This window comes from Litorivicinus lipolyticus, from assembly GCF_009650135.1.
Classification (GTDB): domain Bacteria; phylum Pseudomonadota; class Gammaproteobacteria; order Pseudomonadales; family Litorivicinaceae; genus Litorivicinus; species Litorivicinus lipolyticus.
Window position 1 is genome coordinate 2,231,087 of sequence record NZ_CP045871.1, and the last position, 111,414, is coordinate 2,342,500.

The 111,414-nt window shown below is 59.9% G+C and carries 109 protein-coding genes, 1 tRNA gene, 2 rRNA genes, 1 pseudogene and 1 riboswitch (2 of these 114 only partly in view); of the genes and pseudogenes, 50 read left to right on the forward strand and 63 right to left on the reverse strand.

From position 1 onward, the window contains the following. From xdhC to GH975_RS11440, 7 genes are all read right to left on the reverse strand, one after another. Window positions 1–155, reverse strand: partial view of a xanthine dehydrogenase accessory protein XdhC gene (xdhC, locus tag GH975_RS11410; protein ID WP_153714640.1) — the 5' end (the start) only. The gene continues 640 nt to the left of window position 1, outside the view; only the first 155 of its 795 coding nucleotides appear in the window; it begins with the start codon at window positions 153–155; the stop codon falls past the left edge of the window. Continuing rightward, a complete protein-coding gene (xdhB, locus tag GH975_RS11415) occupies window positions 152–2,410 on the reverse strand; it encodes a xanthine dehydrogenase molybdopterin binding subunit (protein WP_153714641.1) in 2,259 nt (752 codons plus the stop codon). The genes xdhC and xdhB overlap by 4 nt, the downstream gene beginning before the upstream one ends. Then, entirely contained in the window at window positions 2,407–3,819 is a 1,413-nt protein-coding gene (xdhA, locus tag GH975_RS11420) for a xanthine dehydrogenase small subunit (protein ID WP_170272639.1), read from the reverse strand. Before xdhA ends, xdhB begins: the two co-directional genes overlap by 4 nt. A 118-nt stretch (window positions 3,820–3,937) precedes the next feature. After that, the gene (locus GH975_RS11425; protein ID WP_153714643.1) at window positions 3,938–5,002 is read right to left on the reverse strand and encodes a BMP family ABC transporter substrate-binding protein; all 1,065 of its coding nucleotides are present in this window, start codon (window positions 5,000–5,002) and stop codon (window positions 3,938–3,940) included. An 18-nt stretch (window positions 5,003–5,020) separates the two neighbouring features. After that, window positions 5,021–5,950, reverse strand: a complete 930-nt coding sequence (locus tag GH975_RS11430) for an ABC transporter permease (protein ID WP_153714644.1) — start codon at window positions 5,948–5,950, stop codon at window positions 5,021–5,023. After that, the gene (locus GH975_RS11435) at window positions 5,947–7,008 is read right to left on the reverse strand and encodes an ABC transporter permease (protein ID WP_153714645.1); all 1,062 of its coding nucleotides are present in this window, start codon (window positions 7,006–7,008) and stop codon (window positions 5,947–5,949) included. Before GH975_RS11435 ends, GH975_RS11430 begins: the two co-directional genes overlap by 4 nt. Next, on the reverse strand, window positions 7,005–8,522 hold the full coding sequence (locus GH975_RS11440; RefSeq protein ID WP_211365815.1) for an ABC transporter ATP-binding protein: 1,518 nt from the start codon (window positions 8,520–8,522) through the stop codon (window positions 7,005–7,007). Before GH975_RS11440 ends, GH975_RS11435 begins: the two co-directional genes overlap by 4 nt. A 121-nt stretch (window positions 8,523–8,643) precedes the next feature. On the opposite strand from GH975_RS11440, the gene GH975_RS11445 reads away from it, so the two are divergent. From GH975_RS11445 to GH975_RS11455, 3 genes are read left to right on the forward strand one after another with little or no spacing between them, the layout of a single operon-like run. Continuing rightward, window positions 8,644–9,996: an 8-oxoguanine deaminase gene (locus GH975_RS11445; protein ID WP_153714646.1), complete on the forward strand. Its 1,353-nt coding sequence runs from the start codon at window positions 8,644–8,646 to the stop codon at window positions 9,994–9,996. Window positions 9,997–9,999: 3 nt separating this feature from the next. Next, window positions 10,000–10,809, forward strand: a complete 810-nt coding sequence (locus tag GH975_RS11450; protein ID WP_153714647.1) for a DUF1338 domain-containing protein — start codon at window positions 10,000–10,002, stop codon at window positions 10,807–10,809. Beyond that, window positions 10,806–11,216 (forward strand): TIGR01244 family sulfur transferase, encoded by a 411-nt coding sequence (locus GH975_RS11455; protein WP_153714648.1) that lies wholly within the window; start codon window positions 10,806–10,808, stop codon window positions 11,214–11,216. Before GH975_RS11450 ends, GH975_RS11455 begins: the two co-directional genes overlap by 4 nt. Here the strand turns inward: GH975_RS11455 and GH975_RS11460 are convergent. Then, complete coding sequence (locus tag GH975_RS11460) at window positions 11,213–11,623, reverse strand: DUF6691 family protein (RefSeq protein WP_153714649.1); 411 nt, start codon at window positions 11,621–11,623, stop codon at window positions 11,213–11,215. The genes GH975_RS11455 and GH975_RS11460 overlap by 4 nt on opposite strands. Then, window positions 11,620–12,048 (reverse strand): YeeE/YedE family protein, encoded by a 429-nt coding sequence (locus GH975_RS11465; protein ID WP_153714650.1) that lies wholly within the window; start codon window positions 12,046–12,048, stop codon window positions 11,620–11,622. The genes GH975_RS11460 and GH975_RS11465 overlap by 4 nt, the downstream gene beginning before the upstream one ends. 78 nt (window positions 12,049–12,126) lie before the next feature. Here GH975_RS11465 and GH975_RS11470 point away from each other — a divergent pair, with 78 nt between their 5' ends. From GH975_RS11470 to speB, 10 genes are all read left to right on the forward strand, one after another. Beyond that, entirely contained in the window at window positions 12,127–12,984 is an 858-nt protein-coding gene (locus GH975_RS11470) for an MBL fold metallo-hydrolase (protein ID WP_153714651.1), read from the forward strand. Continuing rightward, window positions 12,981–14,645, forward strand: coding sequence for a SulP family inorganic anion transporter (locus tag GH975_RS11475; protein ID WP_153714652.1), 1,665 nt, complete (start codon window positions 12,981–12,983; stop codon window positions 14,643–14,645). Before GH975_RS11470 ends, GH975_RS11475 begins: the two co-directional genes overlap by 4 nt. 47 nt (window positions 14,646–14,692) lie before the next feature. Then, window positions 14,693–16,000, forward strand: a complete 1,308-nt coding sequence (locus tag GH975_RS11480; protein ID WP_153714653.1) for an aminotransferase class I/II-fold pyridoxal phosphate-dependent enzyme — start codon at window positions 14,693–14,695, stop codon at window positions 15,998–16,000. Further along, window positions 15,997–16,761, forward strand: a complete 765-nt coding sequence (locus tag GH975_RS11485) for an ABC transporter ATP-binding protein (protein ID WP_153714654.1) — start codon at window positions 15,997–15,999, stop codon at window positions 16,759–16,761. The genes GH975_RS11480 and GH975_RS11485 overlap by 4 nt, the downstream gene beginning before the upstream one ends. A 30-nt stretch (window positions 16,762–16,791) precedes the next feature. Then, window positions 16,792–17,514, forward strand: a complete 723-nt coding sequence (locus tag GH975_RS11490; RefSeq protein WP_153714655.1) for a transporter substrate-binding domain-containing protein — start codon at window positions 16,792–16,794, stop codon at window positions 17,512–17,514. Between the two features lie 90 nt (window positions 17,515–17,604). Beyond that, the gene (locus GH975_RS11495; protein WP_211365816.1) at window positions 17,605–18,429 is read left to right on the forward strand and encodes an ABC transporter permease; all 825 of its coding nucleotides are present in this window, start codon (window positions 17,605–17,607) and stop codon (window positions 18,427–18,429) included. After that, entirely contained in the window at window positions 18,426–19,262 is an 837-nt protein-coding gene (locus tag GH975_RS11500) for an ABC transporter permease (protein WP_153714657.1), read from the forward strand. The genes GH975_RS11495 and GH975_RS11500 overlap by 4 nt, the downstream gene beginning before the upstream one ends. Before the next feature lie 16 nt (window positions 19,263–19,278). After that, window positions 19,279–19,764, forward strand: a complete 486-nt coding sequence (locus GH975_RS11505) for a YajQ family cyclic di-GMP-binding protein (RefSeq protein ID WP_153714658.1) — start codon at window positions 19,279–19,281, stop codon at window positions 19,762–19,764. Further along, window positions 19,764–20,585: a phytanoyl-CoA dioxygenase family protein gene (locus GH975_RS11510; protein WP_153714659.1), complete on the forward strand. Its 822-nt coding sequence runs from the start codon at window positions 19,764–19,766 to the stop codon at window positions 20,583–20,585. The genes GH975_RS11505 and GH975_RS11510 overlap by 1 nt, the downstream gene beginning before the upstream one ends. 13 nt (window positions 20,586–20,598) lie before the next feature. Then, on the forward strand, window positions 20,599–21,555 hold the full coding sequence (speB, locus tag GH975_RS11515) for an agmatinase (protein WP_153714660.1): 957 nt from the start codon (window positions 20,599–20,601) through the stop codon (window positions 21,553–21,555). On the opposite strand, the gene nspC is transcribed toward speB, so the two are convergent. From nspC to speA, 3 genes are read right to left on the reverse strand one after another with little or no spacing between them, the layout of a single operon-like run. Further along, window positions 21,552–22,706: a carboxynorspermidine decarboxylase gene (gene nspC, locus GH975_RS11520; RefSeq protein ID WP_153714661.1), complete on the reverse strand. Its 1,155-nt coding sequence runs from the start codon at window positions 22,704–22,706 to the stop codon at window positions 21,552–21,554. The two genes, speB and nspC, sit on opposite strands and share 4 nt — an antisense overlap. Continuing rightward, the gene (locus GH975_RS11525) at window positions 22,703–23,899 is read right to left on the reverse strand and encodes a saccharopine dehydrogenase family protein (protein ID WP_153714662.1); all 1,197 of its coding nucleotides are present in this window, start codon (window positions 23,897–23,899) and stop codon (window positions 22,703–22,705) included. Before GH975_RS11525 ends, nspC begins: the two co-directional genes overlap by 4 nt. A gap of 9 nt (window positions 23,900–23,908) precedes the next feature. Next, window positions 23,909–25,783: a biosynthetic arginine decarboxylase gene (speA, locus tag GH975_RS11530; protein ID WP_246164725.1), complete on the reverse strand. Its 1,875-nt coding sequence runs from the start codon at window positions 25,781–25,783 to the stop codon at window positions 23,909–23,911. Window positions 25,784–25,899: 116 nt separating this feature from the next. Here speA and GH975_RS11535 point away from each other — a divergent pair, with 116 nt between their 5' ends. Further along, on the forward strand, window positions 25,900–26,505 hold the full coding sequence (locus tag GH975_RS11535; protein WP_246164726.1) for an HD domain-containing protein: 606 nt from the start codon (window positions 25,900–25,902) through the stop codon (window positions 26,503–26,505). Next, the gene (locus tag GH975_RS11540; RefSeq protein WP_153714664.1) at window positions 26,505–27,254 is read left to right on the forward strand and encodes a sulfite exporter TauE/SafE family protein; all 750 of its coding nucleotides are present in this window, start codon (window positions 26,505–26,507) and stop codon (window positions 27,252–27,254) included. The genes GH975_RS11535 and GH975_RS11540 overlap by 1 nt, the downstream gene beginning before the upstream one ends. Here GH975_RS11540 and GH975_RS11545 read toward each other — a convergent pair. From GH975_RS11545 to GH975_RS11595, 11 genes and pseudogenes are all read right to left on the reverse strand, one after another. Then, window positions 27,251–27,730 carry a hypothetical protein gene (locus tag GH975_RS11545; protein WP_153714665.1) on the reverse strand — a complete coding sequence of 160 codons (480 nt, stop codon included), beginning with the start codon at window positions 27,728–27,730 and terminating at the stop codon, window positions 27,251–27,253. The two genes, GH975_RS11540 and GH975_RS11545, sit on opposite strands and share 4 nt — an antisense overlap. 7 nt (window positions 27,731–27,737) lie before the next feature. Continuing rightward, complete coding sequence (locus tag GH975_RS11550; RefSeq protein ID WP_153714666.1) at window positions 27,738–28,367, reverse strand: thymidine kinase; 630 nt, start codon at window positions 28,365–28,367, stop codon at window positions 27,738–27,740. 14 nt (window positions 28,368–28,381) lie between these two features. After that, complete coding sequence (locus GH975_RS11555) at window positions 28,382–29,422, reverse strand: ABC transporter ATP-binding protein (RefSeq protein WP_153714667.1); 1,041 nt, start codon at window positions 29,420–29,422, stop codon at window positions 28,382–28,384. Beyond that, a complete protein-coding gene (locus GH975_RS11560; RefSeq protein ID WP_246164727.1) occupies window positions 29,422–30,966 on the reverse strand; it encodes an ABC transporter permease in 1,545 nt (514 codons plus the stop codon). Before GH975_RS11560 ends, GH975_RS11555 begins: the two co-directional genes overlap by 1 nt. Before the next feature lie 56 nt (window positions 30,967–31,022). After that, window positions 31,023–32,030, reverse strand: a complete 1,008-nt coding sequence (locus GH975_RS11565; protein WP_153714668.1) for an extracellular solute-binding protein — start codon at window positions 32,028–32,030, stop codon at window positions 31,023–31,025. Window positions 32,031–32,181: 151 nt separating this feature from the next. Next, the gene (gene hflC, locus GH975_RS11570) at window positions 32,182–33,060 is read right to left on the reverse strand and encodes a protease modulator HflC (RefSeq protein ID WP_153714669.1); all 879 of its coding nucleotides are present in this window, start codon (window positions 33,058–33,060) and stop codon (window positions 32,182–32,184) included. Beyond that, window positions 33,060–34,259, reverse strand: a complete 1,200-nt coding sequence (gene hflK / locus GH975_RS11575; protein WP_153714670.1) for an FtsH protease activity modulator HflK — start codon at window positions 34,257–34,259, stop codon at window positions 33,060–33,062. The genes hflC and hflK overlap by 1 nt, the downstream gene beginning before the upstream one ends. Window positions 34,260–34,333: 74 nt before the next feature. After that, window positions 34,334–35,620, reverse strand: coding sequence for a ribosome rescue GTPase HflX (gene hflX, locus GH975_RS11580; protein WP_153714671.1), 1,287 nt, complete (start codon window positions 35,618–35,620; stop codon window positions 34,334–34,336). After that, window positions 35,621–36,646, reverse strand: a complete 1,026-nt coding sequence (gene rfbB, locus GH975_RS11585; protein ID WP_322788852.1) for a dTDP-glucose 4,6-dehydratase — start codon at window positions 36,644–36,646, stop codon at window positions 35,621–35,623. It lies immediately after the preceding gene. 83 nt (window positions 36,647–36,729) lie between these two features. Further along, window positions 36,730–36,972, reverse strand: a pseudogene (hfq, locus tag GH975_RS11590) (RNA chaperone Hfq); the annotation flags it as partial. 81 nt (window positions 36,973–37,053) lie between these two features. Then, window positions 37,054–38,268, reverse strand: a complete 1,215-nt coding sequence (locus tag GH975_RS11595; protein ID WP_170272640.1) for a multidrug effflux MFS transporter — start codon at window positions 38,266–38,268, stop codon at window positions 37,054–37,056. A gap of 29 nt (window positions 38,269–38,297) precedes the next feature. On the opposite strand from GH975_RS11595, the gene GH975_RS11600 reads away from it, so the two are divergent. The 4 genes from GH975_RS11600 (at window position 38,298) to GH975_RS11615 (ending at window position 44,243) form a co-directional block, all read left to right on the forward strand. Further along, a complete protein-coding gene (locus GH975_RS11600) occupies window positions 38,298–40,115 on the forward strand; it encodes an ABC transporter ATP-binding protein (protein WP_153714675.1) in 1,818 nt (605 codons plus the stop codon). A 37-nt stretch (window positions 40,116–40,152) separates the two neighbouring features. Beyond that, a riboswitch (glycine riboswitch) is annotated at window positions 40,153–40,244 on the forward strand. 133 nt (window positions 40,245–40,377) lie between these two features. Further along, window positions 40,378–41,571 (forward strand): D-amino acid dehydrogenase, encoded by a 1,194-nt coding sequence (locus GH975_RS11605; protein WP_153714676.1) that lies wholly within the window; start codon window positions 40,378–40,380, stop codon window positions 41,569–41,571. Window positions 41,572–41,662: 91 nt separating this feature from the next. Beyond that, window positions 41,663–42,652, forward strand: coding sequence for a BMP family lipoprotein (locus tag GH975_RS11610; RefSeq protein WP_153714677.1), 990 nt, complete (start codon window positions 41,663–41,665; stop codon window positions 42,650–42,652). A gap of 70 nt (window positions 42,653–42,722) precedes the next feature. Beyond that, window positions 42,723–44,243 carry an ABC transporter ATP-binding protein gene (locus GH975_RS11615; RefSeq protein WP_153714678.1) on the forward strand — a complete coding sequence of 507 codons (1,521 nt, stop codon included), beginning with the start codon at window positions 42,723–42,725 and terminating at the stop codon, window positions 44,241–44,243. Here GH975_RS11615 and cdd read toward each other — a convergent pair. The 5 genes from cdd to GH975_RS11640 are packed head-to-tail and all read right to left on the reverse strand — an operon-like array spanning window position 44,205 to window position 48,359. Beyond that, window positions 44,205–44,594, reverse strand: a complete 390-nt coding sequence (cdd, locus tag GH975_RS11620; RefSeq protein WP_153714679.1) for a cytidine deaminase — start codon at window positions 44,592–44,594, stop codon at window positions 44,205–44,207. The genes GH975_RS11615 and cdd overlap by 39 nt on opposite strands. 2 nt (window positions 44,595–44,596) lie before the next feature. Further along, window positions 44,597–45,565, reverse strand: coding sequence for an ABC transporter permease (locus GH975_RS11625; RefSeq protein ID WP_153714680.1), 969 nt, complete (start codon window positions 45,563–45,565; stop codon window positions 44,597–44,599). Continuing rightward, the gene (locus GH975_RS11630) at window positions 45,565–46,671 is read right to left on the reverse strand and encodes an ABC transporter permease (RefSeq protein ID WP_153714681.1); all 1,107 of its coding nucleotides are present in this window, start codon (window positions 46,669–46,671) and stop codon (window positions 45,565–45,567) included. The genes GH975_RS11625 and GH975_RS11630 overlap by 1 nt, the downstream gene beginning before the upstream one ends. Before the next feature lie 38 nt (window positions 46,672–46,709). Beyond that, window positions 46,710–48,005 (reverse strand): DNA recombination protein RmuC, encoded by a 1,296-nt coding sequence (gene rmuC / locus GH975_RS11635; protein WP_153714682.1) that lies wholly within the window; start codon window positions 48,003–48,005, stop codon window positions 46,710–46,712. A 57-nt stretch (window positions 48,006–48,062) separates the two neighbouring features. Continuing rightward, on the reverse strand, window positions 48,063–48,359 hold the full coding sequence (locus GH975_RS11640; protein ID WP_153714683.1) for a Dabb family protein: 297 nt from the start codon (window positions 48,357–48,359) through the stop codon (window positions 48,063–48,065). 169 nt (window positions 48,360–48,528) lie between these two features. On the opposite strand from GH975_RS11640, the gene GH975_RS11645 reads away from it, so the two are divergent. Then, window positions 48,529–48,966, forward strand: coding sequence for a hypothetical protein (locus tag GH975_RS11645; RefSeq protein ID WP_153714684.1), 438 nt, complete (start codon window positions 48,529–48,531; stop codon window positions 48,964–48,966). Here the strand turns inward: GH975_RS11645 and GH975_RS11650 are convergent. After that, window positions 48,963–50,612, reverse strand: coding sequence for a glutamine--tRNA ligase/YqeY domain fusion protein (locus tag GH975_RS11650; protein WP_153714685.1), 1,650 nt, complete (start codon window positions 50,610–50,612; stop codon window positions 48,963–48,965). The two genes, GH975_RS11645 and GH975_RS11650, sit on opposite strands and share 4 nt — an antisense overlap. A gap of 40 nt (window positions 50,613–50,652) precedes the next feature. On the opposite strand from GH975_RS11650, the gene GH975_RS11655 reads away from it, so the two are divergent. Continuing rightward, entirely contained in the window at window positions 50,653–51,330 is a 678-nt protein-coding gene (locus GH975_RS11655; RefSeq protein ID WP_153714686.1) for an aspartate/glutamate racemase family protein, read from the forward strand. Window positions 51,331–51,342: 12 nt separating this feature from the next. Then, window positions 51,343–51,645 carry a c-type cytochrome gene (locus GH975_RS11660; protein WP_153714687.1) on the forward strand — a complete coding sequence of 101 codons (303 nt, stop codon included), beginning with the start codon at window positions 51,343–51,345 and terminating at the stop codon, window positions 51,643–51,645. 3 nt (window positions 51,646–51,648) lie between these two features. Here the strand turns inward: GH975_RS11660 and GH975_RS11665 are convergent, their stop codons facing one another. After that, window positions 51,649–51,963: an antibiotic biosynthesis monooxygenase family protein gene (locus GH975_RS11665; RefSeq protein WP_153714688.1), complete on the reverse strand. Its 315-nt coding sequence runs from the start codon at window positions 51,961–51,963 to the stop codon at window positions 51,649–51,651. A 109-nt stretch (window positions 51,964–52,072) separates the two neighbouring features. Between GH975_RS11665 and GH975_RS11670 the strand changes: the two genes are divergently transcribed. From GH975_RS11670 to GH975_RS11710, 9 genes are all read left to right on the forward strand, one after another. Beyond that, complete coding sequence (locus tag GH975_RS11670; protein WP_153714689.1) at window positions 52,073–52,489, forward strand: SufE family protein; 417 nt, start codon at window positions 52,073–52,075, stop codon at window positions 52,487–52,489. 221 nt (window positions 52,490–52,710) lie between these two features. Beyond that, window positions 52,711–53,154: an SUF system Fe-S cluster assembly regulator gene (locus GH975_RS11675; protein WP_153714690.1), complete on the forward strand. Its 444-nt coding sequence runs from the start codon at window positions 52,711–52,713 to the stop codon at window positions 53,152–53,154. Further along, a complete protein-coding gene (gene sufB, locus GH975_RS11680; RefSeq protein WP_211365817.1) occupies window positions 53,141–54,589 on the forward strand; it encodes a Fe-S cluster assembly protein SufB in 1,449 nt (482 codons plus the stop codon). Before GH975_RS11675 ends, sufB begins: the two co-directional genes overlap by 14 nt. Window positions 54,590–54,598: 9 nt before the next feature. Then, entirely contained in the window at window positions 54,599–55,345 is a 747-nt protein-coding gene (sufC, locus tag GH975_RS11685) for a Fe-S cluster assembly ATPase SufC (protein WP_153714692.1), read from the forward strand. Beyond that, window positions 55,342–56,541, forward strand: a complete 1,200-nt coding sequence (sufD, locus tag GH975_RS11690; protein ID WP_153714693.1) for a Fe-S cluster assembly protein SufD — start codon at window positions 55,342–55,344, stop codon at window positions 56,539–56,541. The genes sufC and sufD overlap by 4 nt, the downstream gene beginning before the upstream one ends. Then, complete coding sequence (locus GH975_RS11695; protein ID WP_153714694.1) at window positions 56,538–57,755, forward strand: aminotransferase class V-fold PLP-dependent enzyme; 1,218 nt, start codon at window positions 56,538–56,540, stop codon at window positions 57,753–57,755. The genes sufD and GH975_RS11695 overlap by 4 nt, the downstream gene beginning before the upstream one ends. Continuing rightward, window positions 57,752–58,318 carry an iron-sulfur cluster assembly protein gene (locus GH975_RS11700; RefSeq protein WP_246164728.1) on the forward strand — a complete coding sequence of 189 codons (567 nt, stop codon included), beginning with the start codon at window positions 57,752–57,754 and terminating at the stop codon, window positions 58,316–58,318. The genes GH975_RS11695 and GH975_RS11700 overlap by 4 nt, the downstream gene beginning before the upstream one ends. Before the next feature lie 10 nt (window positions 58,319–58,328). Further along, complete coding sequence (locus GH975_RS11705; RefSeq protein ID WP_153714695.1) at window positions 58,329–58,637, forward strand: non-heme iron oxygenase ferredoxin subunit; 309 nt, start codon at window positions 58,329–58,331, stop codon at window positions 58,635–58,637. A 91-nt stretch (window positions 58,638–58,728) separates the two neighbouring features. Further along, the gene (locus GH975_RS11710; RefSeq protein WP_170272641.1) at window positions 58,729–59,559 is read left to right on the forward strand and encodes an NUDIX hydrolase; all 831 of its coding nucleotides are present in this window, start codon (window positions 58,729–58,731) and stop codon (window positions 59,557–59,559) included. Here the strand turns inward: GH975_RS11710 and GH975_RS11715 are convergent. Further along, on the reverse strand, window positions 59,533–59,835 hold the full coding sequence (locus GH975_RS11715) for a DUF6482 family protein (protein ID WP_153714697.1): 303 nt from the start codon (window positions 59,833–59,835) through the stop codon (window positions 59,533–59,535). The two genes, GH975_RS11710 and GH975_RS11715, sit on opposite strands and share 27 nt — an antisense overlap. Further along, window positions 59,836–60,783, reverse strand: coding sequence for a MerR family transcriptional regulator (locus tag GH975_RS11720; RefSeq protein WP_170272642.1), 948 nt, complete (start codon window positions 60,781–60,783; stop codon window positions 59,836–59,838). A 109-nt stretch (window positions 60,784–60,892) separates the two neighbouring features. On the opposite strand from GH975_RS11720, the gene GH975_RS11725 reads away from it, so the two are divergent. Further along, window positions 60,893–61,351, forward strand: coding sequence for a type IV pilin protein (locus GH975_RS11725; protein ID WP_153714854.1), 459 nt, complete (start codon window positions 60,893–60,895; stop codon window positions 61,349–61,351). On the opposite strand, the gene GH975_RS11730 is transcribed toward GH975_RS11725, so the two are convergent. Genes GH975_RS11730 through GH975_RS11750 form a run of 5 tightly spaced genes read right to left on the reverse strand, consistent with a single transcriptional unit; the run spans window position 61,348 to window position 69,509 of the window. Then, window positions 61,348–66,897 carry a pilus assembly protein gene (locus GH975_RS11730; RefSeq protein WP_153714699.1) on the reverse strand — a complete coding sequence of 1,850 codons (5,550 nt, stop codon included), beginning with the start codon at window positions 66,895–66,897 and terminating at the stop codon, window positions 61,348–61,350. The two genes, GH975_RS11725 and GH975_RS11730, sit on opposite strands and share 4 nt — an antisense overlap. Then, a complete protein-coding gene (locus GH975_RS11735) occupies window positions 66,897–67,361 on the reverse strand; it encodes a pilus assembly PilX N-terminal domain-containing protein (protein WP_153714700.1) in 465 nt (154 codons plus the stop codon). Before GH975_RS11735 ends, GH975_RS11730 begins: the two co-directional genes overlap by 1 nt. Then, window positions 67,358–68,389 (reverse strand): PilW family protein, encoded by a 1,032-nt coding sequence (locus tag GH975_RS12200; protein WP_153714701.1) that lies wholly within the window; start codon window positions 68,387–68,389, stop codon window positions 67,358–67,360. The genes GH975_RS11735 and GH975_RS12200 overlap by 4 nt, the downstream gene beginning before the upstream one ends. Continuing rightward, entirely contained in the window at window positions 68,386–68,988 is a 603-nt protein-coding gene (gene pilV, locus GH975_RS11745; protein ID WP_153714702.1) for a type IV pilus modification protein PilV, read from the reverse strand. Before pilV ends, GH975_RS12200 begins: the two co-directional genes overlap by 4 nt. After that, window positions 68,982–69,509: a GspH/FimT family pseudopilin gene (locus GH975_RS11750; RefSeq protein WP_153714703.1), complete on the reverse strand. Its 528-nt coding sequence runs from the start codon at window positions 69,507–69,509 to the stop codon at window positions 68,982–68,984. Before GH975_RS11750 ends, pilV begins: the two co-directional genes overlap by 7 nt. A gap of 116 nt (window positions 69,510–69,625) precedes the next feature. On the opposite strand from GH975_RS11750, the gene GH975_RS11755 reads away from it, so the two are divergent. The 3 genes from GH975_RS11755 to GH975_RS11765 all read left to right on the forward strand — a co-directional run bounded on the left by GH975_RS11755 (window position 69,626) and on the right by GH975_RS11765 (window position 70,822). Then, window positions 69,626–70,081: a J domain-containing protein gene (locus GH975_RS11755; protein WP_153714704.1), complete on the forward strand. Its 456-nt coding sequence runs from the start codon at window positions 69,626–69,628 to the stop codon at window positions 70,079–70,081. Between the two features lie 87 nt (window positions 70,082–70,168). Further along, entirely contained in the window at window positions 70,169–70,486 is a 318-nt protein-coding gene (locus GH975_RS11760; protein WP_153714705.1) for a c-type cytochrome, read from the forward strand. Between the two features lie 9 nt (window positions 70,487–70,495). Then, entirely contained in the window at window positions 70,496–70,822 is a 327-nt protein-coding gene (locus GH975_RS11765; RefSeq protein WP_153714706.1) for a c-type cytochrome, read from the forward strand. Here the strand turns inward: GH975_RS11765 and GH975_RS11770 are convergent. The 13 genes from GH975_RS11770 to typA form a co-directional block, all read right to left on the reverse strand. Beyond that, window positions 70,812–71,675 (reverse strand): DMT family transporter, encoded by an 864-nt coding sequence (locus GH975_RS11770; RefSeq protein WP_153714707.1) that lies wholly within the window; start codon window positions 71,673–71,675, stop codon window positions 70,812–70,814. The genes GH975_RS11765 and GH975_RS11770 overlap by 11 nt on opposite strands. Further along, window positions 71,672–73,234, reverse strand: coding sequence for a cation:proton antiporter domain-containing protein (locus GH975_RS11775; RefSeq protein ID WP_153714708.1), 1,563 nt, complete (start codon window positions 73,232–73,234; stop codon window positions 71,672–71,674). The genes GH975_RS11770 and GH975_RS11775 overlap by 4 nt, the downstream gene beginning before the upstream one ends. After that, complete coding sequence (epmB, locus tag GH975_RS11780; protein ID WP_153714709.1) at window positions 73,231–74,196, reverse strand: EF-P beta-lysylation protein EpmB; 966 nt, start codon at window positions 74,194–74,196, stop codon at window positions 73,231–73,233. The genes GH975_RS11775 and epmB overlap by 4 nt, the downstream gene beginning before the upstream one ends. Continuing rightward, entirely contained in the window at window positions 74,193–74,897 is a 705-nt protein-coding gene (locus GH975_RS11785) for an MOSC domain-containing protein (protein ID WP_153714710.1), read from the reverse strand. The genes epmB and GH975_RS11785 overlap by 4 nt, the downstream gene beginning before the upstream one ends. Continuing rightward, complete coding sequence (locus tag GH975_RS11790) at window positions 74,894–75,496, reverse strand: riboflavin synthase subunit alpha (RefSeq protein WP_153714711.1); 603 nt, start codon at window positions 75,494–75,496, stop codon at window positions 74,894–74,896. The genes GH975_RS11785 and GH975_RS11790 overlap by 4 nt, the downstream gene beginning before the upstream one ends. 25 nt (window positions 75,497–75,521) lie before the next feature. Next, window positions 75,522–76,130 carry a 2-hydroxychromene-2-carboxylate isomerase gene (locus GH975_RS11795; protein WP_153714712.1) on the reverse strand — a complete coding sequence of 203 codons (609 nt, stop codon included), beginning with the start codon at window positions 76,128–76,130 and terminating at the stop codon, window positions 75,522–75,524. Continuing rightward, window positions 76,117–76,524: a hypothetical protein gene (locus GH975_RS11800; protein WP_153714713.1), complete on the reverse strand. Its 408-nt coding sequence runs from the start codon at window positions 76,522–76,524 to the stop codon at window positions 76,117–76,119. Before GH975_RS11800 ends, GH975_RS11795 begins: the two co-directional genes overlap by 14 nt. A gap of 63 nt (window positions 76,525–76,587) precedes the next feature. After that, window positions 76,588–77,670 (reverse strand): FAD-dependent monooxygenase, encoded by a 1,083-nt coding sequence (locus GH975_RS11805; RefSeq protein ID WP_153714714.1) that lies wholly within the window; start codon window positions 77,668–77,670, stop codon window positions 76,588–76,590. Continuing rightward, complete coding sequence (locus GH975_RS11810; protein WP_153714715.1) at window positions 77,667–78,695, reverse strand: Rossmann-fold NAD(P)-binding domain-containing protein; 1,029 nt, start codon at window positions 78,693–78,695, stop codon at window positions 77,667–77,669. Before GH975_RS11810 ends, GH975_RS11805 begins: the two co-directional genes overlap by 4 nt. Continuing rightward, window positions 78,686–80,005 carry an aminopeptidase P N-terminal domain-containing protein gene (locus GH975_RS11815; protein ID WP_153714716.1) on the reverse strand — a complete coding sequence of 440 codons (1,320 nt, stop codon included), beginning with the start codon at window positions 80,003–80,005 and terminating at the stop codon, window positions 78,686–78,688. Before GH975_RS11815 ends, GH975_RS11810 begins: the two co-directional genes overlap by 10 nt. Window positions 80,006–80,013: 8 nt before the next feature. Continuing rightward, window positions 80,014–80,451: a D-aminoacyl-tRNA deacylase gene (gene dtd / locus GH975_RS11820; protein WP_153714717.1), complete on the reverse strand. Its 438-nt coding sequence runs from the start codon at window positions 80,449–80,451 to the stop codon at window positions 80,014–80,016. Further along, on the reverse strand, window positions 80,448–81,389 hold the full coding sequence (gene pip, locus GH975_RS11825) for a prolyl aminopeptidase (protein WP_153714718.1): 942 nt from the start codon (window positions 81,387–81,389) through the stop codon (window positions 80,448–80,450). The genes dtd and pip overlap by 4 nt, the downstream gene beginning before the upstream one ends. A gap of 1 nt (window position 81,390) precedes the next feature. After that, window positions 81,391–83,205, reverse strand: a complete 1,815-nt coding sequence (gene typA, locus GH975_RS11830; protein WP_153714719.1) for a translational GTPase TypA — start codon at window positions 83,203–83,205, stop codon at window positions 81,391–81,393. 285 nt (window positions 83,206–83,490) lie between these two features. Between typA and glnA the strand changes: the two genes are divergently transcribed. The 5 genes from glnA to GH975_RS11855 all read left to right on the forward strand — a co-directional run bounded on the left by glnA (window position 83,491) and on the right by GH975_RS11855 (window position 88,546). Beyond that, window positions 83,491–84,897, forward strand: a complete 1,407-nt coding sequence (gene glnA / locus GH975_RS11835; protein ID WP_153714720.1) for a glutamate--ammonia ligase — start codon at window positions 83,491–83,493, stop codon at window positions 84,895–84,897. Window positions 84,898–84,991: 94 nt separating this feature from the next. Beyond that, window positions 84,992–86,062 carry a nitrogen regulation protein NR(II) gene (gene glnL / locus GH975_RS11840; RefSeq protein WP_246164729.1) on the forward strand — a complete coding sequence of 357 codons (1,071 nt, stop codon included), beginning with the start codon at window positions 84,992–84,994 and terminating at the stop codon, window positions 86,060–86,062. After that, window positions 86,059–87,459, forward strand: coding sequence for a nitrogen regulation protein NR(I) (gene ntrC / locus GH975_RS11845; protein WP_153714722.1), 1,401 nt, complete (start codon window positions 86,059–86,061; stop codon window positions 87,457–87,459). The genes glnL and ntrC overlap by 4 nt, the downstream gene beginning before the upstream one ends. After that, window positions 87,456–87,917 carry a tRNA (cytidine(34)-2'-O)-methyltransferase gene (locus tag GH975_RS11850; RefSeq protein ID WP_153714723.1) on the forward strand — a complete coding sequence of 154 codons (462 nt, stop codon included), beginning with the start codon at window positions 87,456–87,458 and terminating at the stop codon, window positions 87,915–87,917. Before ntrC ends, GH975_RS11850 begins: the two co-directional genes overlap by 4 nt. After that, complete coding sequence (locus GH975_RS11855; RefSeq protein WP_153714724.1) at window positions 87,908–88,546, forward strand: hypothetical protein; 639 nt, start codon at window positions 87,908–87,910, stop codon at window positions 88,544–88,546. Before GH975_RS11850 ends, GH975_RS11855 begins: the two co-directional genes overlap by 10 nt. On the opposite strand, the gene secB is transcribed toward GH975_RS11855, so the two are convergent. Genes secB through GH975_RS11870 form a run of 3 tightly spaced genes read right to left on the reverse strand, consistent with a single transcriptional unit; the run spans window position 88,543 to window position 89,675 of the window. Continuing rightward, window positions 88,543–88,989, reverse strand: a complete 447-nt coding sequence (gene secB / locus GH975_RS11860) for a protein-export chaperone SecB (RefSeq protein WP_153714725.1) — start codon at window positions 88,987–88,989, stop codon at window positions 88,543–88,545. The two genes, GH975_RS11855 and secB, sit on opposite strands and share 4 nt — an antisense overlap. Next, complete coding sequence (gene grxC / locus GH975_RS11865) at window positions 88,989–89,252, reverse strand: glutaredoxin 3 (RefSeq protein ID WP_153714726.1); 264 nt, start codon at window positions 89,250–89,252, stop codon at window positions 88,989–88,991. Before grxC ends, secB begins: the two co-directional genes overlap by 1 nt. 9 nt (window positions 89,253–89,261) lie before the next feature. Further along, a complete protein-coding gene (locus GH975_RS11870) occupies window positions 89,262–89,675 on the reverse strand; it encodes a rhodanese-like domain-containing protein (RefSeq protein WP_153714727.1) in 414 nt (137 codons plus the stop codon). Between the two features lie 107 nt (window positions 89,676–89,782). Here GH975_RS11870 and gpmI point away from each other — a divergent pair, with 107 nt between their 5' ends. From gpmI to GH975_RS11890, 4 genes are read left to right on the forward strand one after another with little or no spacing between them, the layout of a single operon-like run. Then, complete coding sequence (gene gpmI / locus GH975_RS11875; RefSeq protein WP_153714728.1) at window positions 89,783–91,288, forward strand: 2,3-bisphosphoglycerate-independent phosphoglycerate mutase; 1,506 nt, start codon at window positions 89,783–89,785, stop codon at window positions 91,286–91,288. Further along, window positions 91,288–92,379, forward strand: coding sequence for a murein hydrolase activator EnvC family protein (locus GH975_RS11880; protein WP_153714729.1), 1,092 nt, complete (start codon window positions 91,288–91,290; stop codon window positions 92,377–92,379). Before gpmI ends, GH975_RS11880 begins: the two co-directional genes overlap by 1 nt. A 58-nt stretch (window positions 92,380–92,437) precedes the next feature. Further along, entirely contained in the window at window positions 92,438–93,655 is a 1,218-nt protein-coding gene (locus tag GH975_RS11885; RefSeq protein ID WP_153714730.1) for a S41 family peptidase, read from the forward strand. Then, window positions 93,652–94,374 (forward strand): divergent polysaccharide deacetylase family protein, encoded by a 723-nt coding sequence (locus GH975_RS11890; RefSeq protein WP_153714731.1) that lies wholly within the window; start codon window positions 93,652–93,654, stop codon window positions 94,372–94,374. The genes GH975_RS11885 and GH975_RS11890 overlap by 4 nt, the downstream gene beginning before the upstream one ends. Here the strand turns inward: GH975_RS11890 and hisF are convergent. From hisF to hisB, 4 genes are read right to left on the reverse strand one after another with little or no spacing between them, the layout of a single operon-like run. Further along, window positions 94,364–95,122 (reverse strand): imidazole glycerol phosphate synthase subunit HisF, encoded by a 759-nt coding sequence (gene hisF, locus GH975_RS11895; RefSeq protein WP_153714732.1) that lies wholly within the window; start codon window positions 95,120–95,122, stop codon window positions 94,364–94,366. The two genes, GH975_RS11890 and hisF, sit on opposite strands and share 11 nt — an antisense overlap. Further along, window positions 95,119–95,850: a 1-(5-phosphoribosyl)-5-[(5-phosphoribosylamino)methylideneamino]imidazole-4-carboxamide isomerase gene (gene hisA / locus GH975_RS11900; protein ID WP_153714733.1), complete on the reverse strand. Its 732-nt coding sequence runs from the start codon at window positions 95,848–95,850 to the stop codon at window positions 95,119–95,121. Before hisA ends, hisF begins: the two co-directional genes overlap by 4 nt. Further along, window positions 95,851–96,474, reverse strand: a complete 624-nt coding sequence (gene hisH / locus GH975_RS11905) for an imidazole glycerol phosphate synthase subunit HisH (protein ID WP_153714734.1) — start codon at window positions 96,472–96,474, stop codon at window positions 95,851–95,853. It abuts the gene before it with no gap. Further along, the gene (hisB, locus tag GH975_RS11910) at window positions 96,471–97,061 is read right to left on the reverse strand and encodes an imidazoleglycerol-phosphate dehydratase HisB (RefSeq protein WP_153714735.1); all 591 of its coding nucleotides are present in this window, start codon (window positions 97,059–97,061) and stop codon (window positions 96,471–96,473) included. The genes hisH and hisB overlap by 4 nt, the downstream gene beginning before the upstream one ends. 115 nt (window positions 97,062–97,176) lie before the next feature. Between hisB and GH975_RS11915 the strand changes: the two genes are divergently transcribed. From GH975_RS11915 to GH975_RS11925, 3 genes are read left to right on the forward strand one after another with little or no spacing between them, the layout of a single operon-like run. Then, window positions 97,177–99,135: an AsmA family protein gene (locus tag GH975_RS11915; RefSeq protein ID WP_153714736.1), complete on the forward strand. Its 1,959-nt coding sequence runs from the start codon at window positions 97,177–97,179 to the stop codon at window positions 99,133–99,135. Between the two features lie 27 nt (window positions 99,136–99,162). Further along, on the forward strand, window positions 99,163–100,200 hold the full coding sequence (gene mutY / locus GH975_RS11920) for an A/G-specific adenine glycosylase (RefSeq protein WP_153714737.1): 1,038 nt from the start codon (window positions 99,163–99,165) through the stop codon (window positions 100,198–100,200). Further along, window positions 100,197–100,472 (forward strand): oxidative damage protection protein, encoded by a 276-nt coding sequence (locus GH975_RS11925; protein WP_153714738.1) that lies wholly within the window; start codon window positions 100,197–100,199, stop codon window positions 100,470–100,472. The genes mutY and GH975_RS11925 overlap by 4 nt, the downstream gene beginning before the upstream one ends. Here GH975_RS11925 and GH975_RS11930 read toward each other — a convergent pair. Further along, window positions 100,430–101,269: a LysR family transcriptional regulator gene (locus GH975_RS11930; protein ID WP_153714739.1), complete on the reverse strand. Its 840-nt coding sequence runs from the start codon at window positions 101,267–101,269 to the stop codon at window positions 100,430–100,432. The two genes, GH975_RS11925 and GH975_RS11930, sit on opposite strands and share 43 nt — an antisense overlap. Window positions 101,270–101,359: 90 nt before the next feature. Here GH975_RS11930 and GH975_RS11935 point away from each other — a divergent pair, with 90 nt between their 5' ends. Beyond that, window positions 101,360–104,236 carry an FAD-binding and (Fe-S)-binding domain-containing protein gene (locus tag GH975_RS11935; protein WP_153714740.1) on the forward strand — a complete coding sequence of 959 codons (2,877 nt, stop codon included), beginning with the start codon at window positions 101,360–101,362 and terminating at the stop codon, window positions 104,234–104,236. A 35-nt stretch (window positions 104,237–104,271) separates the two neighbouring features. After that, window positions 104,272–104,347: transfer RNA gene (locus tag GH975_RS11940), tRNA-Phe, on the forward strand. Window positions 104,348–104,393: 46 nt separating this feature from the next. Here the strand turns inward: GH975_RS11940 and GH975_RS11945 are convergent. Beyond that, window positions 104,394–105,569 (reverse strand): Wzz/FepE/Etk N-terminal domain-containing protein, encoded by a 1,176-nt coding sequence (locus GH975_RS11945; RefSeq protein WP_153714741.1) that lies wholly within the window; start codon window positions 105,567–105,569, stop codon window positions 104,394–104,396. Between the two features lie 88 nt (window positions 105,570–105,657). After that, window positions 105,658–108,588 (reverse strand): L-glutamate gamma-semialdehyde dehydrogenase, encoded by a 2,931-nt coding sequence (locus GH975_RS11950; RefSeq protein WP_153714742.1) that lies wholly within the window; start codon window positions 108,586–108,588, stop codon window positions 105,658–105,660. Window positions 108,589–108,688: 100 nt separating this feature from the next. On the opposite strand from GH975_RS11950, the gene GH975_RS11955 reads away from it, so the two are divergent. Beyond that, complete coding sequence (locus tag GH975_RS11955) at window positions 108,689–109,237, forward strand: Lrp/AsnC ligand binding domain-containing protein (RefSeq protein WP_456085604.1); 549 nt, start codon at window positions 108,689–108,691, stop codon at window positions 109,235–109,237. Here the strand turns inward: GH975_RS11955 and GH975_RS11960 are convergent. The 3 genes from GH975_RS11960 to GH975_RS11970 form a co-directional block, all read right to left on the reverse strand. Beyond that, window positions 109,234–109,554 (reverse strand): nucleotidyltransferase domain-containing protein, encoded by a 321-nt coding sequence (locus GH975_RS11960; RefSeq protein WP_170272644.1) that lies wholly within the window; start codon window positions 109,552–109,554, stop codon window positions 109,234–109,236. The genes GH975_RS11955 and GH975_RS11960 overlap by 4 nt on opposite strands. Before the next feature lie 141 nt (window positions 109,555–109,695). Then, window positions 109,696–109,811 (reverse strand): 5S ribosomal RNA (gene rrf / locus GH975_RS11965). Between the two features lie 108 nt (window positions 109,812–109,919). Next, a 23S ribosomal RNA gene (locus tag GH975_RS11970) occupies window positions 109,920–111,414 on the reverse strand (it continues 1,386 nt past the right edge of the window).

A 111,414-nucleotide genomic window follows, 5' to 3' on the forward strand; every position in this document is an offset into this window, starting at 1 on the left:
ATGGCGCCACCGCCAATGGTGCCCAGTACGCGGTCGGGGTAAACCAGCATCCAGGCACCAAGGTCGCGCGGACGCGAGCCCATGGCCTCGACGATCACAGCCAAGACCGCGCCATCCGCGCCTGACTCGGCGCGCGCGCCATCCCAGTCCGTCATCGCAGCCAACAGTTCAACAGCCGCTCCGGGGTCGCCGGTGCATCCAAGCCCGGGTAGTCTCGGCCACTGCCTTCGAGCGCATGACTGAGCGCCAACCAGGCCGAGATGCCCAGCATCAAGGGCGGTTCGCCGACCGCTTTGGAGCGCTTAATGGTCAGTTCACGGTTACAGCCGGGGCCGTAAATAGACGCGTTCATCCGTAGCGGACGGTCCGATGCACAGGGCACCTTGTAGGTCGAGGGCGCGTGCGTCGCCAACCGCCCAGACTCGGTCCATACCAACTCCTCGCAGGTCAGCCAGCCGGCGCCCTGGACGTAACCCCCTTCGATCTGGCCCAAATCGATGGCCGGGTTGAGCGAACGCCCAACATCGTGCAACAGATCCGCACGCACCAACCGCGACTCCCCGGTTAGGGTATCGACCCAGGCCTCGGTCACCGCAGCGCCGTACGCAAAATAATAAAACGGGCGGCCATCGGCCTTGTCTCGGTCCCAATGGATATCCGGCGTCGCGTAAAAGCCGGTGGCCGACAAGCTGATCCGGCCCAGGTAGGCGGCCTGGACCCAGTCAGCAAATCCGCGTTCGCCCGCCGGTGTGCAGATACGATCGCCCGCCCACTCGACCTGGTCGGCCTGGCAGCCGTCAGTGGCCGCAATAAAATCCGTCAACCGCCGGCGCAGCGTGTGGCAGGCATTAGCCACCGCCATGCCATTCATGTCAGCCCCGGACGACGCCGCCGTAGCCGAGGTATTGGGCACCTTGTCGGTTTGGGTTCGGGTGAGCCGGATACGGGTCGGATCGATCGCCAGCGCGTCGGCCGCGATCTGGCGAATTTTGGTGTACAGGCCCTGGCCCATTTCGATGCCGCCATGGTTGACCTGAATCGAACCGTCACTGTAGATGTGAACCAGCGCACCGGCCTGATTCAGGTGCGTGGTGGTGAACGAAATGCCAAATTTCACCGGCGTCAACGCGATGCCTCGCCGAATCATCGGCCCGGTTTCGTTGTGCCGGTTAATCGCAGCCCGGCGCTGGACGTAGTCCGAGTCCGTCGCCAGTTGCTGCATCAGCGCCTGGATAACGCCATCGTTAACGTTCATACCGTAATGCGTGCGTTGACCCGGGGTCGGCCCATCACGATAGGCGTTGCACAGTCGGACGGCCAACGGGTCGAGCTGCAAATGGTGCGCGACCTGGTCGATTACACGTTCCATCCCGACCATTCCTTGCGGCCCGCCAAAACCGCGAAACGCAGTCGCACTGACGGTATGAGTGCGGTAACGCAGGCTATCCACACACAGATTTTCAATGTGATAAGCGTTGTCGGCATGGAACATGGCACGATCGGCAATCGCGCTGGACAAGTCCATGCTGTTGCCACAGCGCACGTGATGCGTCATCGCCAGGCCCAAAATGCGGCCCCGGTCGTCAAAGCCGACGCGGTAGTCGATCCGGAAATCGTGACGCTTGCCGGTCATGCGCATGTCGTCGTCACGGTCCATCACGTACTTGACCGGCACCCCCAAGCGCTGAGCCGCCAATGCGGCCACCGCGGCCGGGTAGTTGCCCTGGGTTTCCTTGCCACCGAAACCGCCGCCCAATCGGCGCACAGCCACATCAATCAAGTGATCCGCGACGCCCAATACCCGGGCCACCACGTGCTGAACTTCAGTTGGGTGTTGGGTCGACGAGACCACCTCAATCGCGCCCTGCTCGCCGGGCAACGCCAATGCCGCCTGACCTTCTAGGTAAAAGTGGTCCTGCCCGCCCAGCTCGAACGATCCGTCCAGCGCGTGCGCGGCCTGGGCAATCGCCGACTCGGCATCGCCGGCGCTCATCCGATACGGTGCCTGGATCAGCTGATTCGCCGTAATCGCATCGGCCAAGCTAATGACCGCCGGGCGCGGCTGATAGTCGACCACGGCCGAGCGCGCGGCCTCCAGCGCCACCAACCGGGAAGTAGCCACGACCGCGGCAATTTGTTGCCCTTCGTAGATCACCTCGCCGTCGGCAAACAGGGGGTCATCACCGGCGATCGGACTGACATCATTTTTACCCGGGATATCCGCCGCCGTCAGTACCGCCACCACCCCGGGACAGGCGCGCAGCGCCTCCACATCGATCGCATCGATGCCGGCGTGGGCATGGCGACTTAGGACCGGTGCACAGTGCAGGGTGTTGGCCGGCACTGCAATGTCATCCAAGTAGGTCGCGGTGCCGGCGACGTGCAATTCGCCACTGTCGTGATGACTCATATCCCACCCTCCAAGTCAGCCACACTCAGCTCGGCCAAGTTCAGCGGCTGCAGGCCCTGCAGCGCCAGCAACGCCCGTTGCACTAAGCCCTGCCCGGCGTGCAACCGATAAGCCGCTGAGGCTCGCATGTCCGACAGCGGCGTGACGTCGTCGGCCAAGCAGCCCACCACAGAGGCCGCCTGCGCCGGCTTCAGGCCCGTCAGCGCTGCCTCCAAGGCCGGCGAGCGCACCGGCGTGCCGGCCATGCCGCCCCAGGCGACAATGGGATCAACGATCCGCTCATCGACCAGCGCACAGCTAAAGCCGAGACTGACCGCGGAAATGTCCTGATCGAAGCGTTTGGACAGTTTGTACGATCGAAAGAACCGGTCCCCGCGCGGTATCCGAATCCGCGTCAGCAGCTCATCCGCGGCCAAGTCCTGGCGCCCATATTCAATAAAGAAGTCGTCCAGCGCCAGCCAGCGATCACCACCGGCCCGTTCAAGCCTGATGTCAGCGCCCAGCGCCATCAGCGCAGGCGGGCTGTCACCAATCGGTGAGCCGTTGGCGATATTGCCGCCCAGGGTGCCGACCGCGCGCACCTGGGTCGAGCCGATACGGCGAATCATTTCTTGCAAGCTAGGCCAGTCCCCGAGGTGCTCCAGCGCATTGGCGTAGGTCACCATGGCGCCCAATTCGATCGCCTGGTCCGTGACCGTCACCCGCTGCAATTCAGCGACCCGATCAAGCTGGATCATCTGTTCGAAATGCTGGTGGCGTTTGGTCACCCAAAGCCCGACATCGGTATTGCCAGCCACGATTTGGGCCGCCGGGTAGTCGCGGCGCAATTCCAACGCCGCCTTCAAGTCGCCCGGCTGGAAGCGCTCGGCCGGCGCATCCAGCGTGGCCAGGGCGTCGCTGACACTGGCTTTTAAGCGGGCTTCCCAGTCCGCAGGCGGCAACACACCCAGCCCATCGGCGACGTCCAGCAAGCCGCCGTAACCGGTACATCGGCAGAGGTTGCCGGCCAACAAATCCATCGACTGCTGGCGCGATTGTGGCGGCTTTGCGTGCGCGCCGTACCACAGGGACATTACGAACCCGGGGGTGCAAAAACCGCACTGACTGGCGTGCGCATCGACCAGCGCTTGCTGCAGCGGGTGCAACCGCACGCCGTCGGCCACGCCTTCGACAGTGAACAGGGCTTTGCCGTTCAACGCCGAGGCAAACTGGATACAGGTATTGACCGGTTTAAATTCGACGGCGTCGCCACGGTGTTCGGCGATGACACAGGTGCAGGCGCCACAGTCGCCCTCGGCGCAGCCCTCTTTGGTGCCACTCAGGCCTTGGGCGCGCAGCCATTGCAGGGTGGTCATTTGCGGGTCGCTCAGCACGAGCTCGGTGGGGACTTGGTTGACGAGTGTTTTCATTGGAGTTGTCATGCTCCCAGACTATGGAATAGCAGGGCCTGGGCCAAGCTCAAATTTTACTAAAAACAGTCAAAAAAAAGCCCCGCACAAGGCGGGGCTTTTGCAATCGTCTAGCGGATTACTGGGGTAAAACGCCGTCGATGCCTTCGACATAGAAGCCCATGCCAAGCAAAGTGCCGTCGTCGGCTACTTCGCCGTCAGCCAACCAAGCACTACCGTCTTGCTTGTTGATCGGGCCGGTGAAGGGGTGCAGGGTGCCGTTTGCGATGTTGTCGCGAACTTCCAGTGCACGCGCCTGCAATTCAGCCGGTACAGCCGCGCCGAACGGTGCCAAGGCAACCATCCCGGTGTTGAAACCACCCCAGGTGTCGGTGCTAGACCATGAACCGTCCAACGCCTTACCGACTTGCTGAACGTAGTAGGGCGCCCAGTCATCGATGATGCCGCTAAGTTGTGCATTAGGACCGAAGTTAGCCATGTTGCTGGCCTGGCCGAAGGCAAAGATGCCCTGCTGTTCAGCAATCTGCATGGGTGCACCCGAATCGGTGTGCTGCATCAATACGTCCGCGCCTTGGTCGATCAGCGCTTTGGCCGCATCGCCTTCTTTGCCCGGATCGAACCAGCTGTTAACCCAAACGATCTTCATTTTGACGTTGGGGTTAACTTTTTTGGCCGCCAAGTAGGCTGCGTTGATACCACGCACGACTTCAGGAATCGGGAAAGAGGCGATATAGCCAATGGTGTCGGTCTTGGTCATTTCGCCGGCGATAGTGCCGATAACCGCACGGCCTTCATAAAAACGTGAGCCGTAAGTGGCGACGTTTTCAGCGCGCTTAAAGCCCGTGGCGTGCTCGAACTTGACGTTCGGGAAGCGTTTGGCGACTTTTACGGTCGGGTTCATGTAGCCAAAGCTGGTAGTGAATACCATGTCGTGGGACTGGGCCAACTGCGTGATCACACGCTCGGCATCAGGGCCCTCGGACACACTCTCAACAAAGGTGGTTTCCACTTTATCGCCATATTCGGCTTCAACCGCCAAACGACCGACGTTGTGCTCGTACGTCCAGCCACCATCAGACACCGGTCCAACATAAACAAAACCGATCTTTAACGGATCTGCGGCCAAAGCCGACACGCTCATTAGCGCAGCCGCACCCGCGGCCATCCATTTAGTTAATTGCATGCTTGCTTCCTCGTTTGATTAACGGGTGACCTTAAAGATCTTCCCAAGTGAGCGCGGTGCGCCCTGTTGTGCCCCTATGGCGCGTGCCGAAATAACCGTCAGCACCACAATTGTTGCCAGGTACGGCAACATAGACAAAATCTGTGATGGGATTGCAATCCCAAAACCCTGAACGTGCAGCTGGATAATCGTAATACCACCGAATAAATAAGCACCCAATAATACGCGACCTGGGCGCCAGGATGCGAACACCACCAACGCCAATGCGATCCAGCCACGCCCCGCGGTCATATTTTCAATGAACAGCGGCGTCTGGACCACCGACAAATAGGCCCCGCCCAACCCCGCCATGGCGCCACCAAACAGCACCGCGCCCATACGAATCGCCACCACGTTGTAACCGATCGCATGGGCCGCATCGTGATCATCACCGACCGCCCGCACAATTAACCCGGCGCGCGTGCGCTTAAAAAACCAGATCAGGGCAATGGCCAGTGCAAGCGACACATACACCAGCGCGTCATGCGAAAACAGCAGCGGCCCGACAATTGGCAAGTCGCTGAGTACGGGAATGTGTACCTTCGGAAAGGCGCCGGCCGACAGGCCGACGTATTGACTGCCGATCAAGGCCGATAGCCCCAACCCAAACAGGGTCAGCGCAAGCCCAGTGGCGACCGCGTTGGCATACAAAAACAACGTCATAATGCCAAACAGCAGCGCCATGCCCAAGCCTGCCAGGGCCGCAAACGCAAACGCCATGATCGGCGGGAAGCCGGCAATTATGCAGCCAAACCCAACCACGGCGCCCATGATCATCATGCCCTCGACACCCAGATTCAAGACCCCGGCGCGTTCGCTGACCAGTTCACCCAGGGCCGCAAATACGAGCGGCGTTGAGGCGATAATAATGGACTGAAAAGCCGAGATTAAAAAACCGAACTCACTCATGCGCGCGGCCTCCAACGGATCCGGTAGTCGCTGATGACCGCGGTCGACAGCAGGAAAAACAACAACATGCCTTGGAACACGCCGGTCACCGCATTGGGCAGCCCCAGCTCGATTTGAGCGGTTTCACCGCCCATGTACGAGAGCGCCATTAGCAACCCCGCAGGGACCACACCGAGCGGATTCAAACGTCCCAAAAAGGCCACGATAATCGCCGTAAAACCGTAACCAGGGCTGATTACCGGGACCAACTGACCGACACTGCCCGAGACCTCCATCATGCCCGCCAGCCCAGCCAGCGCACCGCCCAGTACAAAGCTCAACCAGACCAAGCGTTTCGAGGAAAAGCCGGCAAAGCGCGCGGCATTAGGCGCCACACCTTGGACTCGCAACTGGAAACCGAGCATATGCCGGGACAACAAAAAGGTCGTGATCGGGGCAATAATCAAGGCCATGATGAAGCCTAAGTGCGCCCGACCCTGCTCAAACAACACCGGCATCAGCGCGGCATCATGAAACAGCCGACTTTCAGGGAAGTTGTAGCCATCGGGGTCTTTCAGTGGCCCGTGAACCATCAAACTCAGGAACAATCCGGCGACGTAGGTCAGCATCAAGCTGGATAGAATTTCATTGGTGTTAAAACGCGTTTTCAACAGCGCCGGTATCGCGCCCCACAGTGCGCCGCCGACGATACCCGCCAGCATCATCGCCGGGATCACCCAGACCGATTCGACGTCGTAAAGGGCAAGCGCCATGGCACCGCCAAAGACGCCCCCCATCACCAGCTGGCCTTCGGCGCCAATGTTCCAAACTCCGGCGCGAAAGCCAAGGCTCAGGCCAATGCCGATCAAAATCAGCGGGGTCGCTTTGAGGAGCAGCTCCGACACGCCATAAACCGAGGTCAGCGGCTGCACAAAAAACACCCGCAAGGCTTCGATCGGCGATTCGCCGAGGACCCAAAACATGATGCCGCCGCCGATCAGTGTCAGCGCGATGGCAATAAAGGGCGACGCCCAGTCCAGCCAAGCGCGCCGCGTTTCCCAGGGTTCTAAAACGATCATACGGCGGCCGCTCCTAGCATCATTTCACCGAGCTTTTGAGCGCTGGCATCGGCCGCGTCAATGGTGTCGGACATTTGGCCCAAATAGAGCGCGCCAATTCGAGTCGATATTTCCAACAGCTCATCCAAGTCTTGGCTAATCACAATCACCGCGGTGCCGCGCGCGGCCATGTCCACCAGCGCCTGGCGGATCATCGCGGCGGCGTGCGCATCGACGCCCCAGGTCGGCTGGCACACAACATAGACCTCGGGGGTCTGAAGTACCTCGCGGCCGACCACGAACTTTTGCAGGTTGCCGCCGGACAGCGACGCGGCATAGGTCTCGGCGCTTGGCGTTTTAACGCCAAAGGTCTGTATAACCTGCTGGGCAAAGTCGGCGGCCGCAGCTGGGTTAATCAGCTGCGACGGCGCCAGGTGCTGACGTTCGCGGGCTGACAACAGGGTGTTTTCGGTCAGGCTGAAACTGGGCACCGCGGCATGTCCAAGGCGTTCTTCGGGTGTTCCGCATAGGCCACGCTGGCGGCGCACCGAGGGGCCGTCGGTGGTGACATCCACCCCGTCCAGCTCGATCCGCCCAGAGCCCAGCGTCCGCTCGCCCAACAGCGCTTGAATCATGGCGTCCTGGCCGTTCCCGGCGACCCCGGCCACACCCAAAATTTCACCGCCTCGGGCCTCAAACGACAATCCTCGCAGGCCAACACCGAATGGGCTTTCGCTGGCCAATTCCAAGCCGTCGGCGCGCAACCGAACCGGACCCGCGTCGGCGCTTTGGGCACGCTGTGCCGGCACCAAGCGCTCGCCTAACATCAGCTCGGCCATACTGGCGGCGCTTTCTTGGGCCGGCTGGCAATGCGCAACCACGCGACCACCGCGCAATATGGTGGCGTGATCACACAGCGTTTTAACTTCGTCGAGTTTGTGGCTGATGTAGAGCACGGAGCAGCCTTCGCTGCGCAGGCGATTGAGGGTTTCAAACAGCCGTTCGACTTCTTGGGGGGTCAACACCGAGGTCGGCTCGTCCATGATCAGCAAGCTGGGCGATTGCAGCAACGCGCGTACAATTTCAACGCGCTGGCGCTCGCCGACGCTTAAGTCGCCAACGGCCCGGCGCGGGTCCAGCGGCAGCCCATAGTCGTGACTAATTTGCGCGACCCGGTCATTCAAATCACCGCGCGCCAATTCAGGCGGCACACCCAGCGCGACGTTTTCAGCAACGGTTAGGGCCTCGAACAGCGAGAAGTGTTGAAACACCATGCCAACACCGGCGTCACGCGCCTGGGCAGGTTTGGAGGGGGCAAAGGGCGCGCCGTTGAATTGCATGACACCCGCATCGGGGCGCATCACGCCGTATATCATTTTGACCAAGGTCGATTTGCCGGCGCCATTTTCGCCCAGCAACGCATGTATTTCACCGGGTGCGACCGTAAAGTCGACGGCGTCGTTGGCCAGCACGCCCGGGAAGCGCTTGCTGATGCCACTCAGGGTCAATCGAGAGTCTGCGGGAAGTTGGCCCAAAGTCGCTGTCCTTGCCTACCGATTAAAGCTGAATGCTACCGAAAGCGGCACCCTGATTCACCCAAATTCTAACAATCCCGATGGTAAACTGCCGTTTACTCAAACAAAACCCGAGCACGACATGAGCCCAACCCTGCGCATCGACAATCTGCACACCCTGGTCACCATGAACGACGACGGCGATGAATTGCATGACGTCAGTCTGTACCTGCGCGGTGCACAGATCGCAGCCATCGGACCGCGCGCAGGCATGCCCGATGCCGATCGCGTCATCGACGGGCGCGGCAAAATCGCCATCCCGGGACTGGTCAACACCCACCACCACCTTTATCAGAACCTGACCCGAGCGGTACCCGGCGCGCAGGATGCGCTGCTGTTTGATTGGCTAAAAACCCTATACCCGATTTGGGGTCGCATGCGCAGCGAGCACATTTGGGTCTCGACCCAAATTGGCCTGGGCGAGCTGGCCCTGTCCGGCTGCACCACCAGCTCGGACCACCTGTACATCTACCCCAACGACTGTCACCTGGGCGACAGCATCGAAGCGGCGTTGGCACTGGGGGTGCGTTTTCATCCGACCCGCGGCGCCATGAGCATTGGCGAGTCGGACGGTGGGTTGCCACCGGATGCGCTGGTCGAAAATGAGGACGATATTTTACGCGACTGCCAGGACATGGTGGCCCGATATCACGACCCTTCGGCGCTGTCGATGACCCGGGTCGGCTTGGCACCCTGCTCGCCGTTTTCGGTGTCGCGGGAACTCATGCGCGATGCCGCACTGCTGGCGCGCGAGTTGGGCGTCGGGCTGCACACCCACTTGGCCGAAAACAACGAAGACATCGATTATTCACTGGAAAAATTTGGCGTTCGGCCCGGCACCTATGCCGAAGAACTCGGCTGGATCGGCGCCGACGTCTGGCACGCCCACTGCGTCAAATTGGACGGCGGCGAAATCGACCTGTTTGCCCGCACCGGCACCGGCGTCGCCCACTGTCCGTGCTCGAACATGCGTCTGGGCAGTGGCATCGCCCCGGTCCGCGCCATGCGTGATGCCGGTGTCAAGGTCGGCTTGGGGGTTGACGGCAGCGCTTCAAATGACGCCGCGGACCTGTTTAACGAGGCGCGCCAGGCGATGCTGTTGCAGCGCGTTAACTTGGGGGCCGATGCCATGAGCGCGCGCGAAGCCTTGCGCATTGCCACCCGCGGTGGCGCCGAGGTGCTTAACCGCCCGCAACTGGGGCAACTGCAAGTCGGTTTCGCGGCTGATTTTGGGCTGTATGACATTGACCAAGTGGCCGGCGCCGGCGATTGGGATCCCGTCGCCGCCTTGGTGCTGTGTGGGCCGATGCGTCCGCAGCACCTGTATATCAACGGTCAGCCCATAGTCGAGGACTATTGCCTGACCCGGGTTGACTGGGACACACTTAAAACTCGGCACAGCGCACTGTGTCGCGAACTGGCACAGGGAACCTAGCGAATGACTTGCGATCAATTTTTCCAATCGTTGTGGGCCCAATTCGTGCCCGTCACGCCCCAGGCAGAGCACATCCACGCCCTATTGAGTGCGCGCGGCGATCACATTCACAATGACCACGTGGCGTTTCGGACCTTTGCCAACAGCCCCGTCGACATGGCCCATTTAGTGCCGATGCTCAAACGCTTGGGCTATCGACACCATGAAGACTACGATTTCAGCTCCAAGCATTTATCGGCGTCCAGCTTTTTGCATGCCGAGGACCCTGGCGCGCCAAAAATTTTCCTTAGCGAGCTGCACGACGACCGCTTAAGCGCGCAAAATCACGCCCGCGTGCGCGCACTGGTCGCGCAAATTCCCAGCGATTTCGTCGCCGGCCCCGAGGCATTTTTCGGCGCGCTGCCATGGTCACCGCCGACTTTCACGGACTACCAAGCGCTTGCCGATGAAAGCGAATACGCCGGCTGGTTGGCGGCGTGGGGATTGCGCGCCAACCACTTCACGGTCGACGTCAATCGCCTAAGCTCACTGAGTTCGATACAGGCGGTCAACGCGTTTTTAATCGACCAAGGATTTAGCCTGAACCTGTCCGGCGGCGCCATTAAAGGCACCCCGGCGGATTTGCTCGAGCAATCATCGACCATTGCCGATAGCGCCACCGTCAGTTTCGCCGACGGCGCACACACAGTGCCCAGCTGTTTTTACGAATTCGCATTGCGCCACGCGGACGCCAGCGGCAATCTATACCCAGGGTTTGTGGCGGCTAACGCCAACAAGATTTTCGAAAGCACCGACAGACGGAACCTAAAATGATTATTCGCACACTGACCCACGACTTTAGCGTGGCCGACCAAATCACCCAGGACGACTTGCCAACGCTGATCAGCAGCGGCTTCAAGTCGGTTATTTGCAATCGACCCGACGCCGAAGGCGAAGCCCACCTGGGTCAAATCGAGGTTGAGGCTGCGTTAACCGAGGCCGGCATCGAGTTTCGCTACCTGCCGGTTAACGGCGCCGCCATTACCGAGCTGGATGTCGCCGAACAGGCGGCACTGGTGAATGAGCTGCCCAAGCCGCTATTGGCCTACTGCCGGACCGGCACCCGGTGCACCAAGTTATGGGCATTGGACCCGGCGCGCACCGACTCGGCCGACCAACGCATCGCCAGCGCTGCCGCCGCTGGCATCAACATCGAAGATCTGCGCGGGCGACTCGGCTAAGCCGCTCCGACCCGGTCGTGTGCCCACATGGCCGCCAACATCGCGGCCACGAACAAGCCCGCGTCGGCGGGCTGCAACAACAAACTGGCCAAGGCCGGACCCGGGCAAAAACCGCCCAACCCCCAGCCGGCGCCAAACAGCGCGCTGCCAACCAGCAATGGCCGATCAATCGCACCCTGCATGAATTCGGTCCAGGGCTGGCCGAGCAAGGTGTTGCCACGGCGCGCCAACCACCAATGCCCAACAAAAGCCACCGGGATGCCGGCACCCATCACAAAAATCAAGCTTGGGTCCCACTCACCCGCCACATCCAAAAAGTTCTGGACCTTAGCTGGATTGGTCATGCCAGCGACGACTAAACCCGCTCCAAACAGGGCCCCCATGATCAAACCAATAAAACCGGTCATAGCGACACCCCCATTAAATGTTTGACCACAAAGACCGTCACCACTCCGCTGCCAACAAAGGTCAGGGTGGCGACAATTGATCGAATTGAAAAACGCGAGATCCCGCAAATACCGTGACCGCTGGTACAGCCCGACCCCATGCGCGTGCCCCAGCCCACCATTAAGCCGGCCACCACAATCGCCCAACTCGGGGCCGCATCAAAGCCATGATCAACCCAACCACTGGCCATAATCAGTAGCGGCGCTGCGATTAAGCCGATCAAGAACATCAAGCCCCAGCGACCGAACCCAAAGTCGCCGCCCAGCGCGCGTCCAACAATGCCACTGACGCCGGTGACTTTGCCCAAGCCAACAAACCCGAGCGCAGCCGACAACCCGATAATCGCGCCCCCTAGCGCAGACAGTCCTGGTGTAAATTCCGTCATAGTACGATTTCTCTTTTGCCAAGAATAAATATTGGTTATAAGCTTATAACAAATTGAAATATGCAGGGAAGTATTATCATGTCGAACCCATCAGTACGCGGCTATTTTGACCCAGCAACCTGGACCGTGACTTACCTAGTCAAGGACCCCGACAGCCACCACTGCGCGATTATCGACAGTGTTCAAGACTACGACCCCGCCAGCGGCCGAACCAACTTCGAGCACGCCGATGCATTGATCGAGCGGGTGCGAAGCGAAGGCCTGAGCGTCGATTGGATTTTAGAAACCCACGTCCACGCCGATCATTTAAGTGCCGCCCCCCACCTGAAAGCCGCGCTCGGCGGCCAGGTCGCCATCGGCGCCAACATCGACAAGGTACAGAGTATTTTCGGCCCCCTGTTTAATGCCGGCCCTGAATTTGCCACCGATGGCCGCCAGTTCGACAAACTGTTGAACGAAGGTGACCAAATCGCGATTGGCGGGCTGACCCTAACCGCCATGCACACACCGGGCCACACCCCCGCGTGCATGAGCTACCTGATCGGCGATGCGGTATTTGTCGGCGACACCTTGTTTATGCCTGATTTTGGTACCGCTCGCTGCGATTTTCCCGGCGGTGATGCCAATACTCTGTGGACCAGCGTTGAAAAACTGATGGCCTTGCCGGCGTCGACCCGCGTCTTCACCGGCCACGACTATGCACCCGGTGGCCGCGAGGTGGCGTTCGAGAGCACCGTTGGCGAACAAAAATCCAGCAACATTCATTTGCAACAAGACCAAGCCGCCTTCGTGGCCATGCGCGAAGCCCGCGACGCGAGCCTGGCCATGCCGACCCTGATCCTGCCGTCGGTGCAAACCAACATGCGCGCCGGTGAACTGCCGCCCGCTGAAGACAATGGCGTGCGTTACATGAAGATCCCGTTGAACGCCGTATGATGTGGTGGTCCAGCTATACCCGCGACAAAGCCCGCGACGATGGACTGGCCGCGGTCATCGTGACCGTGATGCTGATTCCGCAGTCGTTGGCCTACGCGTTGCTGGCCGGACTGCCCCCACAGATCGGACTGTATGCGTCGATCTTTCCGTTGATCGGGTATGCTTTGCTGGGGTCCAGCATGACCTTGGCAGTCGGGCCGGTAGCCGTGGTCTCGCTGATGACCGCAGCCGCGGTTGGGCAGGTCGCCCAGGTCGGCACCCCGGAGTACATCGGCGCCGCGGTTTTACTGGCACTGATGAGCGGTTTATTCCTGCTGGCCCTGGGCCTGGTGCGCGCGGGATTTATCGCCAATTTACTGTCGCACCCGGTCATCAGTGGCTTTATCAGCGCCTCGGCGGTGTTGATCGCGATCAGCCAGCTTAAACACCTGTTTGGAATCGAAGCCAGCGGCCACTCCCTGCTCGAACTCGGGGCTGATTTAATTGCCAATTTAGGCAACACCAATGCCACCAGTTTGCTGATTGGCCTCGGCTGCGTGGCCTTCCTGTTTTGGTCGCGTTCGAAACTTGCAGCGCTGCTGGTGGGGTGGGGCGTCGGCGAAGGCAATGCCGCCCTGGTCACGAAAATGGCCCCCATGTTGGCGGTCATCGCCACGACGCTGGCGGCCTGGGCCTTTAACCTGGGCATCAAGGTGGTCGGCGTGGTCCCGGCTGGACTGCCGTTGCCATCCATCCCGGACATCGATTTGGGCCTGGCCCGAGACCTGATTGGACCGGCGATTCTGATCAGCCTGGTCGGGTTCGTCGAATCGGTCTCGGTCGGGCATACCCTGGCCGCCAAGCGCCGCGAAAAAATCAACCCGACGCGCGAATTGATGGGCCTTGGATTGGCCAACATGGCCAGCGGCGTCGGCGGTGGTTTCCCGGTGACCGGTGGCTTCAGCCGCAGCGTGGTCAACTTTGATGCCGGCGCACGCACCCCCATGGCTGGCGTTATCACCGCGCTGCTGATTGCCCTGACTGCATTGTTTTTGACCCCGCTGTTTACTTTCTTGCCCAAAGCCGTGCTGGGGGCCACCGTGATCGTTGCGGTGCTGTCGCTGGTCGACATCGGCGCCATGGTGCATGTCTTTAAGTATTCACGCGCCGACTTTGTGGCGCTGGCGCTGACCGTCATCGCCGTTCTGACGGTCGGTGTCGAGGCCGGTATTTTGGTCGGCATTGGCTGCTCAATCCTGGTGTTGCTGGCCAAGGTGTCAAAGCCACACATCGCCGAAGTCGGCCAAATTGAGGGCACCGAGCACTACCGCAATGTCTCGCGCCACCCGGTGATCTGTGGAGCCGAAACCGCGGCCATTCGGTTCGACGAGCGGCTGCATTTTCTAAACGCCCACCGGCTCGAAGAAACCGTCGCCGATCTACTCAGCCGGCCCGGGTTAAAGCACCTGATCCTGAATTGCTCGGCGATCAATGACGTCGACGCATCCGGCTTGGACGTATTGGAGGCGATCAATGCCCGCCTTAAAGACGCCGACATCAGTTTCAACCTGTCCGAAGTTAAAGGCCCAGTGATGGATAAGCTGACCAAGTCGCACCTGATCGAAGAGCTGCATGGCCGGGTGTTTTTGAGCCATCACGACGCGAGTTCGAGCCTCGCCTAGGCCTCGGGGGCATGGTAAATTGCGCGCCTAACTGAAAAGAGCGCCGCATGACCCTAATTTCCGAGCAACAGATCGCCGACACCAAAGCCCGCTATGGGATTGAACAATTGGAGCGCGCCTCCATTCGCCAGTTGGTGATGATGGTCAGCGACCTTGAAGCCTTGAGCGGCGTCGATTTTGTGCGCATGGAGCTGGGCGTCCCAGGCTTGTCGCCGGCGCCGCAAGCCCGCGCCGCCGAGCACGCCGTGATTGATTCGCCGCTACTGGCGCAATATCCGGCATTAAATGGCAACCCAAGCCTGCGCCAAGCGCTGTCACAGTTTTTCAAATCGTTCATGAATGTAGACGTGCCGGCGGACAACTGCATCCCGACCGCCGGCGCCATGCAGGCCAGCTTGGCCGCGTTTTGGTTGGTCGCCAATTTGCACCCCACGCGCACTAAAATCCTGTTCTTGGACCCTGGATTTCCGACCCAAATTCAGCAGGTTCAGAGCCTGGGCATCGCCTATGAGCGAGTCGATGTGTTCGCCCAGCGCCCACGCCGAGTCGCCGATCAGATCCGCCCCTATTTGGAAAACGGCGACATCGCCGGGATCGTGTATTCAAACCCCTCGAACCCGGTCTGGAATTGCTTGGCACCGGAGGAACTTGAGGAAATCGCCGCCCTGTGCGACGCCCACGAGACCATCGCACTGGAAGACCTGGCCTACTTTGGCATGGACTTTCGGGTCGACTACAGCCACCCCAACCAGCCGCCCTACCCGCCCAGCATGGGCCACTACACCCACCGCTGCATTCAAATGTTTTCCGGCTCCAAGCTATTTAACTACGCCGGCCAGCGAACCGGCGCCGTGATCATACCCGAGACGCTGATGGCCATCGAAAGCGAGCAACTAAAGGCCCGCTTCGGCTACGCCTCGCTTCGCAATGCTCTGTTGTTTGGTGTTATCCAGCCGACCACCGCCGGGCTATGCCAGTCGGCCCAAGCCGGCTTTGAAGGCGCGCTGCGCGCTATGCTGGATGGCAAGTGGAATCCGCTGATTGAAGCGCGCGCCTACGAACAGCGCGCGGTTAAATTGAAGGCCGCCCTGAGCGCACACGGATTTGAGCTTTTGTATGACGCCGACGGTGACACCCCGATTGCCGACGGTTTCTATTTTGCCTTTGGCCACCCGGCCTACCCGGACGCGGGACTGGCACAGGCGCTGATTGAATTTGGTGTCAGTGCGACGCCATTGACCGACGCCGGCGCCCACCACAAACACGGTTTACGCGCCTGCGTTGGACTGATGACGGACGACGACTTACACCGCATCGTCGGTCGCCTGGCTGCCTTCCAAGAGGCCCATGCATGAGCGATCCGATCCTGTCCCTAAAAGGCATCCATAAAAGCTACGGCGACCTGGAGGTGCTCAAAGGCATCGACATCACCGCCCACAAAGGTGATGTGATCGCGCTGATCGGGTCATCTGGGTCGGGCAAGTCGACATTAATTCGCTGTGCAAATTTGCTCGAAGTACCCCAGCAAGGCGACATTATTTTCAAAGGCGATGCGTTACGCTGGACCGAAAAACGCGGCCAACGCGTGCCGGCCGATGACGAACAGGTTCGCAATCTGCGAACCCACCTGAGCATGGTTTTTCAACAGTTCAACCTGTGGTCTCACATGACCATCTTGGACAACGTTATCGAGGCCCCGGTGACGGTGTTGGGACAGGCGCGAAATGACGCAGCGTCAAAAGGCCGTGCACTGCTGAAAAAAGTCGGTATCGGTGACAAGTGCGACCAATACCCGGCACAACTGTCCGGCGGCCAACAGCAGCGCGCGGCGATTGCCCGCGGCCTGGCCATGTCGCCCACTGCGATGCTGTTTGATGAACCCACCAGCGCACTGGATCCGGAGCTTGAAGCCGAAGTGGTCAAAGTCATCAAAGATTTGGCGCGCGACGGCACCACCATGATTATTGTGACGCACGACATGAAACTTGCGCGCGACGTAGCAAATCACTTAATTTTCCTGCATCAGGGCCAAATCGAAGAACAAGGTGTTCCGAGCGACGTACTCGATCATCCTAAATCGGAGCGCTTGCAGCAGTTTTTGAGCGCAACCCTGTAAATCTGATCATCAACCATAGGTAGAACACGAATGAAAAAAGCGTTAATTGGCGCACTGGCCGCTGGCCTGTTCGCAGTACCGGCCTTGGCCGACACCGTTCGCATGGGCACCGAAGGCGCCTACCCTCCGTACAACTTTATTAATGACGACGGCGAAGTCGACGGCTACGAGCGTGAAGTGGGCGATCTGTTGTGTGAAATCGCAAAACTGGACTGCACCTGGGTCAAGAACGACTGGGACAGCATCATCCCGAACTTGGTTGGCGGTAACTACGACACCATCATCGCCGGCATGAGCATCACCGCCGAGCGCGACGAAGTGATCGACTTCACCCAGGCGTACCTGCCGCCGGACCCGAGCTTTTACGTGGCCATGGCCGGCGCCGACGCTAATGTCATCAACGGCATTGTTGCGGCACAGACCAATACTATCCAAGCCGGCGAAGTGGCTAAATCAGGCGCAACCCTGGTTGAGTTTGCATCACCGGACGAAACGGTTGCTGCGGTTATGAACGGCGAAGCCGACGCCGTATTGGCCGATGGCGCATTCTTGCAGGAAGCGGTTGACGCTTCTAACGGCGAACTCGTGATTGTTGAGAAAGTTCTGTTGGGCGGCGGCATCGGCATTGGCGTACGCGAATCAGACGGCGAATTGAAAGCCCAATTCAACGCGGCAATCGACACCATTAAGGCGGACGGTCGTTTGAACACCCTCATCGTCAAGTGGTTCAGCGAAGAGCAAGCGGTCTACTAAGGCCGAAAACGTCAGAAGGCCCCCGCGTGGGGCCTTTTTTCGTTGATCCCTATGTGTACAGATCCTAGCGCCCTAGACGGGCTAGCCTGGTTGACTTGCTACTTAACGAACGGCAAGCACCTACTCTTTTACCAAAGCTTCGGCACGGTGTTGCTGTTGCTGTCCCTGGCCGCGCCACTGGCGCTTGGGCTGGGTTTTTTGGGCGCCCTGGCCAAACGCTCTGCGATGATTGGCGTACGCCAACTGGGCCAGGTGTATGTCGCCATGGTGCGCGGCATTCCCGACATTGTGTTCTTTTTGTTCGTGCCGCTGATGATTGACCAAGGCCTCGAAATCGTGCGCCACCTGACGCTGTGTCCCGAGGTCACCGCACCGATCTTTCAGGGCAATGATTTCGTCGTTTGCGAGGCCGCCAAAATTCCACTGTCGTCGGCCTCGCCATGGGTTCATAGCCTGTATGGATTCATCCTTGCGCTGACGGCGTTCGCGATTGTCTTTGGGGCCTTTGCGGCCAACACCTTGGATGGCGCACTGAGCTCAGTACCCCAGGCCCAACTGGAAACCGCACGCGCCTATGGCATGCGTCCGTCACAGGTGTTTTGGCGTATCCAACTGCCACAGATGTGGAGCTATGCCCTGCCAGGGCTGGCCAACCTCTGGCAAATCCTAATCAAAGCGACGCCGCTGCTGTTTTTGCTGGGTATCGAGGACATTGTGTATTGGGCGCGCGAACTGGGCGGCATGAAAGGCAACCGTTTTGACTACCCGCACCCGGATTGGCGGCTGTGGTACTTCTCGGCACTGCTGGTGTTTTATTTGGGCATGACCTGGGGCAGCGAAAAAATCTTTGCCCGCATCCAGGCCCGCCTGGCCGTCGGCCAAGCCACCCTAGCGGGTAAAGGTGCCGGCGTATGATGTGTTCACAAACGCTGGCCGACTACGGGCTGCGATCCTTGGGCTTTGGCGAACGCTTACTGCCGCGCGCGGACATTACGTTGTGCGACCAGGTCGTGCTGATCGGCAGCGGTATGCTCTGGAACGTCTATTTTGCGGTTTTTGCGTTGCTGCTGGGCTTTGGCTTTGCGACCGCGCTTGCGCTGGGTAAGGCCTCGGACAACCCATGGCTGCGTAAGCCGGCGTCCGGGTTCGTGTTCTTTTTCCGCGGCACGCCGCTGTTCATTCAGTTCTTTTTTGTCTACGAACTGTTCGTCTTGATCCCCAAAGTCGGGTTCGAGTTCAGCCTCGGCGGGCTGGAATTGAGTGTTGAAACGCGTTGGCTGACCCGGGCCTGGTTGGGGGCACTGATCGTGCTGTTTTTGAACACCTCGGCCTACACCGCCGAGATCTTTTACGGCGCGCTGCGCAGCGTACCAGCCGGCGATATCGAGGCGGCGAAAGCCTACGGCATGAATCCGCGCCAGCGTTTCCGGCGCGTGATTTGGCCGAGCATGCTGCGCCTGGCATGGCCGTCCTATACCAACGAAGCGATCTTTTTGTTCCACGCCACCACGCTGATTTTTTTCAGCGCGTTCCCGGCCTGGCGCCAGCAAGGCGATGCGCTGTATTACGCCAACTATTTTGCCGAGGCGACCTACAATCCGTTCGTGCCCTACCCGATCGCAGCGGCCTGGTTTGTGGTCTTTACGTTATTAATTATCACCGTTTTTGGCGCCGCCCAACGTCGCCTAAACCGTCATTTGCCGGACAACGCGCCGAAATTTAAACTGCGCCTTCGGCTGATTCGCTAACTTCCAAGGAGCGCCCATGCCCACCTTTGACATCGTGTCGGAAATCGACACCCACGAGCTGCAAAACGCAGTCGACCAGGCCAACAAAGAAGTCACCACACGCTTTGATTTTAAAGGCACGCAATCGAGCTTCGATTTGAAGGACGGTAACGTCTTGCTGGCCACTGAATCCGAGTTCCAGCTGGACCAGATGTACGACATGCTGACCGGCAAGATGACCAAACGCGGCATCGACATTCGCTGTTTAAATCGCGAAGACCCTGAGCTGCACCTGAAAAGTGCACGCCAGACCATCACGGTCAAACAGGGTCTGGAATCCGCCGACGCCAAAAAAATCGTCAAGCTGATTAAAGATGAAAAACTCAAAGTCCAAGCCAGCATCCAAGGCGACACCGTGCGCGTGAACGGCAAGAAACGCGACGACTTGCAGACCGCGATCGCGCTGCTCAAAGAAAAAGACCCGGTCAGCTTGCCACTGCAATACCAGAACTTCCGCGACTGATGCTGCCGTCCCCGGGGTTCCGCCACCTGCCGGCGGTATTGACTGATCACCAGCGTGCGGGGCTACAGGCCAGCATCAATCGCATGATCGAAGGCTTTGATTTGGCCGCCTCGACCGCGGTGTTCTCGACCGCGGCGGATGCGCAAACGCGTGACCGCTACTTTTTGGACAGCGCGCGCGGCGTGTCACCCTTTCTAGAGGCCGGCTGTGTCGACGCCAGTGGCGCGCTGACGCGCCCCAAGGCCGAGTGCATCAACAAAATCGGCCACGCCCTGCACGATCATGACGAGGCGTTTGCAGCCTTGGGTCGCCACCCCGCCGTGGTCGCCGCGCTGCGTCAGGTCGCGGACGAACCCTGGGCGCTGATGCAGTCGATGGTCATCATGAAACCACCGGGCATTGGCGGCGAAGTGCGTTGGCACCAGGACGGCACTTTTTTGAGCGACCAACCCGAATCGGTCATCGGCTTCTGGTTCGCCCTCGAAGACGCAACCCCCGACAACGCCTGTTTGCAGTTCAAAGTTGACGGTCACCTGGACCCGCTGAGTGAGCGCTACCGAGTCGAGCACGCCGACGGCAGCAATCGCTTTGAAGCGCTGGCGCCCTTAGCGTGGCCGGACGCCGACGGCAGTGAAACCCGGTACGCGCCGTGCAAGGCTGGCGACGCACTGATGTTTGGCGGGCGCATTGCGCATGCCAGCTCGACCAACCAGTCGAGCCGATCACGCCGTGCTATCACCTTGCACTTTCGCCGAGCGGCCACCGACTGGTGCCGCGACAACTGGTTACAGCGCGCCGCGCTGCCTGACTTCTTAGTCTAATCACGAGAAACCCATGGATAACGATTTCGCGATCACCGCTAGCAGCCTGTACGGCACCCGCAGCGAAGAAATGTTTCAGGGCATCACCAGCTTCATCCGGCGCACCTATACCCGTGATCTGACCGGCGTCGACGTCGCCGTCATGGGCGTGCCGTTCGACACCGCGACCACCAACCGCCCCGGCGCCCGCTTCGGCCCGCGCGCGATCCGCGAAGCCAGCGCTCAGCTGTGTTGGGCGCGTCCCTATGGCTGGGGCTTTGATCCGTTTAAAACCTTGGCCGTGGTCGATTACGGCGATTGCCCGTTTGACCTGGTCAAGCCGGCCGAGGTGCCCGCTGAAATCGAGGCCCATGCCCGCACCGTCGTTGAGTCTGGGACCACCTTGCTGACCTTGGGAGGCGATCACTTTGTCAGCTACCCGGTCCTCAAGGCCCACCACGGCGTGCACGGCCCGGTCGCACTGGTTCACTTTGATGCCCATTCCGACACCTGGCCGTCCGAGCCGGGCGACATCGAGCACGGCACCATGTTCTATCACGCCGCGCGCGACGGCATCGTGGTGCCGGAGCACTCGATCCAGCTTGGCATTCGCACCCACAACAGCGACCGCCGCGGTTTCGAATGGGTCGAGGGGCCGGATTTACAGCTGCGCAGCGCCGACAGCATCGCCGATCAAATTCGAGCCCGAGTCGGCGATTTACCGGTCTACATGACCTTTGACGTCGATTGCTTGGATCCAGCCTATGCGCCCGGCACCGGCACGCCCGTGATTGGCGGGCCGTCAACCGCACAGGTGCTGGCGATTTTGCGCGCGCTGAAAGGCATCAATGTGATTGGCATGGACGTGGTCGAGGTATCGCCGGCTTACGATCATGCCGAAGTGACGGCGCTGGCGGCCGCCACGATTGCCCAGCAGATGCTGTGTTTGCTGGCCTGGTACCGCGGCGCCCGCCCGGACGGCGAGGGCTAGCCGCCTAAGCGACGGGCAAAGTCGGCGTAGCCAAATTCGGCGATGGTCGTCAGCGAGTCATCGCGCGAGTCCCACAGCACCAGCGACGGCAATTCGATGCCGTTGAAGGTGTTGGTTTTAACCAGGGTGTAATGCGCCATGTCGTCAAACATCAAGCGCCGGCCCAGCGCCAACGGCTGATCGAAGCTGTAATCACCGATCACATCGCCAGCCAGGCAGGTCTGACCACCCAGGCGATAGCTGTGGGCTTTGACCCCGGCCTCGGCGGCGCCAAAAATCTCGGCCCGGTAGGGCATCTCCAAGGTGTCCGGCATGTGACAGGTCGCGCTGGTGTCCAAAATGGCTAACTCAATGCCGTTACGCGGCGTATCCAACACTTCGGCCACCAGAACGCCGGAGCGAATCGCAACCGCCTCGCCCGGCTCTAGGTATACCTGTACACTGTGGCGTTCGCTGAAGGCGCGCACACCGGCAATTAGGCCCTCGATATCGTAGCCCGGCGCGGTGATGTGGTGACCGCCGCCGAAATTGACCCACTCCATGTCCGCCAACAACGCCCCAAAGCCCGCCTCGACCGCCGCCAGCGTCCGTGCCAAGGGCGCATAGCCCTGCTCGCACAGAGTGTGAAAATGCAGGCCGGTAATGCCCGCCAAATCCGCACCGACCAGCTCCGCGGCCGGAATACCCAGGCGCGAACAAGGCGCACAGGGGTCATACAGCTCAACCGCCCCCTCGCTGTGCTCGGGGTTAATGCGGATACCCAGGGTTACGCCGGCGGCCAGCGCGCGCTCACGAAAGCGATGCAACTGGGCGACCGAGTTAAACACTAGGTGATCCGCAATCGGCAGCAGCGCATCCATGTCACTGTCCTTGAACGCGGCACTGAATACATGCACCTCGCCGCCGTAATGGCGGTGCGCCAACAACGCTTCATGCACACCCGACGAGCAGGTCCCGCACAGGTACTGGCGCGTCAATGCGCCCAGCGCCGGCACCGAAAAGGCTTTCAGCGCAGCCAGCACACGGGCGCCGGAGCGGGCCTGAACATCCGCCAATACTTGCAGGTTCGACTCGATCGCCGCCACATCAATCACGAAACTCGGTGACGGCACTCGGCTCGGGTCAAACCCGACAAACGACGCGCTGTTCACTTCAGGTTAAATTCCGGGTCTTCGATCACCGTCCAGGGCAAACCATAGCGGTTCATATCGGCCAGGAAGGCATCCGGGTCCATTTGCTCGATGTTCCAAACGCCCGGCTTCATCCAGGTGCCTTCGACCATCATTTTCGCGCCGATCATGCACGGCACGCCGGTGGTGTAGCTGATGGCTTGGGATTTGACCTCGGCGTAACACGACTCGTGGTCACAGATGTTGTATAGGTACGCCGTCTTAGGCTTGCCGTCTTTAATACCGGTCACATAGCAGCCGATGCAGGTTTTACCCCGGGTCCGCGGCCCAAGGCTGGCCGGATCCGGCAACACCGCCTGCAAAAACTGGATCGGAGTGATTTGCTGGCCATTGAAATCGATCGGTTCGATCGAGGTCATGCCGACGTTCTCCAAGCACTTCAAATGGGTCAGGTATTTTTCCGAAAAACTCATCCAGAACTGGGCACGTTTCAGCGTCGGGTAGTGCTTGGTCAGCGACTCCAGCTCTTCGTGGTACATCCGGTAGATGTCGTAGGTGCCGACGCCCTCGGGGCAGGTAAATGACTGGTTGCTGCTCATCGCAGGGGTGGTCACAAAGGCCCCATCTTCCCAGTGACGGCACTCGGCGCTGACTTCGCGGATATTGATTTCCGGGTTGAAGTTGGTCGCAAAGGGGTAGCCGTGATCGCCGCCGTTGACGTCAATAATGTCCAGCGTGTGGATCTCGTCAAAGTAGTGTTTCGCCAGGTGAGCGGTGAACACGTTGGTTGCGCCCGGATCAAAGCCGGACCCCAACAACGCCATCAGTCCGGCCTTCTCGAATTTCTCCTGGTAGGCCCACTGCCACTTGTACTCGAACTTGGCGGTATCCAGCGGCTCGTAGTTGGCCGTGTCCATGTAGTGAACACCGGCGTTCAAGCAGGCGTCCATAATGGTTAGGTCTTGGTACGGCAGTGCCACGTTAATAACCAGGTACGGCTGTTCGGCCTGCAAAAACGCGGTCAGCGCCGGCACGTCGTCGGCATCGATCTGGGCAGTTCGAATCGGGCGTTCAAGCTGTGCCGCAATCGCGTCACATTTTGCCAGCGTGCGCGAGGCCAACACCACGTCGGTAAAGACCTCCGGCAAGCTCGCAACTTTGTGGGTAACCACGCCGCCGACGCCGCCGGCACCAATGATGACTACTTTTGCCATGGAATGCTCCTAGTGCTCGTAATAGGTGTAACCGCGCAATGACTCGCGGAACTGTTCAACAATTTCACGCCGCTGTGACGGCTTGATCAGACCACTGCGGACCGCGCGTTCCGCGGTCTTGCGGAATGTCTCGGTCAAGCCGGCCGGGGTGTATTCAACGTAACTCAGAACGTCCTCGACGGTGTCGCCCTGCAACTCGCGCTCGATCTCGAAGTTACCGCCTTCATTGATCCGCACGCTGACCACATTGGTGTCGCCAAACAGGTTGTGCAAATCGCCCAGAGTCTCCTGGTAGGCGCCGACCATGAAGACACCAAACACGTAGTCCTCACCGTCCACCAGCGAGTGCACCGGCAAAGTTGAGTGGCCGCCGACGAACAAATCGATTTTGCCGTCACAGTCACAGGTCAAATCCGCCAGGATCGCCTCGCGCGTGGGTTCCTCGTTAAGGCGGTGAATCGGCACCACCGGGAACACCTGGTCCATCGCCCAGGTATCGGGCAGGGACTGGAACACGCTGAAATTAGCGTAGTAAATATCCGCCAGATCTTGGTGCAGCGCTTCCAGCTCTTTCGGGATTCGGCGCATCTGTGGCAGCAAGTGTTTGACCTGCTGCATCACGTCCAGGCACAGATTTTCGGCCAAGGCGCGCTGGCGCAGCGTAGTCGTACCCAGCTGAAACGACTCGCGCATGTCATCGCGGTAGTAGATGGCGTCGGTGAAGCTCTGGTGGGCGTTGGCGACCTCAACGTTGGCTTGGATTTCGCCTAGTTTCTGGATCGCTTCGGCGTCGTCTTCGGTGACCGTCCGGATCGGGCCGGGCTCGAAGGTCGTCACGTCCAAGGTGTTAAACAACAAAATCGACGAATCGGCGACCGTGGCGCGACCGGACTCGCTGATCAAAACCGGGTGCGGCACGCCCTCGGCCAAGGTGGCGGCCACGCTTTCGACCACGTCATAGCAGTATTCAGCCAGGGTGTAGTTGGTGTCGCCGCCTTCGTAGTTGACCGCCAGTCCACCGCCCAGGTCCAAATAGCCCATGGCCGCGCCTTCGGCGACCAATTCATTGTAGTAACGTACCGCCTCGGCGACCCCGGTGCGGATGTCACGGATGTTGGGTATTTGCGACCCCAGGTGGAAGTGCAACAAGCGCAACCATTCCAGATGCCCGGTATCACGCAGCCGGTCGACCATGTTGACGATCTGGTTCGCCGACAACCCAAACAGCGATCGGTCGCCGCTGTCTTCGCTCCAGTGGCCCTCGACCTGGGTCGACAGCTTGGCCCGAAAACCAATGCGCGGCTCGACCTGCAGCAGCTCCGCACGCTCCAAAATCAAGTCCAACTCGGCCGGGGTTTCGACCACGAAAAAGCACTCGAACCCCAGTTGCCGCGCACGCAGCCCCAGGTCGACAAACTCCGCGTCTTTATAGCCGTTACAAATAATCATGCTGCCCGGGTCGGTCAGCGTCGCCATCGCGATCATCAGCTCGGCTTTGCTGCCCGCTTCAAGGCCGTGGTTGTAGCGCGCACCAAATCGGGCGATCTCTTCAATCACCTGGGACTGCTGGTTAACCTTGATCGGGAACACGCCGCGGTAGACGTTCTGATAATCGTGGGCCTCGATCGCCGCCGCAAAGCTTTGATTAAGGTGACTGACCTGCAAGTCGATCAGGTTTTCAATCCGCAGCACCACGGGCAAATCCATGCCACGGTCTTTGATCCCCGCGAGAATGCTCATCAATGGCACCTTGGGCGCACCGGGTACGTTGGGCGGCGCCACTTCAAGCAATCCGTTGGCGTTAACCGAAAACACGCCCTTGCCCCAATCGGGCACGCTGTAAAGGGTGGACGAATCCTGTGAGCTCCAAGATTTTTTGGTCAATGCCAACTCCTTGATTGTGGGCGCGACTCGAAAGCTCGCACCCTAACGCTTTACACTACAGATTCAAGACTAAAAGTGCGTTTTAATGCACCGCAACTCGCTACAAGGCCCCGTAAATGGATTGGATGAATGGTTTGCCGACTCGCTTGGGTCAGCAATTGCAGTTTTTGGTCGAAATTGATCACCTAAAATCGGTTGTCCGCGCAACCCGCAATCTACACAACGGTGCGCTTGAAAACACCGCCGAACATTCCTGGTACGTGGCGCTGATGGGACTGATGTTGGCCGAGCACGCCAACGAACCCGTTGACGGCGCACGGGTCGCACAAATGTTGCTGATTCACGACCTGGTCGAAATCGATGCCGGCGACCACCCGCTGCACGGCGGCCACCCGCCCGCCGACCAAGCCGACAAAGAAATCGCCGCCGCCGTGCGCATTTTCGGCTTGTTGCCCGACGAACAAGGCCAGACCCTGCACGCCCTGTGGCATGAATTTGAAGCCGCCGAAAGCGCAGACGCGCGCTTTGCCAAAGCAATCGACCGCTTTCAGCCGCTGATGGCCAATATGGCCAACGGCGGCGGCAGTTGGCCGCAATATGACGTCCACCGGGCCCAACTCGAACACCGGGTGGGCGGCATTGGCCAGGGATCGGACGCACTGTGGGCGGTCGCCCAGCGCATCTTCGATGCCGGCCAAGCGCAAGGGTGGATCAAAGCCTAATGGAACTCGTACACATTGTTTTTTTGGCACTGGCTGGCTTTGCGGCGGGCGCCATTAATGCCCTTGCCGGCGGTGGCACGCTGTTTACCTTTTCGGCGTTAATGCTAACCGGATTGCCCCCCGTGGTCGCCAACACCACCAGCGCGGTGGCCGTGCTGCCCGGTCAAATCGCCGCCGGGCTGGCGTACTGGACTGACATCAAACGTTACTGGAAACAGTGGCTACCGCTGTCGGTGCTGTCGGCGATCGGCGGCCTAATTGGCGGCATTGCGCTACTCAACGGCGGCAATGAAACCTTTCGGTTCCTGGTCCCGTTTTTGGTGCTGTTGGCGACCGTATCGTTCCTATTTTCGGCCCAAATTGCCGCCTTTGGCGAACGCTTGGCGGAACAAAACAAGGGCCCCGGGTTTGCCTACGGCGTGCACAGCCTGGTCTCGGTTTACGGCGGCTACTTTGGCGCCGGAATGGGCATCATGATGTTGGCGTCGCTGCCGCTGACTGAGGGCCGCGAATACCACCGCGTCAACGCCGCCAAAAGCCTTATGGCGACCATCATGCAGGGCATTGCGGTGGTGCTGTTTTTGATCGTCGGTGACATCGACTACGCGGCCGCCGCTATTGTCGTGGCCGCCAGCATCACCGGTGGCTGGCTATCGATTCGGATCGGCAAGACCATCCCAACCCACTTCATCCGACGCTTTGTGATTGTGGTCGGTTTCAGCCTAAGTGCCTGGTATTTCGTGGCCTAAAACGCCCACCACACCAGCGCGACCAAGACCGCCGCGGCAATCGCATAGTTGCGCGGCGTCATCAGCCGATCCAACTCGTTGCCCGACAAATCGGGGGCCGCAGTCTCCAGTGCCGGATGAACCGCGGCGGGTGAGGTCGGCATCGGCGCCGCGGCGGGCGCGCTGGCCTCGTCCGCGGTGGCGTTGTTCGGCTGAATCGGTGCCGCAACGGCCAGCGACAGCCAACGCGAATCCAAGGTGTAGGTCGGCGTCGCCGGCTTGCCAATCACGTAGTTGGCGGTCACATCCGCCGCCTCGTTCGAGCAGCGCACGCTGCCCAAGTCCAGCACAATGGCGCGGACTATAGCCTCGGCGTCAGACAAAAACGTCCCGCTGACCGTGACGCCCCAGACGCCTGCTTGCTTTTTGCTAATGGGGTGCAAGACCGCACCGCTCTTGTGATTCAACGAAACATCGGTAAAAAAACCAGATTGCATATCCACCTCACAACGGTAACAAGTCGTCCTGTGCCAAGCCCTTCGCAAAGGGTTTAGCGCGACCGACATCGCGCGCCAACCAATGCGCACGACACAATGATACATACTTGTCATTGCCGCCAATTTCAACCTGGGCACCTTCATCGACCGGCTCGCCATCAGCGCCCATGCGAATAACCATGGTCGCTTTGGAGCCACACCAACAGATCGTCCGGATCTCGCGTAGGGTGTCGGCAACTGCCAACAACTCGGCACTGCCGGGGAACAATTTGCCCTGGAAATCCGTGCGCAAGCCGTAACACATGACCGGCAATTTAAGCACATCGCAGACACGCGCCAACTGCCACACCTGGACGGCGGTCAAGAATTGCGCCTCGTCGACAAACACACAGGCCAACGCATGGGTCTGGTGCAAGGCACTGACCTTTTCAAACAGATCGTCGTGGGTGTGAAAGGCGTAAGCCGAATCGTTCAGTCCGATACGCGAACCGATACGGCCGACCCCAGCACGGTCGTCAAAACTGGCCGTCAACAACAGCGTCGGCATGCCGCGTTCGCGGTAGTTATGAGATGCCTGAAGTAACAGGGTCGATTTGCCGGCGTTCATCGCCGAATATGAAAAATACAGTTTAGCCATGCGTCATTATCGCGCTATTTGGGCAGCAGCACCAAGTGCTCGACCTCCAAACGGACCCCAACATCGGCGCCAATTTCATGATCGTGATGCGACGGCGCCAAGCAGCCCAGTTCAACACCATTTTCGAAGCGCACCCGGTACACAAAGTGCGAGCCACGGAATTGTTTGCTGACCAGAGTTGCGTGCAGCGTGGCGTCGTCGTCATGAATGACATCATCCGGGCGAAACAGCAGCGACATGGTTTGGCCCGGCTCGTAACCCAGGGTTTGATCCGAGGTCAAAATGCCCAGCGGTGAATCGACCTGGGTGGTGTTGATGACCGTACAGGGCAGCACATCACCGGCGCCGACAAAGCGCGCAACGAATTCACTGCGCGGTTCGTGATACAGCCGATAAGCCGGATCGAACTGCTCGATAATGCCGTCGCGCATGACCGCGACACGGTCGGCGAAATCAAACGCCTCCTTTTGATCGTGGGTCACCATCAAGGCGGTCACCCCATCGGCCTTCAAAATCGCCCGCACCTCATTGGCCAAACGCGCACGCAGCTCGCTGTCCAATCCACTGAACGGCTCGTCCAACAGCAGCACCCGCGGCCGCGGCGCCAACGCCCGGGCCAACGCAACTCGCTGTTGTTGGCCACCGGACAGTTCGTGCGGGAAACGCGCGCCCAGACCACTCAGCCCAACCAGCGCCAGCAGATTATCCACGCGCAGGCGTTGATCGGCGCGACTCCAACGCTCGATGCCAAAGCGAATGTTGTCAAACACGCTCAGGTGCGGAAACAGTGCAACGTCCTGAAACACCAGGCCGACGCCGCGATCCTGAGCCGGCACACTGTGATGCGCATCGGCAATGCGCTCATCACCCAGCCAGATTTCCCCGCTCAAGACCTCAGTGAAGCCGGCGATGCTGCGCAGCAGGGTGCTTTTGCCGCACCCGCTGGGGCCAAGCAAACACCCAAGCTCACCCGACGCCAGCGACAAGTCGACTTGGTGAACCACGGTCTGGCCGTCATAACCCAGATTCAAACGTTTCAGCTGCAACGCTGCCATCAGTACTTCGCCTCACTTACGGAACGGTTCAAATACACCACCGGTATCAAACCGACCGCGACAATCATCAGGCTGGCCGGTGCCGCATCCAGCAAACGCTCGTCGCTGGCCAGTTCGTAGGCACGCACCGCCAGGGTGTTGAAATCAAAGGGCCGCAGTATCAAGGTCGCCGGCAACTCTTTAAGCACATCGACAAAGACCACCAGCGCCGAGGTCAGCACCGCACCGCGCATCAGCGGCACGTGAACACGGCGCACGATTTGCAGCGGTCGATAGCCCAGCAAAGTAGCCGCCTCGTCCAGGCTCGGTTTGATGCGCCCCAACCCGGACGTAATCGCGCCCAAACTAACCGCGGTAAAGCGCGCCCCATAGGCCACCAACACCGCCGCCACAGTGCCCGTCAACGGCAACCCCACGTTGACGCCCAGGTGGTCACGAAAGAACAAAAACAACCACTGGTCGGCTTGGGCCAGTGGAATCAATACGCCGACCGCAATGATGGTGCCGGGCAAGGCGTAACCGAGCCCGGCGATCTGGGTCAATCCGCGGGTCAGTCGCGACGGCGCGGTGCGCTCGGCGTACCCCAGCGCTAACGCCGAGCCCACCAACAGCAGCGCGGCCGCCGAGGCCAATCCAAATGAGCTTAGGGCATGCGGCACTAGGTCGGCCCACTGATCGCGCGCATCCGTCAGCCCCCACCACAGCAAGGTCAGGCCTGGCACCCCAAAGCCCAGCAGCGGCGGTAACGCGCACACCAGTATCGCCAGACCGGCATTGCGCCCGGTTAGCTGGACCCGGCTATGGCTGCGCCGCGAACTGCCGCTGAAATAGCGCAGTTTTCGACGCGAATATTTTTCCAGCAACACCAACAGCGCGACAAAGGCCAACAAGGTCAGTGCCAGCTGCGCGGCCGCGACCGCATCCCCCATGCCGTGGTAGGCGCGCATGATGCCGGTGGTAAAGGTCGGCACGCCAAAAAACGCCACCGTGCCGTAATCAGCCAGCGTTTCCATCAGCGCCAAGGTCAACCCGGCGACAATCGCCGGTCGCGCCATCGGCAGCGCCAACTTGATGGTCGAGCGCAGCGGTGTCAGGCCCAACGTTCGCCCCACTTCGAGCGTGGATGCACTGCGCGACAAAAACGACGCCCGTGCCAACAAATACACATAGGGGTACAGCACCAAGCTCAGCATCACCGCGGCCCCGGGCAGCGAGCGAATCGAATCGAGAGCACGCGGATCGATCCAGCGCGCCATCGGCCCAGCCGGATCCAGCAGTCCGGTGTAGGTGTACGCCAAAATGTACGCTGGAAACGCCAGTGGCAGCAGCAGCGCCAGCGACAGCGCACGCCGACCGGGAAAGTCACACAGACTGACCAAGGCTGCGCTGGGCACCCCGAACAGCACCACCCCAAGGCTGACACCGACGACCAAACCGAATGAGTTGGACAGGTATTGAGGCAGCCGAGTATCAACCAAGTGCGCCCAAACATCGGACTGACCGAACAGGCCCATACAAACGATGGTGATAATCGGTACACACACCAAAACACCGGCCGCCAAGGCGACCAGTGTTACCGGGTTTAACTGTCTAGGTGAAATTAAAGCCAACCTGCCTTGTCCATCAACTTAACTGCGGCCGGATTATTCACGCCCAGCACCTCTAATGACAAGCCGTCCGCCTTAAAGGCGCCCAAGTTACGCATGGTCTTAGACGGCAGCGCCCCGGTGACGACCGGAAATTCGTGGTTAATTTCGGCGTAGAAGGTCTGAGCCGCGTCCGACAGTAGGAAGCCTAACAGCGCTTCGGCATTGTCACGGTTCGGCGAATAGCTGGCGATCCCGGCCAACGACGCGTTGACGTGGGTACCGGCGCCGCTCTGGTCCGGCCAAATCATCCCGACCGCATCGACCACAGCTTGGTCGTCGGCCGATTCGCTGGCCGCCAAACGTCCAAAGTAGTACGTGTTGGCGACCGCAATGTCACATAGCCCGGCGGCGACTGCCTTAATCTGGTCGGTGTCACCACCGCTTGGCTTGCGCGCCATGTTGGCGACCATACCGCGCGCCCAGTCCAGTGCGGCGGCATCCCCCTGGTGTTCAATTTGAGCCGCGGTCAGCGACTGGTTGTAGATATTGCCGGATGAGCGGATGCACAGCTGGCCTTTAAACTTGGGGTCGGCAAGGTCGGCGTAGTGGCTAATTTGGCTTGGATCAAAGCGCGCTTTCGAATAGAAAATGGTGCGTGCGCGCAACGACAGCGCGACCCACTCATTGTCCGCGTCCTGGTATGGCGCCGGCACACGCGACAAGAAATCTTGATCACCCAATTTAGCCAGCACCCCGGCTTGCTTGGCGCGCTGGGCGCGGCCCGCATCCACGGTAATAAACACATCCGCGGGGCTTGCGACACCCTCGGACTTCATCCGGGTGACCAATTCATCGGCGCCGCCGGTAATCAGGCGCACATCAATGCCAGTGCTGGCTTCGAACTGTTCCAACAGCGGCAAGATCAGGGCCTCGTTACGAGCCGAATAAACGTTGACCTGACCTGCGGCCTGGGCACCCAGCGCCAGCAGCAAACTGGCAGCGACTAACGATTTCAACATAACACTCTTCCAACACGTTAATGAGAACGATTCGCAGTATAGCTAGAACAACTCTAAATGCAAACGATTCTCACTAACTTTATTTGACTTGACGCAAATTTGACCCACAAAAAAGCCGGCACACGGCCGGCTTAGTTGCGTCAACCAGGCCTTACTGATCTGGCGATGGGTTATTCAGGAAGCGGAAAAAGTCCGAATCCGGTTCCAATACCAACATGTCGTCCTTATTCGCAAACGAGGAGCGGTACGCACTCATTGAGCGATAAAACGCATAGAACTCTTTGTCTAGGTTGAATGCCTCGGCATAGATCTGGGCTGCTGATGCATCACCCTCACCGCGAGTCGCCTGGGCCGTACGGTAGGCTTCGGCTTCGATGATGGTCTTTTGACGATCCGCATCCGCTTCAATACCCTCGGCGGCCTCACGACCTTCCGAGCGCAACTCACGCGCTTCACGCTCACGCTCCGACGCCATACGGCTGTAGACGGCGTTCGACACTTCCGGCGGCAAGTCGACCGCTTTGACGCGAACGTCCAAGATCTCTATGCCCAGTTCGGTCCGTGCGATCGAGTTCAGTTCTTTGGTGATTTCTGCCATCAGCTCATCACGCTCACCGCTGACCACTTCACGCACCGTGCGCTCACCAAACTTGTTACGCAGTCCGTTGTCCGCACGCGATGACAGCAAGCGGTTCGCTTCCAACTCGTCGCCGCCGGTGGCGGTGTAGTAACGACCGGTGTCGGCCACACGCCACTTAACGTAACTGTCGACGATCAGGCCTTTCTTTTCCGCCGTCAGGTAACGCTGCGGGCGAGCATCCAAGGTCATCAGTCGCGCTTCGAAGCGCTTGACGTCGTTGACGATCGGTAATTTGAAGTGCAAGCCCGGCTCGACATCACTGTCGACGACTTCACCAAACTTCAGTAGCACCGCACGTTCACGTTCGTTGACGATGTAAACGCTGCTGCTGATGACCATCACCACGATGACCGCAACGATAGCTAATAGGTTTAAACGACCCGCACTCATTAGCGATCTCCTCGTGTAGTGGTGTCAGCCTGACGCGCTCGGATTTCCGAAATGACCTGGTCGGTCAAACTACGGATGTCACGCTGGGTCAGATCGTTGCTGGAGCCACTGATGTTGGTATTAGCACGCGAGCTCAAGGCCGCACTGCCGGCGCCGGCCTGAGCCAGGCGGTCCAGCGGCAACATCATCATGTTATTGCCACCATCTACGTCGACCAAGACCTTGGACGAATTGGCCATGACTTCTTCAACCGCCTCGATGTACAGACGCTGACGTGTGACTTCGGGGGCTGCTTCGTACTGGGCCAAAACGGCACGGAAACGATCGGCTTCACCACGTGCTCGGGCAATCACTTGCTCTTTGTACGCGTTGGCTTCTTCAAGGACACGCTGAGCACGACCTCGCGCTTCCGGGATCACACCGTTGGCGTAGGTTTCAGCTTGGTTTTTAACCCGCTGCTCGTCCTCTCGCGCCTTGATCACGTCATCAAACGCGACCTGCACCTGCTGGGGCGGCTGGGTTGACTCAAGGTTCAACTGAACCACGCGCAGACCGGACTGGTAACGATCCAGGTATTCCTGCAAGCGCACGCGGATGTCGGTACCCAAGGCCTCACGGCCTTCAGACAGAATCGGGCTTAATGCGACACTGCCGACCACATGGCGCAGTGCCGAGTCAGTCGCGTGAGTCAGGCTGACTTCAGGGTCACGCACGTTCAACAGGTATTCCTGCGGATCGCCAATGACGTACTGAACGGCCAGATTCACATCAACGATGTTTTCGTCCTGGGTCAGCATCAAGCCTTGGGTGGTGTGGGTCCGCACGCGGGTCACGTTGACGATATTGACTTCGTCAATCATCAAGGGGTTCCAACGCAAGCCCGGCGCCTTGGTTTCGTAGAACTCACCCAAGCGCAACACCACAGCGCGTTCTTGCTGATCGACTTCGTAAAGCCCCAACGAGAACCAGCCGCCCAACAGGACCACCGCGATTAGGCCAAGCACGCCACCGCCCAAGTGGAAGCTGGGCGCAGAACCGCCGTCGCTACCGCCCGAACCGCCGGACTTGCCTCCGAAAATCTTGTTTAGGCTTTCCTGCACTTTTTTCGCAACTTCATCCAGATCCGGCGGACCTTGGTTGTTGTTGCCTTTATTGCCCCACGGATCTTTATTTCCGCCGCCCGGTTCGTTCCACGCCATTGAAGGCTCCCGTGATAGTTGGTTAATACGTTCTTGCTAATGTTAATGGGACGCGCGCCGCCGCTTTCAAGGCGCTAGTCGACGCACCACTGATCCAGCTCGTGCTCGCGGCGCAGACGCTGCCACTGCTTATCCGCCAGCTCAATGTCGAGTTGGTACTCGCCGGCGTCCGAATAACTTTCGTTGAGGACACCACCGGCGTCGTGCAAGGCAGCCCGGGCGCGCGCACCCGAGGCCGGGACAAGTAAGCGATGACGCGCGACGCCGGCGTCAACGCGCTCGCCAATCACCGTGCGCAGTACATCTAAACCGCCCCCTGTCAGGGCCGACACCCAGACCGTATGGGCGACGCCCTGATCGTCACGATCGACCCGGCCCAAGGTCGCATCGGCATGCAGATCAGCCTTGTTGTAGACCCGCAACGTCGGGATATCCGCCGCGCCGATTTCGCCCAAAACCTGGTCGACGTGATAACGCCGATCGTCGCGTTCCGGATCCGCGCAATCTTCAACCACCAACAAAAGATCCGCCAGTGCGGCTTCTTCTAGCGTGGCGTGGAAGGCCTGTACCAGCGAATGCGGCAGATCACGAATAAAACCGACCGTGTCGGCGATTACGGCATGCCCGCCGCCGCCCATATCGAGCTGGCGAAGGGTCGGATCGAGCGTCGCGAACAACTGGTCCGCGGCGTACACAGTGCCGCGCGTGACCTGGTTAAACAGCGTGCTTTTGCCCGCATTGGTGTAACCCACCAGCGCCACCGTCGGTGTTTCCGAGCGCTCACGTGCTCGCCGCCCTTGAGCACGCGAGGCACGGACTTTTTCCAGGCGTTTTTTAATCGTATCGACACGCACATTAAGCAAGCGGCGGTCGGTTTCGAGCTGGGTTTCACCCGGACCACGCAACCCGATACCACCTTTTTGGCGCTCCAGGTGCGTCCAACCTCGAATCAGGCGCGTACGGACGAATTCCAACTGGGCCAATTCGACCTGCAATTTGCCCTCGTGCGTGGCCGCGCGCGACGCAAAGATGTCCAGAATCAGCCCGGTACGATCCAGTACCCGGGCCATCAACGCGGCCTCGAGGTTTTTTTCCTGGGTCGGGCTCAAAGAGCGATCAAAGATCACCAGGTCGACTTCCATATCCGCGACCTTATCCGCCAGCTCTTCGACCTGGCCCTTGCCCAAGTAGGTCGAGGGGCGCGGCATGTCACGGCGCAAACTGACGATCTCCAACAGCTCACCGCCCGAGGACAGCATCAACTCTTTAAATTCGTTGTAATCGTCTTGGGCATCGCGCCGCGGATTAACGATCTGTATTCCAAGGACGCGCTCGCCCCCGGTCTCGCGTTCAAAAAACACTTAAACGTGGCCCAGTCGTGTGAGTCGGTAGCTGCCGTCCAGGACCTGATCGGTCCAAGCCGAGTTGGCCAAAAACCACTCGACGGTTTTTCGCAGCCCAGTGTCGAAGGTTTCGTCCGGCGTCCAATCCAGTTCCGCCTGTATTTTTGAGGCATCAATCGCGTAGCGACGGTCGTGGCCGGGGCGGTCACGAACGAACACCATTTGCTCGCCGTAGGGGGTTTCTTTGGGTGCCAACTCGTCCAGCAAGGCGCACAGCGCGTTAACCACGTCCAGGTTGGTGCGCTCGTTGTGGCCACCGATGTTGTAGGTCTGACCGACTTCGGCGCGTTGCGCCACCAACCACAGCGCACGAGCGTGGTCCTCGACGTACAGCCAGTCCCGGACTTGCTGGCCGTCGCCATAAATCGGCAGCGACTTTCCCGCCAACGCATTCAGGATGGTCAGCGGAATCAGCTTTTCCGGAAAGTGATAAGGGCCATAGTTATTCGAACAATTGGTCACCACCACCGGCACGCCAAAGGTTCGCCGCCACGCCCGGACCAAGTGATCCGACGCGGCCTTGCTGGCCGAATACGGCGACGACGGATCGTACCCCGTGGTTTCATCGAACAGGCTGCCGTCGTTGGGCAAATCGCCGTAGACCTCGTCGGTCGAGATGTGATGGAAGCGCAGCGCGTGCCCTTGATCCATCAACTTGCGTGCCGCCTGCAACAACCGGAACGTACCCATGATGTTGGTCTGCAGGAACTGCTCGGCCGCATCAATCGAGCGATCCACGTGGGATTCCGCCGCCAGGTGCATGACAATGTCCGGCCGGTGCTGGTCAAACGCACGATTGACCTCGGCTTCGTCACAGATGTCAACCTGTTCGAACACGAACCGTGGATTGTCACTGACCGAAGCTAGCGACGCCAGGTTGCCGGCATAGGTCAGGCTGTCCATCACCACCACCCGCCAATCGCTGGAGGCAATAACGTGGCGCACGACGGCGGAGCCAATAAAGCCGGCGCCGCCTGTAATCAAAACCGTTTTAATGGCGCTTATTCCTGCTCGTCGAGCGGTTTCAGATTGTGTTCACCGAACTTGCGCGCGGGCTTTTCCTCTTCCGCGTCGATCTCGTCTTCGGCGCCAGGCATCGGCAGCTTGACGTTTCGGGCCGGCACCACGGTCGAAATCGCGTGCTTATAAACCATCTGGCTGACGGTATTTTTAAGCAGCACAACGAATTGATCGAAAGATTCGATTTGGCCCTGCAGCTTAATGCCGTTGACCAAAAAGATGGAGACCGGAACACGTTCCTTGCGGAGTACGTTTAGGTAAGGGTCTTGTAATGAGTGCCCTTTTGACATGGTGTTGCCCTCTATAAAAAGTGGTTTGGGCGATACGAGGCTAAAAAACCAACTAGTCGGTAACTGCCTCCAATCGGAAGCCTATTCTATGGCCTTCTGCATCGCCTGACCAGCGGTGACACCCGACACTAGGGTAAATAACAGTGCCACCAGCAAGCCCAGCGAAAATCCGCTGAGCACACCGACCAAGGATCCGTCGTACAGACCCCCGATATAACCCCCGCCCAGCACCGAGATCAATGAACTTAAGGTCCCGATTACTGCCGACGCGGTACCGGCAATGTGACCCATCGGCTCCATCGCCATGGCCGTCAGGTTGCCAAAACACAGCCCCAAACAGAAAAAAAGCGGCATAACGAAGACCATAAATTGCCATAACGACAAGCCAGAAATGTGATCCAGTCCAGCAAACAAAGCGGACCAAACCGTACAAAATGCCAGCGCGGTCAAACAGGTCCGACGCATACCAAAGCGCTCAACCCAGATCGAATTGGCGAAGCTGGCGACCCCCACGGACAGCGCACCCAAGCCAAAATACAGCGCAAAGGCGTCGCCGACGCCAAAGGTTTCCTGGTAGATCTGCTGGGAGGACATCAAAAACCCAACCAGCGTGCCAAAAGTGCAGCCGACCGCTACGGTGCAACACAGCGCGACCCGATTGGACAACACTTCCCAGGTCGCGCTTAGAATGCTGGACAGGCGTAAACTGCGCGGCGCCGGCAAGCTTTCCGGCTGACGCAGCCCAACCCAGACCCCGACCGTCAGGCCGGCCACCAGCAGCCCCCAAAAAATTCCGCGCCAATCGGTAAACCACAGCACGACCTGGCCAATGCTGGGGGCAAACACCGGCACCGCAATAAACACCGTCATGATCAGCGAACTGACTTTGGCCATTTCGACCCCGGAAAAACGGTCGCGAATCATGGCCTGGCTGACAATGCGCGGGCCGGCCACGCCGATGCCCTGAATCAATCGCCCCGCCATCAACGACTCAAAGCTGTCGGCCATGGCGGCCATGGCGCCGCCGACTAGAAACAGTGCAAGGCCGGCGAAAAACACGTGGCGACGGCCGAAGCGATCGGTCAGCGGACCATAAAAGTACTGCCCCGCCGTCATCCCCAAAAACAGAGTCCCGATGACCCATTGACGCTGATTCGGATCGGTCAGGGCAAAGTCATCCGAAATCACCCCCAACGCCGGCAGCACCGCATCGATGCTCATCGCGACCAGGGCAATCATGCAGGCTTGCATGGCGATAAACTCCCCTCGACCGACGGGGGTAGTTGGTGTCAGCATATCCATTCCTTTCGTTCGCAAGTGACCGCATGAGCCAGCCAGACCCAAGTTCACCACGTAATTTTCTTGGTGTATTCAGCTATTCAAAACGCGCATTAATCCTGGTCTGGGAGACCTCACGAACGCTGGCGATCGTGCTTGGCGCGCTGACATTGGTGGCCGGATTGTTACCCGCGGGCATCGCCTATGTCGGCCAACTCATTGTGGACGCGGTGGTCAGTGCAATGGAAGCCCCGAGTCCAAAAGACCTTGGCACGGTCTATACCTGGGTCGGTGTCGAGGCGGGACTGGTGGTGGCCTTGGCCGCCGCCCAGCGCGGGCTTGCGGCGGCGCAATCGCTGCTGCGCGCCATGCTCGGCCAGCGCGTCAACGAAATGATCTTGGACAAGGCCCAAACCCTCTCGCTGACCCAATTCGAGGACAGCGAGTTTTATGACAAACTGACCCGGGCCCGGCGCGAAGCCAGCCAGCGCCCGTTAGCGCTGGTGATCAAGACCTTTGGCCTGATTCAGAACGCCATTTCGATCGCGTCATTTTCGGTGCTGCTATTTCAGTTCAGCGCCTGGGCGCTGTTGCTGCTGATCATTGGCGCGTTGCCGGTATTTGTGTCCGAAGCCAAGTTTTCCGGCGAGGCCTTTCGACTGTTCCGCTGGCGCTCCCCCGACACGCGCATGCAGATGTATCTGGAAACCGTGCTGGCCCGCGAGGACAGCATCAAAGAGGTCCAGCTGTTCGGCCTCGGGCCGACGCTGCTGGGACGCTACAAGGCGATCTTCAAAAAACTCTTTGCCGAGGACCGCCGACTGACACTGCGCCGCGAAGGCTGGGGCTTTGTGCTCGGCCTGCTGGGGTCGATGGCCTTCTACTTTGCGTACGGTTGGGTCGTCTTTGAAACCGCCGCGGGGACCCTGACACTGGGCCAGATGACCATGTACTTACTGGTGTTCAAACAAGGTCAATCGGCCGTCAGCGCCATGCTCACCGCCATTTCCGGGATGTACGAGGACAACCTCTACCTGTCCAACCTGTACGAGTATTTAGAGCAGCCGGTGGCGATGGAGCCGGGCGTGCGCACGCAGGGCGACTTGCCCGGCGACGGCATTCGCTTTGAAAATGTCAGCTTTCGCTACCCCGGGACCGAGCGCGATGCCCTAAGCCACATCGACTTGCACCTAAAGCCCGGGCAATCCTTGGCCATTGTTGGCGAAAACGGCAGCGGCAAGACCACATTGATTAAGCTGATGACGCGGCTGTATCGACCGTCCGCCGGGCGCATCTTGCTTGACGGCAATGACCTGATGGAGTGGTCCGTCGAAGCCCTGCGCACTCGGATCGGCGTTATTTTTCAAGATTTCGTGCGCTACCAATTACAGGTTGGTGAAAACATTGGTGCCGGTGACGTCTCCAGCTTCAACGACGAAGCGCGCTGGAAAGCCTCGGCCGAACAAGGCGAAGCCGCCAAGTTTATTGGCGACCTGAGCCGCGGCTATCACACCCAACTGGGCCGCTGGTTCAAAGACGGTCAGGAGCTGTCCGGCGGCCAGTGGCAAAAAATTGCGTTGAGCCGCGCATTCATGCGCGAAGGTGCCGATTTACTGGTACTGGACGAGCCAACCGCGGCCATGGACGCCCAGGCCGAAGCGGATATTTTCGAACGATTTCGTGACTACGCCCGTGACAAAATGGCGATTCTAATCAGCCACCGCTTTTCCACCGTGCGCCACGCTCATCAAATTGTGGTCATGAACCAAGGCCAAATCATTGAACGCGGCGATCACGCTAAATTGCTGGCGTTGGACGGGCGTTACGCGCATTTGTTTAATCTCCAAGCCAAGGGTTACCGCTAACGCCATGGACACAGGCGACCTTTTCGCCGACACTTACATCCAGTCAGCGGGAGAGTCGGCACTAATAAACGCCGCGCCGAAGGAGCAACGACCCCGGAATCTCTCAGGCCAAGGGACCGCTGACGAACCACCTAACATCTGGAGAGCGGCACTTCGAGTGCCCACCGAAGGAGCAAGCCCGCAGGACGGGTGACACTCTCAGGTACCGTGACAGAGGGGCGACGCACAGAGCACTGTGCCGCCCACTGAACGGAGAAACACCATGAAAGTTGCTGTCTTAGGCGCCGGAATCACCGGCTCAACCACCGCTTACGCCCTCGCTGACAAAGGCCACGAAGTGACCGTCATTGACCGTGAGCGCTATTCTGGAATGGACACCTCGTTTGCGAACGGCGGCCAGCTGTCCGCCTGCAACGCCGAGACCTGGAACCACCCCTCGACCATCGCCAAAGGCATCAAGTGGCTGTTTGAAAAAGAAGCCCCGCTGAAAATGAACCTGATGCCGAACTGGCACCGTTACTCGTGGTTCGCCGAATTCCTGTACGCCATGCGCCATTATGAAAAGAACACCGTCAACACGGTACGCTTGGCGTTGGCCGCGCGCGAACACCTGACCCGGATGGCCAGCGAGGGCGACATTGATTTTGACCGCACCGACCGCGGCATGCTGCACATCTGTGCCACCCAAAAAGGCTTCGATCATGGCATCGGCGTCAACAAGTTACTGAAGAAAGGCGGGCTGGAGCGCAGCGTGCTGACACCCGAGGACATCCGCGCGCTGGAACCGACGCTGCACGGCGATCTGGTCGGTGGATTTTTTACCGAGTCGGACTTTAACGGCGATATTCACAAGTACTGCCGCGGCCTCGAAAGCGCCAACAAAAAGCGCGGCGTCAACTACAAGTTCGAGCACGAAATCGTCGACCTGGTGACCAAAAACGGCGTCTACGTGACCTATGCCACGGGTGAGCAGGACCACTTCGATGCCGTCGTCGTGTGCGCCGGCGTTGGCAGTCGCGCAATCGCGGCAAAGCTGGGCGATCGCATCAACATATACCCTGTCAAGGGCTACAGCATCACCGTCAACATGCCCGACCAAGCCTCGCAAGACGCCTGTGGCTGGGTCAGCCTGAACGACGACGATGCCAAGATTGTCACCAGCCGCCTTGGGCCGGACCGTTACCGCGTCGCCGGCACCGCCGAGTTCAACGGTGCCAACAAAGACATCCGCGCCGACCGCATCAAGCCGTTGCTGCGCTGGACCCAGCGCCACTTCCCCGGCGTTAAAACCGATCAGGTTGTGCCCTGGGCGGGACTGCGCCCGATGATGCCGGACATGATGCCGCGCGTGATGGCCGGTAGTCGCCCCGGCGTTTTTTACAACACCGGCCACGGCCACCTCGGCTGGACGCTGTCGGCGGCGACCGCTTACATGGTCGCGGATCTGGTTCACTAAACTCAGCGACACCGGCCAAGGCTTTTTTTAATCGCCCGGCCGGTGTACTTTCAACCGGTTAATTAAAACAACTACCACGGAGCACACCTTCATGTTGCGCAAAGCCTTTACCGTCGCCATCGGCGCGGCCCTGTCATTGAGTGCGGCAGCTGCCGAACTCAATCCCGCAGTGGTCTACGACCTTGGCGGCAAAAACGACGGATCTTTCAACCAAGCGGCCTTCACGGGCGCCGAGCGTTTCGCAGATGAAACCGGCGTTAGCTACCGCGATTTTGAGATTCAAAACGACGCCCAGCGCGAACAAGCCCTGCGTAACTTCGCGCGCAAAGGCTTTAACCCCGTCGTCGCGATTGGCTTTAGCCACGGTTCAGCCGTTGAAAAAGTCGCCGCTGAATTCCCCGACACGGCCTTTGGCATCGTCGACATGGTCGTTGACCAACCCAACGTGCGCTCGATCCTGTTTAAAGAGCACGAAGGCAGCTACCTCGTCGGCTTGCTGGCGGGCATGGCATCGACCACCCAAAAAGTGGGCTTTGTTGGCGGCATGGATATTCCGCTGATTCGTCGCTTTGAATGTGGCTACAAGCAAGGCGCAGCTGCGGCCGGCGCATCGGAAGTATTCGGCAACATGACCGGTAACACCGGCGCGGCCTGGAATGATCCGGTTAAAGGTGGCGAGTTAACAAAATCACAGATCGATCGTGGCGCTGACGTGGTGTTCCAAGCCGCAGGCGGCACCGGCTTTGGTGTTTTGCAGACCGCAGCCGACGCCGGCATCTTGGGCATTGGCGTTGACTCTAACCAGAACGGCCTGCACCCGGGCAAAGTTTTGACCAGCATGCTCAAGCGTGTCGACAACGCCGTTTACGAAGCCTTCATGGACTACAAAAACGACGCATGGAGCACTGGCTTCCGCGTTTTGGGTCTGGCTGAAGGTGGCGTTGACTGGGCCTTGGACGAAAATAACCAAGCTCTGATCACCGATGAGATGCGTGCCGCAGTCGAAACTGCTAAAAACAACATTATCAACGGTAACATCAGCGTTCACGATTACATGAGCGACAACAGCTGCCCGCTGTAAGTCCCTCGCGCTAATCCCGATGCGCTGTTCCTATGGAGCAGCGCATTTTTTTTGACCAGCCGGAAATCACATGACCGCATTAGAGCTGATTGGCATCAGTAAGTCCTTTGGACCCGTCAAGGCCAACCAAAACATCAACCTGTCGATTGAAAGCGGCACGGTGCACGGGATTGTTGGTGAAAACGGCGCCGGAAAATCGACTCTAATGTCGATCATTTACGGATTCTACGAAGCCGACGCCGGCCAAATACGAGTCAAAGGACAGGACGTCAGCATCCGCAGCAGCGCCCAGGCCATCGCGCTGGGCATCGGCATGGTCCATCAACACTTCATGTTGGTGGAAAACCTGTCGGCGCTGGAGAACGTGTTGCTGGGCATGGAAGGTGGGCTTTTGCTGAATCGCGGCCTGACGGATGCGCGGCGCAAGCTCGAACAGATTCAACAGGAATACGGCCTGAACGTGGACTTGGATAAGCCGGTCGGTGAGCTGCCAATTGGCGCCCAGCAACGCGTCGAGATCCTTAAAGCGCTTTACCGCGACGCCGACATTTTAATCTTGGACGAGCCGACCGGGGTGTTGACCCCCGAGGAGGCCGGGCAACTGTTTCGGGTCTTGGAGCGGCTGCGCGAGCAGGGCAAAACGGTGGTGCTGATCACCCACAAATTGCGCGAAATCATGGCCATCACCGATCGCGTATCGGTCATGCGCCGCGGTGAGATTGTCACCCACATGAACACCGCCGACACCACCACCGATGCCCTCGCCGAATGGATGGTCGGGCGTGACGTCAGCTTTTCACTGGACAAGTCCGAGCATCAGCCCGGCCCTTGCAAGCTGGCGGTCAGCGACCTGAACTACACCGACGACAGCGGCGTGCAGCGCCTCAAAGACATTGGCTTTGAGCTGCACGCCGGCGAAATACTGGGCATTGCGGGTGTCTCGGGTAACGGACAGTCCGAATTATTGGAAATCCTTGGGGGCATTTACACCGCCGACAGCGGCAGCCTGACCTTGGATGCCGGCAGCGTCGACTTGGCCAAACGTTCAAACCCAACCCGGCGCCGTGAAAAGGGCCTTGGGCACGTGCCCGAAGATCGCCACCGCATGGGGCTGGTGACCAAGTTCGAGGCCAACGAAAATACGATTTTGGGCTACCACTACAAGGTCGGGGCCGGCGCCTTTCTGCGGCGCTCAAAATTGATCGAACAGACCGCCGAGCAAATGCGCCGTTTTGACGTGCGCCCGCCCAACCCACGCCTAAAAACGGCCAGCTTTTCAGGCGGTAACCAACAAAAAATGGTGATCGCTCGGGAAATTGAGCAGGACCCGGATGTGTTAATGGTCGGGCAACCAACCCGCGGCGTGGACATTGGTGCAATTGAGGCCATCCACACGCGCCTGTTGGAGCTGCGTGCCCAGGGCAAGGCGATCTTGTTGGTGTCGGTTGAATTGGACGAGATTCGAGCGCTATCGGATCGCGTCTTGGTAATGTACGACGGCCGCATCATGGGTGAAGTGGCCCCCGGCGCCGGCGACGCCGAGATGGGTCAATTAATGGCTGGGGTCAAGGTCGAAGGCGGCGGGCAGTAGCTCGTCCATTCGAAAAGTTCGGGTGTCACCCTTTAAATTGGTGCACTCGACCAGGGTGTCGGCACTCGAAAACTCGGACAGGCGCTGACGACAGCCGCCACAGGGCGTTAATACACCCTCGCCCTGCCCCAGCACCAATACCCGCTTAATACGCGCCCCCGGTGCTGCCATTTGCATGTGCGCAATCGCCGTAGTTTCGGCGCACCAGCCCTCGGGGTAACTGGCGTTCTCCATGTTGGCCCCGACAAAGGTTTGACCGTCCACGGTTTCCAGTGCAACCCCGACATGGAAGTTAGAATAGGGCGCATGGGCTTTGCTGCGGGCGCTCTCGGCCAGTTGACGTAGGCTCATGATTAACGTTCCTTCACGTAGGGCACACCGCCGGCCTTGGGCGGCACCGCGCGACCGACAAAGCCGGCCAATAAAATCACCGTCAAAATGTACGGCAAGGCTTGGATAAAGGTCACCGGCACCGCGAATCCCGCCACGTCAACGCCCTGCATACGAATCGCGACTGCATCCAACGCACCAAACAGCAAACACGCAAACATCGCCTGAACCGGTCGCCATTTGGCGAACACCAGCGCCGCCAGCGCGATAAACCCTTTGCCGGCGGTCATGTTTTGGACAAATCCGGCGGTCTGGGCGATCGACAAATAGGCCCCAGCCAAACCACACAACAAACCACAACAAATGACCGCTTTGTAACGCACCAGCGCCACTGAAATACCCGCGGTATCCACCGCCGCTGGGTTCTCGCCGGTCGCGCGCAAGCGCAGCCCAAACCGAGTTTTCATCAGCACCCAGGCCGTCAACGGCACCGCCAGAAACGCCACATAAACCAGCCCGTTATGGCCACTCAACAATTCCGAATAAATGCCACCGATCACCGGTACGTCCGCCAACGCCTCGGCACCGGGCCAGGTCAGATTGCCAAAACGCGAATCCGAATCCAAAGCCGGCGTGCGCCCGCCGCGACTGAACCAGGCTTGGCCCAGCAGCGCGGTCATGCCCAGCGCCACGAAGTTAATCGCGACGCCGGAGACGATTTGATTGCCACGGTGGGTAATACAGGCAAAGCCGTGAACCAAGGACAAGGCCACCGAGGCGCCGATGCCGGCCAGCAATCCCAACCAGGCCGAGCCGGTAACCGCCGCCATCGCCGCCGCCGCGAAGGCGGCCGCGAGCATTTTACCTTCCAAGCCAATGTCAAAAACACCGGCGCGCTCGCTATACAGCCCCGCCAAACAGGCCAGCAACAAAGGCGTCGACAGCCGTATCGTGCTGTCGAGAATCAAAATCAGGGTGTTAAACCATTCCATTATTCGCCCCCCGCCACGCGAGCATAGGCCCGCGCCACCCAAGGCCGCGTCAGGTGTTCAAGCGCACCGACAAACAGAATCACCAAGCCCTGAATGGCAATCACCAAATCCCGAGTGATGTTGGGTTTTTCGAAGGCTAGCTCGGCGCCGCCTTGGTACAGCATGCCAAACAGAATTGATGCCAGCACGATGCCGACCGGGTGGGCGCGTCCCATCAGCGCCACCGCAATACCGACGAAACCTGCACCGCCGACGAATTCAACATTCAAGCGCGCCTGGTCACCCATGACCGGGTTGAGCGCCATCAAACCGGCCAACGCGCCGGACAGCATCATCGCAATCAGGGTGATTCGAACCGGGTTAATACCGGCATAGGCCGCCGCCGTCGGATTCGCGCCAAACGCCCGAATTTCGTAGCCTAGCCGCGTTTTCCAAATCAGCAGATACACCGCCACACAGGCAATTAGGGCAACAAAGAAGCTGGCATTCAAGGGTGCCGAACCAATGTCGACACCAAACCATTGCATAAAGCCGTCCAACTTCGGGATGCGCCCGTCAACTTCAAAGGTCCGCGACTCCGGCGCCATCGAGCCCTCTGGGCTTAACACGTTGACCAGCAAATAAACCATCAAGGATGAGGCAATGAAATTGAACATGATGGTCGTGATTACCACGTGGGACCCGCGCTTGGCCTGGAGCCAGGCCGGCACCAGCGCCCACAAACCGCCAAACAAGGCCGCCGCGACCATCGCCAACAGCATCACCAGCGACCAGTGCAGTGTGGTGTCGAAACTGAGCGCCACCAAGGTCACGCCTAAGCCGGCGACGTAAGCCTGGCCCTCGCCACCGATGTTAAACAGCCCGCCGTGAAAGGCGACCGCAACGGCCAACCCGGTCAGGATGAAGCTGGTGGCGTAAAACAGGGTAAACCCGATGCCCTCACCAAATCCGAGCGCCCCCTCGAGCATCAGCTGAACCGCCTCAATCGGATTTTCGCCAATCAACAGCACCAAACAACCGGCGACCAGAAACGCCAACAGCAAGTTGGTCAGGGGAATCAGGCCATAATCAATCCAGCCCGGTAATGCGGTTTGCGGAGCGCTCATTGGCAGCAGGTGTCCATGCTATTCATGCAAGTGTAACGTCAGTCCAGTTTTGGCGGCGCGACCGCCTCGCCGTCTTCGGCGTCGAGCAGGCTGGCCGGCAGTTCTTTTTTGAACTGGACCCCCTTTTCTTCAAAGCTCTGGATGGTGCGCACCAGCGCACCGCGACCGGTAATCGATGTTCGGGTCTTATCGAACTGAGCCTGAGTGCGGTCGATCAACTTTCCGAGTTCTTCGAATCGCTCGCTAAAGACACGCAATTTATCGTGCAGCTTGGTCGCCTCGTCGGCTAATTGGCGGGCACTTTCGCCGCGTTTTTGCTGGGCCCAGATGTTCGCCACGGTTCGCAGCATACCCAGCAGCGTCGACGGCACGACGATAATAATATTGCGCTCGAAGGCATACTGATACAGGTCCGGCTGGGCCTGGAAGGCTGCCTGAAAGGCCGGCTCAATCGGCATAAACATCAGCACGAAGTCCGGTGACTGTAGGCCATTAAGCTTGGCATAGTCTTTTTTCGACAAGCCATCGATGTGTTTTTTGATGCTGTCCAAATGGCGCGCCATGGCGCCGACCCGCAGCGCCTCGTCGTCCGAATTGACCACATCCACCCAAGCTTTCAGCGATACCTTGGAATCCACCACCAGGTGCTTGCCCTCCGGCAAATGCACGATGACATCCGGACGATAGCGCTGCTCACCCTCGGTAATGCTGACCTCGCGCTCGTACTCCAAACCCTTAGTCAGCCCGGCGCGGTCCAGAATCAGCTCGACCTGCATCTCGCCCCAATTACCCTGCAACTTGCTGTCGCCTTTCAGCGCTTGGGTCAGGTTCGACGCCTCGTCGGTGATTTTTCGGTTGAGCTCTTTAAGCTGTTTCAGTTCGTTTTGCAGCGTTGCATGGTGCGTGGTGTTGTCTTTGTTGATCTGCTCGGTGCGCTCGCTGAACGATTTAATTTGCGTCTTCAGCGGCTCCAACAGCGTGCCCAGACTTTCCGACGAGCGCGCTTCAAAGGCTTTCTCGCGACTTTCCAAAATTTGCGCGGACAAGGACTTAAATTCATCGCGCATGGCCACTTTTTGGGCCTCGAAGTTAGCCTGGACCTGCTCGCCCCGAGCCTCGATTGCCGCGCGCTGCTGATTCAGGTCACTGATGGTGTCCTGGGCATCTTCCAAGCGCATTTCCAGCTCATCGACACGCTCTTGCGCACCGGAGGCCACGAACTGAGCGCTGTCGGCCATGGCTCGAGCGCGCGTCAAGGCGATGCGGTCATGTATCGCCCAGCCCAGGGCTGCGATCGCTAACGCGACCGCCAGCAGTTCAAATACCGGGAACAAAAGGCACTCCGATGCAGGCGCCTAACAACAAACTGGTCACAATCAAGCTTAAACGAATCATTTCGAATCCTTGGGGTAAAAGTCAGCCACTGAACGGGTGTCACGCAACGGACGCACACGATCAATCGAGGCTTGGTACAGCGGGTGGGTTTTGTAAGCGTCTAACTGGGCCTCGTCGCGGAACAACCCAAACACCACGACATCAATGGCGTCACTGATTTGGTCGCGTTTGATGTTGCGGCTGATGCTCAAATGCTCGGAATCCGGGATCTGTTCCAACAGTTGCAGACCCTCAACAATGGCATCCACGTTTTCCGGGGATTTGGCGGTGAACAGTACGACGTGGTGCAGCATGCATGACCTCTAAAATTGACGCGACAATATCGCCGAAAACGACTGCCATGTCGAACCCGAGGGCGCGTGCGCGGCCCCCACGAAAAGTGTTCGTAGTACTCAGTTTTACCCAAAGTACAGCCCGATGTTTTCTGCCAGTGCTATAGTTTTTAGCTAACTAGGAGAGAACATGCGTTTGGGTTGGCTTGCGATATTCGCGCTGGCGATTCCGGCATGGGCTGAGAGCACTCAGCCCAATCAACTCGACCTGGCTGCCAAAACCTTAAACGCCACCACCGGCGGCGACGCCTTTGTCGCCGATAGCCCCGCGGGCCCTTTGGGCCTTCGTTTCTCTGGCGGCGTGGTCATTGACAGCCAAAGCAGTTTTGGCTCGCACGACGGTGAAACCGGCTTGGACGCCCTGCAACGCGGTCATCCCTACTTGGGCATCGGGGTGGTTCAACACCTAGGCCGCGACCGGCGTCTGGATCTGAGTGCCGACCTCGGTTTAATCCAACGCGAAACTCAAACCCAGTGCCTAGACGACAGCGCCTGCGTGTCCCAAAAAACCACGATCCAGCGCAACAACGAAGCCGTCATTTCACTGGGACTGCGCTACCGCTTCTAACCCTTCTTCTGAACCTTGGCCCAGCCGTCTTTTAAGGTCACCGCGCGGTTAAACACCGGTTTTTCGGCGCTGTTCTCGTCTTTGCGGAAATAGGCCACACGCTCAAACTGGACAATCTCGCCGACCGGGACCGCCGCCAAGGCAGGCTCGACCAAGCCGTGCTTTATCGATAACGAGTCTGGGTTCAGCTCGGCCGCCAAATCTTCGCCCTTGGGGTTGGTCTCGGTAAACAGTCGATCGTACAAACGCAGGTCGCTGGCGACCGCGTCGGACGGCGCCCACTGGATCGTGCCCTTGACCTTGCGGCCGGACTCGTCTTGGCCCGAGCGCGTGGCCGGGTCGTAGGTCACCTTGAGTTCGGTGATGTGGCCGTCGGCGTCTTTGACCATGGATTCAAAATCGACAATGAAACCGTACTTTAAGCGCACCGAGCCCTCGGGCTTTAGGCGGAAGTATTTCGGCGGCGGGATCTCTTCGAAATCCGCACGATCAATGTACAGCGTGCCGTCAAAGCGCAGCGTGCGCGATCCCAATTCCGGGACTCGCTGATGCCACGGTGCGTCAATGTCCAAGACCTCGCCGGCGGGCCAATTTGTGATCGTGACCTTGAGCGGATCCTGAACCGCGAAACCGCGACGCGCGCGGTTTTCTAAGTCCGACCGCAGGCAGGTTTCCAGCAGCGACATTTCAATGGTGTTGGCTTTTTTGGTGACACCAATGCGCTGGCAAAAGTCACGCAAGGATTCGGGCGTGTAACCACGGCGGCGCAGGCCGCGAATGGTCGGCATACGAGGATCATCCCAACCGGACACATGGCCTTCGGTGACCAAGGACAGCAGTTTGCGCTTGCTGGTCAGGGTGTTTTCCAGCTGCAGTCGGCTAAATTCGATCTGCCGCGGCTGTGAGGGCACCGGCAACTGCGCCAAAAACCACTCGTACAGCGGCCGGTGGTCTTCGAATTCCAAGGTGCACAGGCTATGCGTAATAGATTCAAGCGCATCGGACTGGCCGTGGGCAAAGTCGTAGGTCGGGTAGATATTCCAGGTGTTGCCCGTGCGGGCGTGATGGGCGCGGCGGATTCGGTACAGCGCCGGGTCACGCATATTAATGTTGGGGTGCGCCATATCGATTTTGGCGCGCACAATATAGCTGCCTTCGGCGTGCTGGCCCTGCTTCATTTCTTCAAACAACACCAAGGACTCTTCCGCCGCGCGATCGCGCCACGGGCTGGGCTTACCCGGCTCGGTCAGGGTGCCGCGGTATTGGCGCATCTGTTCGGCGCCGAGTTCATCAACGTAGGCCAAATCCCGAGCGATTAAGTCCTGGGCCCAGGCATAAAGCTGGTCGAAGTAGTCCGACGCATAGCACTCGCTGACGGGTTCAAAGCCCAGCCACCGCACGTCCTCGCGGATCGCGTCGATGTACTCTTGGTCTTCTTTTTCCGGGTTGGTATCGTCAAAACGCAAATTGGTTCGGCCGCCAAACTGTTCGGCCACGCCAAAGTTCAAACAAATCGATTTAGCGTGGCCAATGTGCAGGTAACCATTGGGCTCAGGCGGAAAGCGCGTAAGGACGGATGCGTGCTTTTGGTTGGCAAGGTCGTCGGCAATGATGTCGGCAATAAAGTGCTGGGGCGTGTCGCTCATGATGCTCACAGAAAAAACGAAAATGGGAGTGTAACGGATTATGAAACCCATCGGTCTATTGGGTGGCACTACCTGGGTCTCAACCCAGCACTACTACGCCAAACTGAATCGCGCCTACCAAGACGCCCGCGGCGGTATCGCCAGCGCACCGATGCTTATTCATTCAGCCGATTTTGCGCCCATCGCCGCCGCCCAAGCCGCCGAAGACTGGAACGCACTGGGCGAATTTTTCGGCGCACGCGCACGCGAACTTGAAGTGGCCGGGGCTGGCGCCATTGCGATCGGCGCCAACACCCTGCACTTGTGCATTGATGCGGTCCAAAACCACGTCGACGTGCCGGTGCTACACATCGGCGACGGCATTGCCCAGGCACTGGGTCGGCGGCCTACCCTTTTGCTGGGCACCGCATTCACCATGGCCAAGCCATTTTTACGCGACTATTTGAGCGCGCGTGGCTGCGCTATTGAAGTCCCCAGCGCCGAGCAGCAGGCTTGGGTGCACGACATTATCTACACCGAATTGGCTAAAGAGCGGGTCACCCAAGCATCCAGGGGCCGCTTTCAGGCCTTAGCCGAGGGCTTTCAGGGCGAGCAAGTTTTGCTTGCCTGCACCGAGCTTGGGTTAGTGTTAGATGCGGATAATTGCAGCCTGCCCCTTGTCGACTCACTGGATTGTCACGTACAACTGCTACTGGATTATCTGATCAACCAACTTTGAGGCTTTTGAACAATGAAAAAACTAGCTCTAATTGGATTACTGGCATTGACGCCCTTCGCAGCCACCGCCGGTGATGCCGCCGCCGGTCAGGCTAAATCAATGATGTGCGCCGGCTGCCACGGTGCTGACGGCAACTCGATGGTGCCGACCTACCCGAATTTGGCCGGTCAAAACGCGGCCTACCTTGAGGGCGCGCTGAAAGCCTACCGCGGCCAAGAGCGCACCGGCTACCAAGCGGCCATCATGTACGGCATGGCGGCGGCCTTGTCGGATGACGACATCGCCAACCTGGCGGCGTACTACAGCAGCAAGTAAGCGCTAACACTCGACGCGTGGTTCGGCCTCGAACTCGCGCGTCGAGGTTATTTCAGCTATTTCGATTCGATAGCGCACATACCCTTCGCCACGGCCATAGGCCTGGGCTTTGAGGTGGTCTGCGTGTCGCCCCCACTGGCGAATACTATCGATTGATACCCAGTAACTCAGGGTCACCCCAAAACCGTCTGCATTGCGAAATGAATGAGCGTGACAAAAGCCCGACTGGCGTTCGACCTCGGCGCCCATCTTTACCGCCCAGATATCGTAGTCCGGCGTGTTTAAACGTCGCTGGCTGTAAAAAATCACCACGTGCATGGCTGCGCTCCGGAATTACTCGGTGTTGGACAATATAACCGGCGCCCAACCCAGACAACGCCGCCCGCTTACGGTTGAAAAGCCACCATGACGACCGCACACTTGGACCATGACAAATACTGTAGAACAGCGCCAACGCGACATCGCCGACGAATTTTCCATGGTCGGCGACTGGATGGAACGCTACCAATACCTGGTTCAGCTTGGACGCATGCTCGAATCGTTGCCTGACGCCGACAAAACCGACGCCAATTTAATCCGCGGCTGCCAATCCCAGGTCTGGCTAGCGGTTGATGATTCCGGTGACACCCTGAGATTCCGTGGCGGTTCGGACGCTGCGATTGTTCAGGGTTTGGTGGCACTGGCGCTGCGCGTATACAGCGACGCCCCGGCCGCCGAAATTGCCACGACCGAGCCGCAGTTCATCCACGACATCGGCCTGTCCCAACACCTGTCGCCGACCCGCTCGAACGGGCTGCATAGCCTAATGCAGCGTATTAGAGCAGAGGCCGCGGCACGGGCTTGATGTGACCCAGCAACACTCGGCGCCACCGACCGCCCAAAGACGGCGTCACTTTCACTTTAAATCCCGATAGGCGTTTTCATGCGGCGCTCAACCACGCACCAATCCGCAAACGCGAACCATTCTCATCTGGTTGATTTCAAGCGCATTTATTCACAATTATTTGAAATAGGACCGCAACGGTCCTATTATGGTCGCCGGTTGAGTTAATACGGGGCTTGCGCATGATTCGCCTAAGCAAAATGACAGACTACGCGTCGGTTGTGCTGACGCGGCTTGCGGTGGCTGCGCCCACCTTGCAAAGCGCGGTGTGCATTGCCGACGCCACCCGTATTCCCAAGCCCACGGTGACCAAGCTGTTAAAGCTGTTGACCAAGGCTGGACTGACTCACTCCGTTCAAGGACCCCGTGGCGGCTATCAATTAGCCCGCTCGGCTCGCCAAATTGACTTGGCCGACATCATTGGCGCCATCGAAGGCCCCAGCGGTGTCACCGAATGCGTGACCGACCACGATCTGTGCGACCTGACCGACCACTGTCACGTCATGGATCACTGGCACCGTGTCAGCGTTCAAATAAACCAATTGCTTCGCAGCGTCACGCTGGCTGAACTGGCGACGCCGAAGCTGCAACGCATCCCAACCCTGCAGGTGAATGATGACTACTGAAACCAAGGTAGACGACCTGGTCGATCGCGAGTACGCGGCCGGCTTTGTGACCGACATTGAATCCGATACCTTTCCGCCCGGACTGAGCGAGGATGTCGTGCGCGCCATCAGCGCTAAAAAAGGCGAGCCTGAGTGGATGACACAGTGGCGCCTGAAAGCCTATGCCCACTGGCTGACCATGAAAAATCCGGACTGGGCACATCTGGACATTCCGCCGATTGATTACCAAAAAATCAGCTATTACAGCGCGCCAAAAAAGCCCGGCGATGGCCCGCAGTCACTCGACGAAGTTGACCCGAAACTGCTGGAAACCTACGACAAGTTAGGCATTCCATTGCTGGAGCAAAAAATGTTGGCCGGGGTTGCGGTCGATGCGGTGTTCGACTCGGTGTCAGTCGTCACCACCTTCAAAGACAAGCTGGCCGAGGCCGGCGTGATTTTTTGCCCGCTGTCCGAAGCCGTGCACAGCCACCCGGAACTGGTTAAAAAGTACTTGGGCAGCGTCGTACCCATCGAAGACAACTTTTTCACCTGCTTGAACAGCGCCGTCTTCAGCGATGGCTCGTTCGTTTACGTGCCCAAAGGTGTGCGCTCGCCGATGGAGCTGTCGACCTATTTCCGCATTAACGAACAAAACACCGGCCAGTTCGAACGCACCCTGATCATTTGCGAAGAGCAGGCCCACGTCAGCTACCTCGAGGGCTGCACCGCGCCGATGCGCGATGAAAACCAACTGCACGCAGCGGTGGTCGAATTGATCGCCCTGGACGACGCCGAGATCAAGTACTCGACCGTGCAAAACTGGTACCCCGGCGACGACGAAGGCAAAGGCGGCATTTACAACTTCGTCACTAAGCGCGCCGAGTGCCGCGGTGACCGCTCCAAGGTCAGCTGGACCCAGCTGGAAACCGGCTCGGCGGTGACCTGGAAGTACCCCAGCTGTGTGTTGCTGGGTGACGACAGCGTCGGCGAATTTTATTCGGTCGCGGTCAGCAGCAAAAAGCAGCAGGCCGACACCGGCACCAAAATGATTCACGTCGGCAAGCGCACGCGCTCGACCATCATCAGCAAGGGCATCAGCGCCCAACAAGGCCAAAACGCCTACCGCGGTTTGGTTCGGATGGGGCCGGGTGCGACCGACGCGCGTAACTTCACCCAGTGCGACAGCTTGCTGATCGGCGACAAGTGTGGGGCCCACACCTTCCCGTACATTGAAGCGAAAAACTCGACCGCCCAGGTCGAACACGAAGCCACGACCTCAAAAGTCAGCGACGACCAGCTGTTCTACCTGCGCCAGCGCGGGATCAGCGAAGAAGACGCGTTGAACATGATCGTCAACGGCTTCTGTAAAGATGTATTCCAAAAACTGCCCATGGAATTTGCCGTGGAAGCAGAGGCCCTTCTGGGCATCACCCTTGAAGGCGCCGTAGGCTAAGGACTCCCCATGTTAGAAATTAAAAATTTGCACGCCCGTGTCGGCGACAAACCGATCTTAAAAGGCATAAACCTGAGCGTTGGCGCCGGTGAAATCCACGCCATCATGGGCCCCAATGGTTCGGGCAAGTCAACGCTGTCCAGCGTGCTAGCCGGCCACGGCGACTACGAAGTCACCGACGGCAGCATCACCTACATGGGCTTGGACCTGCTGGATCTGGAACCCGAAGAGCGCGCCCGTGCCGGCATCTTTCTGTCCTTCCAGTACCCGGTCGAAGTGCCCGGCGTTAAGAACATTTACCTGCTCAAAAGCGCCCTGAATGCCAAACGCGCTCACATGGGGCTGGACGAAATCAACCCGATTGAATTCTTGAAGCTGGTTCGCGAAAAACTGGCGCTGATGAAAATGGACGAGAGCTTCCTGCACCGAAACATTAACCAGGGTTTCTCGGGCGGCGAGAAAAAGCGCAACGAAATTTTGCAGATGCAACTGCTGGAACCGACCCTGGCGCTGTTGGACGAAACCGATTCTGGCTTGGATGTGGACGCGCTGCGTATTGTCGGCGAAGGCATTAACCACCTGCGTGCGGCGCACCGCTCGTTTGTCATGGTGACCCACTACCAGCGCTTGCTGGACCACGTAAAACCGGACCATGTGCACGTCTTGGCCGACGGCCAAATCAAAGCCAGCGGTGACTTCACCTTGGCCATGCAACTGGAAAAAGAAGGCTATGAAGGCCTTCTGAAAAGCGCATGAGTGCACTTGAAAGCCTGCAAGGGCTCAGCCGTAACGCCGCCGCCGGCGACACCTTAGCCGCCATTGGGTTGCCGACGACGCGCCTGGAAGGCTGGAAGTACCTGTCGCTGCGCGCGCTTGAAAGCACCGCGTTCGCCGCACCCCGTGCCACCACCGCCACCGGCTTAACCGATCACGACGTGCCCGGTTTTCAGGCCGCGCGTTTGGTCTGGATTAACGGTCAATTTATCAGCGCCCTGTCCGATCGCGTCGATGGCGTCCACATCAGCGATAACGCCCAGGAATGGGACCGGGTTCCGGCCGCACGTGATGGCTTCAGCGCCGCCAATGCAGCCGCCGCGCAGCTGATTCAAATCAACATTGCCGCCGGCATCAGCATGCCACTGCACTGTTTGTTTTTGTCCGTCGCCGAAGACGCCCCGGTTGCCGCGCAACCGCGCATCCAGTGGCAGGTCGCCGCCAACGCCCAACTGACGGTATTGGAACAGCACGCCGGTGGTGCCGGCAACCTGGTCAACAGCGTGCAAAGCTTTGATATCGGCCGTGATGCCGGCGTCACACGCTACAAGTTGATGAGCGCAAAGAACGATTACAACACCGCTCAAACGCGCGCCGACGTCGCCGAAAACGCCCGCTTTGAAAACCACTTCTTGGATTTAGGCGGTCGCTTGCACCGTGACGAAATTCAGGTCGCGCTGAACGCAGCACACGCCTTTACGCGACTCAACGGTCTGTATTGCGTCAACCACCGCGAAGTGTCCGACAGCCACAGCCGGATCGAGCACAGGGTCCCGGATACGCGCTCGGCCCAGCACTACCGGGGCATTGCCGACGGTCGCGGCAAAGCCGTGTTCAACGGTTTGGTGGTGATCGAAAAGGACGCGCAGAAAAGCGCAACCGAACAGAAAAACGCCAATTTGCTGCTGTCCGACAAAGCCGAAATCAACCCCAAACCGGAACTCCAGATCCACGCCGACGACGTCACCGCGTCGCACGGATCGACGGTCGGCAACCTGGACGAGGGCCAGTTATTTTACCTGCGCCAGCGCGGCATCGGGTTGGCCCAGGCACGCGCCCTACTGACCTTTGCGTTCGCCGAACAAATCGCTGAGGCGCTGCCCTCCGAGGCCCTGGCCGGCGCCATTGAAAAGCGCTTGGCGACGACCCTGCCGGCGGCCGAGGTCGTGCTGGCATGAGTTTCGACGTCGAAGCGATTCGCGCACAGTTCCCGATCCTGTCGACCCAAGTCCACGGCAAACCGCTGGTGTATTTGGATTCCGGCGCGTCCAGCCAAAAGCCCGAAGCGGTGCTGGATGCCATGGATCACTACTACCGGCACACCCACTCCAATGTGCACCGCGGTGTGCATGAGCTGTCTCAGCTGGCGACTGAGGCCTACGAGGCGACCCGGACCAAGGTCGCGAACTGGATTAACGCCGCCAGCGAGCGCGAAGTGGTGTTCACCCGCGGCACCACCGAGGCCATTAACTTGGTCGCTCAGACCTTCGGCCTGCGGCTGACGGCTGGGGATCGCATCTTGGTCTCCGAACTTGAGCACCACGCCAATTTAGTGCCCTGGCAAATGCTGGCCCAGCGCAGCGGTGCGGCCTTGGTCAAAATCCCGGTCATGCCCAACGGCGAATTGGACCAATCCGTGTACCGCGCGGAACTGGCCAAGGGCGCCGCACTGGTCGCGATCTGTGCCGTGTCCAACGCTCTGGGCACCCGCATTCCAGTCAAGGACATGTGCGCTCAGGCCCGGGCCGCCGGTGCCGTGACCTTGGTCGATGGCGCCCAGGCGGTGCCCCACGACCGTGTCGACGTCCAGGCCCTGGGCTGTGACTTTTATGCGTTTAGTTCCCACAAAATGTACGGCCCGACCGGCATTGGCGTGTTGTACGGCCGCGAAGCCGTACTCGAAACGCTGCCACCATGGCAAGGCGGCGGCGACATGATCGATCACGTCACCTTCGAGTCCAGCACCTATAACGTGCTGCCCTATCGTCTGGAAGCCGGCACGCCATCCATCGCCGAAGGCATCGGCCTGGGTGCGGCCATTGATTGGCTGCACAGCTTTGACTTTGATGCCGCCGCGGCCCACGAGCAGGCGCTGTATGACTATGCCAGGACTGAACTGGCAGCCATCGACGGCTTGCGCTTAATTGGCACCGCCGGCGCGGCCTGTGGCGCGATCAGCTTTGAAATTGCCGGCATCGCCGCATCCGATTTGGGCACGTTGCTCGACCAGCAAGGAATCGCCGTGCGCACGGGCCATCACTGCGCCATGCCAGCCCTTCAGGCCATGGGCGTCAACGGCACCACCCGCGCCAGCCTGGGCATCTACAACACCCGTGGCGACATTGACGCATTGGTCGCCGGCATTGATGTCGCCATGGGCATCTTGCTGTGAGTCTACTGAGCCAACTTAAGGCCGGTGATCCGCTGCGCGCGCAATGCGTAGTCGCGGCTAACCGGGTGCCGGCCGGCACTGCCACCGAATTGCCGGCCGATGCGCTGGTCAAGGTGACCCAGGCGCTGGGCGAAAGCTTGACCGTGGAATACCAGGGAAACCTGTACCGAATCGCTAGCGAAAGCATGCCAGCACTGGGCGTACGCCCACCCGAGGCGGCCGCTGCGGTTGCCGATGTGGCCGCCAACGACGAGGCGATTTTGGCCGCCGTCGACGCCCAACTGCGGACCTGTTACGACCCTGAGATACCGGTCGACATCGTCGAGTTGGGCCTGATTTACGAAAAGCGCCTGTCGCAATTATTGGATGGTCGCACCCACCTGCGTGTGCTGATGACGCTGACCGCGCCCGGCTGTGGCATGGGCCCGGTGATCGTCTCGGACATCAAACAGAAACTCGATGCACTGCCGGTCGACGTGGTCGATGTCGAGCTGACGTTCGACCCGCCTTGGGACCGCTCACGCATGTCTGAAGCGGCGGCTCTTGCAACCGGAATGTTTTAAGGAATTAACCATGTGGCACTCCACTGCACCGGCGGCGGATATCGCGCCGGGTGATTACCAGCGCTTTGACTTCGACGAAGCGGTTATTTTGGTGTTTAACCTAGACGGCGAGTTCTTTGCCCTCGAGGATCGATGTACCCACGATGATGCGGAACTGGACGGCGGCGCCATCGAAAACGGCTGTATCAAGTGCCCTCGCCACGGCGCCTGCTTTGATATTCGTACCGGCGATGCTAAATCCGCCCCCGCCTACGAAGCCACCGATCGCTTCGACACCCGCGTCAACACCGACGGCATCATCGAGGTCGACCTCAGCTAACCCGCCCGATGGGGTGTCGCGACCGGAGTCAGAGCGGTGTAAACTTGCGACCTATGCTGATGATACTGCCACCCCAACACGACGCCACCGCATGCTGAGTTTGTCAGCATTAATGGCCCATATTACCCGGGCCAACAACGGTGCCAGCTTACCCGGACAAACTCCCTGGTACTTTCGCGGCGAAGCCGTCGGTCACTTGGCGCCCGCCGCGGTCCCCTTAGCCTCCCAGCATTTTGGGCCGGCCTTGGACGCCCAAAACAGCGACCAACTGGACGCGCTATGCAACGACATCCGCGACCAGATTGCCACGCGCTGGCACACCGAAGCCTTTGGCCTGTACACCTTGAGCGACCAGCGCATGGTCGCGACCGTGCCGCGCGGCTGTGTGCCCTACCTGGGCATCCAGGCTTTTGGTGTGCATGCCAATGGATTTGTTCGCGAGCATGGCGAGCTAAAAATGTGGGTCGCCAAACGCAGCCAAACCAAGCCGACCTTTCCAGGGCAATGGGACAACATGGTCGGCGGCGGCCTGACCGCCGGCATGAGCCCGGACGATGTGCTGGCCAAGGAAGCCGAAGAGGAAGCCGCGCTGGATATGAGCCGTGCGATATCGGTTCAGCCCGCGGGCATCCTGAGCTACTGCCATGCCAGCGACGGCGGTCTACGCAACAATGCGTTGTACCTGTACGACATCGAAGTCCCTGCCGGCTGGACCCCGACGCCCAACGACGGCGAAGTCGAACGCTTTGAGCTGTGGGATATGCCGCGACTGCGAGCCTGTATCGAGCACACCTGCGACTTTAAATACAACTGCAACCTGGTAATCATGGACTTCATGCTGCGCCACGGCGTCATTGACGCCAATGAACCCGGTTACGAACGCCTTAAAAGCGCGCTAAACGAGCGGTTTCAAGCCGCTTAAATCCATCGGGGTCTTCATGAATCGATCCGCCGGCGCCAACGGCTCATGGCCGATCACTTCGTCATAGGCACATTGGTGCACCACCTGCGCCGACTCGAACCCCATCGACGCCAACACCGTACCGGCGGCGGTCGCGCTTTTGAATACTCGGTTGGCGCCACCGGCATCCTTTAACAGGCCGAGCCCGTTAATCCGGATCAGGTAAATAATGCCCTCATTCGCCAGAATATCTGGGACTGTTTGGCCCGCACTGGCGGCCAGTTCCGTTTCAGTCATCTAATAGCCCTCAATCCCCTGGCGCAATTCGGCCAGGTAGTCACGCACCGCATGCAGACTGTTTAAGTAGGGCGAGTGCAGCTCTTGCAACAACGGCGAATTTTCGCGCACCGCAGCCCCGCCAATGAAAATCGGAATATTGTCCGGCAACTGGCGGCGCAACCGGCGCAATTCACCGGGCAAGCGCGGATCATCCGCCGGATAGGTAATCGACAGCCCGACCGCCATCGCACCACTGGCGACCGCAGCCACGGCGATCTCGTCGGCTGGAGTATTCGGGCCCAGGTAAATCGGCATCCAACCTTCGCTGGCACAGGTCACCGACACCATCAGCGCGCCCAATTCGTGCAGCTGACCACTCGGCGTGGTGATGATGACCCGCGGCGCCTCTTGGTATTCAACGCTGGCGGGGCGCATCGCGCCCAAAAAAGTCCGTATTTGCGCGGTCGCCATGTGCTCGTGGGAGATGCGCAAGCTGCCCTCGCGCGTACCTTCGCCGATGCTACGCAGCAACGGCGCGACCACATCCTCCATCAGCGTCGGTGAGGTGAACTGCAACGAGCCGCGGTACAGCAACGCATCCAAGGCCGCCGGGTTGTGCTCGCGAATGGCGTCCATCATCGATGCGCGTAGCGCTTCCACCTCCGACCCGTCGGGCTGCTTGACGGCCTCGACCGCCGCTACCATCGGCTGATCCTGGCTAATCAGTTCGGTCAATTCCTGGCTGCTGTAACCGGCTATGTCGCTGATACGCCGGCCGTTGTCGCTGGCCCGTTTCAACAGTTTCAGACGGTCCACGTCTTTGTCGCTGTATAGGCGTCGTCCAGTATCAGTCCGGGTCGGCTCAACCGCTTGGTAACGTTTTTCCCAGGCCCGAATCAACTCGGGCGATAGGCCGGTGTATAGCGATACAACACGGATTGGATGGCGGGCATTGGCTGTTGTCATAGTGCTAGAGTACGCGCGCCCGACTGTCCTAGACAAGCATTGAACAGAAAGGTCCGACGCCAGCCGCACGAATTGACGATAAAGTGACCCCCAGACACGAGGGAAGCACATGATTAAGCAGGGTTTTTCGTTGATTGAACTACTGGTGGCAGTGGCCATCATCGGCATCATCAGCATTTTCGCGATACCGGCCTACCAGAACCACATTAACGACCAAATCGAGCAGCAAGCACAGCAAGCACTGCTGGACATCGCCGGTCGCCAAGAACAGTTTTATGCCGACTCACGGGCCTATGCCTGCACCTTGGCGGCGCTGAACTACAGCTTGCCCGGCGACGTCAGCACGCACTACGCGCCGACCCTGAGCACCTACCGCGGACCGATCCCGGCCAGCGCCGGTTGCAACCAAGGCACCGCCGGAGTGCCCTCCTTTACGATCGCGTTAAACCCAGCTTCATCGGCGCGCTTGGTCGGTTACCCGGCGATCCTGGTGGATGCCCGTCGCGGTAGCCTGGATGACAACGACGCCAACGCCCTGCCCGGCGCCGGCGACACGCCCTGGGACTAATTTTCCAACTCGCGATACCAGTACTCAAGCTGGATGCCCAGGCCATTCATCATTGAACTTTGGGTAGTCAGGCCGTCAGCGTTAATCAGCTGGCGGACCTCGCCGTCCTGAAAGATCAGGGCACTGCTGTCGACGTAACCCCGGGCCTTGGGCCCAATGCTGGTTTTGTACAGGTAGCTGTCGATTTGACCATCGTCATTGCTGTCGACCCCAATCACCAGCGGGCTCCCGAGCTTAGAATCAAACACCCGCAACTGACCCAATCCGGCCGGCGTACAGGCATTCAAGGTCGCCGTCGGTGTCCAGGTCGGCAGCGTGGCCACCCAGTTAAATACCTGGACCGACCCGGTCGCCTTTTCACCCTTGGGGAGTGGCGCCGCCCAACCGGCAACGGCGGCATTGCCGATGCTGGCGTTGGCGGCGGTCAGCAGCGTTTGATCGGCACTGGTAACGTTATCGGTGCTGGGGGTTAGCGCGGTTTGGAAGCTGTTACCGGCGCCTCCAAACACCCAGGCCGCATTCAGGTTACCGCTGGCGTCGACGATCGAGCTGTCGGCCGGATCAATCGACTTGTTGACGTCTTTGATCATGAACAGGTAATCCTGGGTTTCCTGTAACAGCGGCAACTCCTGTTGCCCAGTACCAACCAGGACCATGTTGTAGTCCTTGTGTTTCAGCGCAGCCGGCGGGTAATAAATCGCCCGCGCCAAATCGACCTGAGTCATGTCCGCATCTGCCAAGCGCTGATCGCCGGTCAGGTTTGCCAGATGGCGCACATTCCAGCGCGTGGCATCCATTCCCGAAAAGTTGATCCGCCAAACCTGGCCGGCTAAATCGCCTAGATAGGCGGCGTCAAAGAAGCCTCGCGTGTCCAAATCCATGTTCAGCGCGGTCAAGTCGCTGGGGATGGCGCTGTCCATGGCGCCCTCGTCCGTGCCATAGGCCGTGTTCGAGGCGTCCCAGGTGCTGAAGCTGTTGCTGACCCCGGCCACCGTTGACGGACCGAACCAGCGCACCAGTGCGCCCGTTCGCAAATCGACGACGTAGACCCCAATACCCATGCTGGCGTCCTGGTTGACGTTTGCCGTGCGCGGATAGGTGGCGGTGTCGACCCCGGCTGGGTCTTCCAGCTGTTCGTAGGCTTTATCGAACACCGGGTCATAGCCACCGGCGAAGATGGCGACCGGCTTGTGGACCCGCGCGTTGTCGTGGTAACCGCGCAACTTGCCCAGGCTGGGTTTCGACCAGGTCTGGCCGAGCAATCCAAAGGCCCCGCCGCTGTCGGCATCGATCTTCCATTTGACCTTGGGTTGCAACCGGTCCGACACGTCCAGCGCGTAATACGCGCGCCCCCCACGGCGAAGGCCAAACATCAAGATGGCCTCGTCGCCGTCGGCGCTTTGGACCACGCCGTTGGGCCGGTTATCGCCACTGTTGGTGACATCGTCCAGGTACAGCGCCATCGGTCCGTCGGCCAAAATTAGGTGCTCCCCTTCGGGGTTTTGGTAGCGTGCTTCCAGGCGCGTTTGTGCGCCGCCGGAGACCGCGGTGCACCCAGTGTTCGGACCGGCGGCATAGGCACAAAACGCTTCGTCGACCATAAACGACCACAGCTCGGAGCCGCTGGCGGTGTCGACCGCGCGCAACAGACCGTCATTGGACAGGTAAAACAGCGTTTGTTTGCTGGGGGTTGCGGCGCCGACATCGTAGTGCAGCACGACCGGGCTGGAGTGCAAGATATCCCCGTGCGGCCAATCCAATAACCCGTCCGTGCTGGGGTCAATGCCGCGGGCGATCTTGGTTACTGCGCTGGTCTGGGTCGCGTCCAAACCAAACCGTGTCGCCAGCGCTGAAGCGTTGGTCGCGGTCAGGTGATTGGCCGCATTCGACAAATTCGCCACCGCCGTGTTGATGCGCGCATAGACCTTGCGATTGGCCGGGGTCGCCAGGAAGTCTTCGATCAACTGCCACCCGGTGCCGCCGGCATCGCCCTTGCCGCCATCGGCATACTGGACATCATCGACGAAGCCATCGTGGGTGTCTTTGCGCAACACCAACTCTTCGGACGTGGTGCCATCATTATTGGTGACCACTTCGTAGGCCTGCAGGCCGACTTGGGTGCCGGTGCCCGCCTCGCGCGCCAGCAAACACTCGGTCACCGCAACATCGGCACTGCCGTCGTTGTCCAGGGCCTGCTTAACGCTGTCCGGCTGCGAGCACATCAACGAATCCAATTCGCTGTCGTCGGCCACCTGGGCCAGCGATTCTCTGTGTATCTGAAAGCGCTTCAAGGTCCCGCGCCAGCCGCGTTTAGTGGTCGGTTCAAAGAACGCCATGTAGACGTCCTGACCGGTCTCGGCACGGTCACCCGCATTGATACCCACCGCCGGGGCCGAGCGCACAGGCGTCCAGCGGCGGATGCCTTGGAGCGCGCCTTGGATCGCGTTTTTCAGGCTTTCAGCCGAATCGGCGGTGTAGAAATCGCTGTCGTCCTCGGCGAAGGTCGCCGACTTGACCAGCACTTCAGAATTCACGCCCTGGAACCCAATCACGAAATTCGACACGTTCTGGATACCCGGCCAGGCCGCGGTCGGGATCAGGTCCGCGTTGTTCATAAAGTACGTGAGCTCGTCCAGCCAGCTAAACCGCTCAACGTTTTGCAACCGCTGAATCGCCAGGTCCGGGTTCGGTGACGGCGCCGTCGCATCGGCGTAGCCGGCGAACTGCTGCCACGGTGATTCGCCCGGAGAGCCGACCGCGCCACGCACGCTGACCGTGTCGGTCGACTGATTGGTCGCAACTTTCAGGTTGTCGCTGCGGGTGTACGACAGCGCGGCAATTTCGGTGTTGGCGTCACCGTCAAACTCGGGGTCGCCGTCGGTGACTAAAATCGAGTAGTTCTTTTGACAAAGCGCCGGATCCGCCTCGGTCGGGTTGTCCGACATCGGGCTGCGATAATTGCCGTCGCCCAAGATGGCGCGTGGATCGTGATTGCCATCCCCGGTGCCGTTCAGCGGCGTCGAACCGGAAAAATACAGCGCTGCCTCGTACATGGTCTCGGCCAACGGCGTCGATGAATCGGCGGTGACATTGGCGATCGTCGTCAACAGCGCCTGGCGGTTGCTAATGCTGGTGTTGGCCGGGTAGTCGGCGTCCATGTCCGCCACGGCAAAGGCGACCTTACCGCCCTCGGCATTGCCCACATTGTCGGCGCTGTTGAACACCATCAAACCGAAGCGCACACCGGCGCTTTCGCTGATGACTTGGCTGATGGCTTTTTTCGCCACACCCAAGCGCGACATGCGCCCGACCGGGTGACCGCTCGGCCCTTTGACGCCAAAGCGGAAATTCAAATAGTTGGCCGAGTAAACGTCGACCGACTGCGGCGTGGCGGTTTGGCTTTGGTAGTTGATCGGCATCTTGTAGCCGGCATTATTGGTGAACGTGGTTTCCCAAGCATCCGAATGGGTTTGGCTGGAGACGTAACCCAGGCCGGCATTCCAGCTGTTGGATGAACGCTTTAAGCCCTGGTTGTCGCCGTCGTCATAAAGACAATCATGCGTGGTTTCCCAGCGCACCTGACGGCGCGAGTAATAGGGGTATTTGACGTCATTGACGGATTTGCTGTTGCACGATCGGTTGTAGCGGCAGTTCGAGCCGGCACTGGCGCCGTCTAGGGTGTTGCACGACTGGGCAGTGTTGTTCGTGGCCCGGCACGCAGCGCCCTCGTCCGAGGCCTTGACCCAGTTGGTTTGGCCCTGGGGGCCGGTGGTGACTTTGCTGTAATCAATGCCGCCAACGCCCAAACCGGACGTCATCACACAGCTGCCGCCGTAGCCGTATTGGACGCCCTGTTCGTTGGTAAAGTAGTCGCGGTTTTGCCACTGCCACACTGAATAGGTGGTCCAAATATTTTGGGTGCCGCCCTCAAACTGGCAACTGCCCTGGGCAAAGTTGGTCCAGTTGTTCGAGTCTTCGCAAAAGGCCTCGACCACCGATTCATTTTGAGCCACATAGGTGGCGCCATTGTTGGCGCCGGTGCGGGTGTTGACGACATTGCGACCGGCGATGCTGGGGCAGGTCGGGCCGGGCAGGTTAACGTCCTTGGTCCACAGGTCATCGTAGTAAAACCACGGCGCGACAAACTGCGATAAATCCTTGTCGCCGTTGGGCAGGGTCGGCAGCGCCGACCAGTTTGACTGATAGGCATACCAAAATGGTCGGTGGGCCCAGCCTTGCAGGGTTGAGCTTGCGCTAAAGCCGGGGTAGGTATCTTCCAGCCACCGGTAGATCATGCGGTTGGCGGCGGGGCTGGTGTTGCTGACGTTGGCAATCGAGTCCAACCGCGAGGTGCCCTGGTAACCACCGCCATCGGCGCGCAGCGGCGCCCAAAATGCGCTTTGGCTGGCCTCCCAGGTCTCGCCCGAATCCTTGAAGTTGTTGCTATTGGTATCACCCCACGGCCGCGCCCGGATCGGCAGGCGCTGGTTGTTCATGTAAATATCAGCCAGGGGATGCTGCAGGTTGCCACGGCTGCTGTCGTTTCGCGGCCAACCGCTGGAATTGAAGGTCGTGCTGTTAACGCCCACCGGCGCGCTGCCACCTGGGAAGTCCGATTCGTTGACGGTGTTAACACCGCCATAGGGCTCCCAGCGCAGCCAGCGTTTGTTGCGGTAAACGCCCAGTCCTGGACCGGCTTTTAGGTCGTTGATTTCGGTCTCGGTGAAAAACGCACGCGGCGACAACACCCCGGCTTCTTGGAGCGAGCGGCGTGAGCCGACGCAGCGGTTGTGGTTGTTACCGTAGCCGGCGGAATACGAATTCGGATCACGGAAGTTGGTCAGCGCGCGCACGCCCTCTTGCATCCAGTCTTCGCCGCGCCAGTTATTCATCGACAGCGAGGCCAAGCGCTTATCGTGCTCGTCCGTACCGGCCGGCAACCACCACAGATAGCGACGATCGTAGTTACGCAAGGTTTCGCGATCCGCCCAGTCGGTGTATTCATCCGCCGTGCCCGGCGCCATCACCTGAGTGCCACGGGGCCATGCCCGGACCCAGTTACGGAAACCCTGCGTGGTGCAATGATCTTCGTCGGCCAATAGGGCGTCGACTTCGGTGATTTCAGCCGTTGTGGCAACACCTGCGGTATCCGGCGTACAGGGCGCGTCGGCAAAAAAACCCATGGGGTTTTGTGACACGCCCTGGGCATCCCGCGCGCCGTCCCAGGTCGATGCATCCAAGACAATGTCCTGAACGTCGTATCGATCCTCGTTGCGGTCGTTCCACAGGTATTCGACGTTGGGGTCATATTCCCCCGGGTATTCTTTCCAGCCGTCCGGGGCCAGCATCGACTGGGAGTTATCCAGCACCAACAGCACGTTGGGCTCAACCACCCCGAGCGCGGACTGGGCGAAATCGCTGCGGCTGTATATATCGGTGTCGCGCGCAAAACTCGGCGCACTGACGCCGGCCGCCAATAGCGTGGCAACAGTCAACCCCGAGGCCAAGGACAGGCTCAACAGTCGAGCCACACACAGTTTATTCATCAGTAGTTACACGCATCAGGCGGCGCTAAACGCGAAGCGCCGAGGTTAATTTGAGCACGGGTGCCGGTGGCATCCCCCGTGGCCGTGCTTTCAATGTTGAACCACACACGCTTGGCGCCGGCGCCCATCATGTTGCCGCTGCCGGTGCTGCCGTCATCACCGCAAAACAGTTCGCGCACAGTGATGTCGATGGTGTCGGTGTTGAGCATGGCCGGATTGCCGGCCAAGTTTTCGACGTCGTAATCCTGTCGCACCATGCCCGGCTGCAATTCATCCGGCGCCAGTCGCACAAAGGCGACCAGCCCTTGCTCGGCGTTTTCCCGGGTCTCGCTGAGCCATTGGCGCGCACTGGTGATCGCCAAGTCCGTGCGCAAGGTGGTCGACATGGCCACCCCAATTAGTGACAGAACGGTCAAGATCACCAGCGTCACAATCATGGTGCTGCCGCGCGCGGACCGCTTCATAAAATCCGATTCCGTAAATTGTAGGTGCCGCCAAACAGGCTGCGATTAAATTGGCAGGCGCCGGCATCCGTGCTGTCCGTGCAATCCCAGGTGGCGCCACTGGGTAGCGTGTAGGACGACGTATCCGTGCCGCCCCGCGCGCTGGTTTCACGAACCACCAGCGCCAGCCGAATCGACACCGCCCGCGACCAGTCAATGCCGGCACTGTCGTGCGGCGCGTAGCGATCGATTTGGCCGTTGGCATCGGCCAGGCCGATCAAGTAGTCAACCCGCTCGACGCCACTGACCAGGGGCTCTTCGATCATCGCCGGCTGGGTGCCAAGCATCGTAAGGCGTTGGCGCACCAGCATCGGCGTCGGGTCATCGCCGGCCGTACAGGTGGCCCCGGACCCGCTGGGGTTCGAGCACGGCCGCACATAATAAATCGCCGGCTGCCAGCGCATCACTTCGACCGGACCGCCGTCGGCATAGACGCGGTCTTCGAAGTTGGTCAGCAGGGCTTGGTAATCGGTATTACCAAAAAACAACGAGCCGCCACCGGGGCTGGCCTGGACGTAGTAGCTGTCGTTAGGCAGCGGCGCCGATGCGTTATTCGGCGGTACCGGCACACCGTCAACACTGCGCACTTCCAGCACCGGCGAGGTCAGGTCAATGTTGGTTTGGGCAATACAATCGTACGCGGCATTAGCGGCGGCGGTGTTGGCGAAACTGCGCACCTGCAGCGCCGGCCGCGTTTGGGTTGAATCCAGCACCGTGCCCTGGCAGCGGTTATTCGCAAGCCCAGTCGAAAAGCGCGCCACCAGTGGATCGTCACCGTCCATGGTGCCGTAAAACCCCGCCAGTCGAATGTGATTACCCAGGATATCCAGCGCCACTCGACTGTTTTCCTGCAGTGCGGTTTTCGCCGTTTGATCGCGCAGCTGCTGTGAATTGGTGCTCAGCAGCGTCATCGCCGCAATTACGATCAGGCTACCCAGCAGCAGCGAGATCATCAGCTCGACCAGCGACAGACCCGATTGCGGCTTCATGGCAGAGCCACCTCCAATACCGCCATGCGCCGCGACAGTCGCGATGCGGCACCGATAAAGGTGTCGTCACCGCAATCAATGGCCGCGAACAACGCGCCGTTAACGCCCAGATCAGCGGTGTCGCTCATGCCTTGCCAAACCACGGCAATCCGCGCGCGCTCCGGGATGCCGGCGACCCGATTAATACAGCCGCGCGGGCTGTTTAAGCCCAGCTCTCCAAAGCGCCCCGCCACTAACCCGTCCCACCAGGCACGGTCGTATTCGGCCATTTGCGCGGCACTGCAGCCACTGCCGGCGGCGGATGCGGCGCTCAATGCGCAATCCGGCACGGTCGCGCCGATGGCGTCGAATTCCGTCCCCGCGCCGACCGCAACCGGGGTGATCGCCCCGCCCGGGGCGACATAGTTGGCGATCGCCGCCGGGTTGACCCGAATGCGATCGGCCATTTCCTCGACATAGCGCAGGGCCTCGGCTCGCTGGGTGCTTTCGGTGAAACTGCGTTGGCCGTTACCGGCCAAGGCGACAATCCCCAACATCCCCATGCCCAACAGCAGCAACGACACCAGCACTTCAATCAAGGTGAACCCGCGATTCAACATGGGTTACCCGCCGCGTCGACCAAGCTGCGGCCGTTGGCTTCGATGACCTCTGGCCGGCCGGCCAAATTAATTCGGATTTCGCGAACGCGGTTGTCGCTGGCGGTCGAGGGGTCGTCGTGCCAGCCAACCAGGATCGCGTCCAACAGGGTGCCGCCGGTGCGAACCAAGCGCCCATCGGCGCGATAGGTCAGCTGGGTCGCCAGCGCGGCATCGGTGGCGCACATCACCAGTGCGCCGCCAACTGGACCGGTGCTGCGCAGTGGCTCGGCCATGCCTGCACGAACGATCGTCCATCCATTGGCCCAATTACCGCCGACCGCGGTGACTGTGACCCGGGTATTACCCCGGGCCGCCTCGCCACGCGCAAACACCAGGTCACTCATGAACGTCTGGGCGGTAGTACGCGCACGCTGTTCTTGGACGAACGGCCGCATGCTGGGTATCGCCACCGACAGCAAAATTGCCGCCACCGCCAACACCACTAGCGTCTCGATCAATGTAAAACCACCCTTGTATCGCATTACCGCCTACTTAAAACTGAAGCCGTCTATGGCTATCCTACAAAGATAGTCGTCCAGCGCTGGTTTGGACGCCCAGTTGCGACCGAGGTACTAGAACTCGGAAATGAGGAGACCACGTGAATCCGATCACCCTGCTCGCCGTCGGTGTGCTGATATTTTTGCTAACACGCACACCGCTGTGGGCCAAGTTCAAAACCCAACTGCTGTTAATTGGCGGCGGCCTGGTTATTTTTTGGCTGGTCGCGACTGGTAAACTGCATGCGCTATTCGCCGTGATCGCCGCCGCCATTCCCATGGGCCAACGGTTGTGGAGTGTGGTCCGGATGTGGCCGGCAGTGCGTCAGATGGCCGAAAAGCTGACCGGGGCCAAGCCGACCGCCAACACAGGCGTCGCCGATGGCCCGATGACCCGCGCCAAAGCCGCGCAAATATTGGGAATCGATGAAAGCGCGGATCCGAAAACTGTACGCGACGCCCACCGCCGGCTGATTGCCAAGCTGCACCCGGACAAAGGTGGCAGTGACTACATGGCGGGTCTTTTGAACCAAGCCCGGGACACCATGAATGGCTAGTTTTGCCAGCCACCGCGATTTAGGGTAAAAACGATACGGCTGATAAAGGCCCGAACACAGGGCACCCAGTTAGGGAGACAATAATAAGTGAAGTATCAGATTCTGACCGCGGCCCTGCTGGCTGCGTTTTCCGCAAGTGTCATGGCCAACGAAAAGGCCATTCAAAGCGGCTCCGAGCTTGCCCAAGTTAAAGGCTGCATCGGCTGCCATGGTATGGATGGGATCGGCATTGGACCGACCTTTCCGAACCTGGCGGGCCAACATAGCAGCTACCTGGTTGAACAACTGCGTCATTATCGTAGTGGCTACCGCCCGAACGCGATTATGGCCGGACAGGCAACCAATTTGACCGACGCCGAAATTTTCGACCTCGCCAGCTACTACGCCAGCAAGCCCGCACCCTAAGGAGCCACCATGACGCTGTTGAACTCATTTGCCCGGGTTGCTTGCGCCGCCGCGGTCATCGCCACCGCACCCGCCTTTGCTGAAACTGAGGCGGAATTATTAACCTACGGATCGGAGCAGGCGTACGTGCAAAAATGCATGGCCTGTCACGGCGAGGACGGTATTTCCGGAACCCTGCAATACCCCAACATTCGTGGCCAAAAAGCCATGTATATCGAGGCTCAATTAAAGGCCTACCGGGCCGGCGAGCGCTTGAACAAATTGATGCAATCGCAGGCCGTGGCGCTGGACGATCGCACCATCAAGGCCATCGCCCTGTACTTTTCTACGCGCTAACCACGCCGGGCTTGCGTCGCGCCAGCGCCAAGCCCGACAGCACCAAACCAATGCCGATCGGCAGCGCCCAGACAAAGGGGTCGCGCATGATCCACAGCCCAATCAGCAACGAAATCACCGGAATCATGTAGTTGACCTGGGACAGGAACACCGGGCCGCGCAGCTTAACCACTTTGAAGTACAGCACCGCCGCGATGCCGGTCGGTAACACCCCCAAATAAACCACCGCCCACGCACTGTGGCCGGACCAGGTCGGCATACCCTCACCCGATGTCACAAAGGCCGCCGCACCGATCAGCCCGGACAGGCACAGCGTCGCGGCACCGGCACGGATCGGGTTGTGATCGGGCCCGGCGCGCGCAATCAGGGTACTTAAGGCATAGCACACGACCGCCCCAAAGATTGCCAGCGAGCCATGCAAAGCGCCGCTGAATTGAGTTTGGGATTGTGCCAGCACCAACAGTCCAACAAAACCGATGCCCAACCCGGCCCACTGGCGACGGCTCAAGGCCTCGATTCCGACCGCAGTGGCCAACGCCGCCGTGACCAGCGGCATGGTCCCCATGATGGCGCCGGCGACCGATGACGACACCGTTTGCTGACCCCAGGGAATCAAAAAGAACGGCACACAATTGCCGATCGCCGCGACCCCCAGGTACTGCCACCAGCCGCTGACAAGTGGCCGTCCAACGCGCATCACCATTGCCGCCGCGGACACACAAAGCGCACCAATGACCAGCCGCCCCGCCATAATCGCGGTTGGGCCGGCGCCTTCCAAGGCGACCTCCATGGTCGCAAACGAGGTCCCCCACGCCAGCGCCAATCCCACCAACAACACCCATGCTAAATTCACGACGGTTTTCCTAATTGTTCCCAGGCGCGCTCGCCCAACCCGACGCCGGCGGCATCGGCAACGTCAAAGACCATGTCGCAGCCGGCGGCTTCGATCGCCGCAATCGCCGCTTTGCGGCGCGTGCCCGACACCACCAAACCCGGGAAACCGAGTTTGCGCAGTTGCAAGGTACAGTGTTCCTGGGCGTTGGCATCCGGCATCGCCAACAGCACCATTTGGACACCGTCCAAATTCAAAGTCCGCCACAGCGCCGGATCCTCGGCATCGGCAAACAGCACCCGCCGGCCGTTTTTCACGTGCGGCCCAACCTTGATCGGGTCGGCGTCCAAACCGACCACCGACACGCCGCGCTCGCGCAAATACAGGTACGCGCCGGTACCAATCCGCCCCATGCCCATGACCAAAACCTTGGCCGAGCCAATGCTGATCGGCTGATCGTCCGGGTGCTGCTCGGCGCGCTGCAACTTAGATAGCGGCGCCTCCCATTGTTCAAACAAGCGGTGCGCATAGCGTGCAAGGGGGGCCGCCAGGATAAAGCTGACGACCACACTGAGGGCCAACGCCCCCATCCAACGGTCATCAATCAGACCCGCCGCCAGTGCGCCACTGGCCACCACCAGCGCAAACTCGGAATAGGTAAACAGGTTGGCACTGGCCAAAAACCCGGTGTACGAGCGCAGCTTGGCGCGGCACAACACCAGCACCCAAAGCGCGGCCTTGACCGGCAGCAGCAGCGTCAGCAGCGCCACCAGCTGCAATACCTGCCAATCCAAGGTGACCTGAGTGCCGACCAGCAAAAAGAACCCAACCAGCATCAATTCCCGAAACGCCCACAGGTTGTCGGCCAGCTGTTTAGCGCGCACATGCCCGGCCAACAAGGTGCCCATCACCAGCGCACCCAGCTCGCCAGACAACCCCAAGAACCGGAACAAGGCGCCGCCGACCACCAGTGCCAACACCGAACCGCCCAGCACCACCAGTTCGCCATCCCCAAGCCGATCCAACCAGCCCATCAGAACCGGGCGCAGTAGCGGCAGAGCCAACAGGCCAAAGGCCCAATAACTCGGAGCCTCGCCCGCCAACACACCGAGAAGCACCACCGCAACCACGTCCTGCATGACCAGCAAGCCGACCGTCAACCGGCCATGGAAGGCGCGGGTTTCACGGCGCGCTTCCAATACCTTGGCCGCCATCACGGTCGAACTAAAGGTCAAACCAATCGCCAAAATCCACGCCACTGGGTTGCCCGGCTGGAACCACACCACCACCGGCATCATGACCAGCGAAAACAAGCCGATATGGGCAAGCCCCGTGGTCAAAATCAACGGCCGCAGCAATTCCGGCAGGCGGATTTTCAAACCAATCGTAAACAGCAGTAACTCAACACCCAGCTCGGACATCAGCTCGAATGAGGTGTGCGGCGTCGGCGCACCCAACTGAACACCGATGACCCCGGCCAACAAAAATCCGACCAGCGGCGGCAGTTGCGCCATGCGCACCAAGGTCCCGGCGATTAACGCGCCGGCGATCCATAAGCTGAGTAACGAGCCTTCGGTCATAGCACCAATGTCTTGTTCGGTTTATCGGGGATTTCGCGAGCCAATCGAGGCACTAAAAAGCCCGGCAGCCGGCTTTGCAAGTCGCGGTATACGACCTTGGCCTCGGCTTCGGGCACTTCGAAATGTGCAGCGCCCCGAACGCGGTCCAGCAAAAACAGGTAGTACGGCTGAATTCGACTGTTGAACAGCGCTTCACTGAGCGCCGCCAGCGTCGTCGCGTCGTCGTTAACACCGCGCAGCAACACCGCCTGATTGAACACCGGCAGATCACGGACAAATGGCTGTAAGCGCTCATGCAATGCGCGGCTTATTTCGCGCGGATGATTGGCGTGCAGCATCAGCACCGGTTTTAACCGGGTCCCGGTCAGGGCCTGGTGCAACTGCGGCGTCAGCCGATCCGGCATCACCACCGGCAGGCGGCTGTGAACGCGCACCCGCGTAATGTGATCGATGCCGGCAAGCTCGCCGACCAGGTCAGCAATGGCCTCGTCGCTGGCCATCAATGGATCACCGCCGGACAAGATGACCTCGTTGATACCCGCATCCGCACGCAGGTAGCCCAGCGCGTCGCGCTGGGTGCGCGCCGACCACGACAGCTCGGCATAGGGAAAGGCGCGGCGGAAACAATAGCGGCAGTTGACCGCGCAGCCGCCGCGCAAGATCAGCAGCGCCCGCGAGCCATATTTGTGCAAAACCCCAGGCGCGGCGTTTTGCTGTTCGGCCAAGGGGTCGTCGCTGAACCCCGGCACCTGAAGCGTTTCATCGCCGATCGGCAAGACTTGACGCAGCAGCGGATCGTCCAGATCACCGGGCGTCATCAGCGCGGCAAAGTGGCGCGGCACCCGGGTTGCAAAGTCGGCCTGAGCGGCGGCACTCATGCCAGCCGCCGGCAGCTGCAGGAAGGCCAACAGTTCGGATGCGCTGCGAAACCCATCCGACAATTGCGACTGCCAGGTGCTCAACGCCGGATCGTGCCGGCAGTCAGAACGCGATAGTGCATGCCGGCAACAAAATCGACATCTAACGATTTCAGCGCACGCGACACGTCCAGCGACTCCGGATAGGCCTCGGCACCGGGCGTCAAATTAATCATCTTGCAGCGCGTACAGGGCTCGACCGGCTCCAGCGTGACGCCGTCAAATGACAGCGGACCCAGCTCGGATTCAGCAAAGGCCTGGCCGCCGGACAACAGAATATTCGGGCGCAGCTGTTCGGCGCCAAAAGGTCGACCCAGCGCCAATTGGATGGCATCCACGGTGGCTTGATAGAGCACCATGACCGGGTTGGAATCGCCAAAGTGGAGCCCCGCCTCCGCCGGCAAGCGCCACAGCAGCGCGGTGCGGCCCAAGGTCTGTGAGAACCACGCGTTGACCTCGTCCGCGGCGCACTGGCCGGGCTGCTGACGCGCCCAAATGCTGACGTCGCCCGCGCCCGGCGCCCATGCCAGTGGCGGCGATGGCTGCCCATGGCGGCTAAAATGCTGGCCATCAAAACTGATTTGGCTAATCCGCGGATCCGCACGCGCGCTCAAAAACCGGCCATCGGCATCGGTTAACACAAAGGCCCGATCACCGCTGACGCCAAGACGATCTAGCGTCGCCGATTGCAGCGCCCGTCCAGCGCCGGATTTCAGCGGGTACACCCACAGCCCGTCAATGCTCATGCCCGAGCCGCCATCACGCGCTCGACCGTGTCGACCACGGCCTGGGTTTGGCTGTCGACTTCTAGGTTAATGCGCGCGCCGACCGCGAGGTCACCGAAGGTGGTGATGCTGCGGGTTTCGGGGATCAAGAAGACCTGAAAATGATCGTCCACCACCGGGCCCAGGGTTAGGCTGCAGCCATTCAGGGCGGCATAGCCCTTGGGCAACAGGTAACGCTGCAAGTCCGCAGGGGTCGAAAAGGTCAGCGCCAGGTTATCGCCGTCCAGATCGCGGCCGACCAAGCGCGCAGTGCCGTGAACGTGGCCGGACAGCAAATGGCCGCCGATCTCGTCACCAAAGCGTGCCGCGCGCTCAACATTGACCGCACTGCCGGGGCCGAGGTCGCCCAAATTCGTGACCCGCATGGACTCGGCGATGACGTCAAAGTCGACCTCACGATCGCGCCAACTGACCGCGGTCAGGCAGACTCCGTTAATCGCGATGCTGGCACCCGCCGTCAGCTTATCGGTGCTTGGCACCGCCACCACCAAACGCACCACCCCACCGTTTTCACGCATCGAAACCACCGAACCGGTGCCCTGAACAATTCCTGTAAACATCTGAACTCCTTGGTCAGCGGGCAGTCTACCAGCCGCCACACTCAAGCCAATGGCCGATGTCATCGAGGCGATCGCAGCCCCAAAACGGTTCATCACCGACCGTCACCCAGGGCGCACCAAACAGCCCCGTCGCCAGCGCCTGATCGACCTTGCGATGGGCCAGCGCTTTGGTTTCAGGGTGGTCCAGCGCCGCCCGAAGTTCAGCGCCTTCGATATCGAAGCGGGCCGCGACTGCCACCACCACGTCGCGTGCCGACAGGTCCAGACCGTCAAGCCAGGCCGCATCCAACAGCGCCGCGGCCAGGTGCTGGGCGCGCCGGGGTGAGCGCTCGGCTAACCACCAATAGGCGCGCACGGCATCAATCGAATTGAACGGGAACTGGGGTGGGGTATTGAAGCGTAGGCCCTTGCGCCGGGCGCTGCGCGCCAACTCGCGCTGAGTATATCCCTGGCGCTCAGGACGCAGAACCGTGGGTGTGTTGCCGTCGCGCTTGAACACGGCACCGAGTAAAAATGGGTGCCACCGCAACTCACGGTCATGACGCTGACACAGGTGTGTCAGGTCACGCGCCATGAGGTAAGCGTAGGGGCTGGAAAAATCGACGTAAAAGGTTACTGGGTCAAGGTTGGCCATGCTTGCTCGAGTCAGACGATAAGACCTTGATCTTACCGTACTCGATGCCGTTTTCGCCGCGCCGCCATGACATTAGTAGCTCGACACTTGGCAAGTTTTTCGACCAAATGGTCAGCTGAAGCCCGTCCTGGTCATGGCCCTCGTCCAGCCACACGTCGACCGCCAGCGCGGTCGCCTCGACGTCATCCGTTTCGACCATTTGTGAGCACTGGTGTTGGAAGTACTCGATCAAGGTTCCGCTGTGTTGATCGAGCGCATCAATCGGCTCGATTTGACCGCCGCGATAGCGCACTGCACAGGGGTAAAAGCGCCCCGAGGTGGTCAACATGCCGGAGGCAAAGTGGCGCATGTAGGAAAGGATGTCTTTGATCGCTTTTTGGTTAACTTCCGGCATTAACATTCTCCTGAGTTCACTCAGGTTCAGGGCGTCGTGCAAATCGCGCCTCGGCCACATGACCTAGGCCGAGCCCGAAAAACGACCCGATGCGAAATTTTGTGATAAACGTCGCAATTTTTCGCTGTGGGCCACCGTACTTAACCCCCAGGCCCGAGCCACCACCGCCGGCGTCGCGGTCAAACCGAACACGGCTTTTAGCCCACGCATCGCCAATCGCGTGCTTTCGTTGGGCCAAAAGCGCCCCCGGGCGTAGGCCGACAAAGCGCCATCACCGGGCTTTTGCTGCCACTGCTGTGCCAGCACCTGGGCATCCGCCAAACCCAAATTGACACCTTGACCGGCCAGCGGGTGTATTTGGTGCGCGGCATCACCGACCAACGCCAAGCCGGAGCGCCAGTAACGCCGTGCATGGCCATCAAATAGGGCCACCGTGGTCGCTTCACCAAGGGCGCGCAAGGCGCCCAAGCGATGCTCGAAGGCGGCGCTGGCCAGGCCTGCGATCGCGGCCGGATCGGCCGGCAAGTCCTGCGCATGGTAATCCCGCGACCACACCAACACGGCCTGGTCCGGGGCCACCGGCAAACAGGCCAAGGGCCCGCTGGCCAAAAATACCTGGGCCGCGGTGGCGCTAAACGCCGGGTCAATCGCGACCCGCAAATAAGTCGCGTTTTGGCCAAGGTCGCGACGCACTAAATCTAGCTCGGCCTGGCTTCGGATGCTGGAGTGTGCGCCATCCGCCGCCACCACCAAATCCGAGGGTTCGGCCTGGCCGTCGACGCGCAAGCCGTCATTGAAACTGACATCGGCCCCGATACGAACTCGAACCCCCAGCGCACGCGCACGTGCCAAGGCGGCCTGTTGTAACGCCTGGTTCACCACCAGCGCACCGAGCGCACCGTTAAAGCGCAGATCGTCACACTGCGGCCCGAACACCAGCATATCGCTGAAGGACTGAAGCGGCGGCTGGATGCCGAGCGACCCCAACCACGCCAAACTGCTTGGATTAAGGGCGCTGACGCGGGCATCGGTGGCCGCCGGCGGGCCCGGCTCGGCGCGCTCAAACACCGTTACCGCCGCGCCGTTTTTAGCCATGGCACAGGCCAGGCTGGCCCCGACCATGCCGCCCCCGACGATATGAATCATGAACCCTCCATAAAGCGCTCAGCGAAGCGCCCGGCGACGCCCGGCAGCGCAGCGACGCTGGCCAACGCGAGTCCCTGGGCCGGCCAAGACGGTTGAAACAGCTGGGCCAGCGTCAAGGTCGTCGCCAACCAGGGCTGGCGCGCCGAATCGCTGTGCTGTTGCCACTGTTCTAGATTGTCGAACCCCAGTGCCGCCAAAACGGACAGCTGACGCAAAATCAAATTGAAGCCCTGACCGGCTACCGGGTGCAGCAACTGCGAAGCATTGCCCGCCACCGCCAGCCCCGGCCGCGCCAATGAATCGGCCCAGGCGGCCATGGCCGGCACGCAGGCTTGGTGCTCGATCGCACCCAACACCACACGCCGCCCCATGGCGGCATTAATACGCGCCGGCGTCACCGCGCCGGCACACTGCCACACCACGCTGACCCGCTCCGGGCCCAGCGGCAAAACCGCCAGCGGTCCGCTGTCGGTGAAGCGCTCGTAGGCATGGCCGTCGAGACGACCGCGCATGACGCCGACCCACAAGCGATCATTCAGTACGCGCTTTTGCTGGCCAATACCGGCCTGTGCCAATAGCCCAGGCACCGGCGCCGTGAGCACGACCGGACCCGCATGGTGCTGGCCGGCGGCGACTAGGCCCGCGCCAATGTCGAGCCTCTCGACCGATTGCGGCCGGCAGTCGATACCGGCTGCCGCCACCGCGCTCGCCAGCGCCGCCGCCAACTCATCGTTGCGTACCACCCGTCCAAACTGGGCATGACCCAAGGCAGAAGCCGACAACTGAGTATGGCCAAAGGCGCCGTGACGGCTGACATGAATGTGTTCGATACGACCGCCGTCGGGAACGGCCACGGCCAACCCCGTCAGGCAATCGACCGAGGGTTGCGACAGCGCGATCGCGCGCGCCGGGGCCGCATCGGGCGTACCCCATAAGACCGGCTGGTAGCCGGCCTCGGCCAGCATCAGGGCGCAGGCTTGACCAGCAAGCCCGGCACCCACAATGTGCGTGGTGCCTAGGCCCATGAGCCCGACGCCATCAGCGCCTCGATACCGTCGATCGACTTTGGCACCGCCGCGGTCAAAATGTCCGGCGCGCCGTCGGTCACCGCCACGTCGTCCTCGATCCGAATGCCGATGCCGCGCAACTCAGCCGGCGCATCCTTGTCATCCGCGCGAATGTACAACCCCGGCTCGACCGTCAACACCATGCCCGGGCGCAATGCACGCGGCTCGCCATTGTCGGCGTATCGGCCGACATCGTGCACGTCCATACCCAGCCAATGCCCGGTCCGGTGCATGTAGTAACGGCGGTAATCACCGCCCTCGATCAGCTCGTCAATATCGCCTTGGAGCAGCCCCAACTCGACCATCCCGGCCACCAGCACGCGCACAGCGGCATCGTGATAGGCATTGAAAGGACGCCCGGCTCGGACCTGCTCCAGCGCCGCCAGCTGGGCGTCCAACACAATTTGATAGACGCGCCGCTGGGCCGGCGAAAATACGCCGTTAACCGGAAAGGTTCGGGTGATGTCAGCGGCGTAGTAATTGAGCTCACAGCCAGCGTCGATCAGCACCAGTTCGCCGTCTGCAATGGCCTGATCGTTAGCCACGTAGTGCAGCGTATTGGCATGATCGCCGCCGGCGACGATGGCTTGGTAGGCCTCACGCTTGGACCCGGCGACGCGGTGCTCAAACTCGATTTCCGCCTGCAGCCGGTATTCCGCCACCCCGGCACTGGCCACCACCATGGCACGGCGGTGGGCGCGCGCACTGATCTCGCCGGCGCGGCGCATCATCGCCAGTTCGTCAGCCGATTTAATCAGCCGAGCCTCGTGAATTAGCGGGTTGGCGTCGAAGTGTTGGGCCGCCGGCACCACGCCTTGGCGGGCGCGCTTGGACAGTTCCGCCTGCAGCTCCTGAACCAACCCGGCCGCACGCTCGTCATTAAAGGCATACCCAATGGCGTCGGCATCGCTGGCCGTTTCCGCCAGTACTTCGGCCAAATCATCACTGCAGGCGGCGTGATCAAAGCCAAAAGCCTCGGCCGCCGCATCCGGCCCCCAACGAAAGCCAGTCCAGGTTTCCATGGTCTCGTCTTTTGGGCGACACAGCAGCAACGACGACTCGGCGGTCAAGATCAGCGCCGCATCCGGCTCTTCAAAGCCACTGAGGTAGAGGAAGTCCGAGGTTTGCCGGAAGGGGTGGTCGACGTCGGCGTTGCGATACATCTCGTCCGCCCCCACCAGCACCAGCAACCCGTTGGCCGGCAAAGCGGCCTGCAAAGCGGCACGACGGGATTGATAAAGGCTCAGGTCGAACTCAAAGTGCTGCATCCAAACTCCTAGGACGTTAGCCAGTAGGTGGCTGGTCCGTCATTGATTGACTCAACCTTCATATCGGCCCGAAAGCGCCCAGTTTCAACCGCCAGACCCGAATCACGCAATTGTTGCGCGAAACGCAGGTACAGCCGCTCGGCCAACTCCGGCGCCGCGGCCTGATCAAAACTGGGGCGATTGCCTTTGTCCAGGCGCGCAGCCAGCGTGAATTGGCTGACCACCAAGGCCGCACCGCCGACCGTCGCCAGGGCTAAATTGGTCTTGCCTTGGTCGTCAGAAAAGACCCGCAATTTCGCCAACTTAGCGGCCAAGGCGTCGGCCGTGGCGTCGCTGTCCCCGCGCTCGACCCCCAAATAGACCAAGGCGCCCAGTCCGATTTCACCGACCACCGTGGCGGCGACCCGAACGCGTGCGCTTTCAACGCATTGAACCAACGCCTTCATAGCCGGGCGAATTGATCCGTGGCGCGAACGAGGGCATCGACCAGGGGTGCCTCCGAGGCACTGTGGGCGGCCCCGGGGATTAACTGCAGTTGCGAGTTGGGCCATGCACGGTGCAAGGCATAGGCCCCATCCGGCGGGCACACCACGTCCTGTCGGCCTTGGACGATAATGCTCGGGATATCGGCCAGGCGATCGGCCCGGTCCAAAATGGCGCGGCCACTCAAGCCGCAGGCGTCACGGAAGTAATGGCACTCGATCCGGGCCATGGTTTGACCGCCTTTGGAGGCTGCGAAGCGCTTGGTGAAAAACGGGTTCGGCACCAAGGTGGCGATGCGCGACTCCCAATAGGTCCAGGCGCTCGCGGCTTGGCGCGCTTGCAACTCGTTGTCGCCGAACATGCGTTCGAAAAAGGCATCGGCCAAGTCAACCCGCGGCGCAACCGCGGCGGTGAAGTCCGCATAGTAGTCAGGGAATAAACGCGCTGCCCCATCGGGTCCGATGAACCACTCCAAGTCCTGGCGGCGGCCCAAAAACACCCCGCGCAAAATCAGCCCCTTAACGCGGCCCGGAAAATCCTGAGCATACGCCAGCGCCAAGGTCGAACCCCAAGAGCCACCAAACAGGACCCAGCGATCGACGCACAGGTGCTCGCGAATGGTTTCCAAGTCGGCGATCAAGTCAGTCAGGGTATTGTGCTCGACACGCCCGTTGGGCGTTGAGCGACCACAACCGCGCTGGTCAAAGACCAAGATACGGTAACGGTTGGGATCAAAAAATCGTCGAGCAGCAGGCCCGGCACCGGCGCCGGGTCCACCGTGCAGAAACACCACCGGCTGGCCGTCAGGGTTTCCGCATTCCTCGATATATAGGCTGTGTCCGCCACCTACTGGCAACTGGTGTTGCTGGTAGGGCTCTAGATCCGGATACAGCCCACGCACGTTACTTGCCTCGTGCGGCCTTTTTACGTTCAGCTTCGCTCAGGTGACGCTTACGAATACGAATGTTGTTGGGCGTCACTTCAACCAGTTCATCATCGTCGATAAATTCCATGGCCTGCTCCAACGACATCTTGATCGGCGGCACCAAAATCAAGTTTTCGTCGGTACCGGACGCACGCACGTTAGTCAGCTGCTTGCCTTTAACGGGGTTAACCGGCAAGTCGTTGTCACGACTGTGAATACCGATAACCATGCCTTCGTAGACGTCGGCACCGTGGCCCAAGAACAAACGGCCACGCTCTTGGATGTTAAACAGGCTGTAGGCCGTGGTCGAACCTTGAATCATCGACACCAAGGCACCGTTCGTGCGGTTACCGATGTTGGCTTCAACGCGCTCGCCGTAATGATCGAAGACGCTGGTCAAAATGCCGCTGCCGCTGGTCAGGGTCATAAAGGTTGAGCGGAAACCGATCAATCCACGTGCCGGCGCCAGGAATTCCAAGCGCGTGCGGCCACGCCCGTCCGGTACCATATTGGTCATTTCGGCTTTACGGTTGCCCATTTCTTCCATGATCGCGCCCTGATGCTGGTCTTCAACATCGATCACGACCTGTTCCCAGGGCTCTTTCTTAACGCCGTCGATTTCACGGACGACCACGCGCGGACGCGACACGGCCAACTCGAAGCCTTCGCGGCGCAGGGTTTCAATCAGCACTGACAGGTGCAATTCACCACGCCCGGCGACTTCGAACTGGTCGGGGCTGGCGCCCTGCTCAACGCGCAGCGCAACGTTGTGGATCAGTTCCTGCTCCAAGCGGTCTTTAATGTTTCGGCTGGTCAGGTACTTGCCGTCTTTGCCGGCGAAGGGTGAGTTGTTGACCTGGAAGGTCATGCTCACGGTCGGCTCGTCAACGGTCAGCGGCGGCAATTGCTCGACGTGATCCGGATCACACAGGGTCTCGGAGATGTCGAGCTTTTCCATGCCGGTGACACGTACGATGTCGCCCGCTTCCGCTTCGTTGAGTTCGACCTGGGTCAAACCGTGGAAACCAAAGATCTTCAGGACGCGGCCCTTGCGGGTTTTGCCGTCGTTGTTGATCGCGATCACCGGCTTGTTGGCGGGCAATTTACCGCGGGTGACACGGCCGACACCGATCACGCCTAAATAGCTAGAGTAGTCCAACGCCGAAATCTGCATTTGGAAGGGGCCTTCAGAATCGACCTGGGGCGCCTTAACGTTGTCGACGATGGCCTGCAGGATCGGCTCCATGCTTTCTTGCAAGTCGTCCGGATCACTGCCTGACAGACCGTTAATCGCACTACAAAATACGATCGGGAAATCCAGTTGTTCGTCGGTTGCGCCCAGCTTGTCAAACAAGTCGAAGACTTGGTCGACCGCCCAGTGGGGGCGTGCGCCGGTGCGGTCAACCTTGTTAATGATGACGATCGGGTTCAGGCCCTGGTCGAATGCTTTCTGGGTGACGAAACGCGTCTGGGGCATCGGGCCTTCAGCTGCGTCAACCACCAACAATACCGAGTCGACCATCGACAGTACGCGCTCTACTTCGCCGCCAAAGTCAGCGTGGCCGGGGGTGTCGACGATGTTGATGCGGTAATCGCCCCAACGCAGGCCGGTGTTCTTGGCCAAGATGGTAATGCCGCGCTCTTTTTCCTGGTCGTTTGAATCCATGACGCGCTCAGCGTCCTGGTCCTTACGCTCCAGCGTGCCTGAGGCCTGCAATAGCTTGTCTACCAAGGTAGTTTTACCGTGGTCAACGTGGGCAATAATGGCGATGTTACGTAGGTTTTCGATCACAAGGGCTCCTCCTGAGGCGCGCGAGTATATAGGAAGCACAGAACGCTTTCTGAATTAAATTTAAGACTGAGACATGGGCGACTACGCCACACCATGCCGCGCACCAACATTGTGCGCCCGCACACTACCTTGCACTGCTCCGGTGCGCTATTCTCTGCCGCACGCGCCGAAAAGCCCCATCTTAGGGCGCGCCAAAGGTGGCATAGGGTTTGCTTTGTTCTGACAAGGCGCCCTGCGCTGACCTAAAAACACGCGACGGCCTAGGGCCAAAATTTGGAGACAACGATGTCACAGAACACGCTGAAGTTGATTCAGGAAAGCGAAGCCAAGTGGGTTGATTTGCGATTCACCGACCCGCGCGGTAAAGAACAACACGTTACATTCCCCGCCGGCGCAATCGACGAAGACTTCTTCGAAGACGGCGCGATGTTTGACGGCTCGTCAATCGCCGGCTGGAAGGCGATCAACGAATCAGACATGATTTTGAAGCCCGACGACACCAAACCCTTCCTGGACCCCTTCACTGACGAGATCACTGTGATCTTGCGTTGCGATATCATCGAGCCGACCACCATGTCTGGCTACGAGCGCGACCCGCGCAGCGTTGCTCGCCGCGCCGAAGAGTACCTGATCAGCACCGGCATCGCCGACACTTCCTACTTTGGCCCCGAGCCCGAGTTCTTTGTGTTTGACGACGTCAAATGGAAGGCCGACATCTCAGGCGCCATGTACCAGTTTGATTCAGTCGAAGCGTCATGGAATTCCGACACCGACTACGAAGACGGCAACATGGGTCACCGTCCCGGCATCAAAGGCGGCTACTTCCCCGTGGCACCGGTCGACAGCTTTATGGACCTGCGCACCGCGGCCTGTGAAGTCCTTCAAGACATCGGCCAAATCGTTGAGCTGCACCACCACGAAGTGGCGACTGCGGGCCAAAACGAAATCGGCGTTCAGTTCAACACGCTGACGCTGAAGGCGGACGAAGTCCAGGAACTGAAATACGTCGTTCATAATGTCGCGCACGCCTACGGCAAAACGTCGACCTTCATGCCCAAGCCCCTGGTTGGCGACAACGGATCGGGCATGCACGTGCACCAGTCACTGGCTAAAGATGGCGTTAACATCTTCGCCGGCGATGCCTACGCAGGCCTGTCTGAAACTGCCCTGTTCTACATCGGTGGCATCATCAAGCACGCCCGCGCACTGAACGCGTTCACCAACGCCTCGACCAACAGCTACAAGCGTTTGGTTCCGGGCTTCGAAGCCCCGGTGATGCTGGCTTACTCGGCCCGTAACCGTTCGGCGTCGATCCGCATCCCGTTCGTCAACAACCCTAAAGGCAAGCGTGTCGAAGTGCGTTTCCCCGATTGCACCGCCAACCCTTACCTGGCGTTCTCCGCCATGTTGATGGCCGGCCTTGACGGCATCCAAAACAAGATCCACCCCGGCGATTCGGCCGACAAAGACCTGTATGACCTGCCGCCCGAAGAAGCCGCAGCGATCCCCACGGTTTGCTCTAGCTTGGAACAAGCGCTGGAAGCACTGGACGCCGATCGCGGCTTCCTGAAAGCCGGTGGCGTCTTCACCGACGACATGATCGACGGCTACATCGCACTGAAAATGGAAGAAGTGGAGCGCTTGAACAGCACCACTCACCCCGTTGAAGTGGGCATGTACTACAGCTGCTAGTGACCTGGGCCTTCGGGCCTGGCGTTAGCACAGGGAAAGCCCCGGTATTCCCGGGGCTTTTTTGATTGGGTCATTCACTTGTCAGGAGTCCGGTTTGCTCTCATCCACACAATCGCAGTCCATCCTGGAATCACTGTCCAGTGCCGTTTTGGTCATCGACTCGCGCCTGCACGTGGTCTTTGCCAACAACAGTGCCCAGCAACTGTTGGGCAAAAGTGAGCGCGGCCTCTACGAACACAGCATTACGGATTGGCTAGGCCGCGGCCTGGTCCGCGATCTAGCCAATACGTTAAGCAGCGGCCAGGGCTTTACCCGTCGCGAAACACCATTAACGGTTGACCAGCGCGAATTGGCGGTGGATTTAAGCGCCAGTCGTCTCAGCGATTCGTTCGGCGATCATTTGTTAATCGAACTGCATTGGGTTGACCACCTATCCAAGCTGCGTCAAGAAACCCACTTGCTGGCCGGCGAAGTCGGCTCGCGCGAATTGGCCCGCGGCTTGGCCCACGAGATCAAAAACCCGCTGGGTGGCATCCGCGGCGCGGCCCAGCTATTAAGCCGCCAGCTTGACGATCCGGGTGACCAAGAATACTTAACCGTAATTATCGACGAAGTGGACCGTCTGACGCGGCTGGTCGACCGGCTCAAGGGTCTGCAAGAAAAATCCGAGTGCAACGACCTCAACATCCACCACTTGCTGGAACGCACGCGCACTCTGCTCGAATCTGAATACGCCGACATCCAGATTGAACGTGATTATGACCCCAGCTTGCCCAGCATCTGGGGCGACTCCGAGCAACTCATGCAAGCTATTTTGAACGTCGCCAAAAACGCAGCACAGGCCCTAGTCGAAAACGAAGTTGAACGTCCTCGGCTGATTTTTCGAACGCGCATATCTCGGCAATTAGTATTGGGCGGAACCCCGCACCGACTGGCGATCCGCATCAGCATTATCGACAACGGGCCCGGTATCAATGAAGGCCTGCGCGACACCTTATTTCTGCCCATGGTCAGCGGCCGCGCCCAAGGCTCCGGGCTGGGCTTGGCCATTGCCCAACAAGTACTCACACGCCATCAGGGCCTGGTTGAATTTGAGTCACAACCAGGCAACACCTGTTTTTCGTTGACCATACCGATTGAACCACGAGGGGATTCCAACCCATGAGCGCAACCATCTGGGTGGTCGACGACGACCGATCAATCCGCTTTGTACTGGAGCGGGCGCTGGCCCAACAGGGCTATCAGGTCCGCGCCTTCGAAAACGGCGGGGAGCTATTACGTGCACTGAACGACGGCACCCCGGCACTCATTATGAGCGACATTCGGATGCCGGGCATCGATGGCATTGAACTGTTGGGACGCATCCGTAACAGCCAGCCTGAGCTGCCGGTGATCATCATGACCGCGCACAGCGACCTGGATTCGGCGGTCAACGCATACGAAAGCGGCGCCTTTGAGTATCTGCCCAAGCCGTTCGATTTGGACGATGCGGTGGCCCTGGTTGAACGCGCCATGCAGGCCCAGGCCGAGGCGCCGACCCAAGCGCCGCCAGAGGACACCCAATCGAGCCAATTGATCGGCGCAGCACCAGCCATGCAAGAGGTCTTCCGAGCCATTGGTCGACTGTCGCGCAGCGCCGTTACGGTGCTGATCAACGGCGAATCCGGCAGCGGTAAAGAGCTGGTCGCCAAGGCACTGCATGACCACAGCCCACGCGCCGACAAACCCTTTGTCGCGCTGAACATGGCGGCGATCCCCAAAGACTTGATCGAATCCGAGTTATTTGGCCACGAACGCGGTGCCTTTACCGGCGCCAACAGCCAGCGCCGTGGACGCTTTGAACAAGCCAGCGGTGGCACCTTATTTTTGGACGAGATCGGCGACATGCCGGCGGAAACCCAAACGCGGTTACTGCGCGTGCTGTCGAACAACGAGTTTTACCGAGTCGGCGGCCTGACACCGATCAAGGTCGACACCCGGGTTATCGCCGCAACCCATCAAAACTTGGAAGCCATGGTTGCCGACGGCCGCTTCCGCGAGGACTTGTTCCACCGCCTCAACGTGATTCGCATCCAAATCCCCTCCCTCGCCGACCGTGCCGAGGACGTGCCGGAACTGGCTCGTCACTTTTTAAAGCGCGCCAGCCAACAATTGGATGTGGAGTGCAAGGTGTTGCGCCCCGAAACCGAAGCGATATTGAGTGCCCATGCCTGGCCGGGTAACGTTCGCCAACTGGAAAATCTATGCAGCTGGCTGACCGTGATGGCCTCGGCGCGCGACGTCCATCCGGTCGATCTGCCGTCCGAATTTCATCAACACGACGACGCTAGCCCCGCCCGCTCCATGCGCTGGGAGGCGTCGCTCGCCAGCTGGGCGGAAAATGCCCTGCGCGACGGCGGAACCGAAATCTTGCAGCAGGCGCTGCCCGAATTTGAGCGCGTCATGATCCAAGTGGCCCTGGCGCACACCGGTGGCCGCAAACGTGAAGCGGCGGATTTGCTTGGCTGGGGCCGCAACACCCTGACCCGAAAATTGCAGGAACTGGGCCTGGACGCGGCGTGATCCACATTGTTTTGTTCGAGCCGGAAATACCGCCCAACACCGGCAACTTGATTCGGCTGTGCGCCAACACCGGCGCGCACCTGCATTTGATCGAGCCGCTCGGATTTTCCCTCGAAGAAAAGCAGCTACGCCGCTCCGGGCTGGACTACCACGACATGACCCGCGTGCACACATACCGCGACTTACCGGACTTTATCGCTCGCCACCCGTGCACGCGCTTGTGGGTCATCGAGACCGGCGGCCACCAACGCTATGACCAGGTCACCTACCAGGACGGCGACGGGCTGGTATTTGGGCCGGAAACACGCGGGCTCAAAGCGGCCCAATTGGCGCTCTTGAATAGCCCAGTCGTGAGCCTGCCGATGACGCCGAATAACCGCAGCTTAAACCTGTCCAATTGCGCCAGCATCGTCACCTTTGAGGCCTGGCGACAACTGGGATTTGACGGATGCGCCTAAGCCACGCTTGGCTGCTGGCGTTTGCCGCCACATCGCTGGGTTCCGGCGCCATCACGGCCGAGCAGCCGAACAACATTCTAGGCATCCAAGCCGGCCAAACCGCGGCCAGCGTTGAAGCGCGCCTGGGCGCGCCGCTTCGATGCGCACCCGGTGCGGTGGTAGACCGGTGGTGTGCGTGGGAAAACGACTGGGGTGCATTTCTGACGGTGTCCTACGTCGATGAACAGGTCACTTACGTCTACGTCAGTCACGAGTACAGTGGCGACACCGACTTAGCCCTCGACAGTGCCGACGACATGCGCAGCGCCTGGGGGCGCGAGGACATTCGCGCGGTATCGGCCGGCGGCTCGCGAATTCGCTACACCTATTTGCACAGCGGCCTGACGGTTAATTTTGATGATGACGAGCTTGCCGGTTATGCGATCGGGCCGGTGACCTGGCGCGCCAGCGCTACCTTGTCGGAATACCACCTGGGCGGCGTTCAGCTGTGCCCATCCGCACACTGCCCCTTCCAAATGCCATCACGAAAACTACGACCTGAGTTTGCATCACGCAGCGCCGCGGATTTATTAGCAGACATAAAAAACGGGGCACTAGGCCCCGTCCTTCAGCACACACCCGAACCTTAGTTCTTGGTAGCGCTCGCAGCTTCGGCGGCGGCTGCAACTTTCTGGTCGTACCATGCGTCGAAGTTAATCGGTGCCAGCATCGGAGCGGGGAAGGTGCCTTTGAGGGCAACGCTATCGATCGCTTCACGTGCGTAGGGGTACAGGATGTTGGGGCAGACTGCGCCCAAAATGCGTTCCAGCTGCTCGGGCTCGATGTTTTCGGCCACAAAGGCACCGGCCTGTTCGATTTCAGCCAAAAATGCCACGTCTTCTTCGTTCTTAACCGTGACCGTCATTTTCAGCACGACTTCGTACAGGCCTTCTTTGATCTGGCGGCTGGTTGAGTCCATTTCCAGGCCCAGCTTGGGCTGGAAGCCGGCGTCAAAAATTTCCGGTGCCTTGGGCGACTCGAACGACAGGTCTTTCAGGTAGATACGTACAATATTAAAACGTGGGTCACTCATTAATTTTGCTCCTTCAGTAAAGCGTCTAGTTTGCCCGTGCGCTCCAGCGCATAGGCTTCGTCAAAGCCACCCACATGGGTATCCCCAATCCAAATCTGCGGCACCGTACGGCGGCCGCTTTTTTGCATCATCTCGGTTCGTTTACCGGGATTTTGGTCGACTCGTATTTCGGTATATTTGGCGCCCTTCTCTTGGAACAGGCGACGGGCCATCTGGCAGTAAGGACAGATAGCCGTGGTGTACATCAGGACTGGGCTGCTCATCAGACGTTCCTATTTTTTGACCGGCAAGCTATTCGCGGTCCAGTCCATCATGCCGCCGCTGATGCGCGAGACATCCGGGTGACCGGCATCGGTCAGTTTCTTGACCGCTGAACTTGCGGTTGAACCCACCTTGCACACCACCAACAGCGGCCGCGCCTGGTATTTGGGCACTTCGGACAGGAAACTGTCCAACTTAGCCAACGGCCAATTTAATGCGCCCGCCACGTGACCGGTTTTGTAATCCTTGGCTTCACGTACATCGATCACCAAGGCGTTGTCACGGTTCATGCGCATGACCGCTTGCTGGGGCGTCACCGACGCGCCCTGACGGCGCTTTTCGTTGACCATGAAACCCACAAAAATCACCAACCACGCGCCAACGAGGTAGTAGTTATTGGAGATAAATTCGATTAATTGGTCCATTTCAGTCCCGAGTACTGCGTAAATTTGCCGCGCAGTATACACCTGAACATGGAGTCTAGGGCGCGCAGTCGATAGACTTTGAACCCTGATTTTTCTGGATGCCCGACATGACCGCTCGAAAGACAACTGCCCTGATCATTCTGGACGGCTTTGGCCGCCGCGCTGAAAGCCAAGATAACGCCATTTTGGCCGCCGCCACGCCCTTTATCGACCAGCTTGAAAAGGGCGTCTGCGCCGAGCTGAAAACCAGTGGACTGGCGGTTGGCTTGCCGGACGGCCAGATGGGCAACTCCGAAGTCGGCCACATGAACCTGGGCGCCGGGCGCGTCGTCTATCAGGACTTTACCCGCATCACCAAGGCCATGAACGACGGCGGGCTGCTGACTAATCCGGCCATCGACGACGCCATCCAAGCCTGCAAAAGCGCTGACAGCACGTTGCACTTGATGGGGCTGCTGTCGCCCGGCGGCGTGCACAGCCACCAAGACCATATTTTGGCCGTGGCCGAGGGCGCGTTAGCCGCCGGCGTGCGCGTGCGCATCCATGCCTTTACCGACGGGCGTGACACCCCGCCGCGCAGCGCCGAACCGAGTTTGGCCGACGCCGAACGCCGCCTCAGCGCCGCCGGTGATGGCGCCATCGCCAGCATTGCCGGCCGTTACTGGGCAATGGATCGCGACCAACGCTGGGACCGAGTTGAAAAAGCTTACCGCGCGATGGTGCTGGGGCATGCCGAGCATGACGCCGCCAGCGCCGTCCAAGCCCTCAACGATGCCTATGCGCGCGATGAAAACGACGAATTTGTCGCCCCGACTCTGATCAACGGGGGCGCGCCTTTCGCCGCCGGCGACCAGGTTGTGTTTATGAACTTCCGCCCGGATCGCGCGCGGGAAATGGTTCAGGCCCTGACCGCTTCGGAGTTCGATGGCTTTGAACGCGGCTACGCGCCAATTGCCGTCACCAGCCTAACCCGCTATGCCGCAAGCTTGGACGCACGCGTGGCTTTTGCGCCGCAGTCGCTGGACAATACCCTGGGCGAGTGGATGCAAAAACTCGGCAAGACCCAGCTGCGCATTGCCGAAACCGAAAAGTACGCCCACGTGACCTTTTTCTTTAGCGGCGGTCGCGAGCAACCCTACGACGGCGAAACCCGCGAACTGATCCCCAGCCCCAATGTCGCCACCTATGACCTGCAACCGGAAATGAGCGCGCCGGAGCTGACCGAAAAGCTGTGTGCCGCCATTCGCAGTGGCCAGCACGACCTGATTATCTGCAACTACGCCAATGGCGACATGGTCGGCCATACCGGCAACTTTGCCGCCGCAGTCAAGGCCATCGAGACGCTGGACGACTGCGTGCGTCAAGTCGCGAACGCAATCAACGAGGTCGGCGGCAGCGCGCTGATCACCGCCGATCACGGCAATGCCGAGATGATGCGCGACCCAACCAGCGGTCAGCCCCACACCGCACACACAACCGGCCCGGTGCCGCTGTACGTGATCGGCCACCCTGGTCCCGTCCGATCCGGCGCCCTCGAAGATGTCGCCCCGACGCTGTTGGCGATGATGGGCGTCGACAAGCCCGGCGCCATGACTGGCGTGTCGCTGATCTGATGCGCCAATGGCTGTTATTGCTGTGTCTCGCTTGCGCACCAGCCTGGTCGGCTGACAAGGCCGAGCAAGCCGCATTGGCGGCCAAGGCCGTGGATTTAGCCGCTGAACAAAAAGCCGAGCGGGCCCAGAAAGCCCAGGTCGAAGCCGAAAGCAAGCGGTTGGCACGGCGGATCGAACGCCTCGAAGCGGATTTGGCGGCTCAAAATCGGCGGGTTGACGAGCAACGTGGCCGGGTCGCTGACTTCAGCGCCCAGCGCCAAGCCCAGGCCGACGAAGTTCAGGGCTTGCGCGACAGCCTCGCCGACGAGCTGAACGCCTTTTACCGCGCAGGCCCCGAGGTCCGGCTGGCACTGGCGGGCGACAACGCCGGCCCACGCCTGGTCGAGTACCTACGTTTTTTGACCCGGGCCCGGCGCGACCGCTTGGACAGCTTGCTGACTGAACAAAAACGCCTAGCCAGTGCCGAGCGCCGATTGAGCGACGAAAACCAGCGCTTAGCCGCTGATGTCGCACGCTTGGACGAAGAAAAACGTCGACTGGGCGAGTCCAACGCCCGCCAAAACCAAATGCTGGCGAAGTTGGAAGCCAACCTCAGCACACGCGCGGCCCGCCAGGCCGAGGTCAAGGCCGACCAAGCGCGGCTGAAAGCGCTGCTGACGCAGCTACCCCGCGGCGCCAACCAAGGCCTGCCGTTCGCCCAAACCAAAGGCAAACTGGAGTGGCCTGCCGCCGGCAGCTTCATCCGCAACTTCGGCCAGCTGCGCGCGGACGGTCAGTCCAAATGGACCGGGCTGGTGATCGCCGCGCCCCAAGGCGGCGAAGTCAAAGCCGTCAAGGATGGCACGGTCGCCTACGCCGGTTGGTTACTCGGCTATGGCTTGCTGTTGGTGGTCGAACATGACAACGGCTACGCGACGCTGTACGGCCACAATCAGACCCTGAGCAAAGAGCGCGGCGACAGCGTGCGCGCCGGTGAAACTATCGCCCGCGCCGGCGCCACCGGCTCGCTGACCCAAAGCGGCGTGTTCTTTGGGGTCAACCGCCAAGGCCAGGCGCTGAATCCGCGCAGCTGGCTAAAGAAAGCCGGTTAGCACTGGCACAAACCACGATCCGACGACACACTGACGGGACACCCCCACAGGCCTCGACATGAAAAGATTGCTGATAGCTTGCCTCATTGCCGCGTCACTGCCGGTTCGGGCCGATGTGCCGCTGGAAAAAATCCAAATTTTCGCCGAGGTGTTCGAGCGTATCCGCGCAAGCTACGTCCAAGAAGTCAGCGACGAACAACTGTTGGACAGCGCCATTCGCGGCATGTTGCTGGATTTGGATCCGCACTCCAGTTATCTGCCGCCGGCTATCTTTGACGGCTTCCAAGCCGAGACCAGCGGCCAATTTGGCGGCATCGGCATGGAAGTGGCTGCCGAGAACGGCGTGATTCGCGTGGTCACCCCGATCGACGACACCCCCGCCTTCGAGGCCGGTATCCAAGCCGGCGACCTGATTGTCGCCATCGACGACACCGACGTGCGCGGCATGGACTTAGGCCAAGCGATCGAGTTGCTGCGCGGCCCGGTCGACAGCGAGGTGACCCTGACACTGGTCCGCGGCAACGGCGAGCAACAACTAACGCTGACGCGCGCATTGATCAGCGTCGCCAGCGTGCGCGGCAACCGTATCGGCGACGACTTTGGCTGGGTTCGCATTAGCCAATTCCAACAAGACACCGGCGACGAGACCCGGGCGCTGGTCAAACGCCTGAACGATCAGGCGCCGCTAAAGGGATTGGTGCTGGATCTGCGCAACAATCCCGGCGGCGTATTGGGCGCGGCGATTGGCGTCAGCGACGTGTTCGTCGAAACCGGCACCATCGTCAGCACGCGCACACGCAATGCCGAGCAAGCGGTTAGCTTCGACGCGCGCAACCAAGACGGCGACTTTATTGACCTGCCGCTGGTCGTGTTGATCAACGAAGGCAGTGCCTCGGCCAGCGAAATCGTCGCCGGCGCCCTCCAGGACCTGGGCCGGGCGGTCATTATGGGCACCCCCAGCTTTGGCAAAGGCAGCGTACAAAGCCTGTTGCCGCTGGCGGACGGCAGCGCGCTAAAACTGACCACTGCGCTGTACTACACCCCCAACGACCGCTCGATTCAAAACGAGGGCATCGTGCCGGACGTGCTGGTACGCCAAGGCACCCTGACCGTTGACGATAATCAAAGTCTGCGCGAAGCCGACTTAGCCGGACGCCTGGACAACCCCGCCGGCGACGCCGAACCGACCGACGACCGCGCAGCGCCGGTCGATGACTATCAACTGCAAGAGGCCATCAACATGTTGCGTGGATTGGCCGTGGTAACCCGAAAATGAACCGTCGAGACCTTCTCAAAGCCACCGGCCTATTGGGCCTGCCATTGCCGAGCCTGGCGGCCCTGCGCCCGACCATCGCGATCATCATGGACGACTTGGGTTATCGCCAAAGTGCCAGCTACGCGGCACTTGAGCTGAACAAGGCCGTGACCCTGGCCATATTGCCCCACACCGTGCATTCCGAGGCGCTGGCGGACGGCGCCCGAGCGTTCGAACACGAGGTCATGCTGCACCTGCCGATGCAGGCCCAAAACGGCAAATTTATGGGCCCGGGTGGGCTTGCGATGGAGATGGCACCGAGCGAGATCCGCGCCAACGTCGCCGCCGGCTTTGACAACCTCGGTGGCCATGCACGCGGTTTTAATAACCACATGGGCAGCGCACTGACCGCATCCAAACCGCACATGCGCTGGGTCATGGACGAAGCGCGCGGGCATTGCGATTACTTTATCGACAGCATCACCAGCGCCGACTCGGTTGCCTTGGACGCTGCTAAAAACGCGGGCTTGGCCTGTGCACGACGTGACTTATTTTTGGACGATGCGCTGGATGAACTGAGTGTGGTCGAACGCTTTGAAATCTTGCTGCTGCGCCAGCAGCAAACGCCACAGGTGGTCATTTGCCACCCGCGCGACGAAACCTTGGATTTTCTGAGTCGCCAATGGGCATGGATCGAGGACCACTACGATGTGGTCCCCGCCTCGGCCGTTACAGCCTAACGTCGATCCCGGCCGCCGCCATGGTGGCCTTGGCCTGAGCGATGCTGTAGGTGCCGAAATGGAAGATGCTGGCAGCTAATACCGCCTCGGCACCGCCTTGGGCCACCCCCTCGACCAAATGGTCCAGGTTGCCGACGCCACCGGACGCAATCACAGGCACCGCCACCGCATCCGAAATCGTCCGCGTCAGGGCTAAATCGAAGCCGTCCCCAGTGCCGTCACGGTCCATGCTGGTCAACAAAATTTCACCGGCTCCATAGTCGACCATCCGCATCGCCCATTCGACCGCGTTAATACCGGTCGGCTTGCGCCCGCCATGGGTAAAGATCTCCCAGTGCGCGCCGACTTGCTTGGCATCAATCGCGACCACAATGCACTGGCTGCCAAAGCGATCGGCGGCCGCCTTTACAAACTCTGGGTTGCTGACCGCGGCTGAATTGATGCCGACTTTGTCGGCGCCATGGTTAAGCAGATTGCGGATGTCGTTGACCTCGCGCACACCGCCCCCAACCGTCAGCGGAATAAACACCTCGGAGGCGATTTGCTCGACCATTTTAAAGGTCGTATCGCGCCCCTCATGGGTCGCGGTGATGTCCAAAAATGTTAGCTCATCGGCGCCTTGCTGGTCGTAGCCGCGGGCCACCGCCACCGGGTCGCCGGCATCGCGGATATCAACAAATTGAACGCCCTTAACGACGCGGCCATCGGCCACATCAAGGCAGGGAATAATGCGTTTAGCGACGCTCACGGCGCCAGCGCCAGCGCTTGGGCTTCGGCCAAATCCAAGGTGCCTTCGTAAATCGCCCGCCCAGTAATCACACCGCTGATGCCGCGGTGGCTTTGCGCTTTGCAGGCCCGAATATCGTCCATTGTATGCACGCCGCCCGATGCGATCACCGGAATGCCGGCCGCTTCGGCCAATTCGGCAGTTGCCTCGACGTTGACCCCAGCACGCATACCGTCACGGGCAATGTCGGTAAAGATGATGGCGCTGACACCGGCATCGGCAAAGCGCTGGGCGCACTCGATCGCGCTAACTTGGCTGACGTCATCCCAGCCATGGGTTGCGACCATGCCGTCGCGCGCGTCCAAACCGACAATAATGCGGTTCGGGAAACGGTCACAGGCTTCGACCACAAAGGCCGGGTCTTTGACCGCCGCGGTGCCGATGATGGCCAGATGCAGCCCTATTTCCAGGTAGGTTTCCAGCGTCGGCATGGTGCGAATGCCGCCGCCCAATTCCAGTTCCAACTCTGGGCATGCGCGAATGATCTGTGCGACCACTTCCAAATGCCGCGGCTCGCCGGCAAAAGCGCCGTCCAAATCCACCAGATGCAAGCGCTGTGCGCCGGCGTCTTGCCACCGTTTGGCCATGGCCACCGGGTCGTCACCAAATACATCGGCGTCTTCCATTCGGCCCTGTTTCAGACGCACACACTTGCCGCCTTTCAGATCGATCGCTGGGATTACTAGCATTTACACAGTCCAGTTCAAAAAGTTCGAATACAGTTGCAGGCCAGCGTGCTGGCTTTTCTCGGGGTGGAATTGGGTCGCAAACACGCGCCCCTGAATAATTGCCGCGACAAAGGGCTCGCCATGCTCGGCGGTGGCGGCGACATAGGGCTGGTCTAAATCGACACTGCGAAACGAGTGCACGAAATAGAACCGCTCGCCCTGGGGAATGCCATCAAACAGCGGGTGTTCGCGATGCTGGATTTGATTCCACCCCATGTGCGGTATTTTTAAGCCGCAGGCGCGAATCGCGCTGGGGAAATGGTTAATTTCTCCGTCCAGCCAGCCCATGCCATCGACGCCGCCGCTTTCATCGCCACGACTAAACAGGGCCTGCATACCCACGCACACACCCATCATCGGCCGGGTTTGCACGAATGCTTTCAAGGCCGCATCAAAGCCGGCCGCCTGAATGCCCTCGACACAGGCGCCCATGGCACCCACGCCGGGCAGCACCGCGCGGTCACAGTCATTGAGCTGGGCTGGCGAATCGATTAAGCGCACGTCCCAGTCAGGACCGGCGTGCTCCAGCGCCTTGGAGACGCTGTGCAAATTACCCATGCCGTAGTCGACGACGCCGACAATCATAGGGCGCCTTTGGTCGACGGGGTCCCGGTTTGGCGCGGATCGCGGCTGACGGCAATACGCAGGGCGCGACCAAAGGCCTTAAAGATCGTTTCCGCCTGGTGGTGCGCGTTTTTGCCCTTCAGATTGTCAATGTGCAGCGTGATTCGGGCGTGATTGACCAGCGCCTGGAAAAACTCTTGCAACAAATCGACGTCAAAATCGCCGATCCGAGCACGCGTGTACTCAACGTCCGTATACAAACCGGGGCGGCCGGACAGGTCGATGACGACGCGGCTTAAGGCTTCGTCCAAGGGCGCGTAAAAGCTGCCGTAACGGGTCAGGCCTTTTTTATCGCCGATGGCTTCACGCAGCGCTTCGCCCAGCACAATGCCGGTGTCTTCGACGGTGTGGTGTGCGTCAATGTCCAAGTCGCCATTGGCATGGACCTTAAGGTCGATCAAGCCGTGGCGCGCGATCTGGTCGAGCATGTGATCAAAAAACGGTACGCCGGTGTTCAGATCGCTCTGGCCGGTTCCGTCGAGGTTGATGCTGACGCTGATTTGCGTTTCCAAAGTGTCACGGTTGACCGTGGCTGTCCGCTCGCTCATGGGCTTTCCTGTCGATGGCTAATGCTTTGTGCGCGCGCATGATACCACTCCCAAAGGTCAATGACGTAGGGCGCGCATGAGGGTTTAATTGCGCTCTACCTGAGGAGTGTTGGCAATGCGCTGGATCGTTGGAATTGTTGGAGGGCTGGTCGCCCTGGTTGTCATCGCGGTGGTCGCCGTGGTCGCGTTGGTCAACCCCAATGACTACAAAGGCGTGGCCATCGAACAGGCCGCCAAAGCCGGCTGGGAGCTGTCCATTGACGGCGATATGAGCCTCGCATTTTGGCCCTCACTGGCGATTGACTTGCCTGCTACCCGCGTCGCCAGCACCCGCGCCAAGCAAACCATCAGCGTCCAAGACGCCCAAGTCTCGATCGCGGTGTGGCCGCTGATCAGCGCCCAGCGGGTCGAAGCCAGCACCTTGACGCTGCGGTCCCCGGTGATTGAGTGGGACCTGGATGCTGCGTTGCCCGGCGCCGAATCGACCGCCAAAACCGACCCCTCAACCGGGGCTGGCGTAGCCGGCTTCGCAATTGGCGGGGTCGACATACAGCAAGGTCAAATTCGCCTGTATCAGGGCGCCGAGCTGGTCCACGACATCGCCCTAGAACGGCTGACCCTGGGCGCATTGGCGCCGGACACCTGGGTCCCAATCGAATTGGTTATGGACTACCAGGCCCCGGGCATGGCGCCACTGCGTCAAACACTGACCGGCGATATTAAAACCGACGACGCCTTCGCCCGCATAGAAGTCCGCGACCTTGACAGCAACACCGGCGGTATCGCCGTGACCGGCAACTTGGCGATGGTGGCGTCGCCGCTGGCGTTATCCGGCAGCCTAAAGGTCGCCGAATTTAACCCCACCCGGGTACTTTCGGACCTGGGCATTGCGTTGCCGGCGATGCAAAACCCGAATGCGCTGACGCGTGCCAGCTTTGGACTGACCTTTGATGACCAAAAGTCGGTGTACGCGCGTGAATTAACGATCAACTTTGACGACACCGCGTTGGCTGGCGAAGGTGGCTTGGTGTCGCTGACACCGCTTAAATTCAACCTCCAACTCAGCGGCGATCAACTCAGCGTGGACGACTATTTAGCCGTTGACACTGACGCTGCCGATAGTGGCCCGGACACCGGTGCAAGTGGATCTCCGTTGGCGGCCATTGCCGGTATCGACGGCCGCATTGCACTGGCCATGGGGCAACTTAATGCCAGCGGCCTAACCTTGACGGATGTCGACACCGTTGCCGTCATCGAGGACCGCCGAATTGACGTTCAGCGCCTAAATGCCCAAGGCTATGACGGCACCATCGCCGCCAAGGCCGTGGTCAATGGCCGCAGCGCGATCCCCAGCATGTCCGCGGACCTGAACTTATCAAGCCTGCAAATCCAGGGTTTATTGGCCGATTTGGCCGGCTACGGCGACCTCTCGGGCATTGCCGAAATCACCGGTTCCTTTACCGCCGAAGGGGCGAACGCTGAGGCCATCATGGCCAGCCTTAACGGCACCAGCCAAGGCCAACTGGTCAACGGCGCGCTAAAAGGACTGGCTATCGACTCGCTGATTTGCGAGGGCATGGCGACGCTGGTTGGCGGCCAAAGCAAACTGGCCGCCGGCGACAGCGCGTTTGACGCCATGCGCTTTGACAGCGACATCCGTAACGGCGTCGCGACCTTCAACACCCTCAACGTTGGCCTTGCCAACTTACAGGTCAGCGGTACCGGCTCGATCAACCTGCCGGCCCAATTGGTCGACATGAAACTGGGCGCTAACCTCAGCGGCGACAGCGCCATCAGCGGCTGCAAGGTGCCCGGCGCACTCGCCGAAGCGACTATTCCGCTGGCCTGCAAAGGCGGCTTTAGCGACGACCCCTTGACGCTGTGCAAACTCGATTCAAGTGGCATGAGCCAGCTACTTAGCGCCAGCGCCAAAGCCAAAGCAAGCGCGCGCATTGAGGAAGAAAAAGCCGCGCTCAAAACCAAGGTCGAAGCGAAGAAAGCCGAACTCAAAGACGACGCCAAAGCCAAGCTCGAAGAAAAGCTCGGCGGCGCGTTAAAAGGCTTATTCAAATAGGCTTCGCCCTGAGTTAGGGTGCGGGGCATGAACGACTTTGCCTCACGTACCCTTGCTTGGTTCGACCAACACGGCCGCCACGACCTGCCCTGGCAACACCGCGGCCCCTATGTCACCTGGGTCTCGGAGATCATGCTCCAGCAAACCCAAGTGACCACCGCGATCCCCTATTTCGAGCGCTTTATGGCGCGATTCCCCGACATACAGGCGCTGGGTACTGCCCCGCTGGACGAAGTGTTGGCGCACTGGAGCGGCTTAGGCTATTACGCCCGGGCGCGTAACCTGCACAAAAGCGCCGCACTGCTCGCAGCAGATGGCGTGGATTTGCCCGCGAGTCTGGATGAGCTAGTCGCGCTACCCGGTATTGGCCGCTCCACCGCCGGCGCCATTTTGGCCATGGGTCACCGCACCCACGGGGTCATTTTGGATGGCAACGTCAAGCGCGTGTTAGCCCGCCACAGCGGCGAGGATGAATGGCCCGGCACAACACCGGCCCAAAAGCGGCTGTGGGCGTTGGCCCATGACCACACGCCGGCCGATCGCAGCGGCGACTTTGCCCAGGCCATGATGGATTTGGGGGCCACGCTGTGCACCCGCAGCCGACCGGCCTGCGAGCGCTGCCCGCTGGCTGAGGATTGCCAGGCCCGGCGCCTGGACATGACCGCGACGGTGCCACGACCCAAGCCGAAAAAAGTGGCCCCGACCAAGACCCGGTTTTGGCTAATCTGGCAGGACGCTAAACAGCGCCTGTACCTGGAGCGGCGGCCGGACAGCGGTTTGTGGGGCGGCCTTTATTGCCCGCCCGAGGCCGACACGCTGGACGAGCTGATGCGGGCGAACGAACATTTGTTCGCGCCCTCCGCCACCCGTGAATTTCACGAGCTGGCGACCATTGAACACAGCTTTAGTCACTACCATCTAAAAGCACGTCCCATATTAGTTCGCGCCAGCGCCGCGCCCACGGTCCGCGATACGCCCAGTGCCTGGGTTTGGCCGCAATCGAGCGTGGCAACGCCGGCGCCCGTGACACGCCTAATCCAACAGCTTATTGAGGAGCCGACATGACCCGAACCGTCCATTGCCGCAAATTTGACCAGGAATTACCCGGGCTGATGGCGCCGCCCTACCCCGGCGCCAAAGGCATCGAAATTTATGAGAGCGTCTCGGCCAAGGCCTGGCAGGAGTGGCAGGCCAACCAGTTGATGCTGATTAACGAACACCGCTTGAACTTGATGGACGCCGCCACCCGCAAATGGCTGGAAGGCGAAATGGACAAGTTTTTCAGTGGCCAGGACTACGCCAAGCCAGAGGGCTTCGTGGCGCCGTCGAACGACTGAATCGTCACTAACAACTCGCGCATAAACGCCCGAATAACCGGGTTGTCGTGTTCGCTGGTGCGCGTTAGCCGGCATATGTCGCGCGGCGCAATGTGCGGCATAGGCTCGGACTCTAACGCGCCCAGCGTTAACGAAGGCAACAGCGCGTGCCCACCCAATGACTGCGCCAACCGGACCGCGAGCTGCGGCGTATCTACCTGAATTCGAGGCGGCTCAATGCCCGCGTTCGCCAATAGCTGCTCGGTGTGAGTGCCCTCGGTCAAGCCAATGCGGATACCGCCGCGCCCGACCCGCACGATTGGGTCGCGGTAAATAACTTCACCCACCAAATCCGGCGACACGCCACTGGCACCCTGGATCCCCAGGTCCGCGTAACCCGCGGTAATGGCATCACTGACATGTGACGCCGTGCCCTCGATGACGGTGACCTCAACTCGAGGGTGCTGGCGAATGAACTGACTCAGCGCGCTCGGCAACCACGCCAGTGCGACCGACGGCGCCACCGCCAAGCGCAAGCGCCCGCCCTGCCCCGTGGCGATTTGAGTCAGACTCGACTCGGCCTCATGGTTGGCGATCCAGGCCCGCCGCGCCGCCGGCACAAAACTAACGCCGGCTTCGGTCAACACGACGGTGCGCGTGGTCCGCTCGAACAGCTGAACGCCAGCCGAGGTTTCCAAATCCTTGATCGAGACACTCAGCGCAGCCGGTGATTGATGCAGCTGCGCTGCCGCTTTTTTAAACGACCCAGTTTCAGCCAGTGCAATAAAGGCCGCCAGGTGACGTTGTCGCATCGCCATTTAATTAACCATTGATTAACAATCAGCAATATTAATTAGCTTGCGGCTAATCACCTGTCAAGGCTTACTGCGCATACACAGGAGACCGACATGACCTTACCCGCCGCCAATGCCGTGCTGATCACAGACTTTATCAACGCCCTGATTCAGGCCGGGTTCCGCGGCGAATGCCATCAAGACCGCGCCCATCGCCTGGTCATGTCGACCGACAACAGCGTTTATCAAGTCGACCCGCAGGCGGTGATTTACCCAATCAGCGAGGGTGACCTGAAGACGCTAATGAGCGTCGCCAACCAGCCCGCGTTTATGGGCATCCAATTCGCACCGCGTGGTGGCGGCACCGGTACCAACGGCCAAAGTTTGAACAGCTGCGTGACCGTCGACACCTCACGTCACCTCAACAAGATCATCGACATCGATGTCGAGGCCCAACATGTTTGGGTCCAACCCGGCGTGGTGCTGGATCAACTGAATGCGGCATTGGCACCGCATGGGCTGTTTTTCCCGCCCAACGTGTCGACCTCGTCGCGCGCCACCATCGGCGGCATGGTGGGCACGGATGCCAGCGGTAAAGGGTCGCGGTTGTATGGCAAAACGTCGGACTACGTCGAGTCCATGCAAATCGTATTAAGTGACGCCAGCGTGCTGATGACCCGCTCTATGCAGGGCATCAGTGAGCGCGCCGAGGCCGCCGTCACACAACTGAAACAGTCAGTATCAAACAACCTTGACGAGATCGAACGGCGCTTCCCAAAAATGAACCGCGGGCTGACCGGGTATAACCTGAAACAGGCCTGGGACGGCGAGGCGCTTAACCTGAACTACCTGTTCGCAGGCTCCGAGGGCAGCCTTGGCTTGACCCAGCGCATTCAGTTGCGCGTTGTCCCGCTGCCCAAGGTGGTCAAGCTGGTGAGCGTCGGTTATGACGACTTTATGCTGGCGCTGCGTGACGTCACCCAGTTGGTGCCCTTTGACCCCGAGTCGGTCGAAATTTTAGACGACAAAATTATGGGACTGGCGAAGTCCGATGCTTCATGGCACCAAATCTCCGACATTTTTGGCGGCGACACCCTAGCGGCAGTCAACTTTGTCGAGTTTGTCGGCGAGGACGATGCCAGTGTTGATGCCCAGGTCAAAGCGCTGGTTGATTCGCTGAGCGCGCGCAAAGGCCAACCCGGCGCACCGGTTAGCTGGACGATGGCGCGCGACGAAGCCCAGCGCAAAGCACTCTGGAACATCCGTAAAAAAGCGGTCGGTTTGCTGGGCGCTTTGCAAGGCAAACGCCGCGCCCTGCCATTCGTCGAGGACACTGCGGTACCGCCGGACGTGCTGGCGGACTTTGTTGCTGAATTCCGTGCCGTGCTGGACCAGCAAGGCGTTGCCTACGGCATGTTCGGCCATGCCGATGTCGGTTGTTTGCACGTGCGCCCCACCCTGGACATGACCGACCCCGAAGACGAGGCGCGGCTGCGGCTGATTTCAGACCGGGTCAAAGACCTGTGCTTAAAATATGGCGGCTTATTGTGGGGCGAACACGGCAAGGGCTTTCGCGGCGAATTCAGCCCCGAATTCTTTGGCCCGGTGTTGTGGGCAGAACTGCAAAAGATCAAAGCAGCGTTCGACCCCGACAACCGCTTTAACCCGGGCAAAATCGTCGTTCCCAGCAACGACATTGCACTGATCGCCATCGATGAGCCGCCCATGCGCGGCCACTTCGACCGCGACATCGCGCCCGCTCAACAAACCGGCTTCGAAACCGCGATCAAGTGCAATGGCAACGGCTTGTGCTTTGGCTGGGACGCCGACGAAGCCATGTGCCCCAGCTACAAGCTAAGCCGTGACCGTACACGCTCACCCAAGGGCCGCGCGATGCTGTTGAAAGAGTGGCGCCGGCTACAGTCACTCGGCGACAGCGCTGCGCTGGCCGAACTGGAACCGCAGCTGGCGCAGTCGCTGGACGACTGCCTAAGCTGCAAGTCGTGCACCGGCTCATGCCCGGTCAAGGTCAATATTCCGGACATGAAGTCGCAGTTTTTGCAGCACTGGCACCAAACTCGTCGCCGTCCGCTGCGCGATCGCTTGCTCGCCGGCCTGGAACCCATGGGCCTGTGGTTGTCCAAAGTACCGACCCTATCGAACCTGGCGATGCGGGTCGCAGCCCCGGTTATCCGCGCCGCTGGCCTGACCGAGCTGCCGATGTTCAGCCGCGAAACCGCCTCGGCGGTATTGCGCAAACACGGGATCGCCCCCTTTGCCTACTCGCAACTGGACAACGCGCCGGACAACGCCGTGGTGCTGGTCCAGGATTCGTTTACCTCGTTCTTTGACACCGCGGTCTTGGACGCGTCGATCCAGGTGCTGAAAGCACTGGGCTACACCGTCATCGCCACGCCCATTCACGCCAACGGCAAGGGCCTGCACGTCAAGGGCATGCGCACTGCGTTTCGCGAAGTTGCCGCCACCAACCAGGCGATGTTCGAGCGCTTAAACGCCAGCGGCCTGCCGCTGATCGGCATCGAAGGTGTAGTTAACCTGATTGGGCGCAGTGAAGCCTGCGACGCCGGCCTGGCTGGCTGGCACGTGCAAGGCCTGCAAGAGTTCCTGGTTACCCAGTCGCTGCCGGCGCGGTTGAACGGAATCAGCGCACCCGAGCTGTTCGCCCACTGCACCGAAAAAACCGCGCTGGGCAGTATGACAGCGGACTGGCAAGCCGTTTTCAGCGCGCTAGGCGCCACCCTGCCGGTCGCCCAAGTCGGCTGCTGCGGCATGTCGGGCGTATACGGTCACGAAACCGAGCACCGCGACGGCGCGGTCAAACTGTTCAACATGAGCTGGGGCGACAAAGTCAGCGCGGACAGCTTGGTGACCGGGTTTAGCTGCCGCTGTCAGGTCAAAGCAATTCAAGGAACTCGCCCGCGCCACCCGATCGAGTGGATTGCTGAACAATTAGCCGCGCCGGAGCGTTGACAGCCACGGTTTGCGTGGCATAATGCGCACCCTCTGGCCTGATAGCTCAGTTGGTAGAGCAACGGATTGAAAATCCGTGTGTCGGCAGTTCGAATCTGCCTCGGGCCACCATATTTAAAAAGCCTCGCAATTGCGGGGCTTTTTTTCGCCTCGAGATTTAGGCCTGACGCGCTTTGTAACCGCGATAGCCCGAGCGAATCAGCACGAACAACACGCCAACCATGCCGCCCAGCACCAACGACAACGCCAGCACCAGGCTGGTTTTGCGGTTGCTCTTGACGTCCATGAGCTCAAGGTCAATCACCACCGGGGTAAAGCCCTCACCCAGCGGGAGCTGGCCCAGGGCGCGTTCGATCTGGGCGACGCGGGTATCGCTCAAGAGCAGTTCGCGCTGTTCAACCAATTCACGGTAACCGGCGATGTAATGGCCAAATGCCTCGGGTGAGCGGTTTTGGATCAACGAAATTTCTTTTTCTAGGGCGCGGTAACCGCGCTCGTATAGGGGCTCCTCGGCCCTGACGGCTACCGATGAATCACTGCTGTCCGGCGTCAAAACGCGAACCGACGTGCCCTGTGCAATCCCCAACTCGCGGGCAATCTCGGCTTGCTCACGCAAAAACGCGACGCGACTGGTCGTTTCGTATTCGTAGGCGCGAACTTTGGCCTGCAACGCCGCCTCAACGGCAGCCAGCTCATTTACCGCACCAGCCAGAGTGGCAACTTTAAAATTTTCGATATTTTGCCGAATTTGAGACGCCGCCCCGGCATAAACCTCGGGCAACGCTCGCGCCAGCACCTCTAGGCCACCGGCTTCGCTCGGGGCCTCGAAGGTCAGTCGATAGTTTTCTTGATTCTTCCCGGGGCGGGCAATTTTGAAGTCTTTGGCCATTGCCAAGGCCGCCAGTGCTCTTTTGCTCGGCTCGACCCCGCTTAACTCGTCTGCAAACACAGATGACGTTTGGGCACGAACCTCCGCGTAGTCCTCGAACTCTCGAATGAACGTGGTCCGCAGATCCTCCGCCGTCAGCTGCAATGCCACTCCACGCTGCTGAACCAAGTCTTGCGAATCCGCGTTAGATCGGCCCGCGGTCACGTCGCCGATCGAGCTAATGTTATAGAGCGACGAAAACTGGCTCATATAGGCTTGAGATTGCGGCTGTAACTGAACATCACCCGTGTACGTCGTCGGCGCAAGTGCCAAAAACCCACCACCGAGCGCCATGGCACCTGCTGTGAATAGAGCGATTAGCCACTTCCCGTCCCAAACGGTCTCTACCAGTTGAAACAAGTCGATCTCGTCGTCGTAGCCATTGCTCGGCACAGGGTTTTCCACGGTCTAACTCCCACTATCTTTAACGCACAGCGCGCAAAGGTGGAAGTGTCGCGGATCCCCCCTTAGGTTTCAATAAGATACACGACGATTAGCCGCCCGCCATCAACGCCGCATTACCCCCCGCAGCCGTGGTGTCGGTACTTTGCGTGCGCTCTTGTATAAATCGCGTTAAATAAAGCGGCCCACCCGCCTTGGGCCCGGTGCCGGATAAACCGTGACCACCGAAGGGCTGGCTGCCGACCACAGCGCCGATCTGGTTGCGGTTCACATAGACGTTACCGGCATGAATCGAACGCGCAAACTGGGCCTGGCGCAAGTCACTGCGGGTATGAATGCCGGCGGTCAACGCGAAGCCCAAGTCATTGATTCGCTCGATCGTTGCCTGCAACTGGTTGGATTGATAGGTCACGATGTGCAGAACCGGCCCAAACACTTCGCGATCCGGCATAGCGTTGTCCGCCAATCGCCACATCTGAGGGGCGACGTAACGCGGATCGTCCCCAAACACCCCCAATGGGGTCTCGGCCAATCGCTGCGCGCCGTTCGCATCAATCGCCGACAGGTACTGACGAATGCCGCCGGCGGCCTTGGCATCGATCATTGGGCCGACATCCGTCGCCGGGTCACTGGCCTGACCAATACGCAATTCCTGCATGGCACCCGTCAGCATCTCTATCTGGGCGTCGGCAATGTCTTCTTGCAAGCACAGCACGCGCAGCGCACTGCAGCGCTGACCGGCACTTTGAAAAGCGCCGGCGATGACATCACGGGTCACCTGTTCAGGCAAGGCACTGCTGTCGACGACCATGGCGTTGATGCCACCGGTCTCGGCAATCAGTGTCGCGATGGGTCCGTCGCGCTGAGCCAGCTGAATATTGATGCGCTTGGCGGTCGCGGTCGAGCCGGTAAAGGCAACACCGGCAATACGCGAATCCCCTAACAAGGCATCGCCAATCACCGGCCCCTCGCCGGGCAGGCATTGAAGCACGTCGTGCGGGACGCCGGCTTGGTGCAGTAGCCCAACCGCCCACAGCCCCGTGCGCGGGGTCGCTTCCGCAGGCTTGGCCAACACCGTGTTACCCGAAACCAGTGCAGCTGATACCTGGCCCAGGAAAATGGCCAGCGGGAAATTCCACGGCGCAATCGCCAAAAACACACCCTTGCCCTCAACCCAGTAGTGGTTGTCCTCGCCCGTCGGTCCCGGCAGCACCTTGACCGCGCCCATCGTCGCCGCCTGCATCGCGTAGTAACGCAAAAAGTCGACCGCCTCACGCACCTCAGACAATCCATCGGCGAGCACACGCCCACCTTCATCCGCTAGCAGCTGCATAGCCTCGGCGGTATGGGACTCGAGCAAGTCCGCCGCCGCCAACAAAATCTGCGAACGCGTCTCGAAACCTGCTTCATTCCATGATCCAAACGCCCCATGCGCCCGATCCAAAGCCGCTCGTGCCTCGCTGGCGGACGTGTCCACCGTTGTCACCGCCGGCACCTTGGCTGCCTGAACACGCGCCAAATGCGGCGCCCTATCCAAATCGAAACCGAGTGAATTGGTGCGTGCGCCAAACAAATCGTGCGGTGCATGCATTGCCCGCGACGTATCATTCAGCGGGTCCTGACAAATAGCGCCGACGGGAATATCGTCATCCGCGATCTGGTGAACGAAGCTGCTGTTGGCGCCATTTTCAAGCAGACGGCGGACCAAATAGGCGAGCAGATCACGATGCGGGCCGACCGGCGCGTACACACGAACCCCTACTTTGGGCTTGGCAATGGCGTATAGCGACTCGCCCATTCCATGCAGGCGCTGGAATTCATAGCCATCGCTGCCCAAGGCTGCGATCGCCGCCACGGTCAGCGCGTTGTGTGTCGCAAAACAGGGGTGCATGACCGCTCGGGCCTCCATCATTTTACGCGCACAAATCAGGTAGTTGAGGTCCGTGTCTGCTTTGCGCGTAAACACCGGGTAACTGTCCAAACCGAGGGTCTGGGCGCGTTTAACTTCGGCATCCCAGTATGCGCCCTTGACCAATCGTGGCAACAGCCGCCGCCCCGAGTCACGCGCCAAGTCAGCCACGAAATCAACGGTTTGCTGGGCGCCTTTGTGATAAGCCTGAATCGCCAGCCCCAAGCCTTCCCAAGATGGTGTGATCGCCGGGTCATGGGCCAGCTTCGCCAGCACATCCAATTGCAGCAGCAAGCGTTCCGTTTCCTCGGCATCGATACAAAGCGGGACGTTGTGCTGGGCCGCTTTTATAACCAGACCCTGGACCCGCGGATACAGCTCTACGTCCAACCGATCCTTCTGATGCGGGTTAAAGCGCGGATGCAGGGCCGATAATTTAATCGACAAGCCCTGCTTCTGATGCAGCGGCTGATCGGGCTGGGTGCATAACGCATCCAATGCATCGTGATAACTGCGCAGGTAGCGCTGCGCATCGGCGTCAGTCATGGCCGCTTCGCCCAACATGTCAAAACTACAGATTTCTTTTTTTGCGCTTTTTAAAGCGGCCTTAATGTCACGCCCGTACACAAACTGGCCCCCCAATACGGCGACGGCCTTGCGGACCATCACACGTACCACGGGTTCGCCGACACGCTGGACCAGACTATTCCACGCACCTTTCGGGTTAGGGGTGACGATCTTGCCGGTCACCAGCAACGCCGCCGTTGAGGCGTTGACGAACCAACTTTCAGCACGGCCACTGTGGGCGCGCCAATCCAGGCCCGACAATTTTGACTGCAACAAGCTGTCGACCGTGGCCGAGTCCGGAATGCGCAAAATGCACTCAGCAATACACAGCAGAGCCACGCCTTCTTCGCTAGACAGGTTGTACTCCTGTAGTAACGAGGCCACCGGGCCCTCGTCACTGGCGTTATCACGCACGCGCTGAACCCAATGTGCCGCCTGGTCCCGAACCGACTGATCCAAGGGCTGACTATCGGCTCGCAGTGCAGCCGCGTAGTCCAGGTCCGCAACGTCGTAATCAGGGGTAAACAAGTGGGTATCTGTGTGCATCTGGCAATCTCCTAGTCGTCACACATTCTAGGATTTCACCGGCCACAATTATTCGGCGTTACATACTGCTTAGCGCTCACACAGGCTTTTTTTAAATCGAATGCCAAAGTATATTCGAGACAGCGGCGATTACACCGAATTTGACGAAGGCTCACTAGACGCCCGCGGCAAACTGGAACATGATCAGCGGATGGAATTAGACAGTTATGACCGCAACATTCTACGTGCGTTACAAGCCGATGCACGTCAAACCAACCAGCAGTTGGCCAACAACATCGCACTATCTCCGTCCGCGTGTTTGGAGCGGGTACGCAAGTTAGAAAAGCGTGGACTGATCCAGGGCTACCGCGCACTCCTCAACGCGCGCAACCTGGGCATGGACCATGTGGTGTTTGTCGAAGTGACCTTGACGCGATCGACCCAAGACGCCTTTGTCCATTTCGCACGTGCAGTACGTGCCATACCGCAGATCCAAGCCTGTCATATGGTCGCTGGCGGCTTTGACTACCTGTTGAAAGTTCGCGGTCGCGATATCCAAGAATATCGGCAGTTTTTAGGCGAAGTATTGACTCAGTTACCCGATGTTCAGTCGACCCACACCTACGTGGTAATGGAAACAGTCAAAGACGGAGATGAGCTGAACGTTTAGGCCGGACGTCTATAAAGCTCGCGGCCCTGACGACTAACCTGGTCAAGCAGCTCGGCATTGTCGACCGCCGCCAAATCGATCATGTCAAAGTGGTAGGGCATCAGGGTTTCTTCATTCAAGTAATCGGCGAGGGCCAAACACATATCGTACCCATCGCCGTCAATCTCCAGGGCAATGTCGACGTCCGAGCCATTGCGGTAATTACCCTTAGCACGAGAACCGAATAGGATCGCGGTGCGAACCTGCGCGAAGTTCGCGCAAGCCGCCGCAACGTGGGTGGCATTAAAAGCCTGGCGCCCGCGGAGCGGCTGACCCACAGGATGTGGGAAATGCCGCGGAGGCCATGGATGGCCGAGAGCGGCCCGGCCCACCCTACTCTCACGTTCGAGTAGCCCATCGAGCAGGCATAAAAAAAGGCCCGACCCCCACGACGTGGGGATCGGACCTTTGCATTAAAAGCCTGGCGATGACCTACTCTCACATGGGGAGACCCCACACTACCATCGGCGCTAATCTGTTTCACTTCCGAGTTCGGGATGGGATCGGGTGGGTCCAGACCGCTATGGTCGCCAAGCAAACTTTGGGCAATGAGCTTTCACTCATCCCCGAAATACGCGTCATCTAGAGTTAACTCAAGAACAGTCCAAGCCAATTGGCATTCAACGGTCTGCTTCGGTGTTGTATGGTCAAGCCACACGGGCAATTAGTACTGGTTAGCTCAACGCCTCACAACGCTTACACACCCAGCCTATCAACGTCGTAGTCTACGACGGCCCTTTAGACCCCCTAAGGGGTGTGAGAACTCATCTTGAAGGAGGCTTCCCGCTTAGATGCTTTCAGCGGTTATCCCGTCCGAACTTAGCTACCCGGCAATGCCACTGGCGTGACAACCGGAACACCAGAGGTTCGTCCACTCCGGTCCTCTCGTACTAGGAGCAGCTCTTCTCAATTCTCAAAACGTCCACGGCAGATAGGGACCGAACTGTCTCACGACGTTCTAAACCCAGCTCGCGTACCACTTTAAATGGCGAACAGCCATACCCTTGGGACCGGCTTCAGCCCCAGGATGTGATGAGCCGACATCGAGGTGCCAAACACCGCCGTCGATGTGAACTCTTGGGCGGTATCAGCCTGTTATCCCCGGAGTACCTTTTATCCGTTGAGCGATGGCCCTTCCATACAGAACCACCGGATCACTAGGACCTACTTTCGTACCTGTTCGACTTGTCAGTCTCACAGTCAAGCACCCTTCTACCCTTGCGCTCATGGAACGATTTCCGACCGTTCCGAGGGTACCTTCGCGCTCCTCCGTTACTCTTTGGGAGGAGACCGCCCCAGTCAAACTACCCACCACGCGCTGTCCCTGTACCGGATAACGGTACGAGGTTAGAACCCCAAATTTGCCAGGCTGGTATTTCAAGGTTGGCTCCACCGAAACTAGCGTCCCGGTTTCATAGCCTCCCAGCTATCCTACACAAACAAATTCAGAGTCCAGCGCGAAGCTGTAGTAAAGGTTCACGGGGTCTTTCCGTCTAGCCGCGGATACACAGCATCTTAACTGCGATTTCAATTTCACTGAGTCTTGGGTGGAGACAGCGTGGCCATCGTTACACCATTCGTGCAGGTCGGAACTTACCCGACAAGGAATTTCGCTACCTTAGGACCGTTATAGTTACGGCCGCCGTTTACCGGGGCTTCGATCAAGAGCTTCGCTTACGCTAACCCCATCAATTAACCTTCCGGCACCGGGCAGGTGTCACACCCTATACGTCCACTTTCGTGTTTGCAGAGTGCTGTGTTTTTAATAAACAGTCGCAGCCACCTGGTCACTTCGACCGGCCTCAGCTTAGGGAGCAAGTCCCATCACCAAAGCCGGCGTACCTTCTCCCGAAGTTACGGTACCATTTTGCCTAGTTCCTTCACCCAAGTTCTCTCAAGCGCCTTGGTATTCTCTACCTGACCACCTGTGTCGGTTTCGGGTACGATTTCTAATTACCTGAAGCTTAGAAGCTTTTCCTGGAAGCATGGCATCAACGACTTCATCTCCGTAGAGACTCGTCATCGCTTCTCGGCATTAACAAGATCCCGGATTTACCTAAGATCTCTGCCTACAAGCTTAAACAGGGACAACCGTCGCCCTGATCGCCTAGCCTTCTCCGTCCCTCCATCGCAGTAAT

Bases quoted from the DNA above. Each gene is read 5' to 3' on its own strand.
- xdhB (WP_153714641.1), bottom strand. From the start codon at position 2,410: ATGAGTCATCACGACAGTGGCGAATTGCACGTCGCCGGCACCGCGACC.
- xdhA (WP_170272639.1), bottom strand. From the start codon at position 3,819: ATGAAAACACTCGTCAACCAAGTCCCCACCGAGCTCGTGCTGAGCGAC.
- GH975_RS11425 (WP_153714643.1), bottom strand. From the start codon at position 5,002: ATGCAATTAACTAAATGGATGGCCGCGGGTGCGGCTGCGCTAATGAGC.
- GH975_RS11430 (WP_153714644.1), bottom strand. From the start codon at position 5,950: ATGAGTGAGTTCGGTTTTTTAATCTCGGCTTTTCAGTCCATTATTATC.
- GH975_RS11435 (WP_153714645.1), bottom strand. From the start codon at position 7,008: ATGATCGTTTTAGAACCCTGGGAAACGCGGCGCGCTTGGCTGGACTGG.
- GH975_RS11445 (WP_153714646.1), top strand. From the start codon at position 8,644: ATGAGCCCAACCCTGCGCATCGACAATCTGCACACCCTGGTCACCATG.
- GH975_RS11450 (WP_153714647.1), top strand. From the start codon at position 10,000: ATGACTTGCGATCAATTTTTCCAATCGTTGTGGGCCCAATTCGTGCCC.
- GH975_RS11455 (WP_153714648.1), top strand. From the start codon at position 10,806: ATGATTATTCGCACACTGACCCACGACTTTAGCGTGGCCGACCAAATC.
- GH975_RS11460 (WP_153714649.1), bottom strand. From the start codon at position 11,623: ATGACCGGTTTTATTGGTTTGATCATGGGGGCCCTGTTTGGAGCGGGT.
- GH975_RS11465 (WP_153714650.1), bottom strand. From the start codon at position 12,048: ATGACGGAATTTACACCAGGACTGTCTGCGCTAGGGGGCGCGATTATC.
- GH975_RS11470 (WP_153714651.1), top strand. From the start codon at position 12,127: ATGTCGAACCCATCAGTACGCGGCTATTTTGACCCAGCAACCTGGACC.
- GH975_RS11475 (WP_153714652.1), top strand. From the start codon at position 12,981: ATGATGTGGTGGTCCAGCTATACCCGCGACAAAGCCCGCGACGATGGA.
- GH975_RS11480 (WP_153714653.1), top strand. From the start codon at position 14,693: ATGACCCTAATTTCCGAGCAACAGATCGCCGACACCAAAGCCCGCTAT.
- GH975_RS11485 (WP_153714654.1), top strand. From the start codon at position 15,997: ATGAGCGATCCGATCCTGTCCCTAAAAGGCATCCATAAAAGCTACGGC.
- GH975_RS11490 (WP_153714655.1), top strand. From the start codon at position 16,792: ATGAAAAAAGCGTTAATTGGCGCACTGGCCGCTGGCCTGTTCGCAGTA.
- GH975_RS11500 (WP_153714657.1), top strand. From the start codon at position 18,426: ATGATGTGTTCACAAACGCTGGCCGACTACGGGCTGCGATCCTTGGGC.
- GH975_RS11505 (WP_153714658.1), top strand. From the start codon at position 19,279: ATGCCCACCTTTGACATCGTGTCGGAAATCGACACCCACGAGCTGCAA.
- GH975_RS11510 (WP_153714659.1), top strand. From the start codon at position 19,764: ATGCTGCCGTCCCCGGGGTTCCGCCACCTGCCGGCGGTATTGACTGAT.
- speB (WP_153714660.1), top strand. From the start codon at position 20,599: ATGGATAACGATTTCGCGATCACCGCTAGCAGCCTGTACGGCACCCGC.
- GH975_RS11525 (WP_153714662.1), bottom strand. From the start codon at position 23,899: ATGGCAAAAGTAGTCATCATTGGTGCCGGCGGCGTCGGCGGCGTGGTT.
- GH975_RS11535 (WP_246164726.1), top strand. From the start codon at position 25,900: ATGGATTGGATGAATGGTTTGCCGACTCGCTTGGGTCAGCAATTGCAG.
- GH975_RS11540 (WP_153714664.1), top strand. From the start codon at position 26,505: ATGGAACTCGTACACATTGTTTTTTTGGCACTGGCTGGCTTTGCGGCG.
- GH975_RS11545 (WP_153714665.1), bottom strand. From the start codon at position 27,730: ATGCAATCTGGTTTTTTTACCGATGTTTCGTTGAATCACAAGAGCGGT.
- GH975_RS11550 (WP_153714666.1), bottom strand. From the start codon at position 28,367: ATGGCTAAACTGTATTTTTCATATTCGGCGATGAACGCCGGCAAATCG.
- GH975_RS11555 (WP_153714667.1), bottom strand. From the start codon at position 29,422: ATGGCAGCGTTGCAGCTGAAACGTTTGAATCTGGGTTATGACGGCCAG.
- GH975_RS11565 (WP_153714668.1), bottom strand. From the start codon at position 32,030: ATGTTGAAATCGTTAGTCGCTGCCAGTTTGCTGCTGGCGCTGGGTGCC.
- hflC (WP_153714669.1), bottom strand. From the start codon at position 33,060: ATGAGTGCGGGTCGTTTAAACCTATTAGCTATCGTTGCGGTCATCGTG.
- hflK (WP_153714670.1), bottom strand. From the start codon at position 34,259: ATGGCGTGGAACGAACCGGGCGGCGGAAATAAAGATCCGTGGGGCAAT.
- GH975_RS11595 (WP_170272640.1), bottom strand. From the start codon at position 38,268: ATGCTGACACCAACTACCCCCGTCGGTCGAGGGGAGTTTATCGCCATG.
- GH975_RS11600 (WP_153714675.1), top strand. From the start codon at position 38,298: ATGAGCCAGCCAGACCCAAGTTCACCACGTAATTTTCTTGGTGTATTC.
- GH975_RS11605 (WP_153714676.1), top strand. From the start codon at position 40,378: ATGAAAGTTGCTGTCTTAGGCGCCGGAATCACCGGCTCAACCACCGCT.
- GH975_RS11610 (WP_153714677.1), top strand. From the start codon at position 41,663: ATGTTGCGCAAAGCCTTTACCGTCGCCATCGGCGCGGCCCTGTCATTG.
- GH975_RS11615 (WP_153714678.1), top strand. From the start codon at position 42,723: ATGACCGCATTAGAGCTGATTGGCATCAGTAAGTCCTTTGGACCCGTC.
- cdd (WP_153714679.1), bottom strand. From the start codon at position 44,594: ATGAGCCTACGTCAACTGGCCGAGAGCGCCCGCAGCAAAGCCCATGCG.
- GH975_RS11625 (WP_153714680.1), bottom strand. From the start codon at position 45,565: ATGGAATGGTTTAACACCCTGATTTTGATTCTCGACAGCACGATACGG.
- GH975_RS11630 (WP_153714681.1), bottom strand. From the start codon at position 46,671: ATGAGCGCTCCGCAAACCGCATTACCGGGCTGGATTGATTATGGCCTG.
- GH975_RS11640 (WP_153714683.1), bottom strand. From the start codon at position 48,359: ATGCTGCACCACGTCGTACTGTTCACCGCCAAATCCCCGGAAAACGTG.
- GH975_RS11645 (WP_153714684.1), top strand. From the start codon at position 48,529: ATGCGTTTGGGTTGGCTTGCGATATTCGCGCTGGCGATTCCGGCATGG.
- GH975_RS11650 (WP_153714685.1), bottom strand. From the start codon at position 50,612: ATGAGCGACACGCCCCAGCACTTTATTGCCGACATCATTGCCGACGAC.
- GH975_RS11655 (WP_153714686.1), top strand. From the start codon at position 50,653: ATGAAACCCATCGGTCTATTGGGTGGCACTACCTGGGTCTCAACCCAG.
- GH975_RS11660 (WP_153714687.1), top strand. From the start codon at position 51,343: ATGAAAAAACTAGCTCTAATTGGATTACTGGCATTGACGCCCTTCGCA.
- GH975_RS11665 (WP_153714688.1), bottom strand. From the start codon at position 51,963: ATGCACGTGGTGATTTTTTACAGCCAGCGACGTTTAAACACGCCGGAC.
- GH975_RS11670 (WP_153714689.1), top strand. From the start codon at position 52,073: ATGACAAATACTGTAGAACAGCGCCAACGCGACATCGCCGACGAATTT.
- GH975_RS11675 (WP_153714690.1), top strand. From the start codon at position 52,711: ATGATTCGCCTAAGCAAAATGACAGACTACGCGTCGGTTGTGCTGACG.
- sufB (WP_211365817.1), top strand. From the start codon at position 53,141: ATGATGACTACTGAAACCAAGGTAGACGACCTGGTCGATCGCGAGTAC.
- sufC (WP_153714692.1), top strand. From the start codon at position 54,599: ATGTTAGAAATTAAAAATTTGCACGCCCGTGTCGGCGACAAACCGATC.
- sufD (WP_153714693.1), top strand. From the start codon at position 55,342: ATGAGTGCACTTGAAAGCCTGCAAGGGCTCAGCCGTAACGCCGCCGCC.
- GH975_RS11695 (WP_153714694.1), top strand. From the start codon at position 56,538: ATGAGTTTCGACGTCGAAGCGATTCGCGCACAGTTCCCGATCCTGTCG.
- GH975_RS11705 (WP_153714695.1), top strand. From the start codon at position 58,329: ATGTGGCACTCCACTGCACCGGCGGCGGATATCGCGCCGGGTGATTAC.
- GH975_RS11710 (WP_170272641.1), top strand. From the start codon at position 58,729: ATGCTGAGTTTGTCAGCATTAATGGCCCATATTACCCGGGCCAACAAC.
- GH975_RS11715 (WP_153714697.1), bottom strand. From the start codon at position 59,835: ATGACTGAAACGGAACTGGCCGCCAGTGCGGGCCAAACAGTCCCAGAT.
- GH975_RS11720 (WP_170272642.1), bottom strand. From the start codon at position 60,783: ATGACAACAGCCAATGCCCGCCATCCAATCCGTGTTGTATCGCTATAC.
- GH975_RS11725 (WP_153714854.1), top strand. From the start codon at position 60,893: ATGATTAAGCAGGGTTTTTCGTTGATTGAACTACTGGTGGCAGTGGCC.
- GH975_RS11730 (WP_153714699.1), bottom strand. From the start codon at position 66,897: ATGAATAAACTGTGTGTGGCTCGACTGTTGAGCCTGTCCTTGGCCTCG.
- GH975_RS11735 (WP_153714700.1), bottom strand. From the start codon at position 67,361: ATGAAGCGGTCCGCGCGCGGCAGCACCATGATTGTGACGCTGGTGATC.
- GH975_RS12200 (WP_153714701.1), bottom strand. From the start codon at position 68,389: ATGAAGCCGCAATCGGGTCTGTCGCTGGTCGAGCTGATGATCTCGCTG.
- pilV (WP_153714702.1), bottom strand. From the start codon at position 68,988: ATGTTGAATCGCGGGTTCACCTTGATTGAAGTGCTGGTGTCGTTGCTG.
- GH975_RS11750 (WP_153714703.1), bottom strand. From the start codon at position 69,509: ATGCGATACAAGGGTGGTTTTACATTGATCGAGACGCTAGTGGTGTTG.
- GH975_RS11765 (WP_153714706.1), top strand. From the start codon at position 70,496: ATGACGCTGTTGAACTCATTTGCCCGGGTTGCTTGCGCCGCCGCGGTC.
- GH975_RS11775 (WP_153714708.1), bottom strand. From the start codon at position 73,234: ATGACCGAAGGCTCGTTACTCAGCTTATGGATCGCCGGCGCGTTAATC.
- GH975_RS11785 (WP_153714710.1), bottom strand. From the start codon at position 74,897: ATGAGCATTGACGGGCTGTGGGTGTACCCGCTGAAATCCGGCGCTGGA.
- GH975_RS11790 (WP_153714711.1), bottom strand. From the start codon at position 75,496: ATGTTTACAGGAATTGTTCAGGGCACCGGTTCGGTGGTTTCGATGCGT.
- GH975_RS11795 (WP_153714712.1), bottom strand. From the start codon at position 76,130: ATGGCCAACCTTGACCCAGTAACCTTTTACGTCGATTTTTCCAGCCCC.
- GH975_RS11800 (WP_153714713.1), bottom strand. From the start codon at position 76,524: ATGCCGGAAGTTAACCAAAAAGCGATCAAAGACATCCTTTCCTACATG.
- GH975_RS11805 (WP_153714714.1), bottom strand. From the start codon at position 77,670: ATGATTCATATCGTCGGGGGCGGCATGGTCGGGGCCAGCCTGGCCTGT.
- GH975_RS11810 (WP_153714715.1), bottom strand. From the start codon at position 78,695: ATGGGCCTAGGCACCACGCACATTGTGGGTGCCGGGCTTGCTGGTCAA.
- GH975_RS11815 (WP_153714716.1), bottom strand. From the start codon at position 80,005: ATGCAGCACTTTGAGTTCGACCTGAGCCTTTATCAATCCCGTCGTGCC.
- dtd (WP_153714717.1), bottom strand. From the start codon at position 80,451: ATGAAGGCGTTGGTTCAATGCGTTGAAAGCGCACGCGTTCGGGTCGCC.
- glnA (WP_153714720.1), top strand. From the start codon at position 83,491: ATGTCACAGAACACGCTGAAGTTGATTCAGGAAAGCGAAGCCAAGTGG.
- ntrC (WP_153714722.1), top strand. From the start codon at position 86,059: ATGAGCGCAACCATCTGGGTGGTCGACGACGACCGATCAATCCGCTTT.
- GH975_RS11855 (WP_153714724.1), top strand. From the start codon at position 87,908: ATGCGCCTAAGCCACGCTTGGCTGCTGGCGTTTGCCGCCACATCGCTG.
- secB (WP_153714725.1), bottom strand. From the start codon at position 88,989: ATGAGTGACCCACGTTTTAATATTGTACGTATCTACCTGAAAGACCTG.
- grxC (WP_153714726.1), bottom strand. From the start codon at position 89,252: ATGAGCAGCCCAGTCCTGATGTACACCACGGCTATCTGTCCTTACTGC.
- GH975_RS11870 (WP_153714727.1), bottom strand. From the start codon at position 89,675: ATGGACCAATTAATCGAATTTATCTCCAATAACTACTACCTCGTTGGC.
- gpmI (WP_153714728.1), top strand. From the start codon at position 89,783: ATGACCGCTCGAAAGACAACTGCCCTGATCATTCTGGACGGCTTTGGC.
- GH975_RS11880 (WP_153714729.1), top strand. From the start codon at position 91,288: ATGCGCCAATGGCTGTTATTGCTGTGTCTCGCTTGCGCACCAGCCTGG.
- GH975_RS11885 (WP_153714730.1), top strand. From the start codon at position 92,438: ATGAAAAGATTGCTGATAGCTTGCCTCATTGCCGCGTCACTGCCGGTT.
- GH975_RS11890 (WP_153714731.1), top strand. From the start codon at position 93,652: ATGAACCGTCGAGACCTTCTCAAAGCCACCGGCCTATTGGGCCTGCCA.
- hisA (WP_153714733.1), bottom strand. From the start codon at position 95,850: ATGCTAGTAATCCCAGCGATCGATCTGAAAGGCGGCAAGTGTGTGCGT.
- hisH (WP_153714734.1), bottom strand. From the start codon at position 96,474: ATGATTGTCGGCGTCGTCGACTACGGCATGGGTAATTTGCACAGCGTC.
- hisB (WP_153714735.1), bottom strand. From the start codon at position 97,061: ATGAGCGAGCGGACAGCCACGGTCAACCGTGACACTTTGGAAACGCAA.
- GH975_RS11915 (WP_153714736.1), top strand. From the start codon at position 97,177: ATGCGCTGGATCGTTGGAATTGTTGGAGGGCTGGTCGCCCTGGTTGTC.
- mutY (WP_153714737.1), top strand. From the start codon at position 99,163: ATGAACGACTTTGCCTCACGTACCCTTGCTTGGTTCGACCAACACGGC.
- GH975_RS11925 (WP_153714738.1), top strand. From the start codon at position 100,197: ATGACCCGAACCGTCCATTGCCGCAAATTTGACCAGGAATTACCCGGG.
- GH975_RS11930 (WP_153714739.1), bottom strand. From the start codon at position 101,269: ATGGCGATGCGACAACGTCACCTGGCGGCCTTTATTGCACTGGCTGAA.
- GH975_RS11935 (WP_153714740.1), top strand. From the start codon at position 101,360: ATGACCTTACCCGCCGCCAATGCCGTGCTGATCACAGACTTTATCAAC.
- GH975_RS11950 (WP_153714742.1), bottom strand. From the start codon at position 108,588: ATGCACACAGATACCCACTTGTTTACCCCTGATTACGACGTTGCGGAC.
- GH975_RS11955 (WP_456085604.1), top strand. From the start codon at position 108,689: ATGCCAAAGTATATTCGAGACAGCGGCGATTACACCGAATTTGACGAA.